Source organism: Phreatobacter sp., assembly GCF_051860605.1.
GTDB lineage: Bacteria > Pseudomonadota > Alphaproteobacteria > Rhizobiales > Phreatobacteraceae > Phreatobacter.
The window spans coordinates 1-109,190 of record NZ_JBHYDR010000003.1; the positions used below are offsets into that span (position 1 = coordinate 1).

Genomic DNA, 109,190 nt, shown 5'->3' on the forward strand with positions numbered 1-109,190 from the left:
GTCGCGACACTCATGCCGCCCCTCCCGCCCGGAAGGCCGCAACCGCCGGGCCGAGGCGCGGCATGGCCGGCCGGTCCACGGCGCCATATTCGCGGGCGAAGGCGCCCGGCGCCTCGTCCACCACCGTGACCGAGCCCCGGTCATGGACCAGCCGCAGCGGCAGGCCGCCATTGGCCGCCGTCAGGACGAAGCGGTCGGCCAGCCGCACCACGAAGGGCAGCGTCCAGCCCGGCAGGCGGGCCTCTGCACTCAGGCCGCCAAAGGCGACTGTGACGAGCGGCGTCATGGCGATGTCTCCTCGCAATGGCAGGTCAGGTAGCCGCGCTTCGGCACGTCCTCGAGCACGGCGCGGATATCGAACAGGCGGGTGCCCCGGCGCAGCCGGTGGGCGGCGGTCAGGCCCTCGCGGCGGCGGAGCAGGATGCGGTGGGTGAGACGCTGGGCGAGCCGGTCCTGCTGGCGCGCCTCGGTGCCGCCGAGCGGCTGGATCAGGCCCCAGAGCGAGGCCTCCCCGGCGAAGCTGCGGACGGTTCCGCCCGACCCGTCCGGGGTTTCCACCGGTCCCTCGAGCAGGAGGCGATGGCGCAGCACGCCGGGATTGACGCCGGAGGCCGTCGTGCTCATGCCACCCTCCGCACCTGGAAGGGCGCGATCAGCGCCTCGATGCCGCGCGGCGTCACCGACACCTCGTGGCCGATGCCGACCAGCGTGCGGTTCTCGAACCAGTGGGCGGCGAGCAGCCGGACCGCCTGGACGAGCGGCGCCGGCACGTCGTCCGGCCCGCCGAAGCCCGCCGTCACCTCGATGGCGATGCCGCCGAGCGGCACGGCCGGGACCGGCAGGCTGCGCGGCCGGAAGGCAAGGCGCGGCGGCTGGCCGAGGCCGTCGAGCGTCAGCCCGGTCAGGGCAAGATCCTCGGGGCCTTCGCCTGCATCCACCGTCACGCGGTCGAGGCTGGTCACCGGCCCGATCGGCAGGGCGATGCGGCCCGAAGCCGGCCAGGAATCGCGGGTGATGCGCCAGCGCTGGGTGATGAACACCTTCTGCGTCAGCGCCTCCAGATGGGCGCGCGCCGCCATGGCGACGGAAGCGATCAGCGCGTCCTCCTCCGCCCCGTCCAGCTTCAGGAAGGCCTTGAGGTCGGCGGGCGTGACCGGCTCGGCGGCCGGCGGTTCGATGCGGTAGAGGCTCATGGCACCCTGTCCTTGTGTCCGTGGGTGGCGGCGGGCGGCCGCCGGGTTCATCGAAGCTGCCGAAGCCTGCCGGTCCGCCCGGCGGCAGCGCGGCAGGGCGCTGTCGCTTCCGTGACGATCCGGCGGCGAGACTTGCGCGGGCCGTGGCGCCGGTCTGTGACGGCGGTCACCGGGCGGGCGGTTGTGAGGCAACGTTCCGGCTGCAGCACCGGACTGCGTGCTGCGTCGGTCTGTGACGGCGGTCATCGGGCGGGTGGGCCTCTTCACGAAGACCCCACCCTCACCCTCTCCGCGCGGCAGCACGGGGAGGGTGAGGGTGGGGCTGGTTCTCATGCGCTACTCCCACCCGCCCCATTGTTGACATGGCGGCCCGGCACAGGGCCTGATCCGCCCGACGCGCCCCCGAAGGACCTGCCGTGCATCGACCTCTCCTCGCAGCCGGCCTCGTGGCCCTGACGGCCACCCTGCCGGCCAGTCCCGTGCGCGCCGTGATCGGCGGCAGCCCGGTGGCCCAGGGCGACGCGGCGGCCGCCCATACCGTGATGATCTCCGGCCGCAACGGCTTCTGTTCGGGCGCGGTGATCGCCCCGCAACTGGTGCTGACCGCCGCCCATTGCGTCGATGGCGGCGACCAGCTTGCCGTGCTCGTCTTCGGCGCGGGCCGGGTGCCTGTGTTCAACGAGGTGACCGGCCGTGCGGTCCATCCCGCCTACCGGCGCGCCGACTGGCAGGCCCGCCGCACGGCGGTGGACCTTGCCGTGGTGCGCACCGCCCGGCCGATCGGCGGAAGCTTCCGCCCGGCCGCGCTGGCGACCGGCGGCGTGCCGCCGGCCGGCTCCGCCATCCGCCTGGTCGGCTACGGGCCCGCCCGCGAGGGCGATGCCCGCAGCGCCGGGGTGCTGCGATCCGCCGCGTTGACCGTCACCGGCCGCCCCTCAACCTATCAGGTCAGGCTGACCGGAGGGTCAGGCGCGCCGCTGGGTGCCTGCACCGGCGATTCGGGCGGCCCCGTCTTTGCATCGCAGTCCGGCCGGCCGATTCTGGCCGGCATCGTCAGCTGGACGACCGGCCCCGGATCGTCCCGCTGTGGAACCCTGACGGGCACCGTTCCCGTCGCCCCCCACCGCCGCTGGATCGAAGACACGGTCCGGCGCCTCGGAGGTTCGCAATGAGGCAGAGCATGAAGGCCCCCCGTCTCACGGCCGCATCCTTGAGCGCCGCCCTCGCCGCGCTGGCGCTGGCGGCAACGCCGGCGCAGGCGATCATCGGCGGCAGCCCGGTACCGGCCGGCGACATCGCCGCCCGGTCCTCGGTGCTCGTCGTCACCGGCGACGCCAATGGCTGCACGGGCACGCTGATCGGCCGGCGCAGCGTGCTGACGGCGGCCCATTGCGTGGCCGGCGCCCGGCTCGCCGTCATCGCCTTCATCCGCGATGCCCGGATCGTGGCCCTGACCCCGGTGGTGGCCGCGGCCGGCCATCCGGGCGTTGCCAGCCCGTTCGGCGGCACCGCACCCATCGACGTCGCCGTGCTGACCATGCGCGACCTGCCGCCGGCCGGCTATGGCCCGGCCCGCATCGGCTCGCGCGACCCGGCGCCCGGCTCGCGGGTGACGATTGCAGGCTTCGGCCGGCAGCAGCTCAACAGCATGCGCAGCGCCGGGCAGCTCCGGCGCGTGTCGCTCCCCGTGATCCAGCGCTCGCCCTCGGGCTATGTGGCGCTGGGCGACCGGCGCCGCATCGAGCGCGGCTTCGGCCCCTCGGCCTGCCAGGGCGATTCCGGCGGGCCGGCCTTTGCCGGCGGTTCGGTGGTCGGAGTCGTCAGCCTCGTCTCCGGCCCGCCGGAGACGCGCGGCTGCGGCTCGCTGACCGTGACGATGCCGGTGGTCGGCATCGCCCCGTGGATCCGCGGCGCGGTGGCCGCCGGCGAGCGCCGGGCGCCGGGCAATCCGCGGGTCGCGGTGCTGCCGCCGCCGCGCGCGCCCGAACGGTCGGGCCTGCCGCCCTGGGCGCGCATCGACGGCGGCAACCCGCCCTGAGGCGGAGGCCTCAGGCCGCCACCTTCAGCAGCTTGATCGCGTCGAAATCGGCCACCCCGCCGCCAACCCGCTTGGTCGTGTAGAACAGCACGTAGGGCTTGGCCGAATAGGGATCGCGCAGGATGCGCAGCCCCAGCCGGTCGACCACCAGATAGCCGCGGCGGAAGTCGCCGAAGGCCACCGGCGTGGTGCCGGCGCCGATGTCGGGCATGTCCTCCGCCTCGGTGACGGGGAAGGTGAACAGGCTCGCCTCCCCGCCCGCCCGGGCCGGCGGGGTCCAGACATAGGCGCCCGAGGCATCCTTGATCCGGCGCACGGCCGCCTGGGTGCGACGGTTCATGACGAAGCGGCCGTTCTGGCGGTAGCCGGCCTTGAGCGCGTGGACGAGGTCGATGATGAGGTCGGCGGCATCCTCGTCCGGCAGGCTGGCGGCCGCGCCGGTGGTGAGGAAGCCGAGCTTGCCCCATTCCCACGCGCTTTCCGCCACCTGCGTCACCGCGAGGAAGCCGGTCGGCTTGTTGGTGCCGTTGCCGTTGACGAAGGCGGCGCCCTCCTGCTCGGCGAAGACCGTGTCGATCTCGCCGGCCAGCCAGGCCTCGATGTCCACTGCCGCGTCGTCGATCAGCGTCTGGGTCGCCGCCGGCATGGCATAGAGCTCCATGGCCGGGAACACCTGTTCGGCGAGCACCGGGCTGTCGGTCTGCGGCCGCGATGCCGTCTCGCCGACCCAGCCGGAAGCAGGACCGGTGCGCGAGAACGGCCGGCGGTAGGTGCCGGCCGAGATCGACCTGACGCCCGCAATCGCTCGGATCGGCGAGACCGCCGCCAGCCGCTGCGTGACGGCCGTCTCCACCTCGGGCGGGGCCAGATAGCCGCCATCCGGGCCGGAGCCGGCGGACAGCGCGCGGGTCTCAACGGCCCTGAGCGCGGTCGTCTCGCCGGAGCGGATATAGGCCTCGAAGGCGGCCTTGTGCTCGCCCGCGCCGGGGCGGGGAGCGCCGGTCTCGCGGCCGAGCGGCGGCCGGCGGGCCTCCAGCACCAGCCGGTCGAGCCGGGCCATCTTCTCGTCGAGCGCGCGGTCGATGCGGGCGACCTTCTCCTCGGTCAGCACATCGCCGGCACGCCGCTCGATCTCGGCGAGGCGCGCGTCGTTGGCCTCGCGGAAGGTCTCGAACAGGCGCATCAGCTCGGCATGGGTCAGGTGCGCCTCGTGGGGCAGCACGGCCTTGGCCTCGGGCGAGGCATTGGTATGGATCTCGGGCATGGTCTGATTCCCTCGTTGGGGGTGGTGAAACGAAAAACCCGCGCCGGGGCGCGGGTTGCGGGGGTGGAAGGCAGGTCCGGTCAGGCTGCGACCCGCAGGACCCGTGCGCCGGCAAGCGCCGGGAAGGTGACCACCGAGACCTCCCAGAGATCGACCTCCAGGAGCCGGCGCAGGCCGCCGCGCCGGCCGGGAGCCGCACGGATCGCGCGGAAGCCGATGGACAGCCCGTCCACGGCACCGGCGGCCATCAGGTCGCGCGCCTCGCGGCCGCGGGTGGTGGCGGTGACGAGCTGGCCGGTGACCCTGAGGCCGACCGGATCCTCGGACAGGCCGAGCCAGCAGCCGATCGGCTCGGCCGGATCGTGCTGCCAGAGCATGCGGATGCCGGCCGGCCCGCGCCGGATCAGCGAGGCGGCGAAGGCGCCGCGCTCGACCACGTCGTTCTGCGCGTCGGCGAGGCCGAACAGCGAGGCATAGCCGGTGAACAGGCCGGTGCCCGGATCGAGCCGGGGCGGCGGCGCGATGTCGCGCAGGGCAGCGGGGGGGCGGCTCATCGGGCGCCTCCCCGGCTTCCTGCGCCGGCCTTCGGCCCGGAAGGCGGGCGGGCGCCGCCGCGCGATTCCAGCCGGGCCAGCGTCTCGACGAAGCGGCCGATGGTTTCGCGCGCCGGCGGCGGCGGCGGGCTTGTCTCGCGTTTCGGTTTCGGATTCAGGCGGATGGGCATCGGCTCTCTCCCGCGGCGGCCGCCGCGGGGGGCCGGCGCCGCTACTGTTCCAGCACGAGGCTGTTCTGGGCGAATTCGAAGCGGCGCAGCCGCGTCAGGTAGCTCATGCCGAGCAGGTTCGTGCCGAGCGCGCCGGCCGGCATGACCATGGTCTCGACCCCGGACACAGCGAGGCCCTCGACCTCGAGCCTGGCCAGCGTCACCCGCCAGGCCCGGACATTGCCGTTGGCGGTGCGCACCTCGACATTGGGCGGCGTGCCGGGCCGGACCAGATTGAGCGACAGCCCGGTCTCCCAGGTGAGGGCGACCAGCGTCGCGCCGGTGTCGACGAGCATGGACAGGTGCCGGCCCTCGGCCCGGGCATTGACCTGGAAATGGCCGCCCTGCCCGGACACGATGCGGCGCATCGGCCAGGATGCGGCCTCGGGCCGCGCCGGGGGGGCCGTCGCGACCTGCGCCTGCGGCGCGCGTTCGGCGCCGACCATGGCGGTCAGCATGGTGAAGGCCTCCGGCTGCATGACGGCGGCAGCCCCCAGCGGCAGCATCAGGAGGTAGAAGGACTTCGGCAGCATGGCGCGCACTCCGGGCCTTTGCGGCATCCTGGAGCGCCCGCCTCTGCCGGCCGGTTAAACGGCGGCAGACCTCGCCCGTCATGGTGAACGGCTGGCGAAGACCGGCGTGACAATGCGGTCAGTCCCCGCCCCTGCCGGCCCGCTCGTTGAAGCGGGCAAGCTCGCGCACGAAGGCGTCGAAGCGGCGGTTGGCGGCGGCCAGTTCCCTTAACGTCCAGACCAGCAGGCCGGTGGTCGCGGCGGCCCACATGAACAGGGCGAGGGCGGCAAGGTCGGCCCGCTCGGCGAAGGCGCGCAGGACGGGTTCTGCGGATGGCAGCATGGAAGGCTCCGGGCTTGCGTGTGGCAATCGGCAATGGGCAGCTTGCAGTCGGTCGTGGGGGAGCTGACTTGCCACACCCTCACCCTCCTCGCTGCGCGGAGAGGGTGAGGGTGGGGCCCGGCCAGCAAGGCTGGCCGGCATCGGCGTTTTGCATCCGTCGAGGAGCGCGAGCGCCCGGCGAACGGACCTCGACGGACGCAGAAGTCCGGATGCGGGCCCGCCTCACCCCTCCGGCCGCTCGCGCGGATAGCCGACCGCCTCGCGCTTTTCGGCGTCCGAGAGGAATGTTGCCCGCTCCACCCGCCGCCACAGGCTCTCGCGCTCGGCATGAAGCGCGCCGATGGCGTCCTCGTCGGGGATGGCGACAAGCCCCTCCCCCGGCGCCAGCCAGCCGAGCAGCGCGCCCATGATCCTTCGGCCGAGCGGCAGGGCCGTGTCGCGGCAGAAGGCGCGGTTGGCCTCCTGGTAATTGGCATAAGTGGCATCGCCCGGAATGCCCAGCACGATGGGCGGCACGCCGAAGGCGAGCGCGATCTCGCGCGCGGCGCCATGCTTGGCCTCCATGAAGTCCATGTCCTTCGGCGTCAGCGACAGCGCCTTCCAGTCGAGCCCGCCCTCGAGGAGCAACGGCCGGCCGGCATTGCGGGCGCCGGCAAAGCCCTCCTCCAGCTCGTGTTTCAGCCGCTCGTACTGGTCCTCGGAGAGCGTGCCGTCGCCGCCGGAATAGACCAGCGCCCCGGAAGGCCGCGCGGCATTGTCGAGCAGCGCCTTGGTCCAGCGGGTGGCCGCATTGTGGATGTCGATGGCGGCGGCCGCGGCGGTCAGGGGGCTGAGGCCGAAATGGTCGTCGAAGGGGTGCGGCAGGGTGATGTGCAGGACCGGCGGCACCTCGCCCTCCTGCGTGAAGCGCAGGCGGCGGCCGTCGACCTCGTAGTCGAAGGCGGCGGGCCGGCCGCCCTCGCCGGGGACAAGACGCATGCGATCGGGCCTCAGGACATGCAGTTCGCGCATCTCGCCGCCGACCGACACGGCTTCGACATAGGCATTGCCGGTGAGCAGAAGGTGGCTCACCAGCATGGCCGTCAAGGCGAGCCGGTCCTGCGCGCCGTTCGGCCGCTCGACCAGAAGCACGGCCGGATGGGCGGAGGCATCCGCCCCGTCGCGCGTCACCTGGAAGGGGATCTCGGCGACCGCCCCGGCGACGCGCGCCACGGCCCGCGCCGCCACCGGGTTCACCGCCAGCGCCTCGGCATGGAAGCGGCGCGGCTCGGGATGGGTCCAGGCCGCGCGCGGCGGACCGGACAGGGCGATGAGGGCCGCGCGGGAGCGTTTCGCCTCGGGGGCGCGGAAGAGCGAGGACAGAAAGGACATGAGGGTCTCCGCAAGCGGCGGGAAGGGGTTGAAGCGTCAGGTTGCGCGGGCCGGGGCACGGGTCGCGCCAGGTGGATGGCAGGCAGATGGCTCTGCCGGTCTTGCGTCCTTCGAGGCTCGCCCGTTCCGGGCTCGCACCTCAGGATGAGGAAGGTGGTGGGTTGCACGACCGGCGGTTTGGAGTGCGGCGGGTCGAGCCTCATCGGCCGCCGATGCCAGCAACCACCCCCCTCTGCCAGCAGCCACCCCCTCTGCCAGCGGCCACCCCCTCTGCCAGCAAGGCCCCTCCGATGCCAGCCACACCCCCCCTCATCCTGAGGTGCGAGGCGAACGCCGAGCCTCGAAGGACGCAAAGCCCTTGATGCAGGCCCCACCCTTGCCTAAAGCCCCCGCACCCGCGCCTCGGCACGGGGCCTAAGCGCCAGATGGGTCACCGCCCAGACCAGCGCGTCGAGCCGGTCGGGGCTTGCCCCGTTCGACAGGCCGTCGGGGCCGAAATCGGCCATCTCGTCCTCCAGCGCCGGGAAGCGGCCGGCATGGCGCACCCGGCCCTGTGCATAAAGGGCCGCGACCGGCTCGGCGCGCAGGTGCTTGGAGCGCGCCGCCCGCACCGGCGTGACCGGCACGTCGGGGGCGACCTCGCCGATCACGGCGGCCACCATGTCGCCGCCCTGGTTGACCTCGACGACGAGAGCATCGGCATCGAGCCGCCGGTAGAGCGCCGCGGCCCGGGCGGCCCATTCGTGGGGCTTCAGCCCGCCGGCGCTGTCGTCGGCGAGAACGAACACGATGCCGTCCGCGTCGATGCCGGCCGCGACGATGCCGCAGGCATCGGCACCCTTGCGGTGCGAGGCCGGCGGGTCGACCGCCACCGCGATGCGCCGGAGGGCCGGCGCCGCCGTCACGCGGCCGGTCTCGAAGGTCTCCCGCGAAAACAGCGCGCCGGCCCGGTCCGCGATCAGTTCGCCGTCCAGTTCCTGCCGGCCGAGCCGGGTGCCGCCATAGCGGGCGAGAAGGTCCTTCACGACGCCGGGGGCGAGATTGGCGGCATTGGCGGCGGTGGCCGAGCGCGTCACGGCCGTTGCCGGATCGGCGAGCAGGCGGCGCATCAGCGCGGTCGGCCGCGGCGTGGTCGTGACCAGAACGCGCGGTCGCTGACCGAGGCGCAGGGCAAAGCTCAGCATGTCCCAGACCGCCTCCGCGTGAACCCATTTGCCGGCCTCGTCAGCCCAGGCGGCGTCGAATTGCGGCCCGCGCAGCGCCTCCGGGTCTTCGGAGGAGAAGCCGTGCGCGACCGCTCCGTTCGGCCAGACCAGCCGGCGCCGCGAGGGCTCGTAGCGCGGCCGCTCCGCCGGAAAGCCGGTGGCGAGGAGCCCCGAGACCCCCTCGACCATGACCTCGCGGACCTGGTCGATGGTCTCGCCGATCAGCGCGATGCGACCGGCGGCGGGGGCAAAGCCGTCGCGGCCGTGGACGATGCCGTGGACCCATTCGGACCCGGCGCGGGTCTTGCCGGCGCCGCGCCCGCCTATGAAGGCCCAGACCCGCCAGGCCCCCGGCGGCGGCATCTGTTCGCGCCGGGCGAAGGCCGGCCAGAACGCCTTCAGGCGGATGATCTCCGCCTCAGGCAGGGCCGCGAGCGCCTCCGGCCTTGCCCGGGGCAAGCTGCGCCGCAAGGCCTTCAGCCCAGGCTTCGGCGTCCACAGGCGCTGCGACGGGCTCGGCATGGTGCGCTTCGGCATGGAGATCTCCGGCGGGGGCGCGGGCAGCAGTGCGGCCGGCGAGCGCCTTGCGGTCGAGCGCGGCCAGCCGGTCGAGGGTCGCGGCCAGCGCGCCGAGGCGGCGGGCGGCGGTGGCCGAGGGGCCGCCGAGACTGGCCTCCACGGCCTCGATCTCGCGCTCGGCGGCGTCATAGAGCCGCCGGACGAGGCGGGGCCGTTCCGGGCACTCCGCGAGGCCCGGGCAGGGCAGGCCGCGATGGGAGACGGCCTCGCCGGACGGGGCGGGATCGACCGACAGGCGCAGCGGCGGGGCGGTGACGGGCGTCCCGGCCTGCCCCTGCCCCTGTCCGGCCCGTTCGGGAGCCGTGCGGCCAGATTTCGCCGGCGCCGCCATGGCGGTGGACCGGGGGCCGCCTGGAGCCGCGATCTCGGGTGGACCGGAAGAACCGGACTGAGGCAAGATAACCTCCTGATGTTTCGCGTGATTCAGCTCGGCCTGAAGGCCCGGAAAAACAAGCGCCCGGCCGGGGTTTCCCCCGCCGGGCGCAGTTTTCGAACATACCCAGAATCTATCAAACCATCGTCACGCTGTCAAGGACCATATTCATAGAAAATGACGGTGGTCCTGTTGGCGATCGGGAAGACCGAACAGCGGCTCGCGACGACCCCGGCCCCGGCAAGACGGGTCGTGCGTCCTTCGAGGCTCGGGCTGACGCCCTCGCACCTCAGGATGAGGACGGTGGAGACCTGCAGGCCCGGCAGCCGATGCCGGGCCGCCGCGCTTCATCCGCCGCTGATGCAAGCCACCACGCTCCTCGTCCTGAGGAGCGAGCGACAGCGAGCCTCGAAGGACGCAGGATGCCGATGCCGATGCCGGGCCGCCCTTACGCCTCCTCGCCGAAAATCTCGCCGGCCTTCAGCGGCTTCATGCGAATCAGCCGCGAATCCTCCACCGCCGCCTGACGGTGCTTCACCGCCTCGCGATAGGCCGGGTCGCGCAGCATGTCGATGAAGGCCTGACCGGTCGGATATTCGGCGATGAAGGCGATGTCCCAGCGCTCGGTCTCCGGTCCGATCAGCACGAGGTCCGGCCGCCCAATCCAGTGCTGGCGGCCGCCGAGCCGGCGGAACACCGGCCCGCTCTCGCGGCCATAGGCCCGGTAGGCCTCAAGTCCCGTGGCCTGCCGGCCATCCGGATAGGCCGCGCTCTGCCGCAACCGGACGAGGTTCAGCATGTGGATCGGCTCGTCGGTCGGCAGGTCGCGGAAGGCTGCGAAGCGCTCCTTCGTCGGGTCGATATGGCCGGTGGTCTCGCTCATGGCAGGGCTCCCTCGTTGCCGATGAGACTAGCCGCACCGGACGGCGCCGCCACCCGTCGAAGGAGGGAGACGGTTCCCAACGCCGCCCGGCCGGCCTAGCCTGAGGCCCGGCTCGCGGAGACAAGGCGCATGACCCCCGACATCCTCGGCGACGGCTGGACATGCCGGACGCTTCAGCTTGCCCCGGACGCCGAGGGCGAGGTGGTGGCCAGCCTCGTCCATCGCGACCGGCCGCCGCGCGACGGCCCGGCTGTGCTCTATGTCCACGGCTTCATCGACTATTTCTTCCAGACCCATCTGGCCGAGGCGCTGGAGGCGGCCGGCTGCGACTTCTATGCGCTGGATCTGCGCAAATACGGGCGCTCTATGCGGCCCCACCAGACACCGAACCATGCCGATGATCTCGCTGTCTATGACGCGGAGCTGGACCTTGCCGCCGAGATCATCCGTGCTGAACGCGGCCATTCGGGTCTTGTGCTGATGGGCCATTCGACCGGCGGGCTGGTCGCCAGCCTGCATGCCCACCGGCGGCCCGGTGCGTATCGGGCGCTGGTGCTGAACAGCCCCTGGCTCGATCTGAATGCCGGCTGGCTGATGCGCGGTCCGGCGACCGCCGTCATCGACGTTCTGGGCGGCCTGATGCCGCATCTCGTTCTGGCGAAGGGGCTGGCCGAGGCCTATGGCCTGTCCATCCACCGTTCCGGTGGCGGCGAATGGGACTATGACCTCGCCCTCAAGCCGCTGGCCGGCTTTCCGGTGCGGGCCGACTGGATGCGGGCGATCCGGCGCGGCCATGCGGCGGTGGCGGCGGGTCTTGCCGTCCCCTGCCCGGTGCTGGTCTGCTGCTCGGACGCCTCCGGCCCGACCACCCGGAGCCATGACGCGATCGACCGGACCGACAGCGTGCTGGATGTCGAACAGATCGCGGCCCGCGCCCACCGGATCGGCCCCCATGTGACGCTCATCCGCATCGCCGGCGGACTGCATGACCTCGTCCTGTCGAAGCCGCCGGTGCGCGAGGCCTATCTGGCCGCGGTCACCCGCTGGCTCGGGGTCTACGGGCCGGAGTGAGGCGCTTCAGCGGCCGGCGCAGGCGATGCACAGCCGGGCGGCGGGGTCGACGCCGAGCCGGCCCTTGCCGATGAACTCGCCGCAGTCGAGGCAGAAGCCGTAGTCGCCGGCGGCCATGCGGTCGAGGGCCGCGCCGATCTGCTGGAGCCGGACCTGCCGGCGGCGCTGGGTCGCCTCGGCCATGGCCTGAACCTGAAGCGCATCCATGCGGGACAGCCGCCCGACGCTCTGCTGGTCGAGTTCGACGGGAGCCCGATCGGCCGCGGTTGCCGCCACCTCGGCCTCGAGTACCTGCCGCTCGGCCTCCAGCTTCGGGCGGAAGATGCTGTCGAGATCGTCCTGTCCAGGGTCGGTCATGCTCGCCTCCGGCAGCCATGGTCGGCTGTTCCGGGGCGGCGGGCAATGGCCCGCCCCAATGGCCCGCCCGGCATGTCCGCTCGCCGCGCCGCCCGAGACGCGGGTGGCGATCATGGTCCGCGCTTCTGCTGCCGCTTCACCTGCGTCAGCGGCGCAACCGACGGGCTGCTGTCATGACGTGCGTCTCGTTCCGCCGCAGGAGCCGGCAATAGACAACATTGCCTGGCTCATCCCGATGAACCTCGATCTCGGCTGATGGCGCGGCCTGTTCAGACATCGAATAAAGCTCGTGCTCGTTTCGATAGATCAGTCTCCAATCCATGATTCCGGCCATGTATCCCCTGCCGTGACTGTCGCGGGTGAAGTTTCCCACAATCAGAATGCCGCCTTCCTCGAGGGATTCGTAGAGAGCCCTGATGAGGGCAACGCCAAATTTGTGAGGAATATAATCGAACAGTCCGGCTGAATAGATGAGGCTGAATCGTTCGTCCAAACCTTTTCTGACGATGTCCGACACAGGCGCGTTGATCAACCTTGTTATGTATTGATAGGACCGGCTTGCTTCGAACAACGACTCCTCGTCCTGGTCGAGAGCCCATATTTCGCATTTGTACCCTAGGCCGGCGCGATCCAACTCGCGCATATGCCCCGATGCCACGGAGAGAATGCGGGGCGACTCCGTCGTTTCGGCAACCCTGTCGATTTGGCTGGCGAGCAGGTTCGCCCGGTAGATGATGCTCCTGGCATTGGGCAGCCCGATCGTGGCCTGGTGGATGATACGGCCCATGGGAGACAGATTCATCGCCTGCGGTCGATAAATATAGTCCAGCATTACGGCGTCACCAGCATAGCCTCTCGGCTTCTCGAAAGCACGTCGGGTATAGGGATCTTCCAGGAAATATGAATGGATGGGATGCCGGTTGCACAGCGAGACGAATTCGTCAGTTGTCCCTGCTGCGACAGACGCGTCAAAGGCATCGTTCAGCTTCAGTGCGAGCTGGTCGACAATCGTGATGTCTGGTGCCGACTTGAGGATGGCGGCCGCAGAATCCAGAGTTCTTGAGACCTCGCGCATCTCAATGACCTGTGCAGGTGCAGGGGGCGGCGGCCACCCGGGCATCGGCCGCAGGGGGCGATGCAGCGCATCCCTCGTCTCCTGCCAGGATCAGGCAGGGCGGCCGCCCGTGACCTTGCACACGCTCATCGATGCCGGTGCTTCCAACCCTGGCAAGGACCAACTGACCTGCGAACCCGGACCGCATTTCCATCCTCCCCCAAAAGCGGGAAGATCATGAGCGGAGCGGCAGGGCAGGACGCCCCCCTTTCGGGTGGGTCGGAGCGAGTTGGTGCTCCGGCGACATGGGGTCCGATTCTGACCGCCCTTGCGTTTTCCGGATGGATTGAAGAACCGTCTCTCGCCTCCGGCAGCCTCACGTTCCCTCGGCCATCGGCCAGTCGGCGAGGTGCTCCTCCAGTTCGGCCAGTGCCTTCAGGTCATGCTCATGGGCGGTGATGCGGCCGCGCACCGAGATGCCGGCGGCATGGACGGACTGCGGATCGCCCGAGACCAGCGGATGCCACCAGTAGAGATCGGCGCCCTCGGCCACGAGGCGATAGGCGCAGGTGCGCGGCAGCCAGGGCAGTTCCCGCACCTCCTCCGGCGTGAGGCGCACGCAGTCCGGCACCTTCTTCTGCCGGTTCGCATAATCCGTGCAGCGGCAGGCCTCGCCATCGAGCAGCGTGCAGGCGACCGAGGTATAGACGACCTCGCCGGTGTCCTCGTCCTCCAGCTTGTTCAGGCAGCAGCGGGCGCAGCCGTCGCACAGGCTCTCCCATTCGGTGCGGGACAGCTGTTCGAGGCTCTTGGTCTTCCAGAACGGGATCGATCGATCCTGCACGCCGCCTGCTCCCTGTCTGCCGGACCCGGTCTGCCTGACCCTGCCCCGCAGGTAACCATGAATCGAGGTCGGACCGTGAAGCGGCCCGCCCGGTTGGCCGGGGAATGCCCTTTCCGCTATGGTAAGCAGATCGTCAACACCAGACCTTCCTGAGGGATTCGCCGGGTGAGCGACTTCACACCCAGGAGCGGGTGGGGCGCGACGCTGAAGCGCGTCTTGCTCGACCTCGATGCGCGGCTGAACGACGGGCTCTGGCGGCTCGCCGGTGCGGCCGGCCGTGCCTGGGAGCGGCTGGCGGACCTTGCCGACCGCGTGCAGCTGTTCGGCTGGAAGCGGGTCGGTGCGGAGGTGGCGTCCGAAGGCATGACGCTCGGCACCGGCGGGCTCGTCGTGCTGCTCATGCTCGCCATTCCCGCCTTCCGCGAGACCGACGAGAACTGGCGCACCCGCGGCGACCTGTCGGTGGTGTTCCAGGACCGCTATGGCAACGAGATCGGCCGGCGCGGCATCCGCCTGAACGATTCCGTGCCGCTGGAAGAGTTCCCCGACCACATGATCAAGGCGGTGCTGGCCACCGAGGACCGGCGCTTCTACGAGCATTACGGCATCGACCTGATCGGCACGCTGCGCGCCCTGATGACCAATGCGCGGGCCGGCGGCGTGGTGCAGGGCGGCTCGACGCTGACCCAGCAGCTGGCCAAGAACCTGTTCCTGTCGAACGAGCGCTCCATCGAGCGCAAGATCAAGGAGGCCTTCCTCGCCCTGTGGCTGGAGGCGCGCGCCACCAAGAACGAGATCCTGAAGGCCTATCTGGACCGGGCCTATATGGGCGGCGGCGCCTTCGGCGCGGAGGCAGCCTCGGAATATTACTTCGGCAAGTCGGTTCGCGACGTGACGCTGGCGGAAGCCGCCATGCTGGCCGGCCTGTTCAAGGCGCCGACCCGTTTCGCCCCGCATGTCAACCTGCCGGCGGCTCGCGGCCGCGCCAATGTCGTGCTCGACAACCTGGTCGAGGCCGGTTTCATGACCGATGGCCAGGTGTTCGGCGCAAGGCGCAATCCGGCAACCCCCATCGACCGCAAGGACGAGGTGGTGCCGAACTATTATCTCGACTACGCCTTCGAGGACGTGAAGCGGCTGGTGGCGGCGACCCCGCGCATCACCGACAAGGTGCTCACCGTGCGCACCGGCCTCGACCTCACGATCCAGCGGCAGGCCGAACTGGCGGTGGAATCGGTCATCCGGCAATACGGCACCGACTATCGCGCCTCGCAGGCCGCCGTGGTGATGATGGATGTCGACGGCACCATGCGCGCCATCGTCGGCGGGCGCGACTATGGCGCCAGCCAGTTCAACCGCGCCACCGAGGCGATGCGCCAGCCCGGCTCCTCGTTCAAGCCGATCGTCTATGGCACGGCGATGCGCGAGGGGCTGATCAACGGCCGCTCCATCGTGGTCGACCGGCCGATCTGCCTCGGCAACTGGTGCCCGCAGAACTATGGCCGCTCGTTCTCCGGCTCGACCACCGTGACGGCGGCGCTGGTGCGCTCGATCAACACCATTCCGGTCATCCTGACCCAGCAGATGGGCCGCGGCGACAGCCGCATCGGCCGGCGCAAGATCATCGAGACGGCGCGGCAGATGGGCATCACCCGGCCGCTGACCGATTCCGCTCCGCTGCCGATCGGGGCGGCAGAGGTCTCGCTCATCGAGTTGACCACGGCCTATGCGAGCTTTGCCTCCGGCGGCTTCGCCGTGACGCCCCATGCCACCGTGGAGATCCGCAACACGGCCGGCGAGACGCTGTGGCGCGCCGACCGGGACCTGCCGCGGCCGCGGCGCATCTTCTCTCCCGAACTGGCCGCCGAGATGAACGCCATCATGGTCGGCGTGGTGGAATCGGGCACCGGCCGGCGCGCCCAGGTGCCCGGCGTGCAGGTGGGCGGCAAGACCGGCACCACCAATTCCTATCGCGATGCGCTGTTCATCGGCTATTCGAGCCAGTTCGTGACCGGCGTCTGGTACGGCAACGACGACTATTCGCCGACCAACCGGATGACCGGCGGCTCGCTGCCCGGCATGACCTTCTCGCAGGTCATGGCCGCCGGCCACCAGGGCCTGGACCCGCGCCCGATCTTCGGCCTGCCGGACCGGCCGCGTCCGGCCGCCCCCGGCGCGCCGAGCGCGGCGCCGGTGCCGAGCGCCGGCCTGTTCGAGCGGCCGCAGGTTCTCTCGCGCCGTTCACTGGAGGTGCTTGGCCGCATCGAGCGGCTGCTGCGCGAGACCTCCGAACCCGCCCGTCCCGGCCCGCTGACCTCGGCGCCCGACGCGCCGGGCGGCGCGGTCGTGCGCTGAGGGAGCGGAACCCTTGCGCACGCTGACGGGCCTGTTCCTGATGCTTGCCATCGGGGCCGCGACCGGGCTCGGCCTCACCGCCAGCACGGTCGGGCGGGAAACCGGCGCCGGCGTGCTGCAGATCGGCCCGTGGCTCGCCACGCCCAAGGCCGGCACGGGCGAGGCCGACCCCTATGCCCGCGCCGTCACTGCCCGGCTCGGCACCCTGCCCCTGGCGCTCGCCGACGGCCTCGCCCTGATCGCCTCGCGCGACGATGCCGGCGAGGCGCTGGACGGCCGCTGCACCTATCTCGTCTCGGGCTCCATGCCGCCGGCCCGGTTCTGGACCGTGGCAGTGGCCGGCGAGGACTGGCGGCCGGTGGTCGACGAGAGCGTCCGGCAGGGTTTCACCAGCCACGAGATCGTCCGCTTCGGCGAGCGTCCAGCCGATATCACGGTCGGCCCGGAGGCCCGGCCCGGCAACTGGCTGCCCTCGGGCGGCGCCCCGTCCATCCGGCTGATCCTCAGGCTCTACGACACGCCGATCGCCACCACCATCTCGCCGGGCACGGCCATGCCCTCGATCCGGCGGAGGTCATGCCCGTGACCCGCCGCCTTGTCGCCGCCCTGCCCTGGATCGTCGCCGGCCTGATCCTCGGCCTGATCGTCCATATCGCCACGATCTTCGCGCTGCCGCGGCTGGCGCCGGCCGATGCCCGCGCCCGGCTGGCCGGTCTTGCCGAGATCAACCGGATCACCACCCTGTCGGGCCGCGGCGAGACCGTGCTGCCGCTCGCCGACCCCGCCTTCGAGACGGCCGTGTGCCGGTTCGACCTGTCGCGCGGCGTGCTGCATGTGCGCGCCCCGGTGACGCCGCACTACACCTCGATCTCGCTCTACACGGCCACGGGCCTCGCCTTCGGCGCCATCAACGACCGGGCGGCGGCGCGCGGCACCATGGACCTGTTCGTGGTGACGGCAGCGCAGCGGCGCGAGCTTGCCACGGGCGAGGAGGAGACCGCCGCCGACAACCTCATCATGGTCTCGCCGACCACGGAGGGCTTCGTGCTGGTGCGGGCGCTCGCCGCCCAGCCCTCGATGGCGCCGCTCATCCGCGAGCAGCTGACCAACGGCGCCCTGTGCGAGATCCTCACCCCCGAACAGGTGGCGGGGGATTGAAGTCGACCGCCTATTTGCTGATCACCGTCTCCTCGCGCGGCGTCATTGGGTAGTAGCCGGGACCCGGCACCTCGACGCCGACGCGGCCGCGGGCCGGAACGGCCGCGCACAGCTTGTCGAATTCCGCGATATCGGCACGCAGGCCCGCCAGCTCGCGCTCGGCCATCACCGCCTGCGGCTCCGGCGTGGCTACGATCTGGGTGTGCAGCGCGCAGCGATAGGCCTCGGCGTGCTGGTCGAGCCCGTGGCGCACCCAGCGCACGATCATGCGGTTCTCGGCGATGCGGTCGCGCGCCGAGCGCACCTCGACGGGCGACAGATCCGGGATATAGCCGAGCGCCCCGGCGCGCACCCGGTCGGCCTCGGCCACCTGCACGGCCTTGGCGCAGAAGGGCCGGATGCGCTGGCGGTCGGCGCGCATGTCATCGGTCATGCGCACGAAGCGCGAGGTCGACGAGCGATAGGCCTCGCGGGCCAGCGTGCGGCAATAACCGCGCGGATCGGGGTCATAGGCGACCGGATCGCCGATGCGGGTGCGGCGCAGCTCGGCCCAGAACTGGTTCCAGCGGTCGAGGGGATGGGTCGGCATCATCAGCCCGTAGCCAAGCTGGCGCAGCTCGCGCTCGGCATCGGTCATGGCATAGCCGGAGACGGGCTCGCCGCGCTGGCGGGCGGCATGGTCGCCAAGCCAGGGCATGATCTCGTCATTGAGGACATTGGGGGCGGGCCGGCCGAGATCGCCCTGCGGCGCGCAGCCGGCGAGCGTCATCGCGGCAAGGCCGGCGAGGAGGAAGCGGCGCGTGCTGGCGCCATTGAGCGGACGCGCGGACACGTGCGGCATGCGGAACGGAGCCTTCAGTTCGGCCGGGTGGAGGAAAACGCTCGGAACGCGAACTCAGGCACTCTTGCGGCGGCGGCGCGGCTTGTCTCCGCCCCGGAGCGGCGGCTCCACCGTCAGCATGGGGGGAGCGGGCAGATCATGACGCTGGATGTCATGACGCTCGATCCGGATCACGGGCAGCAGCAGCACCGCGCCTCGCGGGGTGTCCCCGAGGTCGGGTCCGGCGACCCGCCGTCGTTCCAGTGGAAAGCGCAGTACCAGACCCATGGATCCCTCCTGTGCGCTGCCCTCCAATGCGGCCATGCCCGGCGGTCATCCGCCGACGCGCGGGGGCATTTAGGAGGCCCTTTGGTTAACGAGGCGTTAGCGGGAGGCGGGTGATTGCGCGAATGGTTGGCTTGCGGTGAATGCGGCGCCGGGCGTGTCCCCGGTGCAACGATGAGGCCTGCCGCTGCGCGATGCTGACCTGCGCGGGGCAGCATGTTCACCCCGGTAGCGGCGGTCTAGAGACCCTCTGGTGAACAATCCGCCGCCCGCCGGCCTGCTGAGGCCTCACAGCCGCACGATAGCCTTCGGCTTCTGCCTCGCCTTCCTGTCCTCGTTCGGCCAGACCTATTTCATCGCCCTGTCGGTTCCGGACATCCAGTCGGCCTTCGGCCTGTCGCACGGCCAGGTCGGCGGCATCTTTTCGGGCGCGACCCTCCTGTCGGGCATCGTGATGATCTGGGCCGGCGCCTGGATCGACCGGGTGCATGTCGGCACCTTCGCGGCCCTCTCGCTCGTCGGGCTTGCCTGCGCCGCCTTCGCGCTGACCATCGCCCCCACCGTCTGGCTGGTCGCGGCGGCTATTCTCGCCCTGAGGCTGTTCGGTCAGGGCACGCTCAGCCATGCGGCGCTGACCATGACCGCGCGCCTCCCAACACCGGTGAGAGGCCGGTCCATCGGGCTCGCCAGCCTCGGCTTCCAGGTCGGAGGCGCCCTGCTGCCTCCCGCCGGCATCGCCGCGATGGCCGCCTTCGGCTGGGTTTCGGCCTGGCAGGCCATCGCGCTCGCGTTGCTGGTGATGGCGGGGCTGGCCTATCGCAACCCGCTCAATGCGCGCGAACTGAGCCCTGTCGCCGGCGCGGCGGCAGATGGCAGCCGCTATCGCGCGCGGATCCTGCTGCGCGACCGCCGCTTTCTGATCTTCGTGCCAGCCATGATGGGACCGGCCGCCATCTCCACCGGATATTTTTTCCACCAGCGCCTGCTGGCGGACCGGCTGGCATGGGGGCTGGACGGCCTGGCGATCGGCGTGTCGCTCACCGCGCTCGTGTCGATCGCCGGCACGATGGCGTTCGGTCTCCTGGTCGACCGCTTCGGCGCGCGGCGGTCCAGCCGCATCTTCCTGCTGCCGCTTGCCGCCGCCTCGATCGTGCTCGGCTTCGCCACCGGCCCCTATGGCGCCGCCGTCTTCTTCGTGCTCATGGGCATCACCACGGGCGCCAACGGCGTGGTGATCACCTCGCTGCTGGCGGAGACCTTCGGAAGCGAGCAGATCGGCACGGTCAGGGCTGTCGCGGCCTCGGTGATGGTGGTAGCTTCCGCCATCACGCCATTCGTCATGGGTGTCGCTTTCGATGCGGGTATAGGAATCGGACCGATCGGCCTTGTAGCCGCGGCCTATCTGATCGCAGCCAGCCTGCTGTGCATCAGGGCCGCCCGCCGCCCCTGACGCAATCTCATCGCCCCACCCAGTCCCGTTACCGGAGACCACCGTGATCGTCACCGTGGAAGCCCAGCCCTTTCCCGACCAGCAGCCGGGCACATCCGGCCTGCGCAAGCCGACCGGCCATTTCGCGCAGCCGCACTATCTCGAACTGTTCATCCAGTCGGCCTTCGACGAACTCGCCGTCGAGGGCCGGACGCTGGTGCTGGGCGGCGACGGGCGCTTCTTCAATGACCGGGCCATCCAGTCGATCCTGCGCATTGCCGCCGCGAACGGGGTGAGCCGCATGATCGTCGGCCGCAACGGCCTGCTCTCGACGCCGGCGGCCTCGGCCCTGATCCGCTCCCGCAAGGCCCATGCCGGCATCATCCTGTCGGCGAGCCACAATCCCGGCGGTCCGGATGGCGATGTCGGCGTCAAGATCAACATGGCCCATGGCGGCCCCTCCCCCGCCCCGGTCACCGATGCGATCTTCGCGCGGAGCAAGCGCTGCCACGGCTATCGGATCTGGCCGGCCGGGGATGTCCCGCTGGACCGGGACGGGCTCCAGACGCTGGGGGCGATGCAGGTCGAGATCATCGACAGCGTGGGGATGTTCGCCGACCTGATGGAGAGCCAGTTCGACTTCGGCGCGATCGCCTCGCTGTTCCGGGGCGGCTTCACCATGCGGTTCGACGCCATGAACGCGGTGACCGGCCCCTATGCCATGGAGATCTTCGAACGGCGGCTCGGCGCCCCGGCCGGCACCGTGATGCGCGCCACGCCCCTGCCGGACTTCGGCGGCGTGCATCCGGACCCCAACATTCACCATGCCGAAGCGCTCTACGAGGAGGTCGTCCGCGCCGGTGCCGTGGATTTCGGAGCCGCCTCGGACGGCGATGGCGACCGCAATCTCATCCTCGGTCCCGGTATGGTGGTGTCGCCCAGCGACAGCCTGGCCGTGATCGTCGCCAATGCCCACCGCGTCCCGGCCTTTGCTAAGGGCCTTGCCGGCGTGGCGCGGTCCATGCCCACGAGCCGGGCCCTCGACCGGGTCGCGGCCCGGCTCGGCATCCCCCTGTTCGTGACCCCGACCGGCTGGAAGTTCTTCGCCAACCTGCTCGAGGCGGGACGCATCACGATCTGCGGCGAGGAGAGCGCGGGAACCGGATCGGACCATGTCCGCGAGAAGGACGGGCTCTGGGCGGTGCTCATGTGGCTGAGCATTCTGGCCGCGCGCCGGCTGTCGGTCGCCGCGATCATGCACGACCATTGGGCGAGCTTCGGGCGGGACTATTCGCGCCGGCTGGATTTCGAAGGCCTGGAGACCGACAAGGCCAACCGGATGATGCAGGCGCTGCGCGACAGGCTGCCGGCCCTGCCTGGGTCGACAACGGCCGGCCTGACGATCCGGGACGCCGGCGATTTCAGCTATGTGGACCCGGTCGATGGCAGCGTTGCCTCCGGCCAGGGCATCCAGCTTGTCAGCGAGGATGCCCGCATCGTGTATCGGCTGTCCGGGACGGGGACGCGCGGCGCCACCCTCAGGGTCTATCTCGAGCGCAACGAGCCGCGGGCAGGCTTTCAGGATCTCGACCCCGGACAGGCGCTCGCCGACCTGCGCCAGGCATCGCTGGCAATCGCCGAGACCGGACGTTTCACGGGTGAAACCGTGCCGACGCTCGAAAGCTAGGCCCTGCGCGGCCGGCAGGGGACCGCGGTTTCGTCGCCGTGGATATCCGCAGTCCATCGCTCGGACCGAGGGCAGACACCGATGATCTGCCCGTCGACAGGAAAGGGCGCCCCCTTGCGGGAGCGCCCTTGCCGTCAAGACCGCAATCCGACCCGAGGTCAGCTGCAGCGGCGCTCACGGCGCACCACGACGGTGCCGTTGGGCCGCTCGGTGCGGATCACGACGTTGCGGCAGCGCTCGCGAACCACCACGCGCGGGGCGCGGCGCTCGCGAATGATGACGCGCTCCGAGCCGCGGTTGCGACGATAGCCCGGCCGGTCGTCACCGGCACGGACGGAGATCCCGCCCTCGCCGGCGCGGATGCGCAGGTCCTGGGCGAACGAGGGGGCGCTGAAGAGCAGTGCGGCGGCAAGCGCGCCGAGAGACAGGTATTTCATGGGGTCCTCCCAAGGATCAGGCGAGTGTCAGGGCCCCGATAACCTCCGGCGCTGCGGAAGGTTCCCTGTCAGGTGATGTGAATTGACATTGCGCGCCGGGGGCGCCCGGACGCGGGCTTGCGCAAGACCAGGAGCCTGGCGCGAAAAACCGGTTAACGAGGCGCTAACGGGTTAGGCACTAGTGTCGTCAACCGGCGGCCGGACCTCAGCCGCACCCCATGCCGAACACCCTGTCACCCGTCCGCACCGGACCGATCCCAACCGCATGCCCGAGTCGCGCCTGCCTCCGGTCCAGTCCCTCGTCGGTCTTGCGCGGTCGAACGGCATCGACGTGCGGACGACGCTGCTGCGCGTCGTCGTCGACCAGTTCGTTCTCCATCCCCGCCACCCCGCCGAGGAGGTGACCCGGTTCGGCGAGCTGGTGCTCAACCTTCTCGACCGCGCCGGCGAGGCCGACCGCGCCATCGTCGCGGCCAAGCTTGCCGACCATCCGCAGACGCCTCTGGCGGTGGCCCGACGGCTGGCGGCCGATACGGCGCGCGTCGCCCTGCCCATCCTGGCACGCTCCACGACCCTCTCCGACGACGACCTGTTCCTGGCCGTGCGCTCGGGCGATGCGGACAAGGCGCTGGCGGTGGCGCTGCGCGAGGACATCGGCATTGCCGCGCTGGTGGCGCTTGAGGACATGGACGATGCGCGCATCCGCGCCGCCCTCGCCTCGCGCGCCCGCCGGCTCGGCCCCCCGCCGACGATCCAGCAGCGCGCGGCCCTCTTCCTCGACAGCGGCACCTCCGGGCGCGAGGCGATCATCGCGGCGCTCGCGCTGGAAACCCGCCCCTCCCTGCCGCCGCCCGACGGGCCCGACCCGATGCAGGGCCGGGCGATCGAACGGGCGGCCCTGACCCGCCGGCCGGACGCCCTCGCGGAGGCGCTGGTCCTCCATCTCGGCCTGCCGGCGGCCATCGCCTCGCGCATCGCCTCCGACCCCGGCGGCGAGCCGCTGGTGGTGCTGGCACGGGCGCTCGACCTCGGCGTCGAGGCAGCCACACGCATCCTGATCTTCACGCTGGGCGAGGCGGGCGCTGGCGCAGGCGCGCTGCAGCAGCTGCGCGAGCTCTACGATGCCGTGCCGCGCCCGGTGGCCATGGCGCTGGCCGGCGGCTGGCAGGCGCATCAGCCCGCGATGGACAAGCCGCGCACCGGCCGCCACCAGCCGGCCACGGCAAGCGATTCAAGCGACCATGTCGGTGCCCGCCGCGCCGCCAGCCCGGCTGCCCGCACGGCCCGTCGGCCAGGCGATCCCGTGGCCGTGCCCGGCCGCAGCCGCCGCGAGACCTGACCGGCCTCTCTCACACGCGCGCGATATCCAGGAACGGGCGGCCCTCGCGCTCCTCGACATCGACGATCCACAGGTCGGGGTCGAAGCGTGTCTCGCGGGCGAGCTTGTCGGCGATCCGCTCTTCCTCGACGAAAATCTCGGTGAAGGCCGGCACGAACAGTCGATCCTCGGGCCGCTCCTCGCCATAGGCCGATTGCGGCGCCTGCAGGTAGAGCGCGGCCAGCCGGTCGGCCTGCCGCGAGACCACGACCGCGATGGCGCCGGCCTCGGTCGCGCCGCGTCGGCGCAGCACGGCAAAGCCGCCCTCGATGGCGATGCGTCTCAGATAGGCCGAGACCCACAGGTCGGAGGTGACGCGCGACATTCGGGCTCCGCGGAGACGGCCCCGCCGGCGGCCAGGACCGGGCCAGTCTCGCCGATTTGCGGGCGGTCAGCGAGTGCGCGCGGCCGAGGCGCTCTGCGAGGCGATCAGGTCGGTGATCGACTGCGGGCCGCGGGCCTGCTGGGGCGACGTGCGGGGCCGCTCGGCCGGGGCCGGCGCGCGGCCCTGGCGGTCGATCAGGTCGCCGATCGACTGGGGCGACGCGGGGCGGGTGGTCTGGCGGGCCGGCGCCGGCCGCTGTCCGCGCCGCATATGGCCGAGCAGGGTCTCGCTGGCCTCACCCGAGGCCCTCAGCCCCGCCTGGGTCTCGTAGCGGCGGATGGCGGCATCGGTCTTCGGCCCGGTGAGGCCATCGACGGCGCCGTCATAGAGCCCGCGACGGGCAAGTTCCCGCTGGATGTCGGTGACGATTTCGGCGCGCGGCCGGGCGGCCGGCTCCACGGCGGGGGCGGTATCGGCCCGCGGCGTCACGGAGGCGGTGGTCTGCACCTCGGCCGGACGTTCGGGGGGCAGCGGCGCGGGGCGCACGACGGCCGTCACCTCGGAGCGGGCGGCGCCGAACAGCGGGGCGGGATGGGGGCCGGTCTGTCGCACCAGAGCGTTGAAGGCGATGCCGGCGCCGACGAACAGCAGGCAGGCCAGCGCCAGGCGGTCGCCGGGGCTGTCGCCAATGATCGCGCGCCAGAGCGAGCGGCGCGGCGGCGCGTCCTCGTCAGGGTCGAAGGCATGCCCGCGCCGATGCGGGGCGTCCTCGTCGTCATACGCCGCTTCACGCAATTTTCCGGCCCTCCCCCAGGGGCGCCACGGCCGGGCCCTCAGGCGCCGACGGCCTTGCCGCCAGTGCCTCCACCACACCGCGCTGGCTCTCGCAGTCGATCGGCAGGCGCGCGGTCACGCGCGTTCCCTTGCCGACGACCGAACTGATCTCGACCCGCCCGCCATGCAGTTCGACCAGGCCCTTGACCACCGACAGGCCGAGGCCCGTGCCCTCATAGGGCCGGTCATAGCTGGACCGGGCCTGGAAGAAGGGGCTGCCGAGGCGCGGCAGGTCGGCGGCTGCAATGCCGATGCCGGTATCGACCACCGAGATCGACAGCCACGAGGCATCTCGGCGCAGCGTGACCGCAACCTCGCCGCCCGCCGGGGTGAACTTCACCGCATTGGACAGCAGGTTGAGCAGGATCTGCCGGTAGGCGCGCTTGTCGCCGGTCACCTCGGGCGGGGCTGCGGCCGTGTCGGCGGTAAGCTTCACCTCGCCCTGCATGGCCTTGATCTCGACCATCTGCAGGCATTGGCCGACCAGCGCGCGGACGTCGAAGGGCTCTGGCGTGATCTCGAAATGGCCGCTCTCGATCTTCGACATGTCGAGGATCGAATTGACCAGGTTGAGCAGGTGCTCGCCTGAATCGCGGATCAGCGTGGCATATTCCTGCCGCCGGTCGCGATCCAGCCGCATCGCCTCCTCCTGCATGAGCATTTCGGAGAAGCCGTTGATGGCATTCAGCGGCGTGCGCAGTTCGTGGCTGACATTTGCCAGGAAGCGCGTGCGCGCGGCATTGGCCCGGTCGGCCTCATCGCGGGCGGCGGCGACGGCGGCCTCGGTGTTCTTGCGGTCGGAGACGTCGCGCAGCACGGCGACGACCTGGGCCTCCTCGCCGGGACGGGCCGCAAGCGGCCGGCAGCGCATCTCGACCCAGATGAAGACGAGGTCGTCGCCCTGGCTCTCGCGGCGCAGGCGGAACTCGGCGCTCGCCTCGATGCCGCGGGCGGACGCTGCCGACAGGGCACTGAGATAGGCAGGGCGGTCGGCGACGTGGACGCGGTCGAACAGGCCCTGGCCGTGCAGGGCCGGAGCGGCGACACCGAGGATGCGCTCGGCGGCGGGGGAGACGAAGGTGACCGAGCCGTTGCGGGCATGGCGGGTGATGAGGTCGGTCATGTGCTCGGCCAGCAGGCGATAGCGCCGCTCGCCGATCGAGCTGGCCTCCTCGCCGGTGCGGCTGACGGCCGCCGCCGACAGGGCGAGACCCAGGCCGTAGATGACGGCCGCCGCCAGCGAAACGAAGGCAAGCACCTCCTGCGAGCCCGCGGCGATGCGGGTCGGCGGCAGCAGGTTCCACTCGCCGGCAAAGCCGAGCATGGCCACGGCGGCGATCACCATGGCGCCCGAGGCGGCGACGACTTTGCGCGAACCGGACAGAACCGCCTCGGCGGGCACCAGCGCGAACCAGACCACCACGAACGAGGTGAGACCGCCCGAGAGCGCGGCGACCAGTGCCACGACGCCGGTCAGCGAGGCCGCCGCCATGAGCTGGGCATTGTCATAGTGGCCGGTGCGGCCGAGGTAGAAGGCGATGGCGATGGGCAGCACCAGCCAGCCGAAGGCAATCGCCTCCAGCGGACCGGGAACGCCGTGGAAGGCGAGGAACAGCGGCAGGGCCGACAGGGCGATCAGGCCGGGCACGAGGCGGGTGGCGATGAAGGCCCGGTGGCGGGCAAAGACGACCGCATCGGCGGCCGCGGACGCGTGTACGAGGCCGTCGAGATAGGATCTGACCGAACCGATCAACGCGCTTTCACGCAACGCACTCACCCCTGCTCGCGGCCTCGGCCGTTCTCGTGGCGAGAATTGCACCGCCGCGTGAAGGAAACCCTAAGTCGGCCCGGCCCGACCCCGGCGGCGGAGGGCATCGGACGCTTTTCCGGCCCATGGTTAGGGAAGTCTTGCCCGCTCCCGCCGCCTCAGAACCCGTCAACCATTTCCAGCGCCAGCGGCCCGTTTGCCGGGGATTCACCTTCTCCGCCAACCCCCTGTTCACGGGCGGCGGGCAGGATCGCGGCAAGGACAGGAAAGGAGCCCCCAGAGGCCCGTCCGTCACAGGGACCCCGGAAACGGGGAGGCGTCATGTTCAGACTGATCAAGGCCTGCTTCTGGCTGGGCCTGGTGGTGTACTTCCTGCCCGAAACGGCTCCGGCGCCGCGCGCCGAGGCGCCGTCGGCAGCCGGCCCGATCGCCGCCCTTACGGCCCCATCGGGCCTTGCCGGGGCCGTTACCGAACGCACGCTGGCCTTCTGCCGCGACAATCCGGCGGCCTGCGCCGAGGGCATCCGCCTGGTCGGCCAGGCCATGCAGGGGGACGCTGCCAGCCAGGGGGACACTTCGGCATCGCAGGCCGGCGCGGCCGTGACCGACGCGGCCGAGGGCCCTGCCCGCGATACGCTGACGCCGGCCGACCTCGCCGTGCCCTTCGGCGGCGTGACGGCACCGGCCGGATCGGCACCGCGGCGCGCCCCGCTGCCGCCCCGCCGGCCGGTGTAAGGCCTGCTGCAATCCGCCTCGCGGGCTTTGTTTCCCGGCCGGCGGTCGCTATATCGGGCCCATGAGCCAGGCAGCCCTTCCCTCGATGGACGAGGTCACCGAAGCCTTCTCCCTGATCGACGACTGGGAGGAGCGCTATCGCTATGTCATCGAACTGGGCAAGGCGCTGCCGGCGCTGAGGCCGGACCAGCGCAGCGAGGACAACCGCGTGAAGGGCTGTGCCAGCAATGTCTGGCTGGTCACCCATGTGCGCAATCCCGGTCCCGACGCCGTCATCGACTTCGAGGGCGAGAGCGACGCCCATATCGTCAAGGGCCTGGTGGCGCTGACGCTCGGCTTCTATTCGGGCCGCCCAGCGCGCGACATCCTCGCCAGCGATGCCTTCGAGCTGTTCCGCGCCTTCGGCTTCGAGCAGCACCTCACCCCGCAGCGGTCCAACGGCGTGCGCTCGATGATCGAGCGCATCCGCGCCGATGCGCGCGCGGCGCTCGCCGGCTGATCAGGCGGCGACCGCCGGACCGAGGCCGGCAAGGTCCGGCAGCGTGACCACCGGATCGCGGCCCGGATATTCGCCGGGCTGGCCGGTGCGGTTGACCCAGACCGGCACGAAGCCCGCAACCGCCGCGCCCGCCACGTCCCAGCGGTTGGAGGAGACGAACACCACCGATGCGGGCGCTCCGCCGCCGACCGCCGCAAGCGCATGGGCATAGACCGCCGGCACGGGCTTGAAGGCGCCGACCGGCTCGACCGTGACGACATGGTCGAGAAAGCCGCGCAGGCCGGCCGCGTCGATCGCCTGGTCGACCATCACCTGCGTGGCATTGGTGAAGATGGCGGTGGCCTTGCCGGCAGCCTTAAGCCGCGCCAGCGCCGGCAGCACGTCGGCATAGGCATCCAGCGTGCGATAGGCGTCGAGCAGGGCCTGCCGCAGCGCGCCGTCGGAAATGCCATGGCGGGCGAGCGCGAAATCGAGGCCGCGCTCGGTGAGGATCCAGAAGTCCTCGAAGGCGCCCATCAGCGTGGTGGTCCAGGAATATTCGATCTGCTTCGTCCGCCAGAGCTGCGACACCGGCTCCGCCAGGGCCCCGAGCGGTGCGCCCGCGCGCTGGACGGCCGCATGCACGTCGAACAGCGTGCCATAGGCATCGAACATGAAGGTGGTCTGGGCCGTCGCGGTGCCGGTCATCGGGCTGTCCTCCCGCCCGCAGTGTGGGACGGGCCCCGTCCGCGGGCAAGGCGGGCGCCCTGACCCATCGCGCCGGTTCAAGGCTGCAATCACCACAATTCATGGATGGCGGCGCGCGCCGCCGCTAAGGTCTGCGCCCCGTTCCCTGCCCTTCCTTCCTGCCATCGGGAGATTTCCATGACCGCCTGGTCGCAAACCTGGACCTATGTCGACGGCGACTGGGTCGAGGGCAACGTGCCGCTCACCGGCCCTCGCAGCCATTCGTTCTGGCTTGGCTCGTCGGTGTTCGACGGCGCCCGGGTCTTCGACGGCCTGATGCCGGACATGGACATGCATGCCGCCCGCCTCAACCGCTCGGCCGTGGCGCTCGGCCTCAAGGCCAGCATGGACATCGACACCATCGTCGGGCTGACCCGCGACGGCGCGCGCAAGTTCGACGGCAGGACCGCGCTCTATGTCCGGCCGATGTACTGGGCCGAAGGCGACGGGCCGAGCGCCATCCTGCCGGACCCGGAGACGACCCGCTTCTGCCTGTGCCTCTACGAGGCGCCGATGGGCGTTCCGGCCGGCTCGTCGGTGACGCTGTCGAAGTTCCGCCGTCCGACCATCGAGAACGCGCCGACCGATTCGAAGGCCGGCTGCCTCTATCCGAACAACGGCCGGGCGCTGCGCGAGGCGCGGTCGCGCGGTTTCGACAATTGCCTGGTCATGGACATGGTCGGCAACATCGCCGAGACCGCCTCGTCCAACGTGTTCATGGCCAAGGACGGCGTGGTCTATACGCCGATCACCAATGGCACGTTCCTGAACGGCGTGACGCGCCAGCGCACCATCGAACTGCTGAAGGCGGCCGGCCTGACGGTCGTCGAGAAGAGCCTGCGCTATGCCGATTTCGAGGCGGCCGACGAGATCTTCACGACCGGCAATTACTCCAAGGTGATGCCGGTGACGCGCATCGACGATCGCGCGCTTCAGCCCGGCCCGCACTACCGCAAGGCGCGCGAGCTCTATTTCGACTACGCTGCCGCCGGCCCGAAGGTGTGACGGCCGCGCCTGCGGCAAGGGCGCGGGGCGCGCCGGCGGCTCAGCCGCCGACGTGAGCGCGAAAATCCCTGAGCGAGGCGAAGTGTGTCGTGCCCTCGGGCAGATCGGCCTCGATGGTGCCATCGCCATAGAGCCGGAACGGGATCTGGGCGATGACACCCTCGCGCAGCAGCGGCGCCACCGGCCGGCGCAGCGGAGGCGGCGCGGGAGCAGGCGTGCCGAAGCCCGGCTCGGTGCGCGCCGGCGCCTTCTGGCCGCCGTCGAAAATCCCCTTCAGATCGGCGATCAGCGCATCGGCCGGGTCCACGGGTGATGCCTTCTTCGGCGACAGCAGGTCGCCGAGTTCCGGGAAATCGCGCGCCAGGGTGGCCATGGCCGGATCGCGCGGGGCGGGATCGCGGGAAATCGGAGCGGGATCAGGAACCGGCCGCAGGGGCGGGAGCGGCGGAGTCGGGCGCGATCGGACAGGCTCGGGCGCCGGCGGCTCCGGCTGAGGCTCCGGTTCGGCCTCCGGCTCTGGCGCCGGCTCGGCCTCCGGCACTGGCTCCGGCGCGAGATCGAGCTTGTCTGCCAGCGAGCCCATCAGCGCGCGTTCCATCTCCTCCTCGATGGACAGCGGGATGGACGCCGCCACCGGCTCGGGGGCGGGGGGCGTGTCGAGCTCTGCCTGACCGGCAGGTTCGGCGTCGAGGTGATGGTCGTCATTGGCCGGTTGCGCCAGGGCCGCGACGTTGAGCGGCGCCTTGGCATCGCCATCGGCCATGTCCGCTACGGCGACCTGGAGCGGCGGTGGCGCGGCAACGGGCGCGGCAACGGGCGCAGGAGCGAGCGAGGGTTCCTCGCGGGGCTTGTCGGCCTCTTTCGGTGCGCCGCCGCCCATGGACCGCCGCAGCCGGGCCAGGAAGCTGTCCGGCTCGGCGTTGGCGACAGGCGTCGCATCGGGCTCGGCATCCAGATCCGCGCTGACCGAAGCCGCCAGATCGGGCTCCGGCCGATCGGCCTGTTTCATGTCCTTGCTGACTTCCGCGGCGATCAGGTCCGCCAGTTCGTCAGCGGGATCGCGGGGCGGCTGGATCGGGGCGGGCTCGACCGGCGGCGGTTCGAGTGCCGCGGGTTCCGGGTCGAGGCGCGACTCCTCAGGTTCGGGCGGCTGGACGACGGCCGGCGCGGCGACAGGCGCCGGCTGCACGCTTTCGACCAGAACCGGCTCGATCCGCGCCATCGGTGCCGCCGCTGCAACCGGCGCGACCGCCGCGAGCGGCGGGGCTGCCGCAGCCGGCGCGTCCGGACGCCCGCCGCGGGCGATCTCGTCCGACAGATCCTCGAGCGCCTGCGACAGCGAAGCCAGCGGGTCGGGCTCTGCCGCCTCGGCGCGCGCGGCCGGCTCGCCTGCAACCTTCAGGTCGCCGGCCGGCGGGCCGGCATCGGCGACCAGCGGGACGTCTTCTGGGTCGGGATCGGCGGCCGCGGCCGGCTGTCCCTGAGCCTTCTCCTCGCCGGCGGTGGCATGGGCATCGGCGACCAGCGGCGCGGGCTCTGGGGTGGAAGGCTCCGGCGCCGCAGCGGCCTTGGGCTCGCCGCGCAGGTCGGCCAGCAGGTCGTCGAGGCTGGTCTCGCCTGCAGCCGCCGGCTGGGCCGGGGCCGTCTCGGCCGCGGCCGCGGCGGCCGGGCGGGAGGCGGCAACCGCAAGGCCGGTTGCGGCCACCGCCGTGGCGGCCCCCATGCCGATCGGCCTCAGCCCCATGCTCTCGCGCGTCGGGGGAACCGGCGCGGCAGGAACCGGCGGCGGCGGCGCGGCCTCGACGCGGACCGGCGCGGGCGTGACGAGGCCATCATCGTCCGCGTCCGCGGCGTGCTGCATGGACGGGGCCGGCCGCGCGGCCGGCAGGGCGAGCGGCTCGCCGGCCAGCGCCAGCCTCAGCGCCTCGATCCGGCCGACCACCTCGCCGAGACCGAACAGCACGATGCCGGCTCCTGCGAACACCGCCCCGACCGACATCAGCGTGTAGCCGTAGGTCAGAAGGGACGGGTCTGTGCCCCGGTAGAGCGTCACGAGCCCGGCCACCGTGACTACGGCAGCCGCCACCTTCAGCAGGATGGCCATGGACAGTCCTTTCACTCCGCCGACAACGGCTGTTACCGATCCGGTCAAAGCCGCGAAAAAGTGACCTATCAAAGGCAAAGAGCCAGATTCTCGCAACTGCCGGCAAGACATAGCCCAGGTCAACGGCCGAAACGATTGCCCCGGCGCGGCAGGAGCCCTATGTGAATGGCGTCGCTTTGCCCCTGATCCGTCGCATGTCCCCTTCCGGCATCGATGGTCGAATGAGGAGAGAGGTCATGGCCTTCACGCTCGACGATCTGCCCTATGCCTACGATGCGCTCCAGCCCTACATGTCCAAGGAGACGCTGGAATACCACCACGACAAGCACCATCAGGCCTATGTCACCAACGGCAACAACCTGATCAAGGGCACGGAATTCGAGGGCAAGAGCCTCGAGGAGGTCGTGAAGGGCTCGTTCGGCAAGAATGCCGGCCTCTTCAACAATGCCGGCCAGCACTACAACCATATCCATTTCTGGAAGTGGATGAAGCCGAATGGCGGCGGCAAGATCCCGGGCGGCCTGGAGAAGGCGATCGTCGACGGCTTCGGCTCGGTCGACAAGATGAAGGAGGACTTCATCCAGTCCTGCGTCACCCAGTTCGGGTCCGGCTGGGGCTGGCTCGCCGTCAAGGACGGCAAGGTCGTGGCCATGAAGACGCCGAACGGCGAGAGCCCGCTGGTGCATGGCGCCATGCCGATTCTCGGCTGCGACGTGTGGGAGCATTCCTACTACATCGACTACCGCAACCGCCGGCCGGACTATGCCAAGGCCTTCATCGAGCACCTCGTCAACTGGGACTATGTCGACGAGATGTTCCAGAAGGCCTCCGCCTGAGGCGTTCCATCGTTCCGAACTTCGGAAAACCCCGGCCCTGCGCCGGGGTTTTTCGTTGAGAGGCAGGCCGGGGCGGTGGGGCGCGCGGGCCCGCCATCGGTTGAACCGCGCCTGAACGCCGTCCGACAAGGGCGGTTGTGGCGGGTGCGGGCATAAGGGCGCCATCGGTCAACCAAAGGAGCACCCGATGAAAGCCCTCATTCTTCCCGCCGCCCTCGTTCTCGCGCTGGGCGCCCTGCCGGCGGCCTCGCAGGTCCTCGGCCCGCCGCGCGACCCCGCCGAGGTGCAGTCGAGCCAGGGCTTTGCCAGCCAGCCGCTCGACACGCTGCGCAGCCTCGGCCTCACCCCGCTCGGCGAGATCGAGCGCAAGCGCGAGCATCTCGAGGTGGAGGCCCGCGCCCAGGACGGCCGGCGTCTGTGGGTGTCGTTCGACCTGACCGGTCGGCTGTGGGAAATCGAGGATGCCAACCACAGCAAGGACCATGTCGCCGAGTGGCGGCCGCTCGCCGCCGAAGCGCTGCAGCAGGCAGTCAGCCGGGCCGGCTTCACGTTCCAGGGGCTGCTGGAGGAGAAGAAGCACCATGTCGTGGTGCGCGCCCGTGCCCGCGACGGCGCCAACATGGCGCTGCACATCGACCGCAACGGCTACATCTACAAGCAGGTCTGGCTGCGCGGCTGGCTGTAAGCCGGCGCAGGCCCTGCCCGCATGACGCAACCATCCCGCACCCCCGGCTGCGGCCGGGGGTTTGCTCGCCGCCGGGACCGCGCATGGTGCCGGCCTGCCGGTCCGCCCTCACGCAATCTCGGTGACGATCTTGCGCCTCACCGCATCGGCGAACGAGCGGGTCTCGTCGGCGATCTCGACGAAGGCCCCGGGGCCGCCGATCACCGCCTCGCGGTAATAGTCCGGCAGAGGCTGGCCGATGCGGGCGGGCACCTGCCCGCCCGGCCGGATGATGGCCAGCGCATTGATGGTGATGCCCTTGGCGACCGTCTCGTCGCGCGCGGCCTCCACCGGCCGGCCGCCGATGTTCGGCCCGTCGCCGGAGACGTCGATGACACGCCTCAGCCCCCGGAACGGGCCGGATTCGATATGGCCGACGCAGAAGTCGATGGCCGCCGAAATGGAGTTGTAGCCGCGCGCGGCGCGGGGCCGCGACACCAGTTTCTCGCCGAAGGCGCGGGCGCTTGGCGCATCGCGGATCGCCTCCCATTCGACGATGACATGCTGGGAATGCGGGCCGCCCCATTCCGTGTAGATCACCGCGATGGCGCCATGACTGCCGCGGGCGATCGCGGAGAGCACCTCGGGCGAGGCCAGCGCATCGGCATAGCCCTGCCGCTGCAGGCGGAGTTCGTCGGTATCGATGGAGCCCGAGCCGTCGGCAGCCAGCGCGAGAACGACATCGACCATCTGCGGCCGGTTGGCGCGGGCAAGGCCGGGAGCGGCCAGCGTCAGCGCGAAGGCGGCCGCCGCGCGGCGCGAAAGACTGCGTCCAGAGGCTCCTGCCATGCCACACTCCGCACCGTGCCAGACTGAGGCGTCATGTTCGCGGTCAGGACCGGCCCTGACCACCAACATCATCGTGACCTCGCATCCTGGCGGGCCGGTTGTTGCGACTTCGTCATCGTGACTTGCCGCAAGTTCGGATAGGGTGTCGACCATTCGCATTCGCCCCGGGGCTGCATGCCGCTTCTCGTTCTCCTGTCCCTCGGGACATTCGTGGTCGGCATGGGAGCCTTCGGCGTCATCGGCGTCATCACGCCCATGTCGCGCGACCTGTCGCTCACCCCGGTCGGGGCCAGCTGGATGATGGGCGCCTATGCGGTGGCCTATGCCCTCGGCTCGCCGCTCTCCACCTCGCTGACCGGACACTGGGACCGGCGCACGGTGCTCGCGTCCGGAATGATCCTGTTCGGCATCGGCTCGCTGGCCTGTGCCTTCGCCACGGGGTCGACCACGCTCTATGGCGGCCGCATCCTGATGGCGCTCGGCTCCGGGCTCTATTCACCGGCCGCAGCCGGCGTCGGCCTGTTCTCGGTGGCGCCGGAGAAGCGCGGCCGGGCGCTGGCCACCGTCTATGCCGGGCTGACGGTGGCGCAGGTGCTCGGCGTGCCGGCCGGTGCCTATATCGGCTACACGCTCGGCTGGATGTGGGTGTTCGTGACGGTCGCGCTCGCGGCCTTCGGGCTGACCGTCGCCCTGGTGCTGCGCGCGCCGGGCCGCATCGGCATCGCCCCCGCCAACCTCAGGGATCTCGTCGGCACGCTCACCGACTTTCGCCTCGCCATCGCGATCCTGCTCACCGTGACGGTGATGAGCTCGGCCTGGGCGCCCTATACGTTCCTTGCCCCGATGATCGAGGAGAAGACCGGCGCGGGGCCCGGCACCGTCGGCATCCTGCTGGTCATCTACGGGCTCGGCTCGGTGGCCGGCAACGCGCTCGGCGGCTTCCTCACCGATCGGGTCGGGGCCGTGAAGGCGCTGGCGGTGGCAACCGCAGGGCCCCTGCCCTTCATGGCAGCGCTCACCGGCATGGCCTGGGACCCGTGGCTCGGGGCCGCGCTTCTCTTCGGCTGGTCGGCGGTCGGCTGGGCCGTGGCCGTGCCGCAGCAGACGCGGCTGGTTTCGCTGGACCCTGCCCGCACGCAGGTGCTGCTGGCGCTGAACGCCGCCTCGATCTATCTGGGCGCTGCCATCGGCTCGTCGGTCGGCGGCTTCGCCAAGAGCCTCGGCGGCATTCCCGCGCTCGGGATTGCCGGCGTCGGCTTCGGCCTGCTGGCGCTCGCCCACCTCGCCCTGACGGTGAGGCTCGGCGGGCGGAGGGACTAGGCAGGCGGCGCCTCCGGCGCACCCGTCACCGCCACGGCAAACGCATAGGACCGCGCCACCTCGGCAAGCCTGTCGAACCGGCCGGCGGCGCCGCCATGACCGGCTTCCATGTTGGTGATGAGCAGGACCGGATTGGTGTCGGTCTTGGTCGCGCGCAGGCGCGCCACCCATTTGGCCGGCTCCCAGTAGGTCACGCGCGGGTCCGACACACCGCCGAGCGCCAGGATCGGCGGATAGTCCTGCGCCGCCACGTTGTCGTAGGGCGAATAGGACAGCATCAGCCGGAAGGCCGCCTCATCCGTGATCGGATTGCCCCATTCGAGCCATTCCGGCGGGGTCAGCGGCAGGCTGTCGTCGAGGATGGTGTTGACGATGTCGACGAAGGGCACCTCGGCGAGGATGCCGGCGAACAGGTCGGGCCGCATGTTGGCGACCGCCCCCATCAGCAGGCCGCCGGCCGAGCCGCCCTGCGCGACGATGCGGCCCTTTGCCGTGAAGCCCTGGGCGATCAGATGCTCGGCCGCGGCGATGAAATCGGTGAAGGTGTTGCGCTTGTGCTCGCGCTTGCCCGTCCGGTACCAGCGATAGCCCTTCTCCATGCCGCCGCGCACATGGGCGATGGCGTAAACGAAGCCGCGATCGACCAGCGACAGCCGTGCCGTGGAGAACGAGGCCGGCATCGAGGCGCCATAGGAGCCGTAGCCGTAGAGCAGGACCGGCGCGGTGCCGTCGAGCGGCGTGCCCTTCCGGTAGACCAGCGACACCGGCACCGTCTCGCCATCGGCGGCAGGGGCGAGCAGGCGACGCGTGACGTAGTCGGCCGGGTCGTGGCCGGAGGGCACCTCCTGGCGCTTGCGCAGCGTGCGCGTGCGGGCGCGCATGTCGTAGTCGAAGGTCTCCGACGGTGTCGTCATCGAGGAATAGACGAAGCGCAGCGTGTCGGTCTCGAACTCGTAGCCGGGGATGACGCCGAGCGAATAGGCCTCCTCGTCGAAGGCGATGGCGTGCTCCTCGCCGCTCGACAGGTTGCGGATGATGATGCGCGGCAGCGCGTTCTCGCGCTCGAGGCGCACCAGCCAGTCCGCCAGCACCGTGACCGAGAGGACGAGCACGCCGGGCCGGTGCGGCACCACCTCGACCCAGTTGGCCGGAGAGGGGTCGGAGAGCGGGGCTGCGACGATCTTGTAGTCCTCGGCACCGTCGGCATTGGTGCGCAGGAACAGGGTCGGCTCGCCGGCGAAATCGGGATGGAAGTCCGGGTCGTATTTGGTCTCGCCACTGCGCGGCAGGACAAGGCGCGGCCGGGCTGCCGGATCGGTGAGATCGAGCACGCACAATTCGGTGGAATCGCTCTGCGAGCCGACGATGAAGGCGAGACCACCGGCGGTTGCCTGGCCGAGCCCGACGAAGACGGTGGTATCGGTCTCGTGATGGACGAGCACATCGTCGGTCGCCGGCGTACCGATGACGTGGCGAAACACCCTCAGCGGCCGGTGGTTGTCGTCGAGGCGGATGTAGTAGAGCGCCCGGGCATCGTCGGACCAGACAGCATCGCCCGCCGTCTCGGGGACCGTGTCGGCGAGATCCGCGCCGGTCTCCAGATCGCGCACGTGCAGGGTGAAATATTCCGAGCCCTTGTCGTCATAGCTCCAGGCCAGCAGGCGGTGATCCGGACTGTGGCCCGCCCCGCCGAGATCGAAGAAGGCCCGGCCCTCGGCCAGCGCATCGCCGTCGATCAGGATCGCCTCGGCCCCCTCGACGCCGCGCGGGCGACGGCAGACCAGCGGATGCTGCCCGCCTTCCCTGAACCGGTCGAAATAGTCGAAGGGCCCGTCGGGCATCGGCACGCCGGAATCGTCTTCCCTGATGCGCCCGCGCATCTCGCCGACCATCGCCGCGATGAGCGGCTGAACCGGCGCGAGCACCTTCGTCGCATGGGCGTTCTCGGCCTCGAGCTGGGCCCTGATGTCGGCCGGCAGCACCGACGGGTCGCGCAGCGCGTCCTGCCAGTTGTCCGCCCGAAGCCAGCCGTAGTCGTCGTGGAGCGCGGTGCCGTGGACATCGGTCCGGGCCGGACGGCGCTCGGCCACGGGGCCTGGTCCATGGGTCAGGTCGAGGGGCATGGCTGTCTCCACCGCCTGGCCCGCTGCCGATGAGGGCCGATGCGCTGTCTTAGGGGCTGGACGGCCGTGCCGCAACGCGGCGACGCGGACGGTCCGGCCCACCTGACAGAACCGCCTGTCGCGCGTCTCCACAGAACGGTTGCATTCATGTCCGCCACGCACGTTTTCCGGGACCTACCCAACCGTCGGCGCCAATTGTGCTAACCAATTGTGCCATCACCGCACGTTTTTCTACTTAGATGATGACTTTCCGGTCTTGAAATGGCCACGCAAGGGCAGTATCTGGCTCTTGCCGATGATTGATCGAATCGCCTTTGCGATCTGAACATCGTCGGATCATTGCCTTCACGGAAGAACGGGCTTGCGCTCGTTCATCGTCGCGGCCGCAACGGCGCCGCCTTTCAAGGGATTGTTCTGGCCATGGCCGACACGTCGACTGACAACAACTACATCGAACTGGCCGCCGATATCGTTTCGGCCTATGTGGCCAACAATTCGGTGGCGGCTGCCGATCTCCCGAATCTGATCAACAGCGTCCATTCGGCCCTGATGAACGTTTCGGCCGGCAAGATCGAGGTTCCGACCGAGCCGCTGAAGCCGGTCGTGCCGATCAAGAAGTCGATCACGCCGGACTACATCATCTGCCTTGAGGACGGAAAGAAGTTCAAGTCGCTGAAGCGCCATCTGCGCACGCAGTACAACATGTCGCCCGAGGATTACCGCGAGAAGTGGGGCCTTGCTGCCGACTACCCGATGGTTGCCCCCAATTATGCGGCTGCGCGCTCGCAGCTTGCCAAGCAGATGGGCCTCGGCCAGCAGCGCCGCCGCAAGGGCCGGTAAGCCCTCCCGGCCCTAACCGGCCGAACCCTTTTCAGGGCGCCCGCGGAGCGATCCGCGCGGCGCCCTCTTCGTTTCACCGGCCAGCGCCCGGATGAGCGCGAGATGGCGCGCGATGCTGTAGCCGGACCCGCTGGCGGCATGGAGGCGCTCGCGCCGCAGCCGTCCCGCAAGCGCCGGGCGGCCCGGTGGATCGGCGCGGGCAAACAGCGCCTCGGCCGCGATGCCGGCGGCAGGATCGGCCAGACCTGCCGCGCTGGCGCTCCGCCACGTCCTGATCCGTCCTTTCCGTGTCAGTGATCCCCGGACCATGAGAAACCTCCCGCAAGACTGGCAGGAGAGTGCTGGTGCGGGGGATACCGGGGACAACTTTCGGTTGCCGTGCGCTTTGAGATGCCCCTGCGATCAGCAGCACCGCCTTGATATGTCGGGCGTTTCCGCGTGCAGGTGCGAATCTGGCGGCAGCAGGCTTGTCCTGACTTATTTCCCTTTCCCTTTGCTGATCTAGGATTATCCTCCTTGTTCAGAGGAGACATGAGACATGCTTCAGCCCGACACGCTGCGTCCGTGGCGCGCGCCCCCCGTGCCCGCCAGTCCGACCATCGCCGTCACCGTGTCGCTGGCGGCCTGGGCAAGCCAGATCGACCCCCATGCGATCACGGCGCCACGGCGCGGGGAAGCGGTCATCGCCGAGGCGCGCCATCTGGCCATCTACCTCGCCCATGTGACGCTCGGCCACGACCTGACCCGCCTTGCGGCCGCCTTCGGCCGGGATCGCGCCTCGCTGCGCCACGCCCTGCGCCGGATCGAGGACCGGCGGGACGATCCCGCCTTCGACCTGTTCGTGCAGGCCCTCGAGGATATTCTGATGCCGCTGCGGGCAGGCTCCGACACCGCCCCGGAGCGTCGGCCATGACCGGCGAGACCGACGATGCGTCGTCCGACGACGACCGCTTCCGCAGGGCTCACCAGCAACGCATCCGGATCGTCGGCGAGACCGGCGAGGTGGTCGAGATCGACCTTGCCGAGAGCCCGCTGCGCTGGCTGGCGACCCGCCGCGATGGCGCCGGCCGCGCCTATCTGGAACCGCACGAGGTGGAGGCCGGGGAGCGCTTCCGCCGCGATTTCACGCTGGCCGGACTGTCGCCGAAGCTGGGCGCTGCCTGGGTCACCCCCGTCTCGGGGGGCCGGGGCGTGGGCGCGCAGGATTATTCCGAGGTGGTGCTGGCCGCCCGCCAGCAGTTACGCAAGGCCATCGACCGCGTCGGCCCCGAACTCGGCTCCGTGCTGATGGATGTCTGCGGCTTCCTGAAGGGTCTCGCGGCCGTCGAGCGCGAGCGGCAGTGGCCGGCGCGGGCCGGCAAGCTGGTGCTGAAGCTGGCGCTTGCGGCCCTCGCGCGCCATTACGGGCTTGCGGGCGCAGCCACGGGACCGGACCGGGCACCGGCCATCCGCGCCTGGACCGCCCCGCCGGAAACGGGGCGGGACTGAGGGCGATCAGTCGGCCAGCGCGTCGAGGATGCGCACCCACGACCGGATGCCCTTGTGGAAGCTCTTCAGGTCGTATTTCTCGTTGGGCGAATGGACGCGGTCGTCCTCCAGCGCGAAGCCGACCAGCAGCGAATCGAGCCCGAGATCGGCCTTGAAGGCCCCGACGATGGGGATGGAGCCGCCAGAGCCGATGGTCACGGCCTTCCTGCCCCATTCGTCGGTCAGCGCCGCGCGCGCCCTGGCCAGAACCGGCATGTCCCAGGGCAGGGAAATGGCCGCGCTGCCGCGCGATCCGAAGAACTCCACCTTGCAGTCCGCCGGCAGCTGGGCGCGGACATGGGCGCGGAAGGCGTCGCGCACCTTCACCGGATCCTGCTTGCTGACCAGCCGGCAGGTGAGCTTGGCCCAGGCCTCGGAGGCGATCACGGTCTTGCCTCCCTCGCCGGTATAGCCGCCCCACATGCCGTTGACGTCGCAGGTCGGCCGCGACGAGACCATCTCGATCAAAAGGCGGCCCTTTTCGCCGATCGGCTGGCTGAGCCCGATCGGGCCGAGGAAATCCTGTGCCGTGAGGTTCAGGCCCTTCCAGTCCTCCAGGATGTCGGCGGGCAGGTCCTCGACGCCCTCGTAGAAGCCCGGAATCGCGATGCGTCCGTCCGGGCCGTGCAGCGAGGCGACGATCCGCGAGAGCACATGGATCGGGTTGGCGGCCGCCCCGCCATAAACGCCCGAATGCAGGTCCCGGTTGGCCGCGACAACCTTGAACTCCTCCACGACGATGCCGCGCAGCGAGGTGGTGATGGCGGGCGTGCCGGCGTCCCACATGCCGGTGTCGCAGACCAGGGCGACATCGGCGGCAAGGTCGGCCCGGTTGGCCTTCACGAAGTCGAACAGGTGCGCCGAGCCGGATTCCTCCTCGCCCTCGATCAGCATGGTGATGCCCACAGGCAGCGAGCCGGTGACCGCCTTCCACGACCGGCAGGCCTCGACGAAGGTCATCACCTGGCCCTTGTCGTCGCTGGCGCCGCGCGCGACGATCCGCTTCGTGCCATCCGGCGCCGTGGCGATGCGCGGTTCGAACGGCGGCGTCTCCCACTGGTCGAGCGGATCGACCGGCTGCACGTCATAATGGCCATAGAACAGGGCGTGCGGACCGGCTCCGCCAGCGCTCTTCGCCACCACCGCCGGATGCCCGCCGGTGTCGCGCGCCGCAGCCTCGAAACCCATGGTCCTCAGGTCGGCGACCAGCCAGTCGGCGGCGGCCGCGCAATCCTTCGCATAGGCGCTGTCGGTGGAGACCGAGGCGATGCGCAGCAGGGCGAACAGCCGGTCGAGGCTCTGGTCGAGCGACTGGTCGACATGGGCGAGAACCTGGTCGAGGGGGCGTGCGGTCATGGCGGGGCATCCGGTTGGGAGGCGCGGACGCTAGCAGGCCGGCCTGCGCGAGCAAGCCTTGCCGTGCGCGGCAGGTCTTCTTGCAAAGGGTTTTCGAGCGGCAGAGCTTCGGTCTGCGGGTCCTGACCGGCCGTCAGGCCGGCTCGCCGGCTGCGTCGCGTGTGCGGCCGACGCGGCGCGCCCGCTGGAGCAGGGCACCGAGGCGGCGGTAGATGACGCGGGGGGCGGAATCGGCGGCCATCACGGCCGAGAAGCCGGCGGCGTGGGCCGCGTTGGCGGCCGCCCGCGTCACGCCGGACAGCAGAAGCAGGCAGGGAATGCCGGCATCGACGGCGGCGGCCGGCGGCCGCGCTAGGCCGGCTGGCGAATGCCATTCCTCGGGAAGGTCGGTATCGGCCAGCACGATGACATCCACCCTGCCGTCCTGGATATGGACGGACAGTTCGGACGGATTGCTGAGAGCCACCACGTTGGAGAGCCCGAATTCCTGCAGGGCTTTCGCGGCCTGTTCGGCCTCTGCCCCATCGAGCCGCAGGAGGACGATCCGCGCGTCCTGCAATTGCTTCGTTCCAGCCATGCCATCATTCCCGACGCCGGCCCCCGATGGCAGGTTGTCCGGCTCCCAGTCGCTACCGACCGTTGCAGACCAGCCTGCGAAGGCGCACTCTTGTCGGGGAGGTGGCATAAAGACGGCGGGTTACGGTCCCTCTACGGTTTTCCATTGAATTGAATGGAATTTTCGCTTTCGGGCGGCATGTGCATACCTGATCAGCGGCGCAGGAACCCCCCGAGCACACCGCGCACGATGGCCCGTCCCACCTGCGTCCCGATGGATCGTGCGATGGAATTGGCGGCGTTCTTGACGATGGTCTCGCCGGCGCTGGCGGGCGGACGGCCACGGCCTCGCGGTGCGCCTTGTGGCGAACCACCTCCGAGAATGCCGCCCAGAATGCCCCCGAGCCCGCCGGAACTGGCCTGCTCGGCCTGATGCTCGGCCTGCTGCTGGGCCTGCGCCTTCTGCTGTGCGGCCTTCTGCAGGATCTCGTAGGCGGATTCCCGGTCCACCGCCTCGTCATATTTTCCGCGGACCGGGCTCCTCGCCATGATCCGGCGGCGCTCCTGCTCGCTGACCGGGCCGATGCGGCCGAAGGGCGGACAGATCAGCGTGCGCTCGACCATGGACGGCACGCCATTGCCCTCCAGCGTGGACACCAGTGCCTCGCCCTTGCCGAGCTGGGTGATGGCCTCCTCGGTGTTGAGCTTTGGGTTCTGGCGGAAGGTGGTCGCGGCCGCCTTGACCGCCCGCTGGTCGCGCGGCGTGAAGGCGCGCAGGGCATGCTGGACGCGGTTGCCGAGCTGGGCCAGCACGGTCTCCGGCACGTCGAGCGGGTTCTGGGTGACGAAATAGACGCCGACGCCCTTGGAGCGGATCAGGCGCACCACCTGCTCGATCTTCTCAAGCAGGGCCTTGGGCGCGTCCTTGAACAGGAGATGCGCCTCATCGAAGAAGAACACCAGCTTCGGCTTGTCGGGATCGCCCACCTCGGGCAGTTCCTCGAACAGTTCGGACAGCAGCCAGAGCAGGAACGTGGAATAGAGCTTGGGGCTCGCCATCAGCTTGTCGGCGGCGAGCAGGTTGATCATGCCCCGACCCTCGCGGTCGGTGCGCATGAGGTCCTTCAGCTCGAGCGCCGGCTCGCCGAAGAAGTGCGAGCCGCCCTGGTTCTCGAGCGTCAGAAGCTGGCGCTGGATGGCGCCGATGGAGGCCGGCGAGATATTGCCATAGGCCGTGCGCAGCTGGTTCTGCAGTTCCTTGTTGGAACCCAGCTCCTGCAGCATGGCGCGCAGGTCCTTCAGGTCGAGCAGCGCCATGCCGTGCTGGTCGGCATAGCGGAACAGGATGTTGATGACACCTTCCTGGGTGTCGTTGAGATCCATCAGGCGGGCGAGCAGCACGGGCCCCATCTCGGCGACGGTGGCGCGGATCGGATGGCCCTGCTCGCCGAACAGATCCCAGAACACGACGGGGAAGGAATCGGCGTGCCAGTCGAGGCCGACCGTCTTGGCGCGTTCCAGGATGAAGGGCTTTTCCTCGCCCATCTCCGCAACGCCCGAAAGGTCGCCCTTGATGTCGGCGGCAAAGACCGGAACCCCGGCATTGGAGAAGGCCTCGGCGAGCACCTGCAGCGAGACGGTCTTGCCGGTGCCGGTGGCCCCGGTGATCAGGCCGTGCCGGTTGGCCAGCCTCAGGGTCAGGAACTCCTGCTTGGTGCTCTTGCCGAGGAGGAGCTTGTCGTCGGCCATGCTGTGCGTCCCGGGGCTGGCGAAGGTGGCATCGGTTGTAGCAACGGGCCGGGCGGAACGCCAAGCGCGTTTGCCACGCGCATCGACGCAGCCGATGCGGGCCGCAGGACCGGGCACCGTTCCCCGAAGACCCCCGGTCGTTGACCCAGATCAAGGCTTTCCGGGGCAGATAGTCTCATCTGAAACCAGTTGCCGGCGTTCCCCCCGCCAAAGGCGCACCTCGTCCCCGCGGGAGACCCTCATGACCCAGACCGCTTTTCTCGGCCTTGTCCTCGTCGTCTTCGTCGGCTTCGGCGCGATCCTGGCCTGGGTCGACTTCTCCGGCCGTCACCAGCGCCCGCCGATCCCCGGCCCCGGCGAGTGACGGCCCGGAGCCTCACCCCATCCGCTTCCAGAGCTCCGGCACCAGCCGGCCGGCACGCTTCTCGACGGCCGCCGCCGCATCGAGGCAGATGTCCTCGCGGTAGCGGGAGGCGATGATCTGCACGCCGACCGGCGTGCCTTTCGCCAGTCCGACCGGCACCACGGCGGCCGGCAGGCCGAGCAGGTTGATGGCCGACATGAAGCGCACGTCGTTCCAGAACACCTCGGCGATGCGCTTGGCGCCCTTGAGGTCCGCATTGGTCTCGGGGACCGGATTGACCGAGAGCGGCGTCAGGACGACGGGATAGTCCTCCAGGAAGGCCAGCCAGTTGCGGATGAAGCGCGAGCGCAGGGCAATCGCCTTCATGTAGCCCTCGTAGTCGAGCAGGGTGGCCAGCTTGAGGAAGCCGTCCATGGTGGTCTTGAAGCCGTCGCTGGCTACCTGACGCATCTGCTTTTCCTGCAGCACATGCATCTCGGTCATGATCAGGTCGCACCACAGGCGCCAGGTGCCGTCGAGATCCGGCACCTCCACCTCCTTCACGTCGTAGCCGGCATCGGCGAGGTGGTCGGCAGCCGACCGGACCAGCGAGATCACGTCGCGGTCGGTCTTCATGTCGGAGGGGATCTTCGCCAGGGCGACCTTCACCTGCCCCTTCGGCTTCGGCCCCCTGAGGGGCGCGGGCACCCACCAGGGGTCGCGCGGGTCGCGCTGGGCCATCGCCTCCAGCCCCAGCCGGACATCGGCGACGGAGCGGGCGAGCGGCCCCTGCGAGGACATGAACTGGGCCATCAGCGGCCGTTCGGCCGGCGCGCTCGGGTTGAAGGCGGGAATGCGTCCCTGAGTCGGCTTGATGGTGGCGATGCCATTGCAATAGGCCGGCCAGCGCAGCGAGCCGCCGATGTCGTTGCCGTGGGCGATGCAGCCGATGCCGGCGGCCATCGAGGCGCCTGCGCCGCCGGAGGAGCCGCCGCAGGTGATGTCCGGGCTCCAGGGATTGAGGGTCAGCCCGTGCAGCGGGTTTTCGGTGAAGGCCCGCAGCGAGAATTCAGGCGTGTTGGTCAGGCCGAGCACAACGGCACCGGCCTTCTTCAGATTGGCCGTCACCGGCGCGTCCTCGGGGGCGAACATGTCCTTGAAGGCGACGACGCCGTTGGAATTGGCCTGGCCCTTCACGTCGACATTGATCTTGATGGTGACCGGCACGCCGTGCAGCGGCCCCACCGGCTCGCCCTTCGCCAGCACCTTGTCGGCCGCGCGCGCCGCCTTCAGGGCATCCTTGGTCAGATCGACGACGACGGCGTTCAGCTTCGGATTGACCGCCTTCATCCGGTCGATATGGGCCTTCGTCACCTCTTCCGACGTGATCTTGCCCCTGGCGATCGCGGAAGCGGTCTCGGTGGCGCCCCATTGCCAGATCGGTGCCTTGGCCATGCCTGTGTCCCCTCATGTTGCGGCGGGGCATGGTGGCGGGGCCGGTCCCGATAGGGAAGGCGCGAAAGCGCGCAGCTTGCATCCACCGCGCGGGTGGCTGACCGCCCCTGCCCTATCTCAGCCAGGCGGCCAGGCGCCGCACCGCCTCCTCCATGTCCGGCGTCGAGCCGGCGAAGGAGAAGCGGACGGCATGCAGGCCGCCATAGGGGTCGAAGTCCGGGCCGGGTGTCGCCGCAATTCCGGTCTCGGCCAGCATCCGGCGGGCGAAATCGAGGCTGTCATTGGTATATTTCGCCACGTCCGCATAGACGTAGAAGGCGCCGTCCACCGGCAGCAGCCGGTCGAGCCCGGCCTTCGGCAGCCCCTCCAGCAGCACGCGCCGGTTGGCGGCATAGCCGGCCTTGATCGCCTCCAGCTCGGCGGTTGCGTCGAAGGCGGCGAGCGCCGCGACCTGCGAGAGCTGCGGCGCCGAGATGAACAGGTTCTGGGCCAGGCATTCGACCGAGCGGGCAAGGCTCTCCGGCACCACCATCCAGCCGATGCGCCAGCCGGTCATGCAGTAATATTTCGAGAAGGAGTTGATGACCACGACGTCGTCGCTGGTCTCCAGCGCCGTGTGGCACGGCATCTCGTAGGACAGGCCGTGATAGATCTCGTCCGAAATGAAGCGGATGCCGAGATCCTGCGAGGCTTCGATCAGCGCCTTGAGGGCTTCCGGCGTCATCATCGTGCCGGTCGGATTGGCGGGGCTGGCGATGAGGATGCCGTCCAGCCGCTTGCGCGCATGTTCGGCGGCCAGCATGTCGGGCGTCACTGCATAGCGGGTCGCGGCAGTGGTCTCGATGAACACCACCTCGCAGCCGAGCGCCTCCAGAATGTTCTTGTAGGCCGGGTAGCCGGGGCTGGCGATGGCCACGCGCGCGCCCGCCTCGAACAGCGCCAGGAACGACAGGATGAAGGCAGAGGAGGAGCCCATGGTCACGGCGATGCGGCCGATCGGCACCTCCACGCCGTGGGTCCCGGCATAGTGGCGCGCAATGCGCTGGCGCAGTTCCGGAATGCCCAGCGCCAGCGTGTAGCCGATCTGCCCGTCGGTCAGTGCCCTTGCCGCCGCCTGGCGGATGCTTGCCGGGGTTGGCGCGGCCGGCTGGCCGACCTCCATGTGGATGATGCTCCGGCCTTCCGCTTCCGCCTTTGCCGCGGCGGTCATCACGTCCATGACCAGGAAGGGCGCCACCGAACCGCGGCGCGTGGGTGTGAGAAGCTGGCGGGCAATGCCCTCGCGCGACATGGATGGATCCCCGTCGGAAGTCTGGATGGCCGAGGCGCGATGGCCGGGCCGGGTCGGCGACGTCATGGTTTCGCCCGGTTGGGCGGCCAAGAGGGCCGGGTGAGCGCCTAACACAGTGCGTCGCGGGGGTCACGACCCTCGCCCGAACGTGATGGTGCCTGCGTTGACCGCCGAACGAGCCCTTGTCTAGGCTGCGCACGACATGAAGCCTTTCCGTCTGCCTGTCCGCATTGCCGCCGCCGCCCTTGCCGGGCTGGTGGCCATGACCGGTATTGCCGGCGCGCAGGGGCGCGGCCTGCCGATCATCCGCGACACGGAACTGGAAAACCTGCTGCGCGACTATGCGCGGCCGCTGTTCCGCGCGGCCGGGGTCGGGGGCAGCCAGACCAATGTCATCATCGTCAACGATCGCGGCTTCAACGCCTTCGTCGCCAATGGCCGGCGCATGTTCATCAATGCCGGGGCGATCCTCGACTCTCGCACGCCCAACGAACTGATCGGCGTCATGGCCCACGAGACCGGCCACATTGCCGGCGGGCACCTGGCGCGCCTGCGGGAGGCCGTGGAGCGCGCCCAGGTGATCGCCGCCATCGGCATGATCCTCGGCGCCGGCGCCATCGCGGCCGGGGCCGTCGGCGGGCGCGGGGCGAGCGGCGTCGCGGAGGCCGCCCCCGGCGCGATCATGGCCGGCCCGCATATCGCCATGCGCTCGCTGCTCTCCTACCAGCGCGGCGAGGAGGCGGCCGCCGACCGGGCTGCCATCACCTATCTCAACGCCACCGGCCAGTCGGCCCGCGGCATGGTGGAGACGTTCCGCCGGCTGCAGAACATGTCGATGTTCGAGGCGCGGCGCGCCGACCCCTACGCGATCAGCCACCCGATCCCGGCCGACCGCATCGCCGTCATCGAACCGCTGGCCAAGGCGAGCCCGCATTACGGCAAGGCCGACCCCCCCGCCCTTGTCATGCGCCACAACCTGGCGCGGGCCAAGCTTGCCGGCTTCCTGGAGCGTCAGGACGCGATCACGCGCCGCTATCCGCCCTCCGACAATTCGCTGCCGGCCCGCTATGCGCGCGCCATCCAGATGTTCCGCTTCGGCGACCGCAACCGGGCCTCGGCTTTGGCGGACGAGCTCATCCGCGCCCAGCCCAACAATGCCTATTTCCACGAGATCAAGGGGCAGATCCTGCTCGAGACCGGCCAGCCGCGTGCCGCCATCGGCCCGCTGCGCCGCGCCGTGGCGCTCGCCCCCAATGCCGGGCTGATCCGCATCATGCTCGGCCACGCGCTGATCAGCGCGGGCAGTCCCGCCGATCTCGATCCGGCCATCCGCGAACTGCGCCTCGCCCTGCAGCGCGAGCCGGAGGCCGCCGACGGCTACCGGCACCTTGCCGTCGCCTATGGCCGCAAGAACGACCGCGGCCAGGCCGATCTCGCCGCGGCCTATGCGGCCCTGCATTCGGGCGACGTGAACACCGCGCGCGGCCTTGCGCGCCGCGCCCAGGCCTCGCTGCCGGCCGGCTCGCCCGGCTGGGCTCAGGCCCAGGATATCGTCAATGAGCGCCCGCCGCGGCGCAACTGAGGGACATTCCATGCTGCACCGCCTCGCCAAGCTCGCCCGGACCGGCCTCATCGCCGGCGCGTTGGCGCTGACGGCCCCGCTGGCGCCCGTGCTGGCGCAGGGCGCGCCGGCCCAGCCCACGGCCGAGGAGCGCGCGCGCATCGAGGCCATCGTGCGCGACTACCTGCTGCGCAATCCGGAGGTGCTGCAGGAAGCGTTGGTGGAACTCGAGCGCCGTCAGGCGCAGGCCGAGGAGCGCGCCCGCACGGAAGCCTTCCAGGCCAATCGCGATCGGCTCTATCGCTCGCCGAATGCCGTGGTGCTCGGCAATCCGCAGGGCGATGTCACGCTGGTCGAGTTCTTTGACTACAATTGCGGCTTCTGCAAAAGGGCGCTGCCCGAGACCGTCGAGCTGCTGCGTTCCGATCCGCGCATCCGTCTCGTGCTGAAGGATTTCCCGGTTCTCGGTCCCGGCTCGGTGGAGGCGGCACAGGTGGCCATCGCCCTGAAGATGCAGCTGGACGGCCCGAAATACTTCGAATTCCACCAGAAGCTGCTGGGCGGCCGCGGCCAGGCCAACCGGGCGCGCGCGCTGGAGGCGGCCCGCGATGTCGGCGCCGACATGGCACGGCTGGAGCGCGACATGGCCTCCCCCCAGGTGGCCGCGACGCTGGCGGAGAATGCGCGCCTCGCCGAACTGCTGCGCATCAACGGCACGCCGAGCTACGTGGTCGGCGACGATGTGGTGGTGGGAGCGGTCGGCCTCGCGCGCCTGCGCGAAAACATCGTAAGGGCGCGCGCGACCTGCGGCCGTCAGGTCGGGGTGTGCTGAGGCCTGTCCCCTCGCCTTTCGCCCGGCAGGACCCGAGACTGGGGGCCGACCGTCGCCGGGTTTGAGCAGGACCCAGACGATTTGGTGGTGAAGGACGGGGGCCCGGCAGCGCTCAACCGGCGCGTCGGAACAGGCGGTTCACGGCCTCGATCGCTCCCCACGCCCCCAACAGCGTGGCCAGCATCGCTCCGGCAAGCGCGATCGCGAAGACGGGTCCGCCCGCGGCCGCCAACGAACCCTGGAATGGCAGGATCGTCACCATGGCGAGGCCCCCGAGCTGAGCAGCCACGAATGCGCCGATGAGCGAGACCACGATATTCACGATCCAGCCAACGAGGCTCCGCCGCTTCGTCCAGGCCTCGTGGAGGCCCACTGCAAGCGCGGCGGCCAGGAAGACGGCCGCGATGGTCATAGGTCCACCGACACTGGACAGCGGGATCGAGCCCGAGGCCTGGAGGAGCAGGATGCCGGCCACGGCGATTGCGGCGATATAGGGCATGAGCTTCACACTTGAGGTTTGATTGCCTCAGTGCACGCTAGGCTCGCCGGCCAACCGGACCATGTCGCGCGGGCGGGACGGTATTTCGGCCACGTTTCCGGTCAGATACCAACGGGCGGGCAAGGCGCAGCCATTGCCGAAGCCCGAAGAAGACAAAGGGGGCGCGAGGCCCTTTGGTCGGCTGTTTCCCTTCATCCAGCGGACATCCGGGAACAAGGGAGCTGTCGATGGCCGGGCCGGGGACGGCCATCGACGTGGGAGGACATGCCCTTGAGACGAAGCCCGCCGCTCACTCCCTCAACTCATACCGGTAGGCCTTCGAGACCACCCGCCATCCGTCGTTCAGCTTCAGCAGCACCAGATAGTCGGTGAAGAAGCGCGGCGGCAGGGCGCACTGCACCTTGACGAAGACGGTGTGGGCGTCCGAGCGGTCGACCATCACCACGAAATCGTGGCGCGGCTGGCCCTGCGATTTGGCCGAGGGCCGCTTGCGCACGCGCTCCAGCCAGTCGTCGCGCGTGAGGATGCTGAGTTCGCCCTTTTCCTGCCAGCGCAGGTCGGCGGTCGGGTGGAAGGCGTCGGCCAGCTTGTCGGCGTCGCCCTCGTGCAGACCGTCCAGATAGAGGTTGACCACCGCCTCGACGGTGGAGCGGTCATAGGTCGAGGGCCGTTCGGCCTCCCAGACGGCGGCATGTGACATGGCGGGCCTCCCTTGTGGTCAGTCGTCCTTGCGATGGATCGTCGCTGTGGAGCAAACCACAAAGTGCCGTCCGGCGGAACCGGGCCGCTTGCCGGCCCTCGCGCACGCGGCCATATTGCGCGGCGCCGGCCCAGAGGGGGCCGGGAGCCCGCCTTCGGAGACCGACATGATCGAGGACCTCATCAACCGCGTCGCAGCCGCTGCCGGCCTCGACCAGGCCCTCGCCGCCAAGGCTGTCGGCATGATCCTCGGCTTCCTGCAGAAGGAGGGCCCGCAGGAGCAGGTGCAGCAGATGCTGGCCGCCCTGCCCGGCTCGGAAACCCTGATCGCCCAGGCCTCCGGCGGCGATGGCGGCGGCGGCCTGATGGGCATGATGGGCAGCATGATGGGCGGCGGCATCATGGGCCTCGGCGCCAATCTGATGGGCGCCGGCCTCGACATGGGCCAGATTTCCACCGTCGGCCGCGAGCTCATGGCCTTCGGCCGCGAACATGCGGGCGAGGACGTGATGGGCCAGATCGTCGCCGGCACGCCGGGCCTGTCGCAGTTCGTCTGATCTGACCGTCGTGAGCACGCGCCGGCTGCGTCCGTCAGGGGCGCGGCCGGGTTTGTGGCACCTCAGGCAAAGCTCACACGCGCGCGCCCCTGCGGGCTGACGCGGATATGCGCCGCCGGCAGCATCTGCGGCATGACCTCCACGAATGACAGGTCCGAGCCGTCGAGCGCGGCATCCAGCGCGCGGACCACGGCCGATCCCTGACGCGCGATGACGAGGTCGCCCATGTCGGTGCTGGTCAGCGCGACCGGCGTGAACTCAGCGCGCTTGAGGAAATTGCCGACCGCCTCCAGCACACCGAGATTCTGGTTCATGCCCTTCAGGCTGTGGCAGCAGTCGTTGAGCATCATCACGCCGTCCTCCGCCAGCAGGTCCTGATAGTGGAGCAGGTCGCGCAGGACATATTCGTACTGGTGGTTGGCATCGACATAGATGAAGTCGAAGGACCCCGCGCCATGGCGGTCGCGCAGGCGCGCGCAGGCCGGAACCGTGTCGTCGCGGATGATCTCCACCCGCTCGTCGCCCGCAAAGCGCTGAACCGCGATCTCGTAGGTGCGGTCGAAGGTCGCCTGATCGCTGAGGCTGCCGCCGAAATAGCGCTCGAAGGCGGTCAGCGGCAGAAGCCAGGGCGGCAGGGCCTCGAAATGCGAATAGGCCTTGAGCGCCTCGGCGCTCCAGGCATCGATGAGCACCGACCGGCGGGGCTTCAGCGCCTCCATCAGCAGTTCGGCATTGTCGCCCTTGTGGACGCCAAGCTCGATCATGGCCGGCTGGCAGCCGATGGTGTCGAAGGCCTCGGCGACAATCGCGTAGAGACGGGTCCTCGGGCAGTCGACGACCTTCATGCAAGGCTCCACGCGGCCGGGCGCAGCGCAGCATCGGCCGGCGCAAGCGCTGGCGCGTCGGCCGGCGCAAGGGGCGGGGCATCGGCCACGATCGGAGGCCGCATCCACGGCGCAGCGCCGCTCTCCCAGAGCTCGCCGAGCAGCTTCAGCGCGCGCAGGGTATCGGCAGCCAGCCAGAAGCCCTCGTGCTGGTAGCCGCCGAGACGGCGCTCGGCCGCCAGCGCCTCGAACAGCCCGCCGAGCGTCGCCCCGTCGCCAGCCAGTGCCGGGTGGTCGAGAATGACGGGGTCGAAGACGGCGAAACCGCCATTGATCCAGCCCTCGCCGATCTGCGGCTTCTCGACAAATCCGGCGACCTTGTCGCCATCGAAGCGAAGGCCGCCGAAGCGGGCCGGCGGGCGCACGGCCGTGACGGTGACCGGATGGCCGCGGCGGCGGTGGCGGTCGATGACGGCATGGACATCCACATCCGAGAGGCTGTCGCCATAGGCGACGATGAACGGCGCGCCGGCGAGATGGGGGCGAAGCCGCGCCAGCCGCCCGCCCGTCCCGGTGAGCGTGCCGGTGTCCACGACCGTGGCGCGCCAGGAGGCACCGGTCTCGCCGGAGCGGACGATCCGGCCGCGACCGGCGTCGATGTCGAGATCGCCGGCGGTATCCACCGCGTCGATGAGAAACCGCTTGATCCGGTCGCCCTGCTGGCCGGTGGCGATGACGAAGTCGTCGAAACCCTGCGCCGAGAACGAGCGCATGATGTGCCAGAGGATCGGATGGCCGCCGATATCGAGCAGGGGTTTGGGCGCGAGACCGCCATCGGACGACATGCGTGTCCCGCCACCGCCTGCCAGGATCACCACCTTCATGAGCGCACCGCCGGACCTCGCAACCCTCCAAGAGATGCGGCGATCATGGTTAAGGGAGGGTAAAGCGCCTGCCCCGCTCCGCCTTTCCACCCAAAGGACGCCTTCCGGTTGCCGCGACTTCATGGCATCGAAGCTGCATGGCCCACTCCATGACCGACACCGGCGAACCGCTCGCCCTCGCCTCCGAGTTCCCCCCCGCAACCGAAGCCGCCTGGCGTGCGGCCGTCGATGCCGTGCTCAAGGGCAAGCCCTTCGACAAGGTGCTGGTGAACCGCACGGCGGACGGCATCGCCATCCAGCCGCTCTATCCGCGCAAGACCGGCGCCACCCCTCTCGCCGCACGCGCGCCCGGCGCGCCGTGGACGGTCGTCCAGCGCATGGACCACCCCGATCCGGCCGAGGCCAATGCGCTGGCGCTGGAGGACCTGTCCGGCGGCGCGTCCGGCCTCGTCATCGTCACGCGCGGGGCGATCGGCGACCGGCGGGGCGATGCGCTCGTCATCGACGATCTGGCCGATCTCGACCGCCTGCTGGACGGCGTTATGCTCGACCTCATCCCCATCCGCGTGGATGCCGGCACCGCGGCGGGCCATCTCGCCGCCATGCTGGCGGCAAAGGTCGCGCGCGACGGCTTGGACCCGGCGGCGCTGAACATCGCCTTCGGCATCGATCCGATCGGTGCCTTCGCCCGCCGCGGCACGCTGGAAGACTGGAACGGCGCGGCGGCAAAGGCCAGCGATGCGGTGCTGGGCCTGCGCGCCCGCGGCTTCGCCGGCAGCCAGCTTGTCGCCGATGGCCGTGTCATCCACGATTCCGGTGGCTCCGAGGCGCAGGAACTGGCCTTCGCGCTCGGCACCGCTGTCCAGTATCTGCGCGTGCTGGAGGCTGCCGGCCTGCCGCTTGACGAGGCGGCGCGCGCCGTTTCGGTGGTCCTGACGGCCGATGCCGACCAGTTCCTGTCGATGGCCAAGATGCGCGCCATGCGCCGGCTCTGGGCGCGGATGGAAGAGGCGACGGGCCTCGCCCCCTCGCCTCTCGACCTGCATGCCGAGACCGGCTGGCGGATGCTCACCAGGGTCGATCCGGCCGTGAACTGGCTCCGCACCACCACCGCGGTGTTCGCCGCCGGCATCGGCGGCGCCGACCATGTGATGGTCGAGCCCTGGACGGCGGCCATCGGCCTTCCCGATGCCTTCGCACGGCGCGTTGCCCGCAACACGCAGCTCATCCTGATCGAGGAATCGAACCTGCACCGGGTCGCCGACCCGGCGGCCGGCTCCGGTGGCATGGAGGCGCTGACGGACGAGATCTGCCGGCATGCCTGGGCGCTGTTCCAGGATTGGGAGAAGGCCGGCGGCATCGTTGCCGCGCTTTCGACCGGCACGGTTCAGGCGGCGGTGGCGAAGGCGCGGGCCGCACGCATCTCGGCCATCGCCAGGCGCCGCGAGCCGCTGACCGGTGCGTCCGAATTCCCCAACATCAACGAAACGGTGCCCGAGGTGCTTACCCCGCCGCATCGCGAAACGCGGCGCAGTCCGGCCACCGTCGACCTGCCGCCGGCCGGCGGCGGCGAACGCTTCGCGGCGCAGGTCACGGCCTTTGCCGGCGGGAGCCTCCGCTCGGCGCTGTCGCGACCGAAGTCCGACACGGTGTTCGTCGATCCGCTGGCGCCCATGCGCCTTGCCGAACCCTTCGAGGCCCTGCGGAGCGCGCTGGATGCGCTGACTGCCGGACGCGGCGCGCGGCCACAGGTCTTCCTCGCCGTTCTGGGACCGGTCTCCGCATTCACGGCGCGGGCGACCTTCGCCCGGAACCTGTTCGAGGCCGGGGGTTTTGCCGCGCCGATCCCGGAGCCGTTCGGCGATCTTGCCGCGCTCGTCGCCGCTTTCCGCGCGAGCGGGGCGGCCATCGCCTGCCTCTGCTCGTCCGATGATCTCTATGCCAGCGAGGCCGCCGATGCGGCAGAGGCGCTGAGGAACGCCGGCGCTCGGCAGATCTGGCTTGCCGGCCGGCCCGGCGATCTGGAGGCGGCGCTGAAGGTGGCAGGCGTCGATGATTTCATCTTCGCCGGCTGCGACGTGGTAGAGTGCCTGAAAGCGGCGCGCGCCGCGCTGGATGCGTGAGGAGGCCCACATGAGCCGCATCCCCGACTTCACCACGGTACCGTTCCGCGAGGCCGGCGCGACCGCCTCGGGTGGCTCTGCCTGGCTGACGCCGGAGGAGATCGCCGTGCGCCCGGTCCATGCCGAGGCCGACCTCGCCGGCATCGACTTCCTCGACACCTGGCCCGGCATCAAGCCGTTCCTGCGCGGCCCCTATCCGACGATGTACGTCAACCAGCCCTGGACGATCCGGCAATATGCCGGTTTCTCCACGGCCGAGGATTCCAACGCCTTCTACCGGCGCAATCTCGCGGCGGGGCAGAAGGGCCTCTCGGTGGCCTTCGATCTTGCCACCCATCGCGGCTATGACAGCGACCATCCGCGCGTTTCCGGCGATGTCGGCATGGCGGGCGTAGCCATCGATTCCATCTACGACATGCGCACGCTGTTCTCCGGCATTCCGCTGGACCAGATGAGCGTGTCGATGACCATGAACGGCGCGGTGCTGCCGATCCTCGCGCTCTATATTGCGGCGGCGGAAGAACAGGGCGTGCCGCAGTCGAGGCTGTCGGGGACCATCCAGAACGACATCCTCAAGGAGTTCATGGTCCGCAACACCTATATCTACCCGCCCGGCCCCTCGATGCGGATCATCTCCGACATTTTCGCCCATACGGCGAAGGAGATGCCGAAATACAATTCCATCTCGATTTCCGGCTATCACATGCAGGAAGCCGGGGCGACGCAGGACCTCGAGCTCGCCTATACGCTCGCCGACGGCGTCGAATATGTCCGGGCCGGCATCGCCGCCGGCATGACGGTGGACCAGTTTGCGCCGCGCCTGTCCTTCTTCTGGGCGATTGGCATGAACTTCTTCATGGAGGTGGCGAAGCTGCGCGCCGCGCGTCTCCTCTGGGCGAAGCTGGTGAAGCCGTTCGAGCCGAAAAGCGACAAGTCGCTGGCCTTGCGCACCCATTCGCAGACCTCCGGCTGGTCGCTGACGGCGCAGGATGTCTTCAACAACGTCGTGCGCACGCAGATCGAGGCCATGGCGGCGACGCAAGGGCACACCCAGTCGCTGCACACCAATGCCCTCGACGAGGCGCTGGCGCTGCCGACCGATTTTTCCGCCCGCATCGCCCGCAACACCCAGCTCTTCCTCCAGCAGGAGAGCGGAACGACGCGCATCATCGACCCCTGGGGCGGCTCGCTCTATGTCGAGCGCCTGACCGCGGACCTGGCCGCCAAGGCCTTCGAGCATATCCAGGAGGTCGAGGCGCTGGGCGGCATGGCCAAGGCCATCGACGCCGGCATTCCGAAGCTCAGGATCGAGGAGGCCGCCGCCAAGACGCAGGCGCGCATCGATTCCGGCGTGCAGTCGGTGATCGGCGTCAACAAGTTCCGCCCGGACGGCGAGAAGCCGATCGACGTGCTCAAGGTGGACAACACCGCCGTCCGCGAGGCGCAGATCGAGAAACTGCGGCGCCTGCGGGCCGAGCGCAATCCGGCCGAGGTCCAGGCCGCTCTCGACGCGCTGACCGCCGCAGCGGCCGGCAAGGGCAACCTTCTGGCCCTCGCCATCAATGCGGCCCGTGCCAAGGCGACCGTCGGCGAGATGTCGGATGCCATGGAGAAGGTGTTCGGCCGTCACAAGGCGGAGATCAAGGCCATTTCAGGCGTCTACAAGCGCGAGGTCGGCGCGATGAACGAGAATGTCGCCAGGGTCCAGACCATGGTCGAGGCCTTTGCCGAGAACGAGGGCCGCCGGCCGCGCATCCTTGTCGCCAAGGTCGGCCAGGACGGCCACGACCGCGGCCAGAAGGTGATCGCATCCGCCTTCGCCGATCTCGGCTTCGACGTCGATATCGGACCGCTCTTTGCGACACCGGCGGAAGCGGCCCGGCAGGCGATCGAGAATGACGTTCACTGCGTCGGCGTGTCCTCGCTGGCAGCCGGCCACCTGACCCTCGTGCCGGAACTGAGGGCGGAACTGGAAAAGCAGGGCCGCGAGGACATCATGATCGTCGTCGGCGGCGTGATCCCTCCGCAGGATTTCGACGCGCTCTATGCGGCCGGTGCCTCCTCCATCTTCCCGCCGGGCACGCCCATCGCGGAGGCTGCCATCGACCTGATGGACAAGCTCAACGCCAAGCTCGGCTACGTGCAGGCGGCGGAATAGGCCTTGAGGACAGCGATGAGGCTGTTCCGTGGTGCTGCCTCCGCCTGAGCGTTCACCGAACGGCCGATGGCCGGCCTGACACCTGTCAGCAGCAGGCTCGATCCCGGCAGACTGGAATGGAACCGGCCGCCCGGCTGTCGCAGATTTCGGGGCCCGTGCTCCCGCCAGGCCGGGCTCTTTCGCCCGCACCGCTTCGAGACCCGCCATGGCCCCCACGATCACCGTCTTCGAACGATCTCCCGACCGCGGCAGGGGCCTTGCGCGCGATATGCCGGTGCGCTGGGCCCTCGAGGAGGTCGGCCAGCCCTACGACGTCCGGCCGGTCTCGTTCGGGGCCATGAAGCAGCCCGCCCATCTCGGCCTCCATCCCTTCGGACAGATCCCTACCTTCGAGCACGGTGACCTTGCCCTGTTCGAGTCGGGCTCGATCGTCCTGCATATCGCAGATCATCATCCCGGCCTCTGGCCAGCCGATCCCAACGGCCGGGCGCGCGCCGTGACCTGGATGTTCGCCGCCCTCAGCACGATCGAGCCGCCGATCGTCGAGCGCGAGACGGCGACCTACGCGGAGCGCGGCAGGCCCTGGCTCCCGGAACACCTCGGTCTCGTGGAACAGCGCATCGGCGACCGGCTGACGGCGCTATCGGAGCGGCTCGGCGACGGCGACTGGCTCGACGGAGACTTCAGCGCAGGCGACCTCATGATGGTGTCGGTGCTGCGCAGGCTGGAGGGTTCGACGCTGCTCGACGGCTATCCGCGCCTGTCCGCCTACATCGCCCGCGGAAAGGCGCGCCCTGCCTTCGGGCGTGCATTTGCGGCCCAACTGGCGCTCTTCACCGCGGCGCCCGAGGGGTGATCCGACCGACGCGGGCGCCATAGCACCCGGACCGCACGGTTCGGTGACGGGGGCGCGGTCAAGCCTGCCGGTGCTGTGGCGCGAAGTGCGCTCATGGCTCCCCTGCGGAAGGACAATGCGGCAATCGAAACGGTTGAAAGAACCTCCGATCCAGTGCAGCCTTCCATACAAGCTTTGAGCCGGGAGAACCGGCCGCATATCGCACCCGGGAGGATCCGCATGACCCATCTGACACGACGCCATCTCCTTGCCTCGGCCGCCGGCGCCGGCCTCGTCGCGCCGCTTGCCGCCCCCGCCATCGCCCAGACCTTTCCTGCACGGCCGATCCAGATGGTCGTGCCGTGGGGCGCAGGCGGCGGCACCGATGCCACCGCCCGCATCATCGCCACCCTGATGGAAAAGGAATTCGGCCAGCCTGTGAACGTGGTCAACCGCACCGGCGGTTCGGGCGTCGTCGGCCATTCGGCCATCGCGACCGGTGCTCCGGACGGCTACACGATCGGGATGATCACGGTCGAGATTTCCATGATGCACTGGCAGGGGCTGACCCAGCTCAATCCGGAGAGCTACACGCCCATCGCCCTGATGAACGAAGACCCGCCCGGCGTGCAGGTGGCCGCCAACAGCCGCTATGCCGATCTCAAGGCCCTGGCCGATGCCATCAAGGCCAGCCCCGGCCGCCTGAAGGCGTCGGGAACCGGACAGGGTGGCATCTGGCACCTGGCGCTGGTCGGCTGGCTCGGCGCCATGGGCCTGCCGGCGAGCGCCGTGCCGTGGGTGCCTTCGAACGGCGCAGCCCCGGCCATGCAGGATCTGGCAGCCGGCGGCGTCGACATCGTCACCTGCTCGGTTCCCGAGGCCAAGGCCATGCTGGATGCCGGACGCGCCAAGTCGCTGGCCATCATGGCCGCGGAGCGCAACCCGCAATTCGCCAATGTGCCGACGCTGAAGGAGGCCATCGGCGTCGACTACACGGTCGGTGCCTGGCGCGGCATCGCCGCTCCCAAGGGCCTGCCGGCCCCGATCGCGGAGCGCTACACGGCGGTCTGCAAGAAGATCAACGAGTCGAGCGAGTTCCGCAGCTTCATGTCGGCTCGCGGCTTCGGCGTCCGGTGGGCGGACGCCACGGGCTTCGCGCAGTTCATGGCCGCCGGCAACACCTCCATGGGCGTTGCGATGAAGGCGGCCGGCCTCGCACGCGGTTCCTGATCCCCTCTCCGGGGGCGGCGCCGCCGCCCCCGGCCATTCCCCCGCGAGGGCCGGCCCCGTGCGCGTCAACGATCTCGTCTCCGGCGCGGTGATGATCGCCGTCGCCCTGTTCGTCATTGCCATGACGACGACATTCCCGCCATTTCCGGGCCAGAACTACGGGCCGGCGGTGTTCCCGCGCCTGCTGGCGTCGCTGATGATCGTCTGCGGCCTGGTGCTGATCGCGCGGGGCTACCGCGAATGGCGCGCCGGCGGCGCCCTTTTCGTCCGGCCGGAATGGGCCGCGTCGACCGGGGGCGTGATCTCGGTCCTGCTTATTCTCGGCTCTGCGCTGGCCTATATCCTGGTGGTCGACCGGATCGGCTTCGTGCCGCTCACGATCACCGTCCTGCTGATCCTGTTCCTGTGGTTCCGCGTGCGCCTGCCCGTGGCGCTGGTCACGGCGGTTGTCGGCGCCTTCGCGGTCAACTGGTTCTTCGCCTCGATGATGCGCGTGCCCCTGCCGCGCGGCCTCATGGACCTCATCCTGTAAGGCGCGCCCGATGACATTCGAGATCCTCGCCCAGGCCTTCGCTCTCGTCTTCCGCTGGGACGTGATCCTGATCATCATCGCCTCGGGCATTTTCGGCATGTTCGTCGGCGCGATGCCGGGGCTGACCGCCACGATGGCGACCGCCCTGCTGATCCCCGTCACCTTCTTCATGGACCCGGTGCCGGCGCTCGGCGCCATCGTCACCGCCACGGCCATGGCGATCTTTGCCGGCGACATCCCCGCCGCCATGCTGCGTATGCCCGGAACGCCCGCCTCCGCTGCCTATGCGGACGAGAGCTACCTGATGGGCAAGAAGGGCCAGCTTGATCTCAATCTGGGCGTCAATCTCGTCACCTCGGTGCTCGGCGGGCTGATCGGCGTGGCAATTCTGGTGCTGTGCGCGCCGGCCCTGGCCGAATTTGCCCTCGCCTTCTCCAGCTTCGAATATTTCTGGCTGGCCGCGCTCGGACTGACCTGCGCGGTGTTTCTGGCCACCAACGATCCGGTCAAGGGCTTCGTCTCGCTGTTCATCGGTCTCGGGCTGGGCACCATCGGCATCGACCCGGCCGCCGGCTTTCCGCGCTTCACCTTCGGCACGGTGGAACTGATGCAGGGCGTCAGTTTCATCCCGGCCATGATCGGCATGTTCGCGGTGTCCGAACTGCTGCGCGGCGCCTCCACCATGAATGTCACGCCGCAGGAGGTCGTGCAGAAGGTCGGGCATGTGTTCAAGGGCGTGGGCACCGTGCTGCGGCGCTACTGGGTGAACTTCCTGCGCGGTTCCGGCATCGGCGTCGTGATCGGGGCCCTGCCCGGTGCCGGCGCAGACATCGCCGCCTGGATCTCCTATGCGATGTCCAAGCGCTTCTCGAAGGAACCCGAGAAGTTCGGAACCGGGCATGTCGAGGGCATCGTGGATGCCGGGGCCGCCAACAATTCGGCGCTCGCCTCGGCCTGGATCCCGGCTCTGGTCTTCGGCATCCCCGGCGATTCGATCACGGCAATCGTCATCGGCGTGCTCTACATGAAGGGCATGAATCCCGGCCCGACCGTGTTCCTGCAGAACCCGCAGCTGATCTATGCGGTGTTCATGATCTTCGTTCTGGCCAACCTGCTCATGCTCCCGCTCGGCTGGACGATCATCAAGTCGGCCAAGCAGGTGCTGCGCGTGCCGCGCAACATCCTGCTGCCGATGATCCTGATCTTCTGCGTGGTCGGCTCCTATGCCATGACCAATTCGGTCTATGGCATCATCATCATGCTGACGATGGGCGTGCTCGCCTTCATCCTGGAGGAGAACGGCTTCCCGGTCGCGCCGATCATCCTCGGCCTGGTGCTGGGCGAGATGTTCGAGCAGAACTTCATCACCTCGATGATCAAGTCGGACGGCTCGTTCCTCGCCTTCTTCGAAAGGCCGATCGCCGGCATGCTGGGCGTGGCGACCATTGCCATCTGGCTCATCATGCTCTGGCGGATGGGGCCATGGAACCGGGAGAAGACAGCGGCGGCATGACGCCTTGACCGCCCGGCGGCCTGCTGGCAGGCATGGGCGAATGGAGCCGATCCGCCTCGTCCTCTTCGATTTTGACGGAACCATCGCTGACAGCGAAGCCTGGTTTTCCGGCAAGCTCAACCAGATCGCCCGCCATTTCGGCTTCCGGGAGACCGGGCCGGAGGAGCGGGAGAAGCTGCGCGGGCTGTCGAGCCGTCAGATCATCAGCGAACTCGGGGTGCCGGTCTGGAAGCTGCCGCTCATCGCCGCGCATATGCGCGGCCTGGCGAGCCGCGACATCGAACATATCGCACCCTTCCCCTGGGTGGACGACCTGTTTCACCGCCTCGCGGCGGCCGGGACCGTCATCGCGATCGTCAGTTCCAACACCGAGGCGAATATCCGGCGGGTGCTGGGTCCGGCCGCCGCCCATGTCTCCGCCTTCGGTGCGGGGGTCTCGCTGTTCGGCAAGGCCGCCCGCTTCCGCACCGTTCTGAAGAACCTCGGCGTGCCGCCCGGAGCCACCGTGGCGGTCGGCGACGAGGTGCGCGACATCGAGGCCGCGCGCAAGGCTGGCATCGCCTCGGTCGCGGCCGGCTGGGGGTTTGCCACGGCCGAAGCGCTGAAGGCCGCCGGGCCCGATGCCTTCGCATCCGACGTTGCGGCGCTGGAAGCGATCCTGCTGGGCCGCACGGCGCGCGGCTGACCGGGATTTCGGCCGATCAGGGACGCGGCGGCGCCGGCTCCAGCGGGCCGGCGGTGACCTGCCGTGCGCTGTCAGGCGCGCCGGCCATCGGGTTCTGCTCGTGGGGTGGGCGCAGTTCGGCCGGCAGCGGCGGCGCCTCTGCCGGCACCTGCGGCAGATAATCCTCGACGACCGGCGGCTGGCCGATCTTGCCACCGATCAGCCGGACGATCTCGGGCGCCTCGGCGAAGGTGCCGTGGCGGATCAGATCGGTCCAGCCACCCGACTGCATCACGAAGACCCGCACCCCCAGCGAGGAGATGATCTCGCGATGGCGGCGATCGCGCACATCGAGCGCACCGACCCGCGGGCGGTCCCAGGCGATGCGCGCGGCGGCGGCCAGCGCCCGGTCGTCCGACTGCACGAACAGCGAGATGCGCGAGGGCCGGCTGATGCGCGCCATCTGCTGGCGGAACACCTCGACGTCGAGGTCGGGCGCGGCCAGGATGACCTCGCCAAGCCGGTTGTTCATCTCGCCGCGCCCGGCAATGGCCGCCTGTCGCAGCGCCTCCATGGTCACGAACGAGCCCATCGAATGGGCGATCAGATGCACGCGGCCGATGCCGGGCACTTCGCCGAGATCGGCGAGCAGCTTGTCCAGCGCATCCCGCGAGGCGGTGGCAATCTCGCGGTCGCCGCCATAGGCAAGCACCCGGTTGTAGCTCGGCCAGGTGAACAGCACGGTCGTGCCGCGGAAGCCGGCATCGGTTGCCACCTGGGCCAGGCGAAAGGCGGCCTCCTCGTAGTCCGTGTTGAAGCCGTGGACATAGACCAGCACGTCGCGCTGGTCGTCCGGGCGCGCCGCTATGGCGCGGGCGAGCCCGGAGCGGAAATCGTCAGGCGCCACGGCCTCGCGGCCGGCCAGCGTGAAGTGCCGGCCGGGATTCTCCGGGGTGAGCTGCGGCCGCGCGATCGTTCCCGGCCGGTGGCCCGGCGGCACGGTCACCTGCTGGCGATAGAAGCGGGCGCGCTCGCGCGTCGGTGCGCCGGGCGTGTCGCCGGCGAGCGCCGGACGGGTCGATGCGACATGGACCAGCACCCGCCGCGGTTCGCCCGCAGGGCCGGTCAGCGACCCGAACGCGCCCGTCACGCCCGCAAGGCTCGGGCCGATGCAGCCTGAGAGCAGAACGGCACCCGCCAGCAGCAGAAGGAAGCGTCCGGCGACGGCAACGGGATTTCGGTTCGGCTGCGCGGGCATGGTCATCGGAGGGGCAAGAGGTCCTGCGGATCGGGCCGGCGGGACGGGGGCAGCCATCGGGGGCTGCCGGTGCGGAGACGAGCGCATAGGCAGGCCGGGTGGCGGCAATGGGGCGGGACGGCGGCGGTTTGGCAGGCCGAATCGCTCGCCTCCCGCGCGTGGCTTTGATACCACGCGCTGATGCGCGCCCTTCCCGATCCCGCCAGGCTGGCCGACGGCATCCGCGCCGGCGACCGCGCCGTGCTGGCGCGCGCCATCACGCTGATCGAAAGCACCCGTCCCGACCATCAGGCGGTGGCGCGCGATCTCGTGCAGCGGCTGTTGCCGCAGACCGGCAGGGCGATCCGCATCGGCATCACCGGCGTGCCGGGAGCGGGCAAGTCCACGACCATCGACACGTTCGGCTCCAACCTCACCGCCGCCGGCCACCGGGTCGCGGTTCTGGCGGTCGATCCCTCCTCCTCGCGGACGGGGGGCTCGATCCTCGGCGACAAGACGCGCATGGCGCGCCTGTCGGTCGATGCCAATGCCTTCGTGCGGCCGTCGCCCTCCTCCGGCACGCTCGGGGGCGTTGCCGCGCGTACGCGCGAGACCATGCTGCTCTGCGAGGCGGCGGGCTTCGACGTGATCCTTGTCGAGACCGTGGGCGTCGGGCAGTCGGAGACGGCGGTTGCCGACATGACCGATCTGTTCCTGGTGCTGATGCTGCCGGGCGCGGGCGACGAGCTTCAGGGCATCAAGAAGGGCATTCTGGAACTCGCCGACATCATCGCGGTCAACAAGGCCGACGGCGACGGACTGAGGCGCGCGCGCGCCGCGGCCGCCGAATATCGCGCAGCGCTGCACATCATGGCGCCGCGCTCGGCTGTCTGGGCGCCGCCGGTCATGACCATTTCGGGCCTTGCCAACGAAGGGCTCGATACACTTTGGGAGCAGATCGGCGCTTTCCGGGCGAAGACAGGGGCCTCCGGCGACTTCGAGGCCCGGCGCCGCGCGCAGGGCGTCAAGTGGATGTGGGCCATGCTGCAGGACCGGTTCACCGGGCGGCTCAAGCGCGACCCGAAGCTGAAGGCCCGCCTGCCGGCCATCGAGGCCGATGTGGCCGCCGGCCGGCTTTCGGCGCTGGTGGCGGCCGATGAGATCGCGACCGTCCTCGGCCTCTGAACCGTTCAGGCCGCCGCAGCGGCGCCGTTCAACTCCTTCACCACCTCGGCCAGCATCTCGTAGGACCGAACGCGCTTGGCGTGCTCGAAAATGGCGGACGCGACCATCACCTCGTCGACCTGCGTGTTGGCGATGAAGTGCTCCAGTCCGCGCTTCACTGTGTCCGGCGAGCCGACGAAGGAATATTGCAGCATCCGGGAAGCCTGCGCCTTCTCCATCGGGCTCCAGAACGTCTCGATATCGTCGATCGGCGCCGGCAACAGCCCGCGCGCGCCGCGGAAGATGCCGGCCGCCCGCTGCTGCGCGGAGGTGAACAGGTAGCGCGCCTCTGCGTCGGTTGGCGCGAGGAAGACGTTGCAGCCGGCCATGGCATGGCTCCTGGCCAGCTGTGCCGATGGCTCGAACTTCGAGCGATAGACGGCAAGGGCCGGCATCAGCGCGTCGGGCGCGAAATGCGAGGCGAAGGCATAGGGCAGGCCGAGCATGGCGGCGAGTTGCGAGCCGAAGGTGGAGGAGCCGAGGATCCACAGCGGCACCTGCGTGCCAGCCCCCGGCACGGCCTGGATCACCTGCCCCTCCTGGACGGGGGCGAGGAAGGCCTGCAGTTCCAGCACGTCCTGGGGGAAATTGTCCGAATCCATCGGATCGACACGCAATGCGCGCAACGTGCGCTGGTCGGTGCCGGGAGCCCGACCGAGGCCGAGGTCGATCCGTCCGGGAAACAGGCTTTCCAGCGTGCCGAACTGCTCGGCAATCACCATCGGCGCGTGGTTCGGCAGCATGATGCCGCCGGCACCGACCCGGATGCGGCTGGTGGCCGCCGCCACCTGCCCGATCACCACGGCGGTAGCGGCACTGGCGATGCCGGTCATGTTGTGGTGCTCGGCCAGCCAGTAGCGCGTGTAGCCAAGCCGGTCGGCATGGCGGGCAAGGTCGATGGTGTTGCGCAGCGCGTCGCCGGGCGTGGAGCCTTCCGGCACGGGGGCAAGATCAAGGATGGAGAAGGCGGTCATCGGGGCATCCGGGTTCAAGAGCCGGGGGAGAGAACCCTGAAGATAGGCCGGGCGGCCCGAATGGGGAGACCCGAAGCGGCGGATCAGCCCTGCTCCGGCTCCCCGAGCTGGCGGAGCGCCTCGTGGACCATGTCGGCCTTGTGCCTGAGATGCTCGCGCATCACCGCCGACAGCGCCGCCCCGTCGCGCGCGCGCAGGGCCACCATGATCCGCTCGTGGTCGTCCACGGCTTCGGCCCAGCGCTCGGGCGATTTGCGCGCGACGAAGCGCACCGCGTGGATGCGCACCAGCAGGCTCTGGTAGAGCGCCGAGAGCGTGGCATTGCCGGCGAGGCGGAAGATTTCCTCGTGGATCGCCCGGTTGAGCCTGGAATAGGGCACCCAGTCGCCACGCTGCCACAGGCCGACCATCTCGGCATGCATGGTCTCGAGCCGGTCGAGATCGTCCGCGTCCAGACGCGCGCAGGCCAGTTCCCCCGCCAGCGCCTCCAGCATGCCCATGATGGGGAACAGCTCCTCCACCGCCTCCGGAGCGATGCGGGCGACGCGCGCGCCGCGGTTGGGCGTCAGCTCCACCAGGCCCTCGGCCGCAAGGACCTTCAGCGATTCGCGCAGCGGTGTGCGCGAGACACCGAACAGGACGCAGAGATCCGGCTCGGCGATCTTGTCGCCGGGTTTCAGCGTGCCCTCGACGATCATGTCGCGCAGCCGGCCGGTGAGTTCGGCGGCGAGCGAGCGGCGGGCGATCAGCGGATGTTCGTTCATGATCGGCTCCTGTTCAGCACAGCATCACCGAAGTGCGTCATTCTAGGCTCGCTTGGAAGGACGCAAGACCGCCGTGCAAGCCGCCTCATTCCAGCCTCACGCCGCCGGCTTCCTGGTCTCCGCCAGATAGGCCATCGCCGCCGCCACGCCGCCGGCCTTGTGCGGAACGCCGGCCAGCGACAGGCCCATCTCGACGCCGGCCAGCGTGCCGACGAGGGTCAGGTCGTTGATGTCGCCGAGATGGCCGATCCGGAAGACCTTCTTCGCCACCTTCGACAGGCCAGTGCCGAGCGACATGTCGAAGGCATCGAGGATGATGCCGCGCAGCCGGTCTGCGTCATGGCCCTCGGGCATGACCACCGCGGTCAGAACCGGCGAGACATGCTTCGGATTGGTGCAGAGGTTCTCCAGGCCCCAGCCTGCGACGGCCCGGCGCGTCGCCTCGCCATGGCGGATATGGCGGGCAAACACATTCTCGAGCCCCTCCTCGTGCAGCATGCGGATCGCCTCGTCGAGGCCATAGAGCAGGTTGGTCGCGGGCGTGTAGGGGAAATAGCCGGACTTGCCGGACGCGATCATCTCGTCCCAGCCCCAGAAGCTCTTCGGCAGGGTCGCAGTCTTCGATGCCGCCAGCGCCTTCTCGGAGACTGCGTTGAACGACAGGCCCGGCGGCAGCATCAGCCCCTTCTGCGAGCCGGCGACCGTGACGTCGACGCCCCATTCGTCATGGCGATAGTCGACGGAGGCGAGCGAGGAGATCGTATCGACCATCAGCAGGGCGGGATGGCCGGCGGCGTCGATGGCCTTGCGCACCTCGTCGATGCGCGAGGTGGCGCCCGTCGAGGTTTCGTTGTGGACCACGCAGACCGCCTTGAAGCTGTGTGTCTTGTCCTCGCGCAGCGCAGCCTCGATGGCCGCCGGATCGGCACCGGCGCGCCAGTCGGAGGGCAGGAACACCGCCTCGATGCCGAGCTTGCCGGCCATGGTCTTCCACAGCGTGGCGAAATGGCCGGTCTCGACCATCAGGACCTTGTCGCCGGGGGAAAGCGTGTTGGCGAGGGCCGCCTCCCAGGCCCCCGTTCCGGAGGCCGGGTAGATGACGACATGACCCTTGGTCCTGAAGATGGAGCGCATGCCTTCGATCACGCCAAGACCGAGGCGGGCGAAATCCGGCCCGCGATGGTCGATCGTCTGCATGGCGATGGCCCGCAGGATGCGCTCGGGCACCGGGGAGGGACCGGGGATCTGGAGGAAATGCCGGCCGGCGGTGCGGGGGGCGTTGGCGGTCATCGACATCTCCGGCAGGGCCACGGGCAAAGCGCCTTGCCAACTTGAATAATGAATGCAAAATGCAAGTCAAGGGGAGCAGGCTCCCCGCGCGGCAGGAGTGCAGGCAGCGACCATGAACGACATGAGCAACAGGCCCGACACGCCTCTTCAGCATCGGCTGAAGGCTGAGGTGAAGGGCGATGTGCTGTTCGACGCCTTCTCGCGCGGGCGCTATGCCACCGACGCCTCCATCTACCAGATCATGCCGGTCGGGGCTGTCGTGCCGGAGACAATGGACGATGCGATCCGCGCGGTGGCTCTCGCCCGCGCGGAGGGCGTCACCGTCCTGCCGCGCGGCGGTGGCACCTCGCAATGCGGCCAGACGGTCAATTCATCGCTGGTGGTGGATTGCTCGAAAAAGCTCAACCGCATCCTCGACCTGGATGTGGCGGGCCGGCGCGTGCGCGTCGAGCCCGGCATCGTGCTCGACGACCTCAACAGGCAACTGAAGAAGCACGGGCTCTGGTATCCGGTCGACGTCTCCACCGCCTCCCGCGCCACCATCGGCGGCATGACGGCGAACAATTCCTGCGGCGGCCGATCGCTGCGCTACGGCACGATGCGCGACAATGTCATCGCGGTGGAAGCCGCCCTCGCCGACGGCACGCGGCGCTGGTTCGGCGAGGTCGCGCGGGACGAGGCCCTGCGCAACGATACCGACGCGCTGACCCGTGACCTTCTTTCTCTCGGAGACCGTGAGGTGTCGGAGGTCGAGCAGCGCTTCCCGAAGGTGCAGCGCCGCGTCGGCGGCTACAATCTCGATGCGCTGGTGCCGAACGGGGCGACCAACAATCTTGCCCATCTGCTTGTCGGCTCGGAGGGCACGCTGGTCTTCACCACGGCCGTCGATCTGAAGCTCTGGCCGCTCATCGGCCCCAAGGTCTTCGGCATCTGCCATTTCGGCTCGTTCCACGAGGCGATGGACGCGGCCCAGCACCTCGTCACGCTCAACCCCATCGCGGTCGAACTGGTCGACCGCACGATGATCGGTCTTGCCCGCGCCATCGCCATGTTCCGGCCGACCGTCGAGCGCGTGGTGAAGGGCGACCCCGATGCCTTGCTGGTGGTGGAATTTGCCGAGGAGACCGAGGCCGCCAACCTCCGGAAGCTGAAGGATCTCGAAGCCCTGATGGGCGATCTCGGCTTCTCGTGGGACGGAGCCGGCGCGCGTTTCGGCGGCGTGGTCCCGGTCACCGAGCCGGCCTGGCAGGCGGCCGTCACCGAGATGCGCCAGTCCGGCCTCAACATCATGATGAGCATGAAGGAGGAGGGAAAGCCGGTCTCCTTCGTCGAGGATTGCGCGGTGCCGCTGAAGGACCTCGCCGCCTATACGGCGGGGCTCACCGATATCTTCCGCGCCCATGGCACCGAGGGCACCTGGTATGCCCATGCCTCCGTCGGCTGCCTGCATGTGCGCCCCGTGCTCAACATGAAGCTGGACGTGGATGCGAAGCGCATGCGCTCCATGGCGAGCCAGGCCTTCGAGCTGGTGCGCCGGTACAAGGGCTCGCATTCCGGCGAGCACGGCGACGGCATCGTGCGCTCCGAATTCCACGGCGAGATGTTCGGCGAACGGCTGGTGCGCGCCTTCGAGGAGGTCAAGGACCGGTTCGACCCGGAGAGCCTGTTCAATCCGGGCAAGATCGTGCGCGCGCCGAAAATGGACGACCGCACCCTGTTCCGCTACCCGCCGGACTATGCAGGGCTCGAGATCGAGCCGGCGCTCGACTGGTCGGACTATCCTGGTCCGTCGAAGGGTTTCCTCGGCGCCATCGAGATGTGCAACAACAACGGCACCTGCCGGAAGCTCGACGGCGGCGCCATGTGCCCGAGCTATCGGGTGACGCGCGACGAGCAGCACGTCACGCGCGGGCGCGCGAACACGCTGCGCCTCGCCATGACCGGACAGCTCGGCGCGGGGGCGCTGACCTCTCCGGAGATGGAAGAAAGCCTGTCGCTCTGCGTCTCCTGCAAGGCCTGCAAGCGCGAATGCCCGACCGGCGTCGACATGGCGCGCATGAAGATCGAGATGAAGGCGCAGCGCTACCAGCTCTACGGTGCGGGACTGCACGAGCGGCTGGTCGCCCACCTGCCCCGCTATGCGCGCCTTGCGGCGAAGGCGCCCTGGCTGTTCAACCTGCGCGACCGCGTGCCGGCCCTTGCGGCGCTGTCGGAAAAGCTGGCGCAGTTCTCGGCCAGGCGCTCCCTGCCGGCATGGCGCGCGGACATCTTCGCGCCGAGGGCGGCTGCCGAGGGTCCTGAAGCCGGCCGCGAGGTGGTGCTGTTCGCCGACACGTTCAACCGCGCCTTCGAGCGCGAGAATCTCGACGCGGCGGTGGCCGTGCTGACGGCCGCCGGCTGCCGCGTCCATCACGCCAGGCCCGCGGGCGGGGGACGGCCGCTGTGCTGCGGGCGCACATACCTTGCCACGGGCATGGTCGACAATGCCCGCACCGAAGCCGAGCGGCTGGTCGCGGCGCTCGCCCCCTTCGCCGCGCGCGGCGTGCCGGTGATCGGGCTGGAGCCCTCCTGCCTCTACACCCTGCGCGACGAGATCCCCGCGCTGCTGAAGTCCGACGAGGCGAAGGCCATTGCGGGGGTCGCCGTGATGTTCGAGGAATTTGTGGCAGCGGAGGCGAAGGCCGGGCGGCTGTCGCTGCCGCTCGGCGAGATGAAGGCGCGGGCCGTTCTGCATGGCCATTGTCACCAGAAGGCGTTCGGCGCCATGGGCGCGGTGGAAGGCACGCTGCGGCTCGTTCCCGGACTGACGGTCGAGACGGTGGAGAGTTCCTGCTGCGGCATGGCGGGCGCCTTCGGCTACCACGCCGACACGATCGACACCTCGCTTGCCATGGCCGAACTGACGCTGCTGCCCGCTGTCCGCAAGGCGCCGGAGGATGCGATCATCGTCGCCGACGGCACATCCTGCCGCCACCAGATCGCCGATGGCACCGGCCGGCAGGCCATCCATGTCGCGCGCGTTCTGGCCATGAGCCTTGATCGCGGCGGATCTGCCGATCCGCCGGCCGCGCGCGAGGCTCAGCCATGATGGCTACAATTGTAGGCTTTGAAAGCCAGGGCCACCGCCCTAGCTTAGCGGAGACGGCTTCGGGCAGAGATCCGAACCGGACAAAAAGAAAAACAAGATCAACAACCAGGCGAGGAATGATTCATGGATGTTGCCGACGAGGCGGCTCCGGGCGCGTCTGACGCGGCCTCAGCCGTCGCTCCCACCGGCGATGATGTGCTGCTGTCGGTTCGCGACCTGCATGTGCATTTCCATACATCCCGCGGCGTCGTGCGGGCCGTGGAAGGCGTGTCCTACGATGTGCGTCGGGGCGAGATCCTGGCCATCGTCGGCGAATCCGGCTGCGGGAAGTCGGTTTCCTCGCTCGCGGTGATGGGCCTGCTGGCGAAGCCGGCCGGACGGGTGACGCGCGGGGAGATCCTGTTCGAGGGCCGCGACCTCCTGAAGCTGTCGGGCGAGGACATGCGGGCGATCCGCGGCCGCGACATCTCGATGATCTTCCAGGAGCCGATGACCTCGCTGAACCCGGTGCTGACCATCGGGCTGCAGGTCATGGAGCCGCTGCTCATCCATCTGGGCATGTCGGACGCCGAGGCGCGGGCGCGCGCGGTGGAACTCCTGACCCTCGTCGGCATCACCGATCCCGAGCGCCGGCTCGACCAGTATCCGCACCAGATGTCCGGCGGCATGCGCCAGCGCATCATGATCGCCATCGGCCTGGCCTGTAACCCCAAGCTCATCATCGCCGACGAGCCGACCACCGCGCTCGACGTCACCATCCAGGCACAGATCCTGGAACTGATGAAGGACCTGTCGCGCCGCCTCGGCATCGCCATGGTCATCATCACCCACAATCTCGGCATCGTCGCCCGCTACGCCGATCGCGTGGCGGTCATGTATGCGGCCAACATTGTCGAGAAGGGCTCGGCCGACGACATCTTCCTGGCGCCCCGCCACCCCTATGCGGTCGGGCTGATGCGCTCGGTGCCGCGGCTCGACGAGCCCCGCGGCACGCGGCTGGAGACCATCGAGGGCATGCCGCCGGACCTGCGGAGCCCGCCCCCCGGATGCCGGTTTGCCCCGCGCTGCCCGCTGAAAGTGGCGATCTGCGAGAGCGATCCGCCCGAACTGCTGGAGGTTGGCCCCGGCCACGAGGCACGCTGCCACCGCTCGGCCGATCTGGCCGCCGGTGTCGATATCTTCGCCGCGCGGCTCGACGCCACGCATGAGGCGCCCGGTGAGGACCAGCCGGTGATCCTCGACATCGACCGGCTGAAGACCTGGTTCCATGTCTCGCGCCGCACCTCCTGGTTCCGCTCCACCACGGCGACGATCAAGGCGGTGGACGATGTCTCCTTCGCCATCCGGCGCGGCGAGACGCTGGGCCTCGTCGGGGAATCGGGCTGCGGCAAGACCACGGTCGGCCGTTCGGTTCTCCGGCTGGAGGACCCGACCGAGGGTGCCATCCGGTTCGAGGGCGCCGACATCGCGCATCTGTCGCAGAAGGAATTGCGGCCGATCCGGCGGAAGATGCAGGTGGTCTTCCAGGACCCGTTCTCCTCGCTCAACCCGCGCATGACGGTCGGCGAGATCATTGCCGAACCCATGCTGGTCCACGGCATCGTTTCAACGAAGGAGGAGGCCAGGGCCCGGGTCGGCGACTATCTCACCCGCGTCGGGCTGTTCGCCTATATGGCCGAGCGCTATCCGCACGAGATGTCCGGCGGCCAGCGCCAGCGTGTCGGCATTGCCCGCGCGCTCGCCTTCGAACCGGAGGTGATCGTCTGTGACGAGCCGGTCTCCGCGCTCGACGTGTCGATCCAGGGCCAGGTCATCAACCTGCTGGAAGACCTGAAGCGCCAGTTCAACCTGACCTTCCTGTTCATCGCCCACGACCTCGCCGTGGTCCGGCACATCTCGGACCGCATCATCGTCATGTATCTCGGGCGGATCATGGAGATCGCCGACCGCGATTCCCTCTACGCCTCGCCGCTGCACCCCTATACCAGGGCCTTGCTGGACGCCGCCCCCGTGCCAGATCCGGTGAAGGAGCGGGCACGCAAGCCGCGGGCCCTGCAGGGCGAGATTCCGTCACCGCTCAATCCGCCGCCCGGCTGCGTGTTCAACACGCGCTGCCCGCTCGCCGACGAGGAGTGCCGCCGCACGGTGCCCCGGCCGCGCGAGGTGGGCGGCCATATCGTCGCCTGCCTCAAAGTCTGACGAGGCAGGCTTTCATCACCGATCCAAACCCAAGAAGACGGCTTCAGCCGCAGTACAACAGGAGGAAGTGCACCATGATCCGACAGATGGCCTTCGGGCTCGGGCTCGCTCTCGCCGTGACGGCGGGGGCGGTCCATGCGCAGACACCCCAGCCGACACGCGGCGGCACGCTCAATTACGCGGTCGTCTCCGACCCGCCGAACTATGACTGCCACGCCCACGAGACCTATGTGGTCGTCCAGTCGGTGGGGCCGTTCTATTCGACCCTGCTGAAGTTCGACCTGACCAAATATCCGGAGGTCAAGGGCGACCTCGCCAAGTCCTGGTCGGTGTCCCCGGACGGCCTGACCTATTCGTTCGAACTGCATGCGGGCGTCACCTTCCACGACGGCACGCCGCTGACCTCGGCGGACATCAAGGCGACCTATGACCGCCTGCGGAACCCGCCCCAGGGCGTCGTGTCGCTTCGCCGGGCCACCTTCGCCGACATCGCCTCGATCGAGACCCCTTCCCCGACGCAGATCGTCTTCAAGCTGTCGGCGGCCAATCCGGCCATGCTCCAGAACTTCGCCAGCCCCTTCAACTGCGTCTATTCGGCAGCCAAGCTCGCCGAGGACCCGCGCTTCCCGGTCAGCAACGTGATGGGCTCGGGCGCCTTCCGCTTCGTCGAGCACACGCGCGGCTCCCACCTCGTCGGCGCGCGCTACGACAAGTATTTCGTCGAGGGCCGGCCTTATCTGGACGGCTTCCGCATCTCGTTCATCCCGCAGGCAACCGCGATGCTGAACGCCATGCAGGGCGGCCAGATCCAGGCCGAGTTCCGCACGGTCGGACCGGCCGACCGGGCCCGCCTCACCCAGGCGCTCGGCAACCGGATCAAGTTCTACGAGGCGACCTGGTCCACGGGTCTGATCATCGCATTCAACACCGAGAAGCCGCCGTTCAATGACGCCCGCGTGCGCCGTGCCCTGTCGATGGCGATCGACCGTCAGGCCGGCAGCGCGGGTCTCAGCCGCACCTCGATCCTGCGTGCGGTCGGCGGTCTCGTTCGTCCGGGCGCACCCTTCGCCGCCTCGGATGCCGAACTCCAGGCCCTGCCCGGCTTCGGCCGTGACATCGCGGCCGCGCGGACCGAGGCCCGCCGGCTGCTGCAGGAGGCGGGCGTGTCGAACCTGTCGTTCGCCATCGTCAACCGGGCGGTGCCCCAGCCCTACACGCCGGCCGGCATCTTCCTGGTCGACCAGTGGCGGCAGATCGGCGTGACGGTGGAACACCGCCAGCTTGCCACCAGCCCCTATGTGCAGGCCGTCCGGTCGGGCAATTTCGAGGTCGCCCTCGACTTCCAGAACCAGGTCCTGGAAGACCCGACCTACACGCTGCTGCGCTACATCTCGGCCGACAAGTCGCCCGAGAACCCGTCCAAGGGCATCGACCGCGAAATGGACGCGCTGTTCGAGCGGATCACCCGCGAGACCAATGTCGCGGCCCGCACCCAACTGATCCGCCAGTTCGAGCGGCGGGTGATGACCGAGGCGCACCAGGTGCCGTTCCTGTGGTGGAACCGTCTTGTCGCCATGGATGCACGCGTCAACGGCTGGAACATGTCGCCGAGCCACGTCCACGGTCAGGACCTGACCGACGTGTGGCTGGCGCCGGCCGCCAACTGATGCACGCGAACGGTGCTCCCGCATCCTGCGGGGGCACCTCCCATTCCGGTGGGAACCAGACAGGCGGGGACGATTGATGGGCGCCTATGTCGCCAAGCGCATCCTGACCATGATCCCGACGCTGATCGGCGTCGCGGTCCTCATCTTCCTCATGCTCCGCGTGGTGCCCGGCGACATCGTCGAACTCCGGATGCGCGGCGATGGCGGCGCGCCGACCGTCGAGCAGGTGGAGGCCGAGCGGGTGCGCCTCGGGCTGGACAAGCCGCTGCACCAGCAGTTCGTCGGCTGGATGGTGGGGCTTGCTACTCTCGACCTCGGCAAGTCCATGTGGACCGAGGAGCCGGTGACCAAGGAGATAGCCGGGCGCATCGGCCTCACCCTGCAGGTCGCCATCATGGCGACGCTGATCGCCATCCTGATCGCCCTGCCGCTGGGAACGCTCTCCGCGCTCTACCAGGACCGGTGGATCGACCACGCCATTCGCATCTTCACCATAGGCGGGCTGGCGATCCCATCTTTCTGGCTCGGCATGGTGATCATCATCGGCCTGCTCTTTGCCTTCAACTGGGTTCCGCCAATGGAATATGTGCCGATCTGGCGCGATCCCCTGGCCAATCTCTCCCAGCTCATCTGGCCGGCGCTGGCGGTCGGCTACCGGTTCTCGGCGGTGCTGGCGCGCATGGTGCGCTCCTCCATCGTGGAGGTGATGCGCGAGGATTATATCCGCACCGCCCGCGCCAAGGGCGTGTTCGAGCGGCTGGTCATCTCCCGTCACGCTCTGCGCAACGCGATGCTGCCGGCGGTGACCGTCATCGGGCTCGAATTCGCCTTCCTCATCGGCGGGCTGGTGGTCACCGAGCAGGTGTTCAACCTCAACGGCCTCGGCCGGCTGTTCGTCCAGGCGGTGATCCGCTCCGACTTCACGCTGGTGCAGGGCATCGTCATGCTGATCGCGGTGGTGTTCATCGTCACCAACCTGATCGTGGATCTGGCCTATGCCTGGCTCGATCCGCGCATTCGCTACGGCGGCAAGTGAGGACCGGACCATGACCGCAGCCGCCGCGCCCTCAGTCCCGCCCCGCAGGGACAATGCCTTCCTCGCCTTCGTGCGCGCCCAGCCGGTGGGCGCGACCTGCCTTGCCTTCATCGTCGTGCTGGTCGGCGCGAGCCTGTTTGCCGAGCGCATCGTGCCGCACGATCCGTTCGCCATCGACTTCGGCGCCTTGCTGGAGGCCCCAAGCATCCTGCACCCGTTCGGCACCGACAATATGGGACGCGACGTGTTTTCCCGCGTCGTCTACGGTGCCCGCACGGCGCTGGTCATCGGCATCCTGTCGTCGCTGGTCGGCTCTGTGGTGGGTGGCCTGATCGGCGTGGTGCAGGGCTATTTCGGCGGCCGGTTCGACTTCTACATGAGCCGGTTCATCGACGTCCTGCTGTCGTTCCCCATCATCGTTCTGGCCGTGGTGGTGGTCGCCATGCTCGGCAAGCGCGTGGTGGTCGGTGTCGACATGAACCTGGTCGTGGCCATTGCCATCCCGATCGTGCCCAAGGTGGCGCGCGTCGTGCGCTCGGCGGCGCTCTCGATCCGCGAGATGCCCTATATCGATGCGGCAAGGGCGGCCGGCTATTCGCACGTCCGCATCGTGCTGAAACACATGGTGCCGAACGTCTTCGCGCCGTTCCTCATCATGTTCACCGCCTTCGTGGCGCAGGCGATCCTGCTGGAAGCCTCGCTGTCGTTCCTCGGTCTCGGCGTCACCGAGCCGACGCCGGCCTGGGGCCTGATGCTGTCGGGCAATGCCGCCGACTTCTACCGGGAGGCGCCCTGGATGATCCTCTTCCCCGGCCTTGCCATCTCGCTGTCGGTGTTCGCCTTCAACCTGTTCGGCGATGCGCTGCGCGACCATCTCGACCCGCGCTTCAAGGTGTGAGGCGCGGGCCGGTCGTGGTCAGGTGCCGACGCGCAGCGGCGCGCCGAGCTTGCGCAGCGCGGCCACCACCGAGAGCGCGGTGATGCGCCCGGTCTTCGGATTCTCCGAGGGGATGTTCTCGATCGAGAGCGTGAACTTCGCCGAATCCGAATCGACCTCGATCGTATGGCAGTTGCGGGTCACACCCGGGTCGGCCCAGATGTCGATCGTGGTGCGGTCGGGCCCGATGCCCGCAAGCGCCAGCGCCGCCGCCACATTGACATTGGCGGGGAAGCCGCGGGCCGCCTCGCGGGCCGAGCCCGAGAACACGCGCAGCGGCTCGGTCACCGCATCCATGTCGTAGCCGTTCTCGATCAGGTGCGGCGCCCCGACGAGGCCCTTCGGCGGCTTGCGAGTGGTCATCCTGACCGAATGAATCGTGCCCTCGGCGGCGGCCGTCACGGCATCGAGGCCGAGCAGGGCTCCGGTCGGCACGATGATCTGGCCATGATGCTCCTTCGCGAGGTCCATCAGGTGCGGGCGCGGCAGAAGCGCACCGCAGGACAGCACCATCACCCGCTTGCCGGCGGTCAGCATGGGCGTGCAGATCTCCTCGATGATCGCGGCCGGCGCACATTCCACCGCCAGGTCGGCATGGGCCGGGAATTCGGAGAGCGGCACCACCGGCACGGTCAGCCCCTCGCCCGCCAGCCAGTCCCGCGCCTTGGCCGCGTCGCGGGCGGCGACACAGGCGAGTCGCGTGCCGGGAATGGTGCCCCTGCCGATGCGCAGGGCGAGCGCGCGTCCGATGGCGCCGAGGCCGGCAATCGCGATGCGGGTGGGTTCCATGGCTGTGTCCTCCTGAGTGAGCGGACACCTAGCGCATGGCGGGCGTTTGACCAGCGGCTTCCGGCATGGAGGCCATGCCGGACCTACCGATCCATGGCCGCCAGCACGTCGGCCCGGCGCGGCAGCGGCGTGACCGCGCCGAAGCCGGTGGTGGACAGTGCCGCCGCCGCGCAGGCATAGCGCCCGGCGCGGAACGGATCGCCGGTTGCCAGCCATTCGGCAAGGAAGGCGCCGTCGAAACAGTCGCCGGCGCCGGTCGCGTCCATGGACTGGACGGTGATCGAGGGCACTCTCTCACGCCGCTCGGACGTAGCGATCAGCGCGCCGTCCCTGCCGAGCGTCAGCGCCACGATGGCCGACCCGCCCTCCAGGTAGAAGTCGCAGATGGCGTCGGGGGTGTCCCGGCCGGTGAGCTGGCGCGCATCGTCCAGCCCCGGCAGGGCGATGTCGGCTTCCGCCATGGCGGCATTGGTCACCACCTGCGCCCGTTCCAGCGGCCAGAGCCTGAGCCGCAGGTTGGTGTCGTAGGAGATCGTGACGCCGGCCTCGCGGGCGTTCCGCATGGCTTCGCGCACCGCCTCGCTGGCATTGGCGGAGATGGCCTGCGAGATGCCGGAGACATGCAGCACCCGGGCCTGCCGGATCGCCTCCAAGGGCAGGTCGTCGGCCGTGAACCGGGCCGCCGCCGAGCCGGCCCGCCGGTAGGTGAAGATGTGGCCATCGGGTTCGTGGGTGACGAAATAGAGCCCGGTATCAGCCCCTTCCACCAGCGCCATGGCCGAGGTGTCGATGCCCTCGGAACGCCACAGATCGAAGAAGCCGCGGCCGAACGTGTCGTCACCGACCGCCCCGATCACGCCGACACTGGCGCCCGAACGGGCCGCCGCGATGGCGCAGTTGGAGGTGTCGCCGCCATAGCCGAAGAGATAGGTCGGCTCGCGCGGAACCGTCTGGTTGAACTCGCCGAGGGCTTCGCCGAAGCAGAGGATATCGGAGGGCATGGGCCTTGCCGCCTGTCAGGGGCAGCCAGAATAGGCATGGCGAGCCCGGCGGCAACCCCGATGCCCGCGCGGCCGGCCGGGCGACCCGGCAAATTTCCGCTTTCTCAGCCGGCTTGCCTCTTGCCAAAATGGTGCAATGCCGTATCATTCGTGTACGAATGATCTTGTCTGCCGCGCATTGCCATTGTCCCCGGGGGGCCGCGATGTCGAACCTGAACACAGAGCGCGTGCTGGAGGTCCGTCACCATACGGACCGGCTGTTCTCCTTCAAGACCACCCGCGACCCGGCCTTCCGGTTCGTCAACGGCCAGTTCACCATGATCGGCCTGGAGGTGGAGGGCCGACCGCTGCTGCGCGCCTATTCCATGGTGTCCTCGAATTACGAGGACAATCTCGAATTCTTCTCCATCAAGGTGGCCAACGGCCCGCTCACCTCCCGGCTTCAGAACATCCAGGTGGGGGACCCGATCCTGATCGGTCGCAAGCCCGTCGGGACGCTGGTGCAGGACGCCCTGCTGCCGGGCAAGGTGCTCTACCTGTGCGGCACGGGCACCGGCCTTGCGCCCTTCCTGAGCGTGGTCAAGGACCCCGACGTCTACGACCGGTTCGAGACGATCGTGCTGGTGCATGGCACGCGCTTCATCAGCGAGCAGGCCTATGACGGGTTCATCACCGACACGCTGCCGAATGACGAGCTGATCGGCGATCTCGCCCGGGCCAAGCTGAAGCACTATCCGACGGTCACCCGCGAGCCCTTCGTCCATAACGGCCGGATCACCAGCCTGCTCGATTCCGGCAAACTCCAGGCCGATCTCGGACTGGGGCCGCTGAACCGCGACACCGATCGCGTGATGATCTGCGGCTCGCCCGCCTTCCTGAAGGACATGGTGGAGATGCTGGAAGGCCGCGGCTTCGAGGAAGGCGCGATCTCCGGCCCCGGCCATTTCGTCGTCGAGAAGGCCTTCGTCGAGAAGTAGCCGGACGCTTCGGAGCGCGACAAACCGCCGGTTGCAGCCACGGCCATCCTTGCTAGCCTTCCCGTGTGTCCGGGGCCCGGCGGCCCGAGGGCGCCTCGCAACAGGAGGGGTGCACGATGCGCGCAATCGGTCTGGCCACCATGCTGGCGCTGCTGCCGGCCGCCGCCCTTGCCCAGGCTCTCACGGCCCAGGCTCCCACGGCCCAGGCGCCCACCGCGCAGGAGCAGGCCGCCTGCCGCGCGGATGGACTGCGCCTGTGTTCGTCCGCCATCGGTCGCCCCGCGGACATGCACGCCTGCCTCTCCCGGAACCGGGCGGACCTGTCGCCCGCCTGCCGCGCGGTAATCGACGCCCGCGGCGGCTGAGCGCGGGGCCGCATCAGACCGGTGGCAATGTCCGGTCTGCTCAGCCTCGCACGAAGCCGAAGCGCGCCGCGGCGGCCGTCAGATCGAGGTCGTTCCAGCGGCGGTGCTCGCCGCGGACATAGGCCGCGGCATTCTCGACATAGATCCAGGCGTTGAACCGGTTGGCCGCGCTGGAATCGCGCGTCGCCTTCACCACCGCCGGCACGCCGGCCACGATGGAGTTCGGCGGGATCACCGTGCCCTCCTTCAGGAAGGAGCCGCCGGCGATGATCGAGTTCTCTCCGATCACCGACCCGTCCATGATGGTGGCTCCGATGCCGACCAGGACGTTGTCGCCGACGGAACAGCCGTGCAGCGTCACATGATGGGTGATCGAGCAATCGGCGCCGACGCGCGTGCCCATGCCGTTGCCGACATGGATCATGACGAAATCCTGGATGTTGCTGCGCGGGCCGATCACCACCTCGTGCATTTCCGCGCGGATGACGGCGTTCGACCAGACCGAGGCCCCGGCCGATAGGCTCACCTTGCCATAGATCTGCGCCGTGGGATGGACGAAGGCCTCGTCGTCGATCGCAACCAGCGGACCCGAACGGGCGACGTCCGATCCCTTCAGCATGATCCCTCCCCGGCCGCCGACTTGGGCCGATGTCAGCGTGCCGGCAGGCCGGCGGGCCGGCAAGTCGGCAGATGGAGGGGCTCAGGCCGCCCGGCTCGGCGGTTCGGCCGCCTGGTCGCGGGGCCCGCCAAGCCAGGCCGCACCGAAGGCCGCAGCCACGTCGGCGTCGAAGCTCGCATCGGGCGCAAGCGGTGGCGCGATCATCACCGGCAGGTCGCGCTCATCGGCGGTCATCGGATGCTCCCGGTGGTCTGAGGGCCTGAACGGTCCATGAGGTGGAAGACCAGTGCCCGCATGGCGGCCTCGCTCTGGTTCTCCGGCAGGTTCCTGAGGTGGGGATAGAGCTGGCGGAACGACCCGGCGAGCAGTTCGACCAGCGGGGCCGGCGGCACGGGTATCTCGTCCGCCGCATAGCTTGCCAGCGCCGTCCGGCCGGCCAGGGTGGCGATCTGGTCCATCAGCCGGTTCTCGATCTCGCCGGTATTGCGCAGCTGGTCGCGGGCCATCGCCGCGCAGGCGCCGAGCGTGGCGACGCCGTCATGGCGCAGGTCGTGGTCGGCCACCATGGCCTCGGCGCCGAAGCGCTCCAGCACTTCGGGCGTGCAGTCGGCTGCGGCGGCGGGAGCCAGAGCGATGACGAGGGCGACGAGCGCCGGGGCGAGCGCACGCATGGGCGCCTCCCTAGAGAGCGGGCTTTCACCGACCGTGGACCGATCCGCCTAACGAATGGTTAACGCGGCGGATCGAAGCCGGCATTGCAAGCCAGCGCCAATCCGGTGCATCCACCCGCAATGGCCGCCGGCCGCCGGCCGGTTCATCCAGCCAGTGCCCTGCGGAGGCCCGATGTCATGAGCCAGCCGGACCCGACCCCTCCCGCGCCGGGGCGCCGACGCCCGGGAAAACTGCCCAGGCTGCTGATGGGCCTCGGCCTTGTCCTGATCGTGGGGGTCACCGCCCATCGCCTGCTGGACGACCGCCTGCCGGCCTGCACCTCCTCGCGCGTCGAACGCGCCGCACTGGCTTTCGCCAGGGATTTCGGCATTGCCGGGCCGCAGATGTCCGATTTCCGTCAGGTTGGCGAAACCGCGACGCGGCGTGATTGCCTGGCCACGGTGACCAATGCGGCCGGGGCCAGTGCGGCCATGTCCGTCCAGGTCTACCGCGATGCGGAGGGCCGCTTGAGGGTAGGCGCCCTGCCGCCCCGGTTCTGAGAGCGTGCCTGGCCAAACGATCACGCCCGTGCGGCTCTGACGCCGCCGGCCGCACCTCCCGGCCGCCTCACGTTCGACCTTCGCGATCGGTCCCGTCGCCTTTTGACAGAGATGAAATCAGTTCATCTCTTTCCTTGATCTGAGCGGTCAGGGCGACAAGTTCCGCCTCACTTTTTGCCAGCTGCGCCTGACAATTCGACGCATTGCCTGCATGCCATTGGGCATTCTTCTGGTGCTCTCTCAATTCGGCAGCGATCTGCCTTTCGGCGGCAACAGACTTGCTGAGGAGCATTTTCAGCTCATCGGCCTCCTCCAGAAGCTTTTTGACCTTCCAACCTAGTCCCATCACGACGAGCAGGAGCGCGCCGACGACCATGGAGAAGCCGCCGAAGTAGCTGATGAGCAGGGCGCCAACCAGCACGGCGATATATAACCAGTCCCATTTGCCCATGATCGCTCCTGCTTCACGAACCAATCGTCAGCACGCGCTAACCGATCCCATTCTGCACGCTGTCGCTGCAGGACAACTGCGACACGATAGATCGGGACGAGAGCAACCGCATTCGGAATCAGCTGCCACCGGCATGGCCGGGGCGGGTCGCTGCCAGTCCATGGCCGGCGCCCTGCATGGCTCCCGCCATCAGATCACAACTGGCACCACGACTGACGTTAGGTCATGATGACGAGGGCTATGACGGGAGACTTGCATGACCATCGAGAATCCGGCCGAGGCGAAGCCGTCGCGTTGGAAGACGCCTGCCAACTGGTTCCTCATCGGGGCCGGCATCCTGACCGGCGCGGTGGCACTCTTCCGCTTCTTCGACACGAGCCTGCCGTCCTGCACGGCCTCCAACGTCAGCTCGACACTGGTCAGGATCGCCCGCGAACAGGGCGTGCAGGGCCCGAAGGTGACCGATCTGGTCCAGACCGCCGATGCCATCGACGAGCGCCGCTGCACGGCGACGCTGACCAACGAGGCGGGCGCCACCAGCCAGATGACCATCCGGATCTATCGCAGCGACGACCGGAAGACCCAGATCGCGGCCCAGTGGCAGCGGATCTGACGGCAGCGGCGGGCTGCGCGTTGCGCCACCTGCAGTTCGCCGCAACCCGAAGCAACCCGACGCAATAGCGGCATGGGGCCGTCCCCTCCAGTGTGAACGCATCACACAGGAGGACGCCATGACCGATCAGACGATCCACCAGACCGAAGCCGGCACCACCAAACTCGGCACGATCATCCTGAACGTGGCGCTTGTCATCATCGGCATCGGCGTTCTGGCCGTGAACGCCACGCGGATCTACCAGGCGCTCGATACCAGCCTGCCCAGCTGCACGGCCTCCAACATCGAAAAAACGGTCCTGGCCATCGCGCGCGGCGAGGGTGTGGCTGGCCCGAAGCTGTCAGGAGCCCGGCAGAGCGCGGAGGCGGTTGACCAGCGCACCTGCTCGGCGACCCTCACCAATGCCGCCGGTGCGACCTCGCAGGTCACCTATCGCATTTACCGCAATGACGCAGGCCGCACGGAAGTCGCGGCGCAGTGGAACCGCATCTGAGACATCACAGGCGGACCTCTCCGCCGACATTTCAGGCCATCCGACAGGAGAACGCCATTATGCCCGTCTTTGACATGATCCTCGACAGCATTTTCGATGGCCTGGTTTCGGCAATCATGCCGAAGGCGATCACCACCGGACTGATCAGCGTTACCCTGATCGGCGGCGCTCTCATCTACGGACAGGTCATGCCCAGCACAGGCGATGCCCTTCCGACCTGCCTGTCCAGCAAGGTCCGCGTGACGCTGACAGGCATGGCGGTCGAGAGAGGTGTCGTCCAGCCGCGTGTTCGTATGCGGCTGCCGGTGGTCGCGCCGGAGGGCGAACGCCAGTGCAAGGCGACGCTGACCGACGGGACCGGCCGGTCCGTGCCGATGACCTACCGCATCTTCAGGGCCGCTGACGGGCAGACCAGGGTCGAAGCCGCCTGGTAGCGCATTTGGGCCGCGTCAGCGCACCTGCGGGCCGCGTCAGCGCACCTGATTTCCGGTGACGGTGAGCTGGGCATGGCGGCCAACACCTTCGCGGGTGAGGTCGCCGGTCACCGGCCGGTGCCATTCCATCCCCACCACCGCGCCGGTGCGCGCGCCCTGCACGAGGTTGTTGGCGATCAGCGCGTGACCGGCGCCGGGCGCCACGGACACCGCGATGCCGACAGGGGCGCCCTTCACGACGTTTCCAGTGACCGAGACGTCGCGCAGATACTGGCCCCAGCCGATCTGGATACCTGCGGTCGGCGCCCCCTCCACGACATTGGCGGCAATCACCGCATCGGCCTCGGCCGAGATGCCGATGCCGGCCGCATCGCCCGGATCGGTGCCGGTTGGGCGGCGGCCGACCAGGTTGCGCACGATGTTGCCGTGGATGTTGGCGAGCCGGCCGCCATGGTTGAAATTGGTCGCGACGATGCCGAGCGCGGCACCATCGACGATATTGCTGGCGACCACCGCTCCCTCCGAGCCGAGTTCGACATAGATCGCCACCTCGCCGAGGGCGGCGCAACTGTTGCCGGTGATCGAGACATTGCCGGCGGCATTGGCACGGATCGCGGAGAAGGCCGCGCTGCGGATATGGTTGCCGGCCACGCTGACATTGTCGGCGCGGAACACGTTGATGGCATTTCCGTTCTGGCCCGAGCCGCCGTCGCGGGCGCCGGTCTCCTCGATGCGGTTGGCTTCCACGCGGGTTCCGTCATCGCCGGGCTCAGACCGCCAGACGAGGATGCCATTGTTGGCCGAGCCGCGGACGGCATTGCGGGCGAGCGTCAGGCCGCGGCTGTCGAGCGCGAAGATGCCGGCCTTGGCGCTGCCGACGATCGTGTTGCCGGTGACGAGGCCCTCAATCCCCTCCAGAACCAGGCCGTTCTGGGTGGAGCCGGACAGTTCGCAGTCCTCCACGCGCACGCCCCGGCCATTGGTCAGCACGATCAGGCCCCGCCGTTCGGGGAGCGGGCGGGCGCCACCGTCGATGACCAGACCGGACAGCGTGATGCCGTCGGCACGCGCCGCCGACAGGCAGGCCGTCCCGGACTGGTACACCAGCCGGGTCTGCCCGCGCACGCCGATGATCTGCGTCTGCGGCGGCAGCCTCACCTCGCCGACCCGGTAGAGGCCGGGGGCAAGTCGCAGCGGCATCCGGGCGCCGGCAGCGGTCTCCACGGCGCGCTGGAGGGCGCGCGTCTGGTCCTCGCGCGCGCCCGCGCGCAGGCCGAACGCCTGTCCGTCCATCCCCGCCGCGCGGGCGGAAACGGGAACGGCCAACGCCGCGGCGGCGGCGAGCAGGAACGAGCGGCGGGCGATGGGCATGAAACCTCCGGTGCTGGCACGGGCCTGCGCAAGAGCCATGCCGGTGGCCGCTGTGCCGGAACGGGATGGCTGCAGCCTTGCGGCCTGTCCATGTGGTCAGCCACCATGGTGACGACCGAACGGGAATCGCCATGCGCCTCGCCATCATCGCCGACATCCATGGAAACGCCGTCGCGATCGAGGCGGTGCTGGCCGATATTGCCGCCACCAGCACCGATCGGATCGTCAATCTCGGCGACGTCGTCTCCGGTCCCCTGTGGCCGCGCGAAACGCTTGAGCGGCTCCTGCCGATGAACCTTGCCACCGTGCGCGGCAACCACGACCGCTGGGTCGCAACGACCGCCCGGGAGGCGATGTATCCCTCGGACGCCATTGCCCATGATGCGCTGACGCCGGAGCAGCGCGACTGGCTCGGCGCCCTTCCGATGGAACTGGCTTTCGAGGCCGGCGGACTCGCCGTGCGCGCCTTCCATGGCACGCCTTCGGACGACAATGGCTATCTCATGCACGAGATTGCCGACGGCGGCCTCAGGCCGTCCGGTCCGGCCGCGATTGCCGGCCGCCTTGGCGCATCCGGCGATGCCGGGCTGATCCTGTGCGCCCACACCCACCAGCCCGGTCTCGTCACCCTTCCAGGGAGCGCGACCGTGGTGCTGAACCCCGGCAGCGTCGGCCTGCCGGCCTATTCCGACCCCACCCCGCCAAGCCCGCACGTATCCGAAGCCGGCTCGCCCCATGCGCGCTATGCGCTCGTGACGATTGCCGGCGGGGCGGTCGCCGGCATTGACCTTCGGGCGATCCCCTATGACTGGTCGCGGGCCGCGGCGCGTGCGACCGAGCTCGGCAGGCCGGACTGGGCCCTGGCTCTTGCGACCGGCACGATGGGCTGACGGCCTCAGCGTCCCGCCAAGGCCCGCACCGCCATGACGGCCACCTCATCAAGATCGACTGAATCGAGCCTTCGGGCGAGCGGCAGCGGTCTGCCCGCCGTCCCCGGCCCGCGCGGGCGGCGCGGCGGCAGCGGCACATGGACGAACAGCGCCCGCTTCACCTCGCCGCGCCTGACCGCCTCCAGCGCCAGCCAGTAGGAGAAGTTGCAGAGATATTCACCGGCCGACTGGGATGGCCTGGCATTGAGGCCGGCCCGCCGCAGGGCCTGGACGAGCACGCCGGTGCGCATGGCCGTCGGCATCCGCCAGGGGCCATCCGCCGCGATGTCCGCAGAGTGGTGGAAGGCGCCGGATGCATCCGGCAACCGCCGCGTCGTGACGTTGTGGGCGAAGCGCTCGATGCGGACATGGCGGGTGCGCCCGGCAAGGCCGAACAGCAGCACGGCGTCCGGGCGGTGCCGGGCGATCAGGGCCGGCAGGTCGCGCGCGACCTCCACATAGACCGTGTTGAAGAGGTGGGGAACGATACGAATGCCCGGCAGCCTCAGCCGCGCGGCGGCCCGGACCATGGCAGGGGTCGGATTGTTCTCCCAGCCGGGAAACGGACCGAAACCAGCGACGAGCAGCGTGCGCATGCTGGCCGCCGCGGCCGTTCAGGCCTCGCCGCCGGCCGGCACCGAACTGTCCTGACCGTCCTTGCGACGCAGACGCACCACCACGTCGACGCGGGCGACCTCGTAGCCCTCGGGGGCCTCGGGCAGCTTGTCGACGCCGACATGCGAGCCGGGAATGTCGAAGACGGTGGTTTCGCCCTCGACGATAAAATGGTGGTGATCCGCCAGGTTGGTATCGAAATAGGCCTTGGATCCGTCCACCGCGATCTCGCGCAGGAGGCCGGCCTCGGTGAACTGATGCAGCGTGTTGTAGACGGTGGCCAGCGACACCGGCACGCGCGCCTTGTTCGCTTCGTCGAACAGCATTTCGGCCGTCACATGGCGGTCGCCGCGGGCAAAGAGAATCCAGCCGAGCGCCATGCGCTGGCGCGTCGGGCGCAGGCCCACCTCGCGCAGCATGGTCCGCACGTCATGGATCGGGCAGCCGGTCTTCTGGAGCTGCTTGACGCGCTCCTGTGCCGACATCTTGGCCTCGGTGGCCGGGGCCACCTCGCGATAGGTGCGGTCGATAAGGGTCCGGATGGTCATTGGATCAAGTCTAGGAACTGGCACAGGCCTTCGCAAGGCTCTCGCGAGGCAATGAAGGCGCATAGCACACCCGGGCCCGTCCGTGCCACGGCTTATTCCAAACTGGAATCATTCAAGAAAATGTCGGCATGACTGGGTCTTCCCCACATGGCGGGATGCGGACTTTTGCCCGGTCGGAACCCCTGTGTTAGACACCGGACCGACGGGCCCGGCGGATCGGGCGGGTGCAGGGGCGGACACAGCGGGCAATGACCGAGCGCAAGTCGAGTTTCACCTACGAGGATCTTCTGGCCTGCGGGCGGGGCGAACTGTTCGGCGCCGGCAATGCGCAACTGCCGCTTCCGCCCATGCTGATGTTCGACCGGATCACCTCGATTGGCGAGACCGGCGGCGCCAATGGCAAGGGCCATGTGGTGGCCGAGCTCGATGTGAACCCGGAACTCTGGTTTTTCGCCTGTCACTTCAAGGGTGACCCGGTCATGCCGGGCTGCCTGGGGCTGGACGCGCTGTGGCAACTCACCGGCTTCCACCTCGGTTGGCTCGGCCTGCCCGGCCGCGGGCGGGCCCTGGGCGTCGGCGAGGTGAAGTTCTCCGAGCAGGTGCTGCCGACCACGAAATCGGTGGTCTATGGCGTCGACTTCAAGCGCATCTTCAAGTCGAAGCTGAATCTTGGCATCGCCGACGGCTGGCTGGAAGCCGATGGCAAGCGCATATACGAGGTCAAGGACATGCGCGTGGGCCTGTTCGGCTCCGCCACCTGATTCGTCGTTTCCCGGCTTCGGCCGGTCCAAGCAGGAGAGGCCGCCATGCGCCGCGTCGTCGTCACCGGGATGGGCATCGTCTCGTCCATCGGCAACAATTCCAACGAGGTGCTGGCCTCCCTGCGCGAAGCCAGAAGCGGCATCGCGCTGGATTCGAGCTTCGTCGACCATGGCTTCCGGTCGCAGGTTTCCGGAGCGCCATCGCTCGATCCCGCGACGATCCTCGACCGCCGGGCCATGCGCTTCCACGGCGGCGGCTCGGGCTGGAACCATGTCGCGATGGATCAGGCGATCCTCGATGCCGGCCTCGAGACGGCCGACATCACCAGCCACCGCACCGGCATCATCATGGGCTCGGGCGGCCCCTCCACGCGCGCCCAGATCGACGCCTACGAGAAGGCGAAGGAGAGCGGCAATTCCAAGCGCGTCGGCCCCTTCGCCGTGCCGAAGGCGATGTCGTCGACCGCGTCCGCGACCCTCGCCACCTGGTTCAAGATCAAGGGCGTCAACTATTCGATCTCGTCCGCCTGCGCGACCTCCAACCACTGCATCGGCAACGCCTACGAGTTGATCCAGTGGGGCAAGCAGGACATGATCTTCGCCGGCGGCTGCGAGGAGCTGGACTGGACATTGTCCGTGCTGTTCGACGCCATGGGCGCCATGTCGTCCAAGTTCAACGACCGGCCGACCACCGCCTCGCGCGCCTATGATGCCAACCGCGACGGCTTCGTGATCGCCGGCGGCGCAGGCGTGCTGGTGCTGGAGGAATATGAGCACGCGAAGGCCCGCGGCGCGAAGATCTACGGCGAGATCGTCGGCTACGGCGCCACGTCCGACGGCCACGACATGGTCGCGCCTTCGGGCGAGGGCGCGGTGCGCTGCATGAAGATGGCCCTGGAGGGCGTCGGCCCGAAGGTCGACTATATCAATCCGCACGGCACCTCGACCCCGGTCGGCGACGTGAAGGAAATCGAGGCCATCCGCGAGGTGTTCGGCGGAGCCGACAGGAGCCCGCCGATCTCGGCCACCAAGTCGCTCACCGGCCACTCGCTGGGCGCCACCGGCGTGCAGGAGGCGATCTACTCGCTGCTGATGATGAACAACGGCTTCATCTGCGAGAGCGCCCATATCGAGGAGCTCGACCCGGAGGTGGCGGACATGAACATCGTCCGCCAGCGCATCGACAACGCCAATCTCGGCTGCGTGCTGTCGAACTCCTTCGGCTTCGGCGGCACCAACGCGACCATCGTCTTCAAGCATGTCGATGCGTGAGGGAGGTCGCGTGAGGTCGATGCCGTCACGGCCCGGTCGCAGACTCATGGCAAGCCGCGTGGGATCGCCCCAACGGTGCGGACGGCCATGTGGACAGACCGCTTTGCGCATCCCCGCCTCCGACTTGTCGGACCGGCCCCGGCGGCTCATCCCGGCACCCCTTCCACTGACCCGAGGAGCCCCTGCGTGACCGCTTTGATGCAGGGCCGGCGCGGCCTGATCATGGGCGTGGCCAACGACCACTCCATTGCCTGGGGCATTGCCCGCACGCTCGCGGCGCACGGCGCTGAGCTTGCCTTCACCTATCAGGGCGATGCGCTGGGCAAGCGCGTGCGCCCGCTCGCCGACAGCATCGGCTCGACGCTGGTCCTGCCGTGCGACGTGGAGGACATTGCCACGGTCGATGCCACCTTCGCCAAGCTGGCCGAGACCTGGGGCGGTCTCGACTTCGTTGTCCATGCCATCGGTTTTTCCGACAAGAGCGAGTTGAAGGGGCGGTACGCCGACACCTCGCGCGAGAATTTCTCGCGCACCATGGTGATCTCCTGCTTCTCCTTCACGGAGATCGCCCGGCGGGCGGCGGCGCTGATGCAGCCGGGCGGCACCCTGCTGACGCTCACCTATGGCGGCTCGACGCGGGTCATGCCCAATTACAACGTGATGGGCGTTGCCAAGGCGGGGCTCGAGGCCTCCGTGCGCTACCTTGCCGCCGATTACGGCCCGCTCGGCATCCGCGTGAACGCGCTCTCGCCGGGCCCGGTGCGCACGCTGGCCGGCGCCGGCATTTCTGACGCGCGGCTGATGTTCAACTTCCAGAAGCGCCATGCCCCGCTCCGGCGCACCGTCTCGCTCGACGATATCGGCGGATCGGCCCTTTACCTGCTCTCCGATCTCTCAGGCGGCGTCACCGGCGAGATCCACCACGTCGATTCCGGCTACAACATCATCTCCATGCCGCGGCCCGAGGCGCTGAAGACCCTCGATGCCGCCGAGCAGGCGGTGGAGGATGCGGCCAGCCGGGCAGCCGGCGAGGCGGCGGAATAGGCCGTTCACGCCAGGCGCAGGAGCGGATCGGGAGCCGATCGGCTATAGGGTAAGGGATGTCCCCCGCACCCTACCGTCCCTCGACCGCCCATGCCGATCTCGGACCCGGCTTCTTCGATGCCGTGGAGGCGGCCCGGTTCCCGCAAGCCATCCTGCGCTACCGCAACCAGCGCTGGGCGGAAGCTGTCGGCCTCGGCCATCTCGACGATGCGCAGTGGATCGGTCATTTCGGCCGCTTCGAGCCCCTGCCGGACACCCTGCGCGAACCGCTGGCGCTGCGCTATCACGGCCACCAGTTCCGCTCCTACAATCCGGACATCGGCGACGGCCGCGGCTTCCTGTTCGCGCAGCTGGTGGACGGCGAGGGACGCCTGCTGGATCTCGGCACCAAGGGCTCCGGCCGGACGCCCTATTCCCGTTTCGGCGATGGCCGGCTGACCCTGAAGGGCGGCGTGCGCGAGGTGCTGGCCACGGCGCTTCTGGAGGCCTTCGGGGTCTACACCTCGAAGAGCTTCTCGCTGATCGAGACCGGCGAGGCGCTGGAGCGCAACGACGAGCCCTCGCCCACCCGCTCATCCGTGCTGGTGCGGCTGTCGCACAGCCATATCCGCTTCGGCACCTTCCAGCGCCTTCTCGCCGAGAACGACCAGGCGCGGATCACCCGGCTCGTCGCCCATTGCGTGCGGCACTACCATCCGCAGGCGGCACGCGGCGGCGATATCGCGAAGGAGGCTCCGGCCCTTCTGGAGGCCGCCGCCCGCGCGTCCGGCGCCATGGTAGCCGAGTGGATGGCGGCAGGCTTCGTCCATGGCGTGCTCAACACCGACAATTGCGTCATCACCGGCGAGAGCTTCGACTACGGGCCGTGGCGCTTCCTGCCGCGCTACGATCCCAATTTCACGGCCGCCTATTTCGACCAGACCGGGCTCTACGCCTTCGGTCGCCAGCCCGGCGCCATTGCCTGGAACCTCGAGCGCTTTGCCGAATGCCTGACACTGGTTGCTCCCGTGGCCGAGCTTGAGACCGCGCTGAAGACCTATGCCCCCGCCTTCCATGCGGGTTTGAGGCGCGCGGTCTGTGCCCGCCTCGGTGTGACCGAGGGCGGCGAGGATGCCGACGATGAGCTGGCGGCTGCTTTCTTCCAGTTCCTCCTGAAATCGCAGGCGGCGTTCGAGCGCACCGTATTCGACTGGCATGGCGGGGCATCGCGCCGCGACTTCGCCCTGGCCGGTCCGCAATCGAGCCTCTACCAGGGCGAGGCGTTCGAGCGGCTGTTCGGTGCCCTTTCGGCCCATGCGCCGCGTGAGAGGGCGCCCGCCGCTGCCGCCTATTTCGACGGTGAAGGCCCCGCCACCCTGCTCATCGAGGAGGTCGAGGGCTTGTGGGCAGCGATCGCCGAAAAGGATGACTGGAGCCTGTTCGCGGCGAAACTTGACCATATCGAGCGGGCGCGGAAGGCTTTCGACATCAGGCCGGAGCGCGGACCGGACGGGGCGGGCGCATGAGGACGGAGCTTCGATGACCAGCCAGCAGCAGCCGCGCTTCTTCTCCTATGCCCAGAATCTGGAGGACTATCACCTGTCGCTCCTGCTGGAGGGGGTGTCCGAAGGGTTCTACATCGATATCGGCGGCGGCCATGCCGTGGCCGACAATGTCTCGTTCTGGTTCTACGAGCGCGGCTGGCGCGGCATCGTCGTCGAGCCGCAGAACGCTCTCGCCGCCGCCTATGGCCGGTTCCGGCCGCGCGACATCGTTGTCCAGGCGCTGTGCGGACGGCAGACAGGGGAGGCCGACTTCTTCCAGGCGGACCGCTTTCACGGGCTGTCGACCACGGTCGGTCCCAATGCCGAGGCGGCGGAGGCGGCGGGCATCGCCACGACGCGCCGCAGGCTGCCGGTGACCACGCTCGCCGGGCTGTGTGCCGCCCATGCGCCACAGCGGATCGACTTCCTCAAGATCGACGTCGAGGGCGCCGAGACCGATGTTCTCGCCGGCAATGACTGGGATCGTTTCCGCCCCCGCGTCGTCGTCATCGAGGCTGTCGCGCCGTGGACCATGGCCGACGGGTCGGCCGAATTCGCGCCGCTGCTGACGGCCGCGGGCTATCGCGACGTGCTGTTCGACGGCCTGAACCGCTTCTACCTGGCCGGGGAGGACGCCGGGCTCGCCGAGCGCCTGCCGCGCGAGCCGACCCCATGGAATGCCGTGCTGCACCTCGGCGAATACGGGCCGGCCGATCACGACGAGCGCCACCCCGATCACGCGCTGGCGCGGCACCTCGACCCTGCCCTGCTGCCACGCCTTGCCGATCTCGATCCGGCGGTTCTCGCAGCCGCGCTGCCAGCGGGCACGGATGCCGACAGCGAGGCGACACGGGCAGCGCTTGCCCGCATCGCCTCCATGTTCGATGGCGGCTACGTGGTGGAACCGGCCTAGCGGCCGAGGCGCGTGACGAGCGCCCATGCGGCCGGCATGAGCGCCGCGCCAAGCGCGGTCTTCACGGCTGTGCCGAGGATGAACGGCGTCAGGCCGGCCGCCAGGAGCTTCTCGCCGTAGCCGGTGAAGGTGCCGAGCCAGAGAAGGCCGGGCAGGAAGATGATGACGTTCGCCACCGCCATGGCGACGAGAATCTTCGGCCAGGCCCGGTCCCAGCCCCGATCGGCCGCGGCGCCGATAATCGCCGCCATCAGGAGGAAGCCGGCGAGGAAGCCGCCGGTCGGCCCCATGAACGGCGCGATGCCCGTGGTCCAGCCGGCGAAGACCGGCGCGCCGGCAAGGCCGGCCCCGAGATAGGCCAGGACCGTCACCAGACCCAGCCGGAACCCGTAGGCCGCCGCCACCACGGAGATCGCCAGCGTCTGCAGCGTGAGCGGCACCGGCCAGAACGGCAGGCTCGCCTTGGCCCCGGCGGTGATCAGGCAGATGCCGCCGGCAACCAGCAGGCCGGCCCGCAGGAGGCCGGCTGAGCCGGCCGGCCAGACGGCGGCGGCAAGGGTCGGGTGGGGGACGGAAAGGGTCATGCGCATATCCTTCGAGGGTCTATGCCGTTGGGTCAGCTTGTCATTTGCCCGCCGGCATGGTGGCCTGCCCCAGCTAGCCCACGGCCATGCTGCGCTGCAAGAGCAGCCCGTCCGGCGTTTTGACAGAGGTCCAATGGCCGATGACATTCCCTTCGAGCGCGAGGACGCGGCCATTCCCGGCCGGGTCGAGCAGCTTTCTCCGCTGATCCGCCGCGTGCTCTGCGACAATCCCGGACCCTTCACCTACAGGGGCACGGTGACCTACATCGTCGGCACCGGCCGCGTGGCGATCATCGATCCCGGCCCGGACGACCCGGCTCATGTGCGCGCGGTCCTGGAGGCCGTGAAGGGCGAGCAGGTCGAGGCGATCCTGGTCACCCACACACACCGCGACCATTCGCCGGCAACGCCGGCCGTCAAGGCCGCGACCGGCGCGCCGGTCTATGCCGAAGGACCGCACCGGGCGGCCCGGCCGCTCAATCTCGGCGAGACCAATGCGCTGGACGCTTCAGGCGACCGGGACTTCGTGCCGGATGTCGCGGTGCAGGACGGCGCCATCGTCGCCGGCACGGGCTGGACGCTCGAGGCGGTGTTCACCCCCGGCCACACCGCCAATCACATGGCCTTCGCGCTCGCCGAGGAGGAGACGCTGTTCTCCGGCGACCATGTCATGGCCTGGTCGACCTCCATCGTCGCGCCGCCGGACGGGTCCATGGGCGACTACATGGCCTCGCTGGACAAGCTGCGCGGGCGCGACGAGCGCATCTTCTGGCCGGGCCATGGCGGGCCGGTGCGCGAGCCAGCGAAATTCATGCGGGCGCTGTCCCATCACCGACGGCTGCGCGAGGCCTCGATCCTCAAGCGCATCGAGGCCGGCGACCGGCTGATCCCCGATATCGTCGCCGCGATCTACGAGGGGCTCGATCCGCGGCTGAAGGGGGCGGCCGGGCTGTCGGTCTTCGCCCACCTGGAAGACCTGCTGGCCAAGGGGCTGGTGGCCACCGACGGCGCGCCGACGCTTTCCGGCGCATTCAGGCCGGGCTGAGGCGAGGACGGACGGTCGATCTTTTGCACGCCGGTCCCTGTGTCCTTCGAGGCTCGGGCTGACGCCCTCACACCTCAGGATTTGGAGGTTTGGTCCTGCATCGGGGTTGACGAGGGGCCGTGCCGCAGCCTCGCTGACCCGGTGCCATCGGCCAGCCTCCTCATCCTGAGGTGCGAACGACAGTGAGCCTGGAAGGACGCAAGAGCCTGATGCAAGGCAACGCGGGAGAGGACCCTCCTCCCCTCACACGAAATCGAGCGGCAGGGCGGTGACCTCCTTGATCTCCTCCATCACGAAGCTCGCCGACACGTCCTGCATCTCGATGCGGGCGGTAAGCTTCTTGTAGAGGCGGTCATAGGCCGCAACATTCGGAACGCGGGCGTGGAGGATGTAGTCGATCTCGCCGGCGGTGCGATAGACACCGAGCAGTTCCGGAATGTCCTGCACCGCCTTGTGGAACCGTTCGGCCCAGTCGGCCTCGTGGCGGGCAGTCCTGACCGCGATGAACACGGTCAGCTCGAGGTTCAGCTTCACCGGATCGGCCAGCGCGACACGGGCGCGGATGACACCTTCGTCCTCCAGCCGCTTCAGCCGCCGCCAGCAGGCATTGCGCGACAGGTTCACGCGCTCTGCCAGCTGCTCGATGGACAGGCTCGCATCCTCCTGCACCAGGCGGAGCAGGGTCTTGTCGATCGAATCAATGGAGAGAATACGGGACATCGTCCCACAAAAATATCTCAGACTGGACGATTGTCCACCATTTCTCGGAAATCAGATTCGCTTTTGGGACTTTGTCCCGTTCGTTCCGCGTTACGATGTCCCATCACATCGGCCTTCCGTGGAGCCCGCCATGATCGAACGTGCCAAGACCGCCATGACCGCCCATCCCCATGCCGTCGGTGAGAGCTATTTCGAGCATATGGGCGCGGCGCTTCGCTATGCGGGCACGTTCGCCTTCTGCGCCTTCGCCGCGCTGGTCCACGCGTTCCTGCCGTTCCTGTTCGAGAAGACCGCCTCGACCATCGTCAAGAAGATGGTCGCCGACATGAATGCCCGGCATGCCGCACCGCAGGGCCAAGTGCAGTCCGGCGTTCAGGCGGCCGAGTAAGGCGCAAAAGTCCGGCAACATCTGCTCCTTTCCCGCGTCATCCCCTGCGAATGCGGGCGCTTCAGTTTGCGCCAACTCCGATCGCGCGGATTGACCCATGAGCTTCTTTCAACGGCTCGCCGCGAGGCTCCCGTCCCGCTGGTATGCCTCCATGAGAGAGGAAACCGAGGGCTGGAAGACCGGATGCGCGCAATGCGGCCATCAGCGCAGCGTCTGGGATTGGGGCGGCATCCGCTGGAAGGCCAAGGGCTCGCCGCGCTGGCGGCTGCGCTGTCCGGCTTGCGGCCAGTCGAACTGGCACAAGGTCGAGTGGCGACCGGGGCCGACCGGACTGGCTTGACCACCCGCCCGGGAGTGCTAAGCCGCTGGTGACAGCGCAGCCGAGGCAGCCTCCAATGTCCGATCCCGTTCTCGTCGAAGTCCTTCGCGGCGCTTTCGTGGAAAGCGTCCATCGCGGCGCCTTCGCGGTGTGCGATGCCGAGGGCAAGGTCGTGCTCAGGGCCGGCGAGGCGGACCGGCCGATCTATCCGCGCTCGGCCATCAAGGCGCTGCAGGCCCTGCCGCTGATCGAAAGCGGGGCGGCCGACCGCTTCGGCTTCGGCAACCGCGAACTGGCCCTCGCCTGTTCCTCGCATGGCGGCGAGCCGGCCCATGTCGAGGTGGCGGCCGGGATGCTGGCCAAGGCCGGGCTCGACGAACGCGCGCTCGAATGCGGCGCGCACTGGCCGTCTTCCGCCGCCGCCTCTCAGGCGCTCGCCCGCTCGGGCGGCAAGCCTTCGGCGCTGCACAACAATTGCTCCGGCAAGCATGCCGGCTTCGTCTGCTTCGCCTGCGCCAGCGGCATCGACCCCGCCGGCTATGTCGGCGTGCGCCACGAGGTGCAGCGCTTCGTCGCCGAGGCGGTGAGCCAGATGACCGGCCACCCGCTCGACGGCGACACGGCGATCGGCACCGACGGCTGCTCGATCCCCACCTATGCCGTGCCGATCCACCGCCTCGCCCATGCCTTCGCCCGTCTGGCGACCGGCGAGGGCGTCGGCCCCGAGCGGGCGAAGGTGCTGGCAAGGCTGCGCGAGGCCTGCGCCGCAGAGCCCTTCATGGTGGCCGGCTCGGGCCGCTTCTGCACCGACGTGATGACGCTCCTCGGGCCGAAGGTCTTCGTGAAGACCGGCGCGGAGGGCGTGTTCTGCGCCGCCCTGCCGGGCCAGGGTCTCGGCATCGCGGTCAAGTGCGCCGATGGCACGGGCCGCGCGGCCGAGGTCATCATGGCCGCCCTGATCGCCCGCTTCCTGCCCATGGACGAGGCAGACACTGAGGATTTCGCGCGCTTCCTGATGCCGGTGCAGAAGAACTGGAACGGCATCACGGTCGGACGCATCCGCCCCGCCGGCCCGCTACGTGCCTGATCCGTCACGCTTTTCGGGCATGCGACCGATGCTGTCGCGAAACGCCATCGTCAGTTGCGGAAAATTCCAAAAAAGCCTCTTGTCAGCGTCCGGTGACGCGGTATCGTTCGTTTACGAATGATCTCCCGAGGAGCGATCCAGCGGGAGGCGTCGCCAGAGGCAGAACGGCGGTTCTCCGCGCACCGCTCCCCAGAGGAGGTTGTTTCATGACGAAGCTCGATCTTTCCCGCCGCACGGTCGTTGGCGGCCTGGCCGCGACCGGTGTGGCACTTGCCGGCGGCCCCACGGCTGCGCAGGGCGCGCCGATCCGGGTCGGCGAACTGAACTCCTACAGCCGCATGGCGGCCTTTGCCGTTCCCTATCGCAACGCGATGCAGCTGGCCCAGGACGAGATCAACCGCGCCGGCGGCATTTCCGGCCTGGCCGGCCGGCCCCTCGAACTGGTGTTCCGCGACGACGGCTCGACGCCGGGCGATGCCGTGCGCGTCGCCGAGGAACTGCTCACCCGCGAGAACGTGTCGTTCCTGTGCGGCACCTTCCTGTCGAATGTCGGCCTCGCCGTCGCGGACTTCGCCAACCAGCGCAAGACGCTGTTCCTGGCCACCGAGCCGCTGACCGACGCGCTGACCATGGCGAGCGGCAACCGTTTCACCTTCCGCGTGCGGCCCAACACCTACATGCAGACCCGCATGCTGGTGGATGCGGTCAAGGCCAAGGGCATCAAGCGCTGGGCCATCGTCGCGCCGAACTATGAGTATGGCCAGTCGGCCGCCGCGAACTTCAAGCGCCTGATGACCGCCGCCGTACCCGGCTTCGAGGTGGTGGGCGAGCAGTTTCCGGCGCTCGGCCGCATCGATGCCGGCGCCACCGTGGGCGCCCTCGGCCAGACCCGGCCGGACGGCATCTTCAACGTGCTGTTCGGCGCCGACCTCGTCGCCTTCGTGCGCGAGGGCAACACGCGCGGCCTGTTCGAGCGCCGCTCCGTGGTCAGCCTGCTGACCGGCGAGCCGGAATATATCATTCCGCTCGGCGAGGAGACGCCGGAAGGCTGGATCACCACCGGCTATCCCTGGGAGCAGATCGACGCGGCGCCCCACAAGGCCTTTGTCGATGCCTATCGCGCGCGCTTCAACGACACGCCGCGGCTCGGCTCGCTGCTCGGCTACGTGGTCGTCTACATGATCCGCGACATGCTCAACAAGTCGCGCTCCACCGAGACGGAGGCGATGATCGCCGCCCTCAAGGGCCTGAAGAGCGACACGATCTGCGGACCGGTGACCATGCGCGAGGTCGACCAGCAGTCGACCCTCGGCGCCTGGGTGGGCGAGACCACGCTGAAGGGCAAGGCCGGCACGATGAAGAACTGGCGCTATGCCGACGGCGCCGACTACATGTTCCCGGAGGCCGAGGTGCGCGCCGCGCGCAAGGCCTGAAGCCTTTCATCCAGGACCGGCCCGGGCTCCAGGCCCGGGCCACCGCCCACCGGAGCGCCGCAGCCGCGGCGAACCGCTCCTGCCGTGCGCCCCGAAGCCAGCCACCGAGAGCCACGACCCCATGGACCTCTCCTTCGTCGTCATCCAGGCCCTGTCGGGATTGGCCAGCGCCTCGGCGCTGTTCGTCATCGCTTCCGGCCTGACGATCGTGTTCGGCGTGACGCGGATCGTGAACTTCGCCCACGGCTCCTTCTACATGCTGGGCGCCTATCTGGCGGTGACGATCCTGCCCTGGCTCTTCGAGTTCGACCGCTCGCCGGCCCTGTTCTTCGTCGGCGTGCTGGTGACGGCGGCCGTGGTCGGCGTTCTCGGCGTGGTCATGGAGGTGCTGCTGCTGCGCCGCATCTACAAGGTGCCGGAACTGTTCCAACTGCTTGCCACCTTCGGCGTCGTGCTCATCGTGCAGGACGTGGTGCTCAAGCTTTGGGGACCGGTGGACATTGCCGGCCCGCGCGCGCCGGGCCTGCGCCACGGCGTCGAGATCCTCGGGCAGCGGTTCCCGGCCTATGAGCTGTTCCTCATCTGTGTCGGACCGGTGGTGCTGGGCGCACTCCTGCTGATCATGCACAAGACGCGCTTCGGCGTGCTGATCCGCGCCGCAACCCAGGACCGCGAGATGGTCGGCGCGCTCGGCGTCAACCAGGCCATGCTGTTCACCGGCACGCTGTTCCTCGGCGCCTTCCTGGCCGGCCTCGGCGGCGCGCTGCAGGTGCCGCGCATTCCCGCCAATACCGGCATGGACCTGTCAATCATCACCGAGGCCTTCGTGGTCACCGTCATCGGCGGCATGGGTTCGGTGCCCGGTGCCTTCATCGCGGCGCTGATCATCGGCCTGCTGCAGGCCTTCGGGATCCTGATCTTCCCCAAGATCACGCTGGTGCTGGTGTTCCTGCTCATGGCGGCCGTGCTGGTGGTCAAGCCGTGGGGCCTGATGGGCCGGCCCGATGTCGCCGCCGGCCGGGCCGTGTTGCCCGAGGGCATCCTCAATCTCAGGCGCTTCGACGTCACCGAGAAGATCGTCTGGGCGGTGATCATCGCCATCGTCCTGCTCATTCCGCTGGTCGGCGACACCTACAAGGTGAAGGTCGGCATCGAGATCATGGTGTTCGCGCTCGCGGCCTTCTCGCTGAACCTCCTGATCGGCAATGGCGGCATTGTCTCCTTTGGCCATGCCGCCTATTTCGGCGTCGGCGCCTATGCCGCCGGCCTGCTCGTCACCGGCCCCCTGAAGGCGCCGATGGAGCTTGCCCTCGTCGCCGCGCCGATCGCCGGCGGCCTCGCAGCGGCCCTGTTCGGCTATTTCGTCGTGCGGCTCTCGGGCATCTATCTGGCCATGCTGACGCTGGCCTTCGCCCAGATCACCTATGCCATCTGTTTCCAGTGGGTGGAGGTGACCGGCGGCGACAACGGCGTCGTCGGTGTCTGGCCCTCGCGCTGGGCCTCGGCGCGCGAGGTCTATTTCTACGTGGTGGCGGTCACCTCGATCCTTGCCATCCTGGCCCTGCGCCACGTCATCTACGCGCCCTTCGGCTACACGCTGCGGGCGGCCCGCGACTCGGCCAACCGGGCGGACGCCATCGGCATCGACGTGCGCACGCACCGCTGGCTTGCCTTCATCGTGGCCGGCGCCGCGGCCGGGCTTGCCGGCGGGCTCTATTCCTTCTCCAAGGGCTCCATCGACCCGACCATGATCTCGATCGCCATGTCGATCGACTTCCTGATGATGATCCTGACCGGCGGCATCCAGACGGTGATGGGCGCGCTGGTCGGAGCCGCGGCGTTCCATGCGGTCAAGGACTTCTTCATGCCGCTGACCGACTTCTGGCGCTTCTTCCTCGGCGCCTCGATCATCGCCATGGTGCTGATCTTCCCGCGCGGCATCGTCGGGGCCATCGAGGGTTTCCGAGAACGCTCCGGCGCCAGACCCGTGGCCCCGGACGGCAAGGCGCCGGTCCTTGCGAAGGAGCCGGCATGACCGCCCCCCTGCTCGTCGTCGACAACCTGCAGAAGCGCTTCGGCGGCGTGGTTGCCGGCAAGGATGTGTCGTTCACGCTGGCTGCCGGCGAGATGCTCGCCATCATCGGGCCGAACGGCGCGGGCAAATCGACCACCTTCAACATGGTGGGCGGCCAGCTCGTGCCCGATGCCGGCACCGTTGCGCTGGCCGGCGAGGACATCACCGGCAAGCCGCCCCGCGCCATCTGGCGCAAGGGTGTCGGCCGCACCTTCCAGATCGCCCAGACCTTCGTGTCGATGAGCGTGGCGGAAAACGTCCAGATGGCGCTCATCTCGCATCACGGCCAGACCCGTTCGGTGGTCGCCATGGCCAGGGCGCTGCACCGGGAGGCGGCGCTCGCCATCCTCGCTGGTGTGGGGATGGCCGACATGGCCGACCGTCCCGTCAATGAACTGGCTTATGGCGACGTCAAGCGGGTCGAACTTGCCATCGCCCTCGCCTCCCAACCGAAGCTGCTGCTGATGGACGAGCCGACCGCCGGCATGGCGCCGCGCGAGCGTTCGGCGCTCATGCAACTCACCCACGACATTGCGCGCGAGCGCAGCATCGGCGTGCTGTTCACCGAGCACGACATGGACTCGGTCTTCGCCCATGCCGACCGCATTCTCGTGCTGGTGCGCGGCGAGATCATCGCCGCCGGGACGCCGGAGGAGGTGCGGTCCAACCAGCGGGTCAAGCAGGTCTATCTCGGCGAGACCGGCGTGCAGGCGGCCCTCAAGGCGCGCCGGCAGGCGGCGGGGGTGGCCTGATGCGTGCGCCCTCCACCACCATCCTCGAGACGCGCGGCCTGTCGGCGGCCTATGGACATGCCCAGGTGCTGTTCGGCGTCGACATCGCCCTGAAATCCGGCGAGGTCGTCGCCCTGATGGGTCGCAACGGTGCCGGCAAGTCGACGACGCTGAAGGCGATCATGGGCATCGTGCCGCCCAACGGTGGCACCGTCGCCTTCGAGGGGCAGGACGTCACCGGCTGGCAGTCCTACCGTATTGCCCGGCTCGGGCTCGGCTATGTGCCGGAGGAGCGGCGCATCTTCACCGACCTCACCGTCTACGAGAATCTTGAGGTCGGCCGGAAGACGGCGGCCGCAGCCGGCGAGAAGCAGCCCTGGTCGCTCGATCGGCTCTTCGCGATCTTCCCGAACCTTGCGGAGATGAAGGGTCGTCGCGCCGCTGCCATGTCCGGCGGCGAGCAGCAGATGCTGACCATCGCCCGCACGCTGATGGGCAACCCGCACGCCGTGCTGCTGGACGAGCCCTCCGAGGGCCTCGCCCCGGTCATTGTCGAGCAGATGGCCGATGCCGTTCTGGCCATGAAGGCCGAGGGCATCGCCGTGCTGCTGTCTGAGCAGAACCTCTACTTTGCCTCCGCCGTGTCGGACCGCGCCTATGTCATCGAGAAGGGCACGATCCGCTACGAGGGGACGACCGAGGATCTCGAGTCCAATGACGAGATCCGCGAAGCCTATCTGAGCGTTTGATCGCAGCCGCCGGCGCCTGATCGCGCCGCGACTGTTCGTGGACGAATGAAGACGGAGACCAGATGTGAGGCGTGTCGCCGGCATCGACGTGGGAGGAACCTTCACCGACCTGCTCATGACCGAGCAGGACGGGGCGGGCGTGGCCGTCAAGCTTGCCAAGGTGCCGACCAGCGCGGCGAACCAGGCGGTGGGCGTGGTCAAGGCCATCGAGGCGGCCGGCGCGAGCCCGGCGGACCTCGATCTCATCATCCACGGTACCACGGCCACCACAAATGCCGTGCTGGAACGCAAGGTGGCGAAGGTCGGACTGATCACGACGGCGGGCTTCCGCGACATCCTGGAACTGGGGCGTCGCACACGCCCGCGCGCCTACGGCATGACCGGCACCTTCGAGCCGCTGATCGAGCGCCCGTTCCGCCGCGAGGTGGCGGAACGGATGAACGCTCAAGGGCAGGTCGTCACACCGCTCGACGAGGCGGCGGTCCGGCGGGAGGCCGAGGCGCTGGCCGCGGCCGGCTGCGAGGCGATCGTCATTCACTTCCTGCATTCCTACGCCAATCCGGCCCATGAACTGCGCGCCGGCGAGATCGTCGCCAGCATCTGGCCGAACGGCTACGTGACGCTCGGCCACGCGCTTCTCTCCGAGTATCGCGAGTACGAGCGTGGTACGACGGCGAGCGTGAATGCCGCCGTGCAGCCGATCCTCGACCGCTATGTGCAGCGGCTGCAGGGCGACCTGTCGGCCAGGGGCTTTGCCCGCGACCTGCTCGTCATGAACGGCAATGGCGGCACGGTGCCGGCGACGCTGGTGGCGCGCGAGGCGGCCAAGACCGTCATGTCCGGACCCGCATCGGGGGTCATGGCGGCAGCGGCGACGCTCGCCCAGTCGGGCCTGACAAACGCCATCACCTATGACATGGGCGGCACCTCCACCGACGTTGCGCTGATCCATGGCGGCGTGCCGGAGGTCTCGGCGGAACTGACCATCGACTACGGCCTGCCGATCCACCTGCCCATGGTGGATGTGCGCACGGTCGGCGCCGGCGGCGGCTCCATCGCCTCGGTCAACACGGCGGGCATGCTGCAGGTCGGTCCGCATTCGGCCGGTTCCGAGCCGGGACCGATCTGTTACGGGCGCGGCGGCACGCGCCCGACCATCACCGACGCCAACCTGATCCTCGGCCGGCTGGACCCCGACCGCCTGACCGCCGTGCAGGCCAAGGTCTCGCTCGACGACATCCGTGCCATCTTCGAGCGCGATCTCGCCAGCCCGCTTGGAATGGGCATCGAGGAGGCGGCAGCGGCCGTCATCCGCCTAGGCAACGTGCACATGTCCGGCGCCATCCGCATGGTGTCGCTGTCGCGCGGCTACGACCCGCGCGATTTCGTCCTGTTCGCCTTCGGGGGCGCAGGCCCGCTCCATGCCGTGGCGCTGGCGCGCGAGCTCGGCATTCCCGAAGTGCTGGTGCCAGCCCGGCCCGGCCTGACCAACGCGCTCGGCTGCCTTGTCGCCGATCTCCGGCAGGACCGGGTCAACACGGTCAACAGGCCGCTCGACCAGGTCGACATGGACGAGGTGAAGCGGCTGATGACCGCGCAGCGCGACAGCGCGCTGGCCGTGGTGGAGGAAGAGAAGGCCGAGATCGAGGAGACGGTGGTCATCCACGGTGCGGACATGCAGTTCCGCGGCCAGACCCATCTCATCCGGGTGCCGCTCGCCTCGCCCAAGGTCACGCGCGAGACGATCCAGCAGGCGTTCGAGGCAGCCTATTTTCACCGCTTCCAGGTGCGGCTGCCGGAAATCCGAGCGGTGCTCGTCAATCTCGTCACCTCGGTGATCGGCAGGCGCAAGGCGTTCCCGCTCTCCGCCCTGCTCGACCCTGCCGCCCGCAAGGGCAGCGCGGAAGCGGCCGTCATCGGCGAACGGCAGGTCCATGCCGATGGGCGCTGGTGGGAGGCGAAGGTCTACGCGCGCGAAGCGCTTCCCGTCGGGGCGGCGATCACCGGCCCGGCCATCGTGCAGCAGATCGACGCGACGACGGTGATCGAACCGGGCGCGGTCGCGACGGTGGATGCCATCGGCAACCTGAGGGTGAGGGTATGAACCTCCATTCCCTACCGACCGAAGCCAAACCCCTCGACGCGCTGACCCTCGCCGTCATCCAGGCCGGGCTCCAGCAGGTCTGCAACGAGATGGACATCGCCTTCTCGCGCTCGGCCTTCTCCCCTGTGATCGCCGAGGCCGATGACCGCGCCGACGGCATCTACGACCGCGACACCGGTGCGCTGATCTCTCAAGGCGAGTTCGGCCTGCCGGTCTTCGTCGGCACCATGCAGCACTCGACCGGCCACATCATCCGCCTGATCGGCGAGGGCAAGGCGGGGCGGCCAGAGCCCGGCGACATCTATATCGTCAACGACCCCTATCTGGGCGGCACGCATCTCATGGACGTGCGCTTCGCCAAGCCCGTCTTCGTCGCGGGTCAGCTGTTCTGCTGGCTGCAGAACACCGGCCACTGGCCGGATATCGGCGGCATGGTGCCGGGCGGCTTTTCCGCGCATGCGACCGAGGTGGAGCAGGAGGGCCTGCGGCTGCCGCCGGTGAAGCTGTTCAAGCGCGGCGAGATGGACGCCGAGATCTTCGCGATCATCTCCTCGAACATCCGCATCGCCGACCAGCGCATCGGCGACATCAAGGCCCAGGCGGCGGCCTTGCTCGTGGGCGAGACCCGGCTGATGGACCTCGTTGCGAAATATGGCACCGCGACCCTGGACGAGGCGATCGCTCAGATCCGGGCCCGCTCGGCCGAGCGCATGCGCGCGGAGATCCGCGCCATTCCGGACGGCATCTACCGGTCCGAGAGTTTCGTCGATTCCGACGGCGTCGTGAACGTGCCGCTACGCATCGCGCTCACGCTGACGAAGTCCGGCGAGACGATGCAGTTCGATTTTTCCGAGTCGTCCCCGCCCTGTCAGGGGCCGATGAACTCGGTCTTCGCCACGACCTGTTCCTCGGTCTATCTCGGCGTGAAGCACATCTTCCCGGACGTGCCGATCAATTCCGGCGCCTTCGAGCCTCTGACCATCCTCAAGCCCGAGGGCACCTTCCTCGATGCGCAATATCCCCGCCCCGTCTCCGGCTGCGCGGCCGAGGTGTCGCAACGTATTGCGGAAGCGGTGTTCCTTGCGCTGGTGCAGGCGATCCCCGCCAGGGTGACGGCAGCGCCCGCCGGCACGTCCGGCAATTTCGCGCTCGGCGGGTTCGATCCGGCGAAGAACGCGGGCTATGTCATGTACCAGATCACCGGCGGCGGCTATGGCGGCAATGCCGGCCATGACGGACTGACCAATGGCTGCTCGACCATCGGCATTTCCAAGACCGCGCCGGTCGAGGTGATGGAGCAATATTATCCGGTGCTGTTCCGCCGCTTCGCCCTGCGCGAGGGCTCGGGCGGCGCCGGCAAGGCGCGCGGCGGCTTCGGCGTCCACTACGAGGTGGAGCTGCTGCGCGGCGAGGCCCGCGCCTCCTTCGTCATGGATCACGGCCGTTTCGGCCCGCCGGGCGTGCTCGGCGGCAAGGACGGCGCACCGAACGTCGTGAAGATCCACCGGGGCGACCAGACGACGATTCCCGAGCACCTGTCGAAGGACCAGGGCCTCGCCATCCGTGCCGGCGACCGCGTCGAGGTGATGACGCCGGGCGGCGGCGGCTATGGCGACCCGGCGAAGCGCGATCCGGCGCTCATCGCCCGCGATGTTTCGCGCGGCTACTACACGGCGGCGCAAGCCGAGGCGCTGTGGGGATGGAGGGGGTGATGAGGCATTCCCGAACGGTTGCGGTTCCCTGCCCCACCCGCACCCGCACCCCCATGACGTTGCGCGCCCGCACCTCTCCCCGGCGGGGAGAGGTCGGCGCGGAGCGCCGGGTGAGGGAAACAATCCCCCGATTGCGGTCTCCGCTCCCCCTCACCCGACCTTCGGTCGACCTCTCCCCGCCGGGGAGAGGTGAGACAGGCGACGGGCTCACGCCTTGCACACGATGGGCCATGCCATGACCCGCTATTTCCGCCCGACCAGCCTCGCCGAGGCCCTCGACATCCGCGCGACGCAGGACGTGACGATCCTTGCCGGCGGCACCGACGTCTATCCGGTGCGCACGGCCCGCCGCGCCTGGGGCGACCCGGCTCACAAGGACGTTCTCGACATTTCCGGACTGCCCGGCCTGAAGGGCATCACGGAGGAAGCCGGCCACTGGCGCCTCGGCGCGCTGACAACCTGGAGCGACCTCGCGCGGGCCGACCTTCCGCCCCTGTTTGACGGCTGGCGCCGCGCCGCCCGCGAGGTCGGCGGCGTGCAGGTCCAGAATCTCGGCACGCTCGCGGGCAACATCGTCACCGCCTCGCCGGCCGGCGACGGCATCCCGAACCTGCTCGCGCTCGATGCCGGGGTGGAACTGGCCAGCCGCTCGGGCACGCGCACCCTGCCCTATGCCGCATTTGCCACCGGCTATCGCCAGACGGCGCTGAAGCCCGACGAGATCGTCACCGCCCTGATCGTGCCCAAGCTGGGCGGTGCCCGCTCCGTCTTTCTCAAGCTCGGTGCCCGCTCCTATCTCGTCATCTCCATCGCCATGGTCTCGGCGGTCATCGCGACCGATGCTACCGACCGTGTCACGGCCGCGCGCATCGCGGTCGGCGCCTGCTCGGCGGTGGCGCAGCGCCTGCCCGCGCTTGAGGCCGCGCTCGCCGGCCGGCCGCTTTCGACCGCCGCGAACCTGGTCGAACCCGGCCATTTCGCCCCCCTCACCCCCATTGACGACGTGCGCGCCTCGGCCGCCTACCGCCTCGCTGCCGCCGAAGCCCTGGTGCGCGACGCGCTCGGCGCGCTTGTCTCAAGCGATGCCCGGAGGGCCGCCTGATGCTCGACCGTCCCTCGCCCGCCACCCTCACTCTCTCGGTCAATGGCGCCGACCGGCCAGTCGCCGCCAACCCCTTTGCCAGCCTCGCCGACACGCTGCGCGAGGGGCTCGGGCTCACCGGCACCAAGATCGGCTGCGATGCCGGCGATTGCGGCGCCTGCACCGTCCTGATGGACGGCGAGCAGGTCTGCGCCTGCCTCGTGGCGACCGCGCAGGCGGAAGGCCGTGCCATCACCACCATCGAGGCCGACGATCCGCTGATCGGCCGGCTGCGCGCCACCTTTCTCGCGGCCGGCGCCGCCCAGTGCGGCATCTGCACGCCCGGCATGATCATGGCGGCCGCCGACCTCCTGTCGCGGACCCCCAACCCGTCCCGGCAGCAGATCGAGGACGGCATCGGCGGCGTCCTGTGCCGGTGCACCGGTTACATCAAGATCATCGAGGCCATCGATGCGGTGGCACGTGGCGCCAACAGCTTCGCGCCGGTGGCCGAAGCCGGCGAGGCGGTGGGCGCGCGCATTGTCCGCGCCGACGGCCTCGCCAAGGTTCGGGGCACAGACCGCTTCGGCGCCGACTTTGCGCCGGCCCATGCGCTGTGGCTGCGCGCCGTGCGCTCTCCCCATGCGAGGGCACGCTTCACGCTTGGCGACCTCGACGCCGTGAAGGCAGCTCATCCGGGCCTTGAGGCGATCCTGACCGCCGCGGACATTCCGGGGGAAAACTCCTTCGGCATCTTCCCCACCCTCAAGGACCAGCCGGTGCTGGCGCCGGGCTTCGTGCGCTATCGCGGCGAGGCGGTGCTGGCGCTGGTCGGCACGCGCGAGGCCGTGGAAGGCCTTGCCGATGCCGACCTGCCGATCCGCTGGGAGATCGAGCCGGCGCTGATCGGCGTCGAGGCGGCGCTGGCGGACGGCGCGGCGCCGCTGCACGCCAGCATCCCCGACAACGTGCTGACCCGTGGCCATCTCGAATGCGGCGACGTGGCCGAGGGCCACCGGCTTGGAGCGGCGACCGTCGAGGGCCGGTTCCGCACCGGCTTCGTCGAACATGCCTATATCGAGCCGGAGGCGGGCTATGCCATCCGCACGAGAGCGGGCTCGAGTGAAGCGGGACCCGGTTGGCTTGAAGAAGGCGCGTGGGACGACGCGTCCGACCGGATTGAAGTGACAGCCTGCACGCAGGCCGCCGTCATGGACCAGGAGGAGGTCGCCCGCGTCGTCGGCGTGCCGATGGCCCAGGTGCGCATCGTGCCGACCGCCTGCGGCGGCGGTTTCGGCGGCAAGCTCGACGTCTCCATCCAGCCGCTGGTCGCAGCCGCCGCCTGGCTCCTGAAACGGCCGGTGCGCATCGTCTATTCGCGCACCGAGAGCATGGCCTCGACCACCAAGCGGCACCCCTCGCGCATCCATGCGCGGATGTCCGCCGACGCCGGGGGCCGCTTCACCGCCTATGAGATGACCGGCGACTTCAACACCGGTGCCTATGCCTCCTGGGGGCCGACGGTTGCGAACCGCGTGCCGGTCCATGCGACCGGCCCCTACAGGGTGCCCCATGTGCTGAACCGCACCCGCGCCGTCCACACCAACGAGGTGCCGGCCGGCGCCTTTCGCGGTTTCGGCGTGCCGCAGGCGGCACTCGCCGGCGAGACGCTGATCGACGACCTCGCGGCCCGTCTGGGCATCGATCGCTGGCAGATCCGCCGCCTCAATGCCATCGGCCATGGCGATCGGACCGCCACCGGCCAGGTGCTGCATGCCTCCGCCGGCCTTCCCGAGTGCCTCGATGCGGTGAAGGCCCACTATGACGCCATGGTCGCGGCCGCCGGGGCGCACAACGCGACGGGCGGGCGCATCGCCCGCGGCGTCGGCGTCGCCTGCATGTGGTACGGCTGCGGCAATACCTCCATGTCCAACCCGTCGAAGATGCGCATCACGCTGGCCGCCGACGGCCGGCTGACCTTCCTCAACGGGGCCGTCGATATCGGTCAGGGCTCGTCCACCGTGCTCCTGCAGATCGCGGCGGACGCGCTCGGCCTGCCGACATCCGCCTTCGACTTCGTCATCGGCGACACCGACCTGACCCTGGATGCCGGCAAGACCTCGGCCTCGCGCCAGACCTTCGTTTCCGGCAATGCCGCCAAGCTGGCGGGCCTCGACCTGCGTGCGAAAGTGCTGGCGCTCGCCAATGCCGGACCGGCGGCCCGGCTGAAGCTGGAAGGGGCCTCGCTGGTGGTGGAGGACGGCGAGGCGAGCCGGCGCATCGACCTTGCCGCGCTGGCCGCCGACGGGGCGGGCATCGTGCTCGCCGGCGAGGGCGAATACGACCCGCCAACCACCACGCTCGATGCGAAGGGACAGGGTATTCCCTATGCCACCTATGGCTTTGCCGCGCAGGTGGCGGAGGTGGAGGTCGACCGCCTGCTCGGCACGGTGAAGGTGAAGCGCATCGTCGCCGCCCACGATGTCGGCCGCGCGATCAATCCGACGCTGACCGAGGGCCAGATCCACGGCGGCATCGCCCAGGGCCTCGGCCTCGCGCTGATGGAGGAATATCTCCCCGGCCGCACCGAGAACCTGCACGACTACCTGATCCCCACCGCCGGCGACATGCCGGAAATCGCCATCCACCTGATCGAGGATCCGGAGCCCGAGGGCCCGTTCGGCGCCAAGGGCGTCGGCGAGCCGGCGCTGGTGGCGACCGCGCCGGCCATTCTCGGCGCCATCCGCCACGCCGTCGGCGTGCGGATGACCGAGGTGCCGGTGCTGCCGCACAAGCTGTGGGAAGCCATGCAGATGAGGGAGGCGGCGGAATGAGGGTTTGTCTCGCAACCACTCACGCTTTCGCTTTCTGTCATCCCCGGCCGAGCGCAGCGAGGGGAAGGGGATCCAGACCTATGCCTCTTTCGATCCTTCATCCCCTTCCATGCCTGGACCCCCTTCCCTCGGCCTTCGGCCTCGCCGGGGGCGACGGGCGGGCGCCACGGTCAAGGTTCCTGAAACGGAGGTCACCATGACCGCCACTGACCAGCTCTCCATCGCGGCACGCTCGAAAAAGTTCGGCGCCGACGAGGGCGACGGCATCCTGCGCTGCGATGCCTGCCCGGTGCTCTGCCGCATCCGGCCGGGACGCTCGGGAGCCTGCTCGCGCTATGCCAACGAGAACGGACAACTGGTCCGCACCGACCCGGTCGTACTGCTGGCGAAGACGGTCGAGGACGGCGGCAGGCTGGTCGAGTTCGGCAAGAACGAGTGGGACGGCCAGGTTCTCGACCCCAAGCGCACATTCGTGACGGCAATCGGCTCCGGCACCACCTATCCCGACTACAAGCCGGCGCCGTTCATCGTCTCGGCCGAACATGCGGGCGTCGATACCGTCACCGTCGTGACCGAGGGCATCTTCAGCTATTGCGGCGTCAAGGTGAAGATCGACACCGACCGGCACCTCGGGCCGGAGGCGGCGCCGATCCGTGTCAATGGCGAGCAGGTCGGGCATGTCACCACCGCCGAATACGGCTCGCAGATGCTCTCCATCGGCGGTGTGCGACACCTGACCGGCGGCTCCAAGAAGGAGGGCAACGTCACCT

At 69.3% G+C, this 109,190-nt stretch carries 109 protein-coding genes (1 of these 109 running past the window's edge); 60 read left to right on the forward strand and 49 right to left on the reverse strand.

All coding sequences use genetic code 11. The annotated features are described in order from the left end of the window. Positions 1-10: 10 nt before the first annotated feature. The 3 genes from ACTIFS_RS05475 to ACTIFS_RS05485 are packed head-to-tail and all read right to left on the reverse strand — an operon-like array spanning position 11 to position 1,193. On the reverse strand, positions 11-286 hold the full coding sequence (locus ACTIFS_RS05475) for a hypothetical protein (protein ID WP_439573052.1): 276 nt from the start codon (positions 284-286) through the stop codon (positions 11-13). Next, a complete protein-coding gene (locus tag ACTIFS_RS05480; protein WP_439573053.1) occupies positions 283-624 on the reverse strand; it encodes a phage head closure protein in 342 nt (113 codons plus the stop codon). Before ACTIFS_RS05480 ends, ACTIFS_RS05475 begins: the two co-directional genes overlap by 4 nt. Beyond that, positions 621-1,193 carry a head-tail connector protein gene (locus ACTIFS_RS05485; RefSeq protein WP_439573054.1) on the reverse strand — a complete coding sequence of 191 codons (573 nt, stop codon included), beginning with the start codon at positions 1,191-1,193 and terminating at the stop codon, positions 621-623. The genes ACTIFS_RS05480 and ACTIFS_RS05485 overlap by 4 nt, the downstream gene beginning before the upstream one ends. Before the next feature lie 416 nt (positions 1,194-1,609). Here ACTIFS_RS05485 and ACTIFS_RS05490 point away from each other — a divergent pair, with 416 nt between their 5' ends. Together ACTIFS_RS05490 and ACTIFS_RS05495 are read left to right on the forward strand one after the other, a co-directional pair. After that, complete coding sequence (locus ACTIFS_RS05490) at positions 1,610-2,365, forward strand: S1 family peptidase (protein ID WP_439573055.1); 756 nt, start codon at positions 1,610-1,612, stop codon at positions 2,363-2,365. Positions 2,366-2,373: 8 nt separating this feature from the next. After that, positions 2,374-3,231 carry a trypsin-like serine protease gene (locus tag ACTIFS_RS05495; RefSeq protein ID WP_439573056.1) on the forward strand — a complete coding sequence of 286 codons (858 nt, stop codon included), beginning with the start codon at positions 2,374-2,376 and terminating at the stop codon, positions 3,229-3,231. Positions 3,232-3,241: 10 nt separating this feature from the next. On the opposite strand, the gene ACTIFS_RS05500 is transcribed toward ACTIFS_RS05495, so the two are convergent. The 9 genes from ACTIFS_RS05500 to ACTIFS_RS05540 all read right to left on the reverse strand — a co-directional run bounded on the left by ACTIFS_RS05500 (position 3,242) and on the right by ACTIFS_RS05540 (position 10,524). Then, positions 3,242-4,495 (reverse strand): phage major capsid protein, encoded by a 1,254-nt coding sequence (locus ACTIFS_RS05500; protein WP_439573057.1) that lies wholly within the window; start codon positions 4,493-4,495, stop codon positions 3,242-3,244. 80 nt (positions 4,496-4,575) lie between these two features. Then, the gene (locus ACTIFS_RS05505) at positions 4,576-5,049 is read right to left on the reverse strand and encodes an HK97 family phage prohead protease (protein WP_439573058.1); all 474 of its coding nucleotides are present in this window, start codon (positions 5,047-5,049) and stop codon (positions 4,576-4,578) included. Further along, positions 5,046-5,219: a hypothetical protein gene (locus ACTIFS_RS05510; RefSeq protein ID WP_439573059.1), complete on the reverse strand. Its 174-nt coding sequence runs from the start codon at positions 5,217-5,219 to the stop codon at positions 5,046-5,048. The genes ACTIFS_RS05505 and ACTIFS_RS05510 overlap by 4 nt, the downstream gene beginning before the upstream one ends. Positions 5,220-5,260: 41 nt before the next feature. Further along, positions 5,261-5,791: a TIGR02281 family clan AA aspartic protease gene (locus tag ACTIFS_RS05515; protein ID WP_439573060.1), complete on the reverse strand. Its 531-nt coding sequence runs from the start codon at positions 5,789-5,791 to the stop codon at positions 5,261-5,263. A gap of 118 nt (positions 5,792-5,909) precedes the next feature. Next, the gene (locus ACTIFS_RS05520; protein ID WP_439573061.1) at positions 5,910-6,113 is read right to left on the reverse strand and encodes a hypothetical protein; all 204 of its coding nucleotides are present in this window, start codon (positions 6,111-6,113) and stop codon (positions 5,910-5,912) included. A gap of 222 nt (positions 6,114-6,335) precedes the next feature. Then, the gene (locus ACTIFS_RS05525) at positions 6,336-7,484 is read right to left on the reverse strand and encodes a phage portal protein (RefSeq protein ID WP_439573062.1); all 1,149 of its coding nucleotides are present in this window, start codon (positions 7,482-7,484) and stop codon (positions 6,336-6,338) included. Positions 7,485-7,864: 380 nt separating this feature from the next. After that, complete coding sequence (locus ACTIFS_RS05530) at positions 7,865-9,226, reverse strand: DNA-packaging protein (RefSeq protein ID WP_439573063.1); 1,362 nt, start codon at positions 9,224-9,226, stop codon at positions 7,865-7,867. Further along, on the reverse strand, positions 9,108-9,665 hold the full coding sequence (locus tag ACTIFS_RS05535; protein ID WP_439573064.1) for a hypothetical protein: 558 nt from the start codon (positions 9,663-9,665) through the stop codon (positions 9,108-9,110). Before ACTIFS_RS05535 ends, ACTIFS_RS05530 begins: the two co-directional genes overlap by 119 nt. A gap of 424 nt (positions 9,666-10,089) precedes the next feature. Continuing rightward, positions 10,090-10,524 carry a DUF1330 domain-containing protein gene (locus ACTIFS_RS05540; RefSeq protein WP_439573065.1) on the reverse strand — a complete coding sequence of 145 codons (435 nt, stop codon included), beginning with the start codon at positions 10,522-10,524 and terminating at the stop codon, positions 10,090-10,092. Positions 10,525-10,653: 129 nt separating this feature from the next. Here ACTIFS_RS05540 and ACTIFS_RS05545 point away from each other — a divergent pair, with 129 nt between their 5' ends. Continuing rightward, positions 10,654-11,595: an alpha/beta hydrolase gene (locus ACTIFS_RS05545; RefSeq protein ID WP_439573066.1), complete on the forward strand. Its 942-nt coding sequence runs from the start codon at positions 10,654-10,656 to the stop codon at positions 11,593-11,595. 6 nt (positions 11,596-11,601) lie between these two features. Here the strand turns inward: ACTIFS_RS05545 and ACTIFS_RS05550 are convergent, their stop codons facing one another. From ACTIFS_RS05550 to ACTIFS_RS05560, 3 genes are all read right to left on the reverse strand, one after another. Further along, the gene (locus tag ACTIFS_RS05550; RefSeq protein ID WP_439573067.1) at positions 11,602-11,952 is read right to left on the reverse strand and encodes a TraR/DksA family transcriptional regulator; all 351 of its coding nucleotides are present in this window, start codon (positions 11,950-11,952) and stop codon (positions 11,602-11,604) included. Between the two features lie 145 nt (positions 11,953-12,097). Next, positions 12,098-13,027: a hypothetical protein gene (locus tag ACTIFS_RS05555; protein ID WP_439573068.1), complete on the reverse strand. Its 930-nt coding sequence runs from the start codon at positions 13,025-13,027 to the stop codon at positions 12,098-12,100. A gap of 355 nt (positions 13,028-13,382) precedes the next feature. Further along, positions 13,383-13,850 carry a YcgN family cysteine cluster protein gene (locus tag ACTIFS_RS05560; RefSeq protein ID WP_439573069.1) on the reverse strand — a complete coding sequence of 156 codons (468 nt, stop codon included), beginning with the start codon at positions 13,848-13,850 and terminating at the stop codon, positions 13,383-13,385. 165 nt (positions 13,851-14,015) lie between these two features. Between ACTIFS_RS05560 and ACTIFS_RS05565 the strand changes: the two genes are divergently transcribed. The 3 genes from ACTIFS_RS05565 to ACTIFS_RS05575 are packed head-to-tail and all read left to right on the forward strand — an operon-like array spanning position 14,016 to position 17,363. Further along, a complete protein-coding gene (locus ACTIFS_RS05565; RefSeq protein ID WP_439573070.1) occupies positions 14,016-16,205 on the forward strand; it encodes a transglycosylase domain-containing protein in 2,190 nt (729 codons plus the stop codon). A 13-nt stretch (positions 16,206-16,218) separates the two neighbouring features. Then, positions 16,219-16,791 carry a DUF1214 domain-containing protein gene (locus ACTIFS_RS05570; RefSeq protein ID WP_439573071.1) on the forward strand — a complete coding sequence of 191 codons (573 nt, stop codon included), beginning with the start codon at positions 16,219-16,221 and terminating at the stop codon, positions 16,789-16,791. Then, positions 16,788-17,363 (forward strand): DUF1254 domain-containing protein, encoded by a 576-nt coding sequence (locus ACTIFS_RS05575; RefSeq protein ID WP_439573072.1) that lies wholly within the window; start codon positions 16,788-16,790, stop codon positions 17,361-17,363. The genes ACTIFS_RS05570 and ACTIFS_RS05575 overlap by 4 nt, the downstream gene beginning before the upstream one ends. Positions 17,364-17,373: 10 nt before the next feature. Here the strand turns inward: ACTIFS_RS05575 and ACTIFS_RS05580 are convergent, their stop codons facing one another. Together ACTIFS_RS05580 and ACTIFS_RS05585 are read right to left on the reverse strand one after the other, a co-directional pair. Next, on the reverse strand, positions 17,374-18,204 hold the full coding sequence (locus ACTIFS_RS05580) for a hypothetical protein (protein WP_439573073.1): 831 nt from the start codon (positions 18,202-18,204) through the stop codon (positions 17,374-17,376). A gap of 54 nt (positions 18,205-18,258) precedes the next feature. Then, positions 18,259-18,471: a hypothetical protein gene (locus tag ACTIFS_RS05585; protein ID WP_439573074.1), complete on the reverse strand. Its 213-nt coding sequence runs from the start codon at positions 18,469-18,471 to the stop codon at positions 18,259-18,261. A gap of 250 nt (positions 18,472-18,721) precedes the next feature. On the opposite strand from ACTIFS_RS05585, the gene ACTIFS_RS05590 reads away from it, so the two are divergent. Next, positions 18,722-19,918, forward strand: coding sequence for an MFS transporter (locus ACTIFS_RS05590; RefSeq protein ID WP_439573075.1), 1,197 nt, complete (start codon positions 18,722-18,724; stop codon positions 19,916-19,918). A gap of 43 nt (positions 19,919-19,961) precedes the next feature. Then, complete coding sequence (locus ACTIFS_RS05595) at positions 19,962-21,584, forward strand: alpha-D-glucose phosphate-specific phosphoglucomutase (protein ID WP_439573076.1); 1,623 nt, start codon at positions 19,962-19,964, stop codon at positions 21,582-21,584. A gap of 158 nt (positions 21,585-21,742) precedes the next feature. Here the strand turns inward: ACTIFS_RS05595 and ACTIFS_RS05600 are convergent, their stop codons facing one another. Next, positions 21,743-22,021: a hypothetical protein gene (locus tag ACTIFS_RS05600; protein WP_439573077.1), complete on the reverse strand. Its 279-nt coding sequence runs from the start codon at positions 22,019-22,021 to the stop codon at positions 21,743-21,745. Between the two features lie 265 nt (positions 22,022-22,286). On the opposite strand from ACTIFS_RS05600, the gene ACTIFS_RS05605 reads away from it, so the two are divergent. Next, positions 22,287-23,360, forward strand: a complete 1,074-nt coding sequence (locus ACTIFS_RS05605; RefSeq protein WP_439573078.1) for a DUF2336 domain-containing protein — start codon at positions 22,287-22,289, stop codon at positions 23,358-23,360. Between the two features lie 10 nt (positions 23,361-23,370). Here ACTIFS_RS05605 and ACTIFS_RS05610 read toward each other — a convergent pair whose 3' ends face one another. The 3 genes from ACTIFS_RS05610 to ACTIFS_RS05620 all read right to left on the reverse strand — a co-directional run bounded on the left by ACTIFS_RS05610 (position 23,371) and on the right by ACTIFS_RS05620 (position 26,311). Further along, entirely contained in the window at positions 23,371-23,724 is a 354-nt protein-coding gene (locus ACTIFS_RS05610; RefSeq protein WP_439573079.1) for a DUF1491 family protein, read from the reverse strand. 66 nt (positions 23,725-23,790) lie between these two features. Next, on the reverse strand, positions 23,791-24,519 hold the full coding sequence (locus ACTIFS_RS05615) for a peptidoglycan-binding domain-containing protein (RefSeq protein ID WP_439573080.1): 729 nt from the start codon (positions 24,517-24,519) through the stop codon (positions 23,791-23,793). Then, positions 24,512-26,311 carry an ATP-binding protein gene (locus tag ACTIFS_RS05620; RefSeq protein WP_439573081.1) on the reverse strand — a complete coding sequence of 600 codons (1,800 nt, stop codon included), beginning with the start codon at positions 26,309-26,311 and terminating at the stop codon, positions 24,512-24,514. The genes ACTIFS_RS05615 and ACTIFS_RS05620 overlap by 8 nt, the downstream gene beginning before the upstream one ends. Positions 26,312-26,647: 336 nt before the next feature. Between ACTIFS_RS05620 and ACTIFS_RS05625 the strand changes: the two genes are divergently transcribed. Together ACTIFS_RS05625 and ACTIFS_RS05630 are read left to right on the forward strand one after the other, a co-directional pair. Continuing rightward, positions 26,648-27,061, forward strand: a complete 414-nt coding sequence (locus ACTIFS_RS05625; RefSeq protein ID WP_439573082.1) for a hypothetical protein — start codon at positions 26,648-26,650, stop codon at positions 27,059-27,061. A gap of 61 nt (positions 27,062-27,122) precedes the next feature. Next, a complete protein-coding gene (locus ACTIFS_RS05630; RefSeq protein WP_439573083.1) occupies positions 27,123-27,560 on the forward strand; it encodes a SufE family protein in 438 nt (145 codons plus the stop codon). Here the strand turns inward: ACTIFS_RS05630 and ACTIFS_RS05635 are convergent, their stop codons facing one another. Next, positions 27,561-28,247: a haloacid dehalogenase type II gene (locus tag ACTIFS_RS05635; protein WP_439573084.1), complete on the reverse strand. Its 687-nt coding sequence runs from the start codon at positions 28,245-28,247 to the stop codon at positions 27,561-27,563. 177 nt (positions 28,248-28,424) lie between these two features. On the opposite strand from ACTIFS_RS05635, the gene ACTIFS_RS05640 reads away from it, so the two are divergent. Then, positions 28,425-29,291 (forward strand): branched-chain amino acid aminotransferase, encoded by an 867-nt coding sequence (locus ACTIFS_RS05640; RefSeq protein ID WP_439573085.1) that lies wholly within the window; start codon positions 28,425-28,427, stop codon positions 29,289-29,291. A gap of 40 nt (positions 29,292-29,331) precedes the next feature. Here ACTIFS_RS05640 and ACTIFS_RS05645 read toward each other — a convergent pair whose 3' ends face one another. Then, on the reverse strand, positions 29,332-31,395 hold the full coding sequence (locus ACTIFS_RS05645) for a hypothetical protein (RefSeq protein WP_439573086.1): 2,064 nt from the start codon (positions 31,393-31,395) through the stop codon (positions 29,332-29,334). 236 nt (positions 31,396-31,631) lie between these two features. Between ACTIFS_RS05645 and ACTIFS_RS05650 the strand changes: the two genes are divergently transcribed. Both ACTIFS_RS05650 and ACTIFS_RS05655 read left to right on the forward strand, forming a co-directional pair. Next, positions 31,632-32,231, forward strand: coding sequence for a superoxide dismutase (locus ACTIFS_RS05650; RefSeq protein WP_439573087.1), 600 nt, complete (start codon positions 31,632-31,634; stop codon positions 32,229-32,231). A 187-nt stretch (positions 32,232-32,418) separates the two neighbouring features. Beyond that, positions 32,419-32,916, forward strand: a complete 498-nt coding sequence (locus ACTIFS_RS05655; protein ID WP_439573088.1) for a hypothetical protein — start codon at positions 32,419-32,421, stop codon at positions 32,914-32,916. Positions 32,917-33,024: 108 nt separating this feature from the next. On the opposite strand, the gene ACTIFS_RS05660 is transcribed toward ACTIFS_RS05655, so the two are convergent. Continuing rightward, complete coding sequence (locus ACTIFS_RS05660; protein ID WP_439573089.1) at positions 33,025-33,744, reverse strand: DUF1194 domain-containing protein; 720 nt, start codon at positions 33,742-33,744, stop codon at positions 33,025-33,027. A gap of 174 nt (positions 33,745-33,918) precedes the next feature. Here ACTIFS_RS05660 and ACTIFS_RS05665 point away from each other — a divergent pair, with 174 nt between their 5' ends. Then, on the forward strand, positions 33,919-35,064 hold the full coding sequence (locus tag ACTIFS_RS05665) for an MFS transporter (RefSeq protein WP_439573090.1): 1,146 nt from the start codon (positions 33,919-33,921) through the stop codon (positions 35,062-35,064). On the opposite strand, the gene ACTIFS_RS05670 is transcribed toward ACTIFS_RS05665, so the two are convergent. Next, positions 35,061-37,187 carry a S9 family peptidase gene (locus ACTIFS_RS05670; RefSeq protein WP_439573091.1) on the reverse strand — a complete coding sequence of 709 codons (2,127 nt, stop codon included), beginning with the start codon at positions 37,185-37,187 and terminating at the stop codon, positions 35,061-35,063. The two genes, ACTIFS_RS05665 and ACTIFS_RS05670, sit on opposite strands and share 4 nt — an antisense overlap. A 420-nt stretch (positions 37,188-37,607) precedes the next feature. On the opposite strand from ACTIFS_RS05670, the gene ACTIFS_RS05675 reads away from it, so the two are divergent. From ACTIFS_RS05675 to ACTIFS_RS05685, 3 genes are all read left to right on the forward strand, one after another. After that, positions 37,608-38,027 (forward strand): MucR family transcriptional regulator, encoded by a 420-nt coding sequence (locus tag ACTIFS_RS05675; RefSeq protein WP_439573092.1) that lies wholly within the window; start codon positions 37,608-37,610, stop codon positions 38,025-38,027. 538 nt (positions 38,028-38,565) lie between these two features. Further along, on the forward strand, positions 38,566-38,940 hold the full coding sequence (locus tag ACTIFS_RS05680) for a helix-turn-helix domain-containing protein (RefSeq protein WP_439573093.1): 375 nt from the start codon (positions 38,566-38,568) through the stop codon (positions 38,938-38,940). Beyond that, on the forward strand, positions 38,937-39,515 hold the full coding sequence (locus ACTIFS_RS05685; protein ID WP_439573094.1) for a DUF6456 domain-containing protein: 579 nt from the start codon (positions 38,937-38,939) through the stop codon (positions 39,513-39,515). The genes ACTIFS_RS05680 and ACTIFS_RS05685 overlap by 4 nt, the downstream gene beginning before the upstream one ends. A 6-nt stretch (positions 39,516-39,521) precedes the next feature. Here the strand turns inward: ACTIFS_RS05685 and ACTIFS_RS05690 are convergent, their stop codons facing one another. The 3 genes from ACTIFS_RS05690 to ACTIFS_RS05700 form a co-directional block, all read right to left on the reverse strand. Then, positions 39,522-40,910: a dipeptidase gene (locus ACTIFS_RS05690; RefSeq protein ID WP_439573095.1), complete on the reverse strand. Its 1,389-nt coding sequence runs from the start codon at positions 40,908-40,910 to the stop codon at positions 39,522-39,524. A gap of 133 nt (positions 40,911-41,043) precedes the next feature. Further along, positions 41,044-41,487: a hypothetical protein gene (locus ACTIFS_RS05695; protein WP_439573096.1), complete on the reverse strand. Its 444-nt coding sequence runs from the start codon at positions 41,485-41,487 to the stop codon at positions 41,044-41,046. Positions 41,488-41,678: 191 nt separating this feature from the next. Continuing rightward, complete coding sequence (locus ACTIFS_RS05700; protein ID WP_439573097.1) at positions 41,679-43,214, reverse strand: helicase HerA-like C-terminal domain-containing protein; 1,536 nt, start codon at positions 43,212-43,214, stop codon at positions 41,679-41,681. Between the two features lie 241 nt (positions 43,215-43,455). On the opposite strand from ACTIFS_RS05700, the gene ACTIFS_RS05705 reads away from it, so the two are divergent. Continuing rightward, positions 43,456-43,578, forward strand: coding sequence for a hypothetical protein (locus ACTIFS_RS05705; protein ID WP_439573098.1), 123 nt, complete (start codon positions 43,456-43,458; stop codon positions 43,576-43,578). 12 nt (positions 43,579-43,590) lie between these two features. On the opposite strand, the gene ACTIFS_RS05710 is transcribed toward ACTIFS_RS05705, so the two are convergent. Together ACTIFS_RS05710 and ACTIFS_RS05715 are read right to left on the reverse strand one after the other, a co-directional pair. Beyond that, the gene (locus ACTIFS_RS05710) at positions 43,591-45,012 is read right to left on the reverse strand and encodes an amidase family protein (protein ID WP_439573099.1); all 1,422 of its coding nucleotides are present in this window, start codon (positions 45,010-45,012) and stop codon (positions 43,591-43,593) included. Positions 45,013-45,124: 112 nt separating this feature from the next. Then, positions 45,125-46,303, reverse strand: coding sequence for a pyridoxal phosphate-dependent aminotransferase (locus ACTIFS_RS05715; protein WP_439573512.1), 1,179 nt, complete (start codon positions 46,301-46,303; stop codon positions 45,125-45,127). 202 nt (positions 46,304-46,505) lie between these two features. Here ACTIFS_RS05715 and ACTIFS_RS05720 point away from each other — a divergent pair, with 202 nt between their 5' ends. Both ACTIFS_RS05720 and ACTIFS_RS05725 read left to right on the forward strand, forming a co-directional pair. Further along, positions 46,506-47,885, forward strand: a complete 1,380-nt coding sequence (locus ACTIFS_RS05720; protein ID WP_439573100.1) for a M48 family metalloprotease — start codon at positions 46,506-46,508, stop codon at positions 47,883-47,885. A 10-nt stretch (positions 47,886-47,895) separates the two neighbouring features. Further along, on the forward strand, positions 47,896-48,696 hold the full coding sequence (locus ACTIFS_RS05725; protein ID WP_439573513.1) for a DsbA family protein: 801 nt from the start codon (positions 47,896-47,898) through the stop codon (positions 48,694-48,696). 112 nt (positions 48,697-48,808) lie between these two features. Here the strand turns inward: ACTIFS_RS05725 and ACTIFS_RS05730 are convergent, their stop codons facing one another. Then, entirely contained in the window at positions 48,809-49,195 is a 387-nt protein-coding gene (locus ACTIFS_RS05730; RefSeq protein WP_439573101.1) for a hypothetical protein, read from the reverse strand. A 289-nt stretch (positions 49,196-49,484) separates the two neighbouring features. Next, positions 49,485-49,895 (reverse strand): nuclear transport factor 2 family protein, encoded by a 411-nt coding sequence (locus ACTIFS_RS05735; protein ID WP_439573102.1) that lies wholly within the window; start codon positions 49,893-49,895, stop codon positions 49,485-49,487. 169 nt (positions 49,896-50,064) lie between these two features. Here ACTIFS_RS05735 and ACTIFS_RS05740 point away from each other — a divergent pair, with 169 nt between their 5' ends. After that, positions 50,065-50,451: a DUF2267 domain-containing protein gene (locus ACTIFS_RS05740; protein ID WP_439573514.1), complete on the forward strand. Its 387-nt coding sequence runs from the start codon at positions 50,065-50,067 to the stop codon at positions 50,449-50,451. A 62-nt stretch (positions 50,452-50,513) separates the two neighbouring features. Here ACTIFS_RS05740 and ACTIFS_RS05745 read toward each other — a convergent pair whose 3' ends face one another. Beyond that, the gene (locus ACTIFS_RS05745; RefSeq protein ID WP_439573103.1) at positions 50,514-51,296 is read right to left on the reverse strand and encodes a class I SAM-dependent methyltransferase; all 783 of its coding nucleotides are present in this window, start codon (positions 51,294-51,296) and stop codon (positions 50,514-50,516) included. Then, on the reverse strand, positions 51,293-52,159 hold the full coding sequence (locus ACTIFS_RS05750; RefSeq protein WP_439573104.1) for a sugar phosphate nucleotidyltransferase: 867 nt from the start codon (positions 52,157-52,159) through the stop codon (positions 51,293-51,295). Before ACTIFS_RS05750 ends, ACTIFS_RS05745 begins: the two co-directional genes overlap by 4 nt. 149 nt (positions 52,160-52,308) lie before the next feature. Here ACTIFS_RS05750 and ACTIFS_RS05755 point away from each other — a divergent pair, with 149 nt between their 5' ends. The 7 genes from ACTIFS_RS05755 to ACTIFS_RS05785 all read left to right on the forward strand — a co-directional run bounded on the left by ACTIFS_RS05755 (position 52,309) and on the right by ACTIFS_RS05785 (position 61,235). Then, a complete protein-coding gene (locus ACTIFS_RS05755) occupies positions 52,309-54,282 on the forward strand; it encodes a methylmalonyl-CoA mutase family protein (protein WP_439573105.1) in 1,974 nt (657 codons plus the stop codon). A gap of 10 nt (positions 54,283-54,292) precedes the next feature. Continuing rightward, a complete protein-coding gene (gene scpA / locus ACTIFS_RS05760; protein WP_439573106.1) occupies positions 54,293-56,440 on the forward strand; it encodes a methylmalonyl-CoA mutase in 2,148 nt (715 codons plus the stop codon). 205 nt (positions 56,441-56,645) lie between these two features. Continuing rightward, positions 56,646-57,296, forward strand: a complete 651-nt coding sequence (locus ACTIFS_RS05765; protein WP_439573107.1) for a glutathione S-transferase family protein — start codon at positions 56,646-56,648, stop codon at positions 57,294-57,296. 219 nt (positions 57,297-57,515) lie between these two features. Further along, positions 57,516-58,505 (forward strand): Bug family tripartite tricarboxylate transporter substrate binding protein, encoded by a 990-nt coding sequence (locus ACTIFS_RS05770; protein ID WP_439573108.1) that lies wholly within the window; start codon positions 57,516-57,518, stop codon positions 58,503-58,505. 58 nt (positions 58,506-58,563) lie between these two features. Beyond that, on the forward strand, positions 58,564-59,037 hold the full coding sequence (locus ACTIFS_RS05775) for a tripartite tricarboxylate transporter TctB family protein (RefSeq protein ID WP_439573109.1): 474 nt from the start codon (positions 58,564-58,566) through the stop codon (positions 59,035-59,037). 10 nt (positions 59,038-59,047) lie between these two features. Next, positions 59,048-60,550, forward strand: a complete 1,503-nt coding sequence (locus ACTIFS_RS05780) for a tripartite tricarboxylate transporter permease (RefSeq protein ID WP_439573110.1) — start codon at positions 59,048-59,050, stop codon at positions 60,548-60,550. A 40-nt stretch (positions 60,551-60,590) separates the two neighbouring features. Beyond that, entirely contained in the window at positions 60,591-61,235 is a 645-nt protein-coding gene (locus ACTIFS_RS05785) for an HAD hydrolase-like protein (RefSeq protein WP_439573111.1), read from the forward strand. A gap of 16 nt (positions 61,236-61,251) precedes the next feature. On the opposite strand, the gene ACTIFS_RS05790 is transcribed toward ACTIFS_RS05785, so the two are convergent. Continuing rightward, a complete protein-coding gene (locus tag ACTIFS_RS05790) occupies positions 61,252-62,478 on the reverse strand; it encodes an alpha/beta hydrolase (RefSeq protein WP_439573112.1) in 1,227 nt (408 codons plus the stop codon). A 174-nt stretch (positions 62,479-62,652) separates the two neighbouring features. On the opposite strand from ACTIFS_RS05790, the gene meaB reads away from it, so the two are divergent. Then, complete coding sequence (gene meaB, locus ACTIFS_RS05795) at positions 62,653-63,636, forward strand: methylmalonyl Co-A mutase-associated GTPase MeaB (RefSeq protein WP_439573113.1); 984 nt, start codon at positions 62,653-62,655, stop codon at positions 63,634-63,636. A 5-nt stretch (positions 63,637-63,641) separates the two neighbouring features. Here meaB and ACTIFS_RS05800 read toward each other — a convergent pair whose 3' ends face one another. The 3 genes from ACTIFS_RS05800 to ACTIFS_RS05810 all read right to left on the reverse strand — a co-directional run bounded on the left by ACTIFS_RS05800 (position 63,642) and on the right by ACTIFS_RS05810 (position 66,703). Continuing rightward, the gene (locus ACTIFS_RS05800; protein WP_439573114.1) at positions 63,642-64,649 is read right to left on the reverse strand and encodes an LLM class flavin-dependent oxidoreductase; all 1,008 of its coding nucleotides are present in this window, start codon (positions 64,647-64,649) and stop codon (positions 63,642-63,644) included. Positions 64,650-64,732: 83 nt separating this feature from the next. Next, positions 64,733-65,413, reverse strand: coding sequence for a GntR family transcriptional regulator (locus tag ACTIFS_RS05805; protein WP_439573115.1), 681 nt, complete (start codon positions 65,411-65,413; stop codon positions 64,733-64,735). A 96-nt stretch (positions 65,414-65,509) separates the two neighbouring features. Further along, a complete protein-coding gene (locus ACTIFS_RS05810) occupies positions 65,510-66,703 on the reverse strand; it encodes a pyridoxal-phosphate-dependent aminotransferase family protein (protein ID WP_439573116.1) in 1,194 nt (397 codons plus the stop codon). Positions 66,704-66,824: 121 nt separating this feature from the next. Between ACTIFS_RS05810 and ACTIFS_RS05815 the strand changes: the two genes are divergently transcribed. From ACTIFS_RS05815 to ACTIFS_RS05835, 5 genes are all read left to right on the forward strand, one after another. Next, the gene (locus ACTIFS_RS05815) at positions 66,825-69,791 is read left to right on the forward strand and encodes an FAD-binding and (Fe-S)-binding domain-containing protein (RefSeq protein ID WP_439573515.1); all 2,967 of its coding nucleotides are present in this window, start codon (positions 66,825-66,827) and stop codon (positions 69,789-69,791) included. A gap of 123 nt (positions 69,792-69,914) precedes the next feature. Continuing rightward, positions 69,915-71,990 carry an ABC transporter ATP-binding protein gene (locus tag ACTIFS_RS05820; protein WP_439573117.1) on the forward strand — a complete coding sequence of 692 codons (2,076 nt, stop codon included), beginning with the start codon at positions 69,915-69,917 and terminating at the stop codon, positions 71,988-71,990. 74 nt (positions 71,991-72,064) lie between these two features. Beyond that, positions 72,065-73,657: an ABC transporter substrate-binding protein gene (locus tag ACTIFS_RS05825; RefSeq protein WP_439573118.1), complete on the forward strand. Its 1,593-nt coding sequence runs from the start codon at positions 72,065-72,067 to the stop codon at positions 73,655-73,657. A 76-nt stretch (positions 73,658-73,733) separates the two neighbouring features. Continuing rightward, positions 73,734-74,693: an ABC transporter permease gene (locus tag ACTIFS_RS05830; RefSeq protein ID WP_439573119.1), complete on the forward strand. Its 960-nt coding sequence runs from the start codon at positions 73,734-73,736 to the stop codon at positions 74,691-74,693. 10 nt (positions 74,694-74,703) lie between these two features. Beyond that, a complete protein-coding gene (locus ACTIFS_RS05835) occupies positions 74,704-75,591 on the forward strand; it encodes an ABC transporter permease (RefSeq protein ID WP_439573120.1) in 888 nt (295 codons plus the stop codon). An 18-nt stretch (positions 75,592-75,609) separates the two neighbouring features. Here the strand turns inward: ACTIFS_RS05835 and ACTIFS_RS05840 are convergent, their stop codons facing one another. Both ACTIFS_RS05840 and ACTIFS_RS05845 read right to left on the reverse strand, forming a co-directional pair. Further along, positions 75,610-76,419 carry an aspartate dehydrogenase gene (locus ACTIFS_RS05840; RefSeq protein WP_439573121.1) on the reverse strand — a complete coding sequence of 270 codons (810 nt, stop codon included), beginning with the start codon at positions 76,417-76,419 and terminating at the stop codon, positions 75,610-75,612. A gap of 83 nt (positions 76,420-76,502) precedes the next feature. Then, positions 76,503-77,420 carry a sugar kinase gene (locus ACTIFS_RS05845; RefSeq protein WP_439573122.1) on the reverse strand — a complete coding sequence of 306 codons (918 nt, stop codon included), beginning with the start codon at positions 77,418-77,420 and terminating at the stop codon, positions 76,503-76,505. A 203-nt stretch (positions 77,421-77,623) separates the two neighbouring features. On the opposite strand from ACTIFS_RS05845, the gene ACTIFS_RS05850 reads away from it, so the two are divergent. Both ACTIFS_RS05850 and ACTIFS_RS05855 read left to right on the forward strand, forming a co-directional pair. Further along, positions 77,624-78,397: a ferredoxin--NADP reductase gene (locus ACTIFS_RS05850; RefSeq protein ID WP_439573123.1), complete on the forward strand. Its 774-nt coding sequence runs from the start codon at positions 77,624-77,626 to the stop codon at positions 78,395-78,397. A 116-nt stretch (positions 78,398-78,513) separates the two neighbouring features. Then, positions 78,514-78,762: a hypothetical protein gene (locus ACTIFS_RS05855; RefSeq protein ID WP_439573124.1), complete on the forward strand. Its 249-nt coding sequence runs from the start codon at positions 78,514-78,516 to the stop codon at positions 78,760-78,762. A 40-nt stretch (positions 78,763-78,802) separates the two neighbouring features. Here the strand turns inward: ACTIFS_RS05855 and ACTIFS_RS05860 are convergent, their stop codons facing one another. The 3 genes from ACTIFS_RS05860 to ACTIFS_RS05870 form a co-directional block, all read right to left on the reverse strand. Then, on the reverse strand, positions 78,803-79,381 hold the full coding sequence (locus ACTIFS_RS05860; protein ID WP_439573125.1) for a gamma carbonic anhydrase family protein: 579 nt from the start codon (positions 79,379-79,381) through the stop codon (positions 78,803-78,805). 81 nt (positions 79,382-79,462) lie between these two features. Continuing rightward, positions 79,463-79,615, reverse strand: a complete 153-nt coding sequence (locus ACTIFS_RS05865) for a hypothetical protein (RefSeq protein ID WP_439573126.1) — start codon at positions 79,613-79,615, stop codon at positions 79,463-79,465. Continuing rightward, positions 79,612-80,052: a hypothetical protein gene (locus ACTIFS_RS05870; RefSeq protein WP_439573127.1), complete on the reverse strand. Its 441-nt coding sequence runs from the start codon at positions 80,050-80,052 to the stop codon at positions 79,612-79,614. Before ACTIFS_RS05870 ends, ACTIFS_RS05865 begins: the two co-directional genes overlap by 4 nt. Positions 80,053-80,229: 177 nt before the next feature. Between ACTIFS_RS05870 and ACTIFS_RS05875 the strand changes: the two genes are divergently transcribed. Continuing rightward, positions 80,230-80,592, forward strand: a complete 363-nt coding sequence (locus tag ACTIFS_RS05875; protein ID WP_439573128.1) for a hypothetical protein — start codon at positions 80,230-80,232, stop codon at positions 80,590-80,592. Between the two features lie 67 nt (positions 80,593-80,659). Here the strand turns inward: ACTIFS_RS05875 and ACTIFS_RS05880 are convergent, their stop codons facing one another. Beyond that, positions 80,660-81,043: a hypothetical protein gene (locus ACTIFS_RS05880; RefSeq protein WP_439573129.1), complete on the reverse strand. Its 384-nt coding sequence runs from the start codon at positions 81,041-81,043 to the stop codon at positions 80,660-80,662. Between the two features lie 256 nt (positions 81,044-81,299). Between ACTIFS_RS05880 and ACTIFS_RS05885 the strand changes: the two genes are divergently transcribed. The 3 genes from ACTIFS_RS05885 (at position 81,300) to ACTIFS_RS05895 (ending at position 82,583) form a co-directional block, all read left to right on the forward strand. Beyond that, the gene (locus ACTIFS_RS05885) at positions 81,300-81,656 is read left to right on the forward strand and encodes a hypothetical protein (RefSeq protein WP_439573130.1); all 357 of its coding nucleotides are present in this window, start codon (positions 81,300-81,302) and stop codon (positions 81,654-81,656) included. 118 nt (positions 81,657-81,774) lie between these two features. Next, positions 81,775-82,149, forward strand: a complete 375-nt coding sequence (locus ACTIFS_RS05890) for a hypothetical protein (RefSeq protein ID WP_439573131.1) — start codon at positions 81,775-81,777, stop codon at positions 82,147-82,149. Between the two features lie 59 nt (positions 82,150-82,208). Further along, a complete protein-coding gene (locus ACTIFS_RS05895; protein ID WP_439573132.1) occupies positions 82,209-82,583 on the forward strand; it encodes a hypothetical protein in 375 nt (124 codons plus the stop codon). Positions 82,584-82,619: 36 nt separating this feature from the next. On the opposite strand, the gene ACTIFS_RS05900 is transcribed toward ACTIFS_RS05895, so the two are convergent. After that, positions 82,620-83,954, reverse strand: coding sequence for a TIGR03808 family TAT-translocated repetitive protein (locus ACTIFS_RS05900; RefSeq protein WP_439573133.1), 1,335 nt, complete (start codon positions 83,952-83,954; stop codon positions 82,620-82,622). 131 nt (positions 83,955-84,085) lie between these two features. Between ACTIFS_RS05900 and ACTIFS_RS05905 the strand changes: the two genes are divergently transcribed. Continuing rightward, a complete protein-coding gene (locus ACTIFS_RS05905; RefSeq protein WP_439573134.1) occupies positions 84,086-84,844 on the forward strand; it encodes a metallophosphoesterase family protein in 759 nt (252 codons plus the stop codon). 5 nt (positions 84,845-84,849) lie between these two features. Here ACTIFS_RS05905 and ACTIFS_RS05910 read toward each other — a convergent pair whose 3' ends face one another. Together ACTIFS_RS05910 and irr are read right to left on the reverse strand one after the other, a co-directional pair. Beyond that, positions 84,850-85,479 (reverse strand): pyroglutamyl-peptidase I family protein, encoded by a 630-nt coding sequence (locus ACTIFS_RS05910; protein WP_439573135.1) that lies wholly within the window; start codon positions 85,477-85,479, stop codon positions 84,850-84,852. A gap of 18 nt (positions 85,480-85,497) precedes the next feature. Beyond that, entirely contained in the window at positions 85,498-85,983 is a 486-nt protein-coding gene (gene irr, locus ACTIFS_RS05915) for a Fur family transcriptional regulator Irr (RefSeq protein ID WP_439573516.1), read from the reverse strand. A 311-nt stretch (positions 85,984-86,294) separates the two neighbouring features. Here irr and fabA point away from each other — a divergent pair, with 311 nt between their 5' ends. The 5 genes from fabA to ACTIFS_RS05940 all read left to right on the forward strand — a co-directional run bounded on the left by fabA (position 86,295) and on the right by ACTIFS_RS05940 (position 91,559). After that, positions 86,295-86,807, forward strand: a complete 513-nt coding sequence (gene fabA / locus ACTIFS_RS05920; protein WP_439573136.1) for a bifunctional 3-hydroxydecanoyl-ACP dehydratase/trans-2-decenoyl-ACP isomerase — start codon at positions 86,295-86,297, stop codon at positions 86,805-86,807. A 45-nt stretch (positions 86,808-86,852) separates the two neighbouring features. Continuing rightward, positions 86,853-88,079 carry a beta-ketoacyl-ACP synthase I gene (gene fabB / locus ACTIFS_RS05925; protein ID WP_439573137.1) on the forward strand — a complete coding sequence of 409 codons (1,227 nt, stop codon included), beginning with the start codon at positions 86,853-86,855 and terminating at the stop codon, positions 88,077-88,079. A 186-nt stretch (positions 88,080-88,265) separates the two neighbouring features. Continuing rightward, entirely contained in the window at positions 88,266-89,123 is an 858-nt protein-coding gene (fabI, locus tag ACTIFS_RS05930) for an enoyl-ACP reductase FabI (RefSeq protein ID WP_439573138.1), read from the forward strand. A gap of 56 nt (positions 89,124-89,179) precedes the next feature. Continuing rightward, positions 89,180-90,628: a protein adenylyltransferase SelO family protein gene (locus tag ACTIFS_RS05935; protein WP_439573139.1), complete on the forward strand. Its 1,449-nt coding sequence runs from the start codon at positions 89,180-89,182 to the stop codon at positions 90,626-90,628. A gap of 13 nt (positions 90,629-90,641) precedes the next feature. Then, positions 90,642-91,559 (forward strand): FkbM family methyltransferase, encoded by a 918-nt coding sequence (locus tag ACTIFS_RS05940; protein ID WP_439573140.1) that lies wholly within the window; start codon positions 90,642-90,644, stop codon positions 91,557-91,559. Here the strand turns inward: ACTIFS_RS05940 and ACTIFS_RS05945 are convergent. Beyond that, complete coding sequence (locus ACTIFS_RS05945) at positions 91,556-92,143, reverse strand: biotin transporter BioY (RefSeq protein ID WP_439573141.1); 588 nt, start codon at positions 92,141-92,143, stop codon at positions 91,556-91,558. The two genes, ACTIFS_RS05940 and ACTIFS_RS05945, sit on opposite strands and share 4 nt — an antisense overlap. A 133-nt stretch (positions 92,144-92,276) precedes the next feature. On the opposite strand from ACTIFS_RS05945, the gene ACTIFS_RS05950 reads away from it, so the two are divergent. Next, positions 92,277-93,188, forward strand: coding sequence for an MBL fold metallo-hydrolase (locus tag ACTIFS_RS05950; RefSeq protein ID WP_439573142.1), 912 nt, complete (start codon positions 92,277-92,279; stop codon positions 93,186-93,188). Positions 93,189-93,431: 243 nt separating this feature from the next. On the opposite strand, the gene ACTIFS_RS05955 is transcribed toward ACTIFS_RS05950, so the two are convergent. Further along, on the reverse strand, positions 93,432-93,908 hold the full coding sequence (locus tag ACTIFS_RS05955; protein ID WP_439573143.1) for an Lrp/AsnC family transcriptional regulator: 477 nt from the start codon (positions 93,906-93,908) through the stop codon (positions 93,432-93,434). A 130-nt stretch (positions 93,909-94,038) separates the two neighbouring features. Between ACTIFS_RS05955 and ACTIFS_RS05960 the strand changes: the two genes are divergently transcribed. The 12 genes from ACTIFS_RS05960 to ACTIFS_RS06015 form a co-directional block, all read left to right on the forward strand. Beyond that, on the forward strand, positions 94,039-94,296 hold the full coding sequence (locus ACTIFS_RS05960; RefSeq protein ID WP_439573144.1) for a DUF6356 family protein: 258 nt from the start codon (positions 94,039-94,041) through the stop codon (positions 94,294-94,296). 97 nt (positions 94,297-94,393) lie between these two features. After that, entirely contained in the window at positions 94,394-94,636 is a 243-nt protein-coding gene (locus tag ACTIFS_RS05965; protein WP_439573145.1) for a hypothetical protein, read from the forward strand. Between the two features lie 55 nt (positions 94,637-94,691). After that, a complete protein-coding gene (locus tag ACTIFS_RS05970) occupies positions 94,692-95,702 on the forward strand; it encodes an asparaginase (RefSeq protein WP_439573146.1) in 1,011 nt (336 codons plus the stop codon). Between the two features lie 206 nt (positions 95,703-95,908). Next, positions 95,909-97,135 carry an ABC transporter substrate-binding protein gene (locus ACTIFS_RS05975; RefSeq protein WP_439573147.1) on the forward strand — a complete coding sequence of 409 codons (1,227 nt, stop codon included), beginning with the start codon at positions 95,909-95,911 and terminating at the stop codon, positions 97,133-97,135. Between the two features lie 121 nt (positions 97,136-97,256). Further along, on the forward strand, positions 97,257-99,170 hold the full coding sequence (locus ACTIFS_RS05980) for an ABC transporter permease (protein WP_439573148.1): 1,914 nt from the start codon (positions 97,257-97,259) through the stop codon (positions 99,168-99,170). Beyond that, positions 99,167-99,961, forward strand: a complete 795-nt coding sequence (locus ACTIFS_RS05985; RefSeq protein ID WP_439573149.1) for an ABC transporter ATP-binding protein — start codon at positions 99,167-99,169, stop codon at positions 99,959-99,961. Before ACTIFS_RS05980 ends, ACTIFS_RS05985 begins: the two co-directional genes overlap by 4 nt. Then, positions 99,961-100,689 (forward strand): ABC transporter ATP-binding protein, encoded by a 729-nt coding sequence (locus ACTIFS_RS05990; RefSeq protein ID WP_439573150.1) that lies wholly within the window; start codon positions 99,961-99,963, stop codon positions 100,687-100,689. The genes ACTIFS_RS05985 and ACTIFS_RS05990 overlap by 1 nt, the downstream gene beginning before the upstream one ends. 64 nt (positions 100,690-100,753) lie before the next feature. Further along, entirely contained in the window at positions 100,754-102,793 is a 2,040-nt protein-coding gene (locus tag ACTIFS_RS05995) for a hydantoinase/oxoprolinase family protein (protein ID WP_439573151.1), read from the forward strand. Then, positions 102,790-104,505 carry a hydantoinase B/oxoprolinase family protein gene (locus tag ACTIFS_RS06000; RefSeq protein WP_439573152.1) on the forward strand — a complete coding sequence of 572 codons (1,716 nt, stop codon included), beginning with the start codon at positions 102,790-102,792 and terminating at the stop codon, positions 104,503-104,505. Before ACTIFS_RS05995 ends, ACTIFS_RS06000 begins: the two co-directional genes overlap by 4 nt. Before the next feature lie 235 nt (positions 104,506-104,740). After that, positions 104,741-105,607, forward strand: coding sequence for an FAD binding domain-containing protein (locus tag ACTIFS_RS06005; RefSeq protein WP_439573153.1), 867 nt, complete (start codon positions 104,741-104,743; stop codon positions 105,605-105,607). After that, positions 105,607-108,420, forward strand: a complete 2,814-nt coding sequence (locus ACTIFS_RS06010) for a molybdopterin-dependent oxidoreductase (protein ID WP_439573154.1) — start codon at positions 105,607-105,609, stop codon at positions 108,418-108,420. Before ACTIFS_RS06005 ends, ACTIFS_RS06010 begins: the two co-directional genes overlap by 1 nt. A 196-nt stretch (positions 108,421-108,616) precedes the next feature. After that, a protein-coding gene (locus tag ACTIFS_RS06015) for a 6-hydroxynicotinate reductase (protein WP_439573155.1) crosses the window boundary here: on the forward strand, positions 108,617-109,190 show its start. 935 nt of this gene lie beyond the right edge of the window; 574 of the gene's 1,509 nt are visible here — the first part of the coding sequence; its start codon is at positions 108,617-108,619; its stop codon lies off the right edge, out of view.

Excerpts from the sequence above, each read along its gene's own strand:
- ACTIFS_RS05475 (WP_439573052.1), bottom strand. The coding sequence starts at position 286 with ATGACGCCGCTCGTCACAGTCGCCTTTGGCGGCCTGAGTGCAGAGGCC.
- ACTIFS_RS05480 (WP_439573053.1), bottom strand. The coding sequence starts at position 624 with ATGAGCACGACGGCCTCCGGCGTCAATCCCGGCGTGCTGCGCCATCGC.
- ACTIFS_RS05485 (WP_439573054.1), bottom strand. The coding sequence starts at position 1,193 with ATGAGCCTCTACCGCATCGAACCGCCGGCCGCCGAGCCGGTCACGCCC.
- ACTIFS_RS05495 (WP_439573056.1), top strand. The coding sequence starts at position 2,374 with ATGAAGGCCCCCCGTCTCACGGCCGCATCCTTGAGCGCCGCCCTCGCC.
- ACTIFS_RS05500 (WP_439573057.1), bottom strand. The coding sequence starts at position 4,495 with ATGCCCGAGATCCATACCAATGCCTCGCCCGAGGCCAAGGCCGTGCTG.
- ACTIFS_RS05505 (WP_439573058.1), bottom strand. The coding sequence starts at position 5,049 with ATGAGCCGCCCCCCCGCTGCCCTGCGCGACATCGCGCCGCCGCCCCGG.
- ACTIFS_RS05510 (WP_439573059.1), bottom strand. The coding sequence starts at position 5,219 with ATGCCCATCCGCCTGAATCCGAAACCGAAACGCGAGACAAGCCCGCCG.
- ACTIFS_RS05515 (WP_439573060.1), bottom strand. The coding sequence starts at position 5,791 with ATGCTGCCGAAGTCCTTCTACCTCCTGATGCTGCCGCTGGGGGCTGCC.
- ACTIFS_RS05520 (WP_439573061.1), bottom strand. The coding sequence starts at position 6,113 with ATGCTGCCATCCGCAGAACCCGTCCTGCGCGCCTTCGCCGAGCGGGCC.
- ACTIFS_RS05525 (WP_439573062.1), bottom strand. The coding sequence starts at position 7,484 with ATGTCCTTTCTGTCCTCGCTCTTCCGCGCCCCCGAGGCGAAACGCTCC.
- ACTIFS_RS05530 (WP_439573063.1), bottom strand. The coding sequence starts at position 9,226 with ATGCCGAAGCGCACCATGCCGAGCCCGTCGCAGCGCCTGTGGACGCCG.
- ACTIFS_RS05540 (WP_439573065.1), bottom strand. The coding sequence starts at position 10,524 with ATGAGCGAGACCACCGGCCATATCGACCCGACGAAGGAGCGCTTCGCA.
- ACTIFS_RS05545 (WP_439573066.1), top strand. The coding sequence starts at position 10,654 with ATGACCCCCGACATCCTCGGCGACGGCTGGACATGCCGGACGCTTCAG.
- ACTIFS_RS05550 (WP_439573067.1), bottom strand. The coding sequence starts at position 11,952 with ATGACCGACCCTGGACAGGACGATCTCGACAGCATCTTCCGCCCGAAG.
- ACTIFS_RS05555 (WP_439573068.1), bottom strand. The coding sequence starts at position 13,027 with ATGCGCGAGGTCTCAAGAACTCTGGATTCTGCGGCCGCCATCCTCAAG.
- ACTIFS_RS05580 (WP_439573073.1), bottom strand. The coding sequence starts at position 18,204 with ATGCCGCACGTGTCCGCGCGTCCGCTCAATGGCGCCAGCACGCGCCGC.
- ACTIFS_RS05585 (WP_439573074.1), bottom strand. The coding sequence starts at position 18,471 with ATGGGTCTGGTACTGCGCTTTCCACTGGAACGACGGCGGGTCGCCGGA.
- ACTIFS_RS05600 (WP_439573077.1), bottom strand. The coding sequence starts at position 22,021 with ATGAAATACCTGTCTCTCGGCGCGCTTGCCGCCGCACTGCTCTTCAGC.
- ACTIFS_RS05605 (WP_439573078.1), top strand. The coding sequence starts at position 22,287 with ATGCCCGAGTCGCGCCTGCCTCCGGTCCAGTCCCTCGTCGGTCTTGCG.
- ACTIFS_RS05610 (WP_439573079.1), bottom strand. The coding sequence starts at position 23,724 with ATGTCGCGCGTCACCTCCGACCTGTGGGTCTCGGCCTATCTGAGACGC.
- ACTIFS_RS05625 (WP_439573082.1), top strand. The coding sequence starts at position 26,648 with ATGTTCAGACTGATCAAGGCCTGCTTCTGGCTGGGCCTGGTGGTGTAC.
- ACTIFS_RS05630 (WP_439573083.1), top strand. The coding sequence starts at position 27,123 with ATGAGCCAGGCAGCCCTTCCCTCGATGGACGAGGTCACCGAAGCCTTC.
- ACTIFS_RS05635 (WP_439573084.1), bottom strand. The coding sequence starts at position 28,247 with ATGACCGGCACCGCGACGGCCCAGACCACCTTCATGTTCGATGCCTAT.
- ACTIFS_RS05640 (WP_439573085.1), top strand. The coding sequence starts at position 28,425 with ATGACCGCCTGGTCGCAAACCTGGACCTATGTCGACGGCGACTGGGTC.
- ACTIFS_RS05645 (WP_439573086.1), bottom strand. The coding sequence starts at position 31,395 with ATGGCCATCCTGCTGAAGGTGGCGGCTGCCGTAGTCACGGTGGCCGGG.
- ACTIFS_RS05650 (WP_439573087.1), top strand. The coding sequence starts at position 31,632 with ATGGCCTTCACGCTCGACGATCTGCCCTATGCCTACGATGCGCTCCAG.
- ACTIFS_RS05655 (WP_439573088.1), top strand. The coding sequence starts at position 32,419 with ATGAAAGCCCTCATTCTTCCCGCCGCCCTCGTTCTCGCGCTGGGCGCC.
- ACTIFS_RS05660 (WP_439573089.1), bottom strand. The coding sequence starts at position 33,744 with ATGGCAGGAGCCTCTGGACGCAGTCTTTCGCGCCGCGCGGCGGCCGCC.
- ACTIFS_RS05665 (WP_439573090.1), top strand. The coding sequence starts at position 33,919 with ATGCCGCTTCTCGTTCTCCTGTCCCTCGGGACATTCGTGGTCGGCATG.
- ACTIFS_RS05670 (WP_439573091.1), bottom strand. The coding sequence starts at position 37,187 with ATGCCCCTCGACCTGACCCATGGACCAGGCCCCGTGGCCGAGCGCCGT.
- ACTIFS_RS05675 (WP_439573092.1), top strand. The coding sequence starts at position 37,608 with ATGGCCGACACGTCGACTGACAACAACTACATCGAACTGGCCGCCGAT.
- ACTIFS_RS05680 (WP_439573093.1), top strand. The coding sequence starts at position 38,566 with ATGCTTCAGCCCGACACGCTGCGTCCGTGGCGCGCGCCCCCCGTGCCC.
- ACTIFS_RS05685 (WP_439573094.1), top strand. The coding sequence starts at position 38,937 with ATGACCGGCGAGACCGACGATGCGTCGTCCGACGACGACCGCTTCCGC.
- ACTIFS_RS05690 (WP_439573095.1), bottom strand. The coding sequence starts at position 40,910 with ATGACCGCACGCCCCCTCGACCAGGTTCTCGCCCATGTCGACCAGTCG.
- ACTIFS_RS05695 (WP_439573096.1), bottom strand. The coding sequence starts at position 41,487 with ATGGCTGGAACGAAGCAATTGCAGGACGCGCGGATCGTCCTCCTGCGG.
- ACTIFS_RS05700 (WP_439573097.1), bottom strand. The coding sequence starts at position 43,214 with ATGGCCGACGACAAGCTCCTCCTCGGCAAGAGCACCAAGCAGGAGTTC.
- ACTIFS_RS05705 (WP_439573098.1), top strand. The coding sequence starts at position 43,456 with ATGACCCAGACCGCTTTTCTCGGCCTTGTCCTCGTCGTCTTCGTCGGC.
- ACTIFS_RS05710 (WP_439573099.1), bottom strand. The coding sequence starts at position 45,012 with ATGGCCAAGGCACCGATCTGGCAATGGGGCGCCACCGAGACCGCTTCC.
- ACTIFS_RS05715 (WP_439573512.1), bottom strand. The coding sequence starts at position 46,303 with ATGTCGCGCGAGGGCATTGCCCGCCAGCTTCTCACACCCACGCGCCGC.
- ACTIFS_RS05720 (WP_439573100.1), top strand. The coding sequence starts at position 46,506 with ATGAAGCCTTTCCGTCTGCCTGTCCGCATTGCCGCCGCCGCCCTTGCC.
- ACTIFS_RS05725 (WP_439573513.1), top strand. The coding sequence starts at position 47,896 with ATGCTGCACCGCCTCGCCAAGCTCGCCCGGACCGGCCTCATCGCCGGC.
- ACTIFS_RS05730 (WP_439573101.1), bottom strand. The coding sequence starts at position 49,195 with ATGCCCTATATCGCCGCAATCGCCGTGGCCGGCATCCTGCTCCTCCAG.
- ACTIFS_RS05735 (WP_439573102.1), bottom strand. The coding sequence starts at position 49,895 with ATGTCACATGCCGCCGTCTGGGAGGCCGAACGGCCCTCGACCTATGAC.
- ACTIFS_RS05745 (WP_439573103.1), bottom strand. The coding sequence starts at position 51,296 with ATGAAGGTCGTCGACTGCCCGAGGACCCGTCTCTACGCGATTGTCGCC.
- ACTIFS_RS05750 (WP_439573104.1), bottom strand. The coding sequence starts at position 52,159 with ATGAAGGTGGTGATCCTGGCAGGCGGTGGCGGGACACGCATGTCGTCC.
- ACTIFS_RS05755 (WP_439573105.1), top strand. The coding sequence starts at position 52,309 with ATGACCGACACCGGCGAACCGCTCGCCCTCGCCTCCGAGTTCCCCCCC.
- scpA (WP_439573106.1), top strand. The coding sequence starts at position 54,293 with ATGAGCCGCATCCCCGACTTCACCACGGTACCGTTCCGCGAGGCCGGC.
- ACTIFS_RS05765 (WP_439573107.1), top strand. The coding sequence starts at position 56,646 with ATGGCCCCCACGATCACCGTCTTCGAACGATCTCCCGACCGCGGCAGG.
- ACTIFS_RS05770 (WP_439573108.1), top strand. The coding sequence starts at position 57,516 with ATGACCCATCTGACACGACGCCATCTCCTTGCCTCGGCCGCCGGCGCC.
- ACTIFS_RS05780 (WP_439573110.1), top strand. The coding sequence starts at position 59,048 with ATGACATTCGAGATCCTCGCCCAGGCCTTCGCTCTCGTCTTCCGCTGG.
- ACTIFS_RS05785 (WP_439573111.1), top strand. The coding sequence starts at position 60,591 with ATGGAGCCGATCCGCCTCGTCCTCTTCGATTTTGACGGAACCATCGCT.
- ACTIFS_RS05790 (WP_439573112.1), bottom strand. The coding sequence starts at position 62,478 with ATGACCATGCCCGCGCAGCCGAACCGAAATCCCGTTGCCGTCGCCGGA.
- meaB (WP_439573113.1), top strand. The coding sequence starts at position 62,653 with ATGCGCGCCCTTCCCGATCCCGCCAGGCTGGCCGACGGCATCCGCGCC.
- ACTIFS_RS05800 (WP_439573114.1), bottom strand. The coding sequence starts at position 64,649 with ATGACCGCCTTCTCCATCCTTGATCTTGCCCCCGTGCCGGAAGGCTCC.
- ACTIFS_RS05805 (WP_439573115.1), bottom strand. The coding sequence starts at position 65,413 with ATGAACGAACATCCGCTGATCGCCCGCCGCTCGCTCGCCGCCGAACTC.
- ACTIFS_RS05810 (WP_439573116.1), bottom strand. The coding sequence starts at position 66,703 with ATGACCGCCAACGCCCCCCGCACCGCCGGCCGGCATTTCCTCCAGATC.
- ACTIFS_RS05815 (WP_439573515.1), top strand. The coding sequence starts at position 66,825 with ATGAGCAACAGGCCCGACACGCCTCTTCAGCATCGGCTGAAGGCTGAG.
- ACTIFS_RS05820 (WP_439573117.1), top strand. The coding sequence starts at position 69,915 with ATGGATGTTGCCGACGAGGCGGCTCCGGGCGCGTCTGACGCGGCCTCA.
- ACTIFS_RS05825 (WP_439573118.1), top strand. The coding sequence starts at position 72,065 with ATGATCCGACAGATGGCCTTCGGGCTCGGGCTCGCTCTCGCCGTGACG.
- ACTIFS_RS05830 (WP_439573119.1), top strand. The coding sequence starts at position 73,734 with ATGGGCGCCTATGTCGCCAAGCGCATCCTGACCATGATCCCGACGCTG.
- ACTIFS_RS05835 (WP_439573120.1), top strand. The coding sequence starts at position 74,704 with ATGACCGCAGCCGCCGCGCCCTCAGTCCCGCCCCGCAGGGACAATGCC.
- ACTIFS_RS05840 (WP_439573121.1), bottom strand. The coding sequence starts at position 76,419 with ATGGAACCCACCCGCATCGCGATTGCCGGCCTCGGCGCCATCGGACGC.
- ACTIFS_RS05845 (WP_439573122.1), bottom strand. The coding sequence starts at position 77,420 with ATGCCCTCCGATATCCTCTGCTTCGGCGAAGCCCTCGGCGAGTTCAAC.
- ACTIFS_RS05850 (WP_439573123.1), top strand. The coding sequence starts at position 77,624 with ATGTCGAACCTGAACACAGAGCGCGTGCTGGAGGTCCGTCACCATACG.
- ACTIFS_RS05855 (WP_439573124.1), top strand. The coding sequence starts at position 78,514 with ATGCGCGCAATCGGTCTGGCCACCATGCTGGCGCTGCTGCCGGCCGCC.
- ACTIFS_RS05860 (WP_439573125.1), bottom strand. The coding sequence starts at position 79,381 with ATGCTGAAGGGATCGGACGTCGCCCGTTCGGGTCCGCTGGTTGCGATC.
- ACTIFS_RS05865 (WP_439573126.1), bottom strand. The coding sequence starts at position 79,615 with ATGACCGCCGATGAGCGCGACCTGCCGGTGATGATCGCGCCACCGCTT.
- ACTIFS_RS05870 (WP_439573127.1), bottom strand. The coding sequence starts at position 80,052 with ATGCGTGCGCTCGCCCCGGCGCTCGTCGCCCTCGTCATCGCTCTGGCT.
- ACTIFS_RS05875 (WP_439573128.1), top strand. The coding sequence starts at position 80,230 with ATGAGCCAGCCGGACCCGACCCCTCCCGCGCCGGGGCGCCGACGCCCG.
- ACTIFS_RS05880 (WP_439573129.1), bottom strand. The coding sequence starts at position 81,043 with ATGGGCAAATGGGACTGGTTATATATCGCCGTGCTGGTTGGCGCCCTG.
- ACTIFS_RS05885 (WP_439573130.1), top strand. The coding sequence starts at position 81,300 with ATGACCATCGAGAATCCGGCCGAGGCGAAGCCGTCGCGTTGGAAGACG.
- ACTIFS_RS05890 (WP_439573131.1), top strand. The coding sequence starts at position 81,775 with ATGACCGATCAGACGATCCACCAGACCGAAGCCGGCACCACCAAACTC.
- ACTIFS_RS05895 (WP_439573132.1), top strand. The coding sequence starts at position 82,209 with ATGCCCGTCTTTGACATGATCCTCGACAGCATTTTCGATGGCCTGGTT.
- ACTIFS_RS05900 (WP_439573133.1), bottom strand. The coding sequence starts at position 83,954 with ATGCCCATCGCCCGCCGCTCGTTCCTGCTCGCCGCCGCCGCGGCGTTG.
- ACTIFS_RS05905 (WP_439573134.1), top strand. The coding sequence starts at position 84,086 with ATGCGCCTCGCCATCATCGCCGACATCCATGGAAACGCCGTCGCGATC.
- ACTIFS_RS05910 (WP_439573135.1), bottom strand. The coding sequence starts at position 85,479 with ATGCGCACGCTGCTCGTCGCTGGTTTCGGTCCGTTTCCCGGCTGGGAG.
- irr (WP_439573516.1), bottom strand. The coding sequence starts at position 85,983 with ATGTCGGCACAGGAGCGCGTCAAGCAGCTCCAGAAGACCGGCTGCCCG.
- fabA (WP_439573136.1), top strand. The coding sequence starts at position 86,295 with ATGACCGAGCGCAAGTCGAGTTTCACCTACGAGGATCTTCTGGCCTGC.
- fabB (WP_439573137.1), top strand. The coding sequence starts at position 86,853 with ATGCGCCGCGTCGTCGTCACCGGGATGGGCATCGTCTCGTCCATCGGC.
- ACTIFS_RS05935 (WP_439573139.1), top strand. The coding sequence starts at position 89,180 with ATGTCCCCCGCACCCTACCGTCCCTCGACCGCCCATGCCGATCTCGGA.
- ACTIFS_RS05940 (WP_439573140.1), top strand. The coding sequence starts at position 90,642 with ATGACCAGCCAGCAGCAGCCGCGCTTCTTCTCCTATGCCCAGAATCTG.
- ACTIFS_RS05945 (WP_439573141.1), bottom strand. The coding sequence starts at position 92,143 with ATGACCCTTTCCGTCCCCCACCCGACCCTTGCCGCCGCCGTCTGGCCG.
- ACTIFS_RS05950 (WP_439573142.1), top strand. The coding sequence starts at position 92,277 with ATGGCCGATGACATTCCCTTCGAGCGCGAGGACGCGGCCATTCCCGGC.
- ACTIFS_RS05955 (WP_439573143.1), bottom strand. The coding sequence starts at position 93,908 with ATGTCCCGTATTCTCTCCATTGATTCGATCGACAAGACCCTGCTCCGC.
- ACTIFS_RS05960 (WP_439573144.1), top strand. The coding sequence starts at position 94,039 with ATGATCGAACGTGCCAAGACCGCCATGACCGCCCATCCCCATGCCGTC.
- ACTIFS_RS05965 (WP_439573145.1), top strand. The coding sequence starts at position 94,394 with ATGAGCTTCTTTCAACGGCTCGCCGCGAGGCTCCCGTCCCGCTGGTAT.
- ACTIFS_RS05970 (WP_439573146.1), top strand. The coding sequence starts at position 94,692 with ATGTCCGATCCCGTTCTCGTCGAAGTCCTTCGCGGCGCTTTCGTGGAA.
- ACTIFS_RS05975 (WP_439573147.1), top strand. The coding sequence starts at position 95,909 with ATGACGAAGCTCGATCTTTCCCGCCGCACGGTCGTTGGCGGCCTGGCC.
- ACTIFS_RS05980 (WP_439573148.1), top strand. The coding sequence starts at position 97,257 with ATGGACCTCTCCTTCGTCGTCATCCAGGCCCTGTCGGGATTGGCCAGC.
- ACTIFS_RS05985 (WP_439573149.1), top strand. The coding sequence starts at position 99,167 with ATGACCGCCCCCCTGCTCGTCGTCGACAACCTGCAGAAGCGCTTCGGC.
- ACTIFS_RS05990 (WP_439573150.1), top strand. The coding sequence starts at position 99,961 with ATGCGTGCGCCCTCCACCACCATCCTCGAGACGCGCGGCCTGTCGGCG.
- ACTIFS_RS06000 (WP_439573152.1), top strand. The coding sequence starts at position 102,790 with ATGAACCTCCATTCCCTACCGACCGAAGCCAAACCCCTCGACGCGCTG.
- ACTIFS_RS06005 (WP_439573153.1), top strand. The coding sequence starts at position 104,741 with ATGACCCGCTATTTCCGCCCGACCAGCCTCGCCGAGGCCCTCGACATC.
- ACTIFS_RS06010 (WP_439573154.1), top strand. The coding sequence starts at position 105,607 with ATGCTCGACCGTCCCTCGCCCGCCACCCTCACTCTCTCGGTCAATGGC.